This window comes from Mesorhizobium sp. M0802 (genome assembly GCF_040320115.1).
In the GTDB taxonomy this organism is placed as follows: domain Bacteria; phylum Pseudomonadota; class Alphaproteobacteria; order Rhizobiales; family Rhizobiaceae; genus Mesorhizobium.
Window position 1 is genome coordinate 112242 of the sequence record NZ_JAMYOY010000003.1, and the last position, 115343, is coordinate 227584.

Genomic DNA, 115343 nt, shown 5'->3' on the forward strand with positions numbered 1-115343 from the left:
TGGTCAAGGCGATCAAGCAGATCACCAATGGCGGCGCGCATATGTCGATGGACGCGCTCGGCCACCCCACGACATCGTTCAACTCGATTGCCAATCTGCGCCGGCGCGGCCGCCATGTGCAGGTCGGCCTGATGCTGGGCGAACACGCCCGCCCGCAAGTGCCGATGGACAAGGTGATCGCCTTCGAGCTGGAAATCCTCGGCAGCCACGGCATGCAGGCCCACCGCTACCCCGCCATGATGGAGATGATCCGCACCGGCAAGCTCAAGCCCGAACTGCTGGTCGGCAAGAAGATCAGCCTTGATGAGGCGCCTGCGGCGCTGGTGGCAATGGGCGGGTTCGAGGGGATTGGCATTGGGGTGGTGACGAAGTTCTAGGGCGGAGTCGCCCTCCACCACCAAACTCCTAGCGCGCAAATTTCTTCGCCCCGAACACGCAAGCCACCACGCCGAGCGTCACGACCACCATCAGCGGGCTGACCTGCTCGTGCAGCAGCGACGCTGCCAGCGCCAGGCCGAAAAAGGGCTGCAGCAACTGCAACTGCCCGACGGCAGCGATGCCGCCTTGGGCCAGGCCGCGATACCAGAACACGAAGCCGATCAGCATGCTGAACAGCGAGACATAGGCGAGACCCATCCAGGCGTGAGAGCCGATGCCGGCGAAGGACGACGGCAGCGTCGCAAAGGTCAGAACCAGCATGATCGGCAGCGAGATCGCCAGCGCCCAGCAGATCACCTGCCAGCCGCCCAGCCTGCGCGACAATGCCGCCCCCTCGGCATAGCCCAGGCCGCAGACGATGATGGCGGCCAGCATCAGGCCGTCGCCGACAGGTGAGGCCGTCACGCCTTGCATCAGGGCAAAACCGGCGACCAGCGCGCTGCCGATGCAGGAAAACAGCCAGAAGGCCGGGCGCGGACGCTCGCCACCGCGCAGCACGCCGAAGATCGCGGTGGCCAGCGGCAGCAGGCCGACGAAGATGATGGAATGGGCGGAGGTGACGTGCTTCAGCGCCAGCGCGGTGAGCAAGGGAAAGCCGACAACCACGCCAAGGGCGACGATCACCAGCGACAGAAAATCGCCGCGCTCCGGGCGTTTCTGCCGAAACAGCATCAGCATGGCGAGACCGAGAAGTCCGGCAATCGCGGCGCGGGCCGAGGTCAGGAATATCGGATCGAAATCGGCCACGGCCACGCGCGTTGCCGGCAGCGAGCCTGAGAAGATCAGCACGCCGATGAATCCGTTCATCCAGCCGCTCGCGGTTTTGTCCATTCCAGGCTCCATTGCTTTCGCCCTCTATCGGGCAAGTGCCTATGGTGCAGCCAGAGACAATGCAGTACAATTCCGCAAAACGGTAATGGCTATCAGAGCAATACAGATGACCGAACTCATTTTGGAAACCGGCAATGCGCACCCTCCTGTCGCGACCACGCTTGTGGAAACTGTCATGGCGACCATCCGCCAGCGGATATCGGCGCGCAGCCTGACGCCAGGCGCGCGGCTACCTTCGATCCGCGCCTTTGCCAAGGCCATGCAGGTGTCCAAGTCGACCGTGGTCGAAGCCTATGAGCGGCTCGCTGCCGAAGGCGCGATACGCTCACGGCCGGGTTCGGGTTTTTATGCCGCCGGATCGCTGGCGCCACTGTCGCTGGCCGAGATCGGCCCGCGGCTCGACCGCGCTGTCGATCCGCTTTGGGTTTCGCGCCAGTCACTGGAAGCCGGCGACGAGATGCTGAAACCCGGCTGCGGCTGGATGCCGGCCTCATGGATGCCGCAGGGGGCCTTGCGCCGGGCGCTGCGCACCGTGGCGCGCGCCGACGATGTCGACCTCGCCGATTACGGCACGCCGCTCGGCCTGCCGCCGCTCAGGCAATTGCTCGCGCGGCGCATGGCCGGCCACGGCATCGAGGTCTCGCCCGAACAGATCATGCTGACCGAATCGGGCACGCAGGCCATCGATCTTCTGTGCCGCTTCCTGATCGAACCCGGCGATACCGTGCTGCTCGACGACCCCTGCTATTTCAATTTTCACGCGCTGCTGCGCGCCCATCGCGCCAAGGTCGTCAGCGTGCCCTACACGCCATCGGGGCCGGATATCGAGCTGTTCGCGCAGGCCCTCGCCGAGCACAGGCCGCGCCTCTACATCACCAATTCCGCTATCCACAACCCGACCGGCGCGATCCTGTCGCCGGTCACCGCGCACCGGCTGCTGAAACTCGCCGACCAGTCGGACCTGACCATCATCGAGGACGATATCTTCGCCGATTTCGAGCACAGCCCCGCGCCCCGGCTGGCGGCGTTCGACGGCCTCAACCGCGTCGTCCATATCGGCAGCTTCTCCAAGACGCTATCGGCATCGGTTCGCTGCGGCTTCATCGCGGCACCACGCGACTGGATCGAGCAACTTACCGACCTCAAGATCGCCACCACCTTCGGCGGCGGCCGGCTGGCGGCCGAACTGGTGCTGACGCTGCTTAGGGACGGCAGCTACCGCAAGCACATGGAATTGCTGCGCGCGCGGCTTTCCCGCGCCATGGGCGAAACGGGCGCGCGCCTGAAGGCGATCGGCATCACGCCCTGGATCGACCAACCGGCCGGCTTGTTCCTGTGGTGCAGCCTGCCGGATGGCGTGGACGCGGCTGAAATGGCACGCCGCGCGCTGGCCGACAACATCGTGCTGGCGCCCGGCAATGCATTCAGCCTGTCGGGAACCGCCAGCCGGTTCCTGCGCTTCAACGTTGCCCAATGCCAAGACGAGCGGATTTTCAGGGTGCTCAAGGCGGCAATGGCGCGCTGAGCGCTCAGCGGGAGGCCGCGCAGACCTCCCGAACGCAATCTCGCAGCCAGCGTTGCGCCGGATCGGCATCGAGCCGTGGATGCCAGAGCATCGAGATGGTGACCTCCACCGTGGCGACCGGCAGCGGAAAGCTGACCATGCCGGCGCGTGCGCCTTGCGTGTGCCGTTCGGGCACGCTGGCGATCAGGTCCGAAGCGCGCGCCATGGCGAGTGCAGCCGAAAAGCCGGAGACCATGCACGCCACGGTTCGCTGCAGGCCGAGCTGCGCCAAAGTCTGATCGATCGGCCCTCTTTCCCGACCCCGCCGTGAAACGCTGATGTGGCGGCCGGCCGCGTAGCGTTCAGGCGTCACCGCACCTTCGCTCAAGGGATGGCCGGCTCCTACGGCGCCGACGAACCGGTCACGGAACAGCGCTTGTATGCGCACCTCCGGTCCGGTCTCGCCGGCAACGCCGATTTCCAGATCGATCGCTGCGTCGCGCAACGAGGCGACATCCTTGTCGGCTTTCGGCGCAAATCGCAGCCGCACGCCCGGCGCCTCGGCCTGTATGCGAGCGACAAGACGCGGCCCGAACTCCTCGACGAACCCTTCATTGGTGCGCAGCGTGAAGATCTGGTTCAGCTTCGCGAGATCGAGAGGCCTGGCAGGGCGCAGCAACGTTTCTGCTTCCTGGACGACACGGCCGGTCTGCTGCCGCAATGCCTCCGCGCGCGGCGTCGGCACAAGGCCTCGACCGGCCCGAACCAGCAGCGGGTCGCCGGTCGCTTCGCGCAGTCGCGCCAGGGTGCGACTCATCGCCGAAGGGCTGAGCCGCAGCCGGGTTGCCGCGCGAGCCACGCTACCTTCGGTCAGCAGGACGTCGAGAGCGAACAGCAGATTGAGGTCGGGCGATGTCATTGGCGGATTGTAGCACATGCCATGGCGTTTGGTGCACGAATAAGATGCAAATGCTGCGCCTTCCGCCATTCCACCCTGACGACTAGATCTCCGACAGGTCCGGTTGCGGGACTGACAAGGAGGAAATCGCCATGGCAACTGCCGAGCAGAACGAGTGCGCATCGGCGCCGCAGAACACCCGGTCCGCAGGCCTGGCCCACTCTCCTGTCTTGGCATTGGCCAGCCTGTCGCTCGCCACGCTGCTGTCGTCGCTTGGAACCAGCATTGCCAGCGTCGGACTGCCTTCCCTCATGCAGGCGTTCGGTGCGCCGTTCCAGTCCGTGCAATGGGTGGTTCTCGCCTATCTGCTCGCCATCACGGCCCTGATCGTCAGCGCCGGCCGGCTGGCCGATATGGTCGGCCGCCGGCCGTTGCTGCTCGGCGGCATCGCGCTGTTCACACTGGCCTCGGTGCTCTGCGGCCTGGCGCCGACGCTCTGGCTGCTGATTGCGGCGCGCGCCGTGCAAGGGCTGGGTGCCGCGCTGATGATGGCGTTGACGCTGGCCTTTGTCGCGGAGACCGTGACCAAGGAGAGAACCGGCAGCGCCATGGGCCTGCTCGGCGCCATGTCGGCGATCGGCACGACGCTCGGACCCTCGCTCGGCGGCTTGCTGATCGCCGGCTTTGGCTGGCGGGCGATCTTCCTCGTCAATGTGCCGCTCGGCCTCCTGACCTTTGCCCTCGCCTGGCTGGCCCCGCCTGCCCGCGGCAAGGCTGCGGGCGTTCAAGGCGGGTTCGACGCGATCGGGACGGTCTTGCTAGGCCTGACGCTCGCCGCCTATGCACTGGCCATGACGCTCGGCCACGGCCATTTCGGCGCCCTCAACACCGGCCTGCTGGTTGCCGCCGGCATCGGCGTCGTTCTGTTCGGCGTCGCGCAGAAGAGGGCGAAGAATCCCTTGATCCGGCTTGCCCGGTTGTACGACATCCGGCTCAGCGCCAGCCTCGCCACGAACCTCGTTGTCGCCACAGTGATGATGGCGACCCTGGTGGTCGCTCCATTCTATCTGTCGCGAGCGCTGGGGCTCAATGCTGCGATGGTCGGCGTGGTCCTGTCGACAGGTCCGCTGGTCTCCGCGCTCTCGGCGCTCGTCGCCGGCCGCCTCACCGATCGCTTCGGCGCGCACAGGATGATGGTCGTCGGACTGTTCAGTCTTGCCGTCGGAACCTCATTGTTGTCGCTCGCCGCAACAAAACTCGGCATTGCCAGCTATATCGTGCCGATCGCCGTCACCTGCTTCGGGTACGCCCTGTTCCAGACATCCAACAATGCCGCCGTCATGAGCGGTGTCGCTGCCGGCGAGCGCGGCGTGGTGTCCGGCCTGCTCAATCTGTTGCGCAATCTCGGCCTGATCACCGGCGCATCGCTTATGGGCGCCATTTTTGCGGCTGCCTCGACGGGAGAACGGCAAAGCCAGGACATGCTGACCTCAGCGGCAGCCGCCCACGGGATGCAGGTTACCTTTCAGACGGCAACGGTCCTGGCGGTGGCTGCGCTGTTGCTGGCACTGCTCTCGACCCGCGCCGGCGGCAAGGCTGTCGGTGCGGCAACAGCCATCATGACCGAAGATGGGGAGCTTACGCTCCCGCCCGCTTGCGCCGCTCATAAAGCATGACCAGCGTTTCGGCGGTCAGAGCCGGCCTCTGTTCGCCCTCGATCTCGACCGTATTGGCGGCCTTCATCAGATACTGGCCCGGCCCCTTGTCCTCCACCGACAACAGCGTCGTGCGCAGCCGGATGCGTGCGCCGACCCTGACGGGCGCCAGGAACCGCACCTTGTCGAAGCCGTAATTGAAGGCGGCTTGCGTATTTTCGGGGACGATGCCCATGCCCAGCGCCAGCGCGCCGATGATCGACAGCGTCAGATAGCCATGCGCGATCGTGGTGCGAAATGGGCTCTGCCGCTTCGCCCGCTCCGGATCGACGTGGATCCACTGATGGTCGCCTGTGCATTCGGCAAACTGGTTGATGCGGTTCTGGTCGACGGTCGTCCATTCCGACACGCCGAGCTCCTGCCCGGCCATCGCCCTTAACTGCTCGAAGGTCGGCGGCGTTTTCGGCCGTAGTTCCGTCATTCCTGCTTTCCCGGTGGCTCCCAGTGCCTCGGACCACGAACGGACGGCTCCTGTCAATTCGCCCGTTGCGATTCCGTTCCGCCATTTTCCGCCAAACAGTGTCCCTCGTCCATGCTCATGCGCCGCAACCGGCCCACTCCTCTCATGGTTGCGTTGAGAGTCACTTCTTGTCATAGCCCGAGCGGATTTCCTCCATCGCTTCCTTGATGCGGCTGCGCAGGATTTCGATCGATTCGGTGCCGGATTTCTTGACCAGCTCGGCCACTTCGCCGGCATTTTTCAGGGCGGCTTCGAAGGATTTCCTGGCGAACTCCGCCTGTTTTGTCATCAGTTCCTGGGGATTGCCCGGCGCCTTGTAGCTCTGCGCCATGTCGCTGACTTCACGCAGCGTGTCCTGCAGCATCTCGCGCTGTCTGGACAACAATGAGGTCGCGCCGGCAGCTCCCGCCCGCGCCGATCTTTCCAGGGCCTCGAGGTTCTTGCGATGATGCGCGAGGATCGCCTCGACATTCGGCACCTTCAGGTCACGGCCGAACCGGCTGAACATGTCAAGGAACGAATCGGAGTCGGGTTGTTTGGCCATTGCTCGTGCTCCCCAGTGTCGCAAATGCTGAACCCTGTTCTGGACAATAGCACTCGCGCGCCGTGTGTCCATTCGGACGCCCAAGCAATTCAGCGGCAAACGCAGCATCAGCCAGCGAGAAACAGCCTCTCCGCCGTGTAGAGCACGAGACCGGCCAGGCCGCCAATAATCATGCCATTGAAGCGGATATATTGCAGGTCCCTGCCGATGTTCATCTCGATCAGCCTCGTCAGCTGGGCAAGGTCCCAGCGCTTGACCTGATCGGCGATGAACGTCGACACACCGCTCTTCTGGCTCTCCACGAACGACGACAGCGCCACGACAAAGCCCTGGTTCATGTCGGCCCTGATCTGCGGATCGCCTGAGAGATGGCGGCCGACCTCGACGAACATGTTGGCGAGATGCGCGCGAACAATCGAATTCTCCGCCTTGGCGTCCTGTTCGATGAACACGCTGAGGCTCTGCCACATGTCGCCGGCGAGCGACTTCACTTCCGGCCGCGCCAGGAAATCGCGCTTCAGCTTCTCGGCCCGTTTGGCGTATTGCTTCGAGGTTCTGAGCCGCTCGATGAAGCTGTGCGCGAAACGGTCGAATTCGGCGCGCATCGGATGGTCGGGATCGGCGCGCACCTCGTCGAGCAGCGAGCCGGCGGAAGCGACGATCTTCTTCAGCAGATAGGCGTCGGCTCTGAACAGGTTGAACAGCGACGGCAATTCCTCGCGGATCTTTTCGCGCATGGTCGCCAGCGCCTCTTCATCGTTCAGGAACCGGCCAATCACCCTGGTGAATTCGTCGAACAGTTTCTGGTGGCGGCGGTCGTCGGTGAGCGCCGACAGCAATTCGGCGGCCAGCGGCGCCAGCGGCACCTTGTCGATCTGCTCCAGCATGCGGCTGGTGACGAAGCCGCGCAGGCCGGATTGCTCGATCGCCGCAAGCGTCTGCGGCACCAACCGCACGACGAAGCGCGACAGGCCGGCAGAGCGTTCGGCGTCAGTCAGCCAGTCGGCGACGAGTGCTGCAAAATCAACCTCGGCCAGCTTTTCGCGCACCGGCTCCGGCGCCAGAAAATTGACCTCGATGAAGCGGCCCAGATTATCGGCGATGCGGTTCTGGTTCGCTGGGATGATGGCGGTGTGCGGGATCGGCAGGCCAAGCGGCCGCTTGAACAGCGCCACCACCGCGTACCAGTCGGCCAGGCCGCCAATGGTCGCCGCCTCGGCGAAGGCCGCCACGAAGCCCAGCCACGGATACTTGGCCTCGAACGATTTGGCCACGGCAAAAACCACGACGCAAAGCACCAGCGCAGCCGTGGCGAGGAACTTTGTCCGCCGCAACGCGAAAAGCTTGGCGCCCGTCTCGGCATCAAAACCGCCAGGCGCCAGGGACGAAGCCGATTGGGACATGATACGCCGCTCCTCATCGATCTCTTGGCTATCTGGCATGGCCTATTTAGGGGGTGTTTGGGCCCGTAGCATGATCGGATGGGCCGATTTCGTCCGGGAATTGCCGGTTTCGCACGCAAAGTTGACAAGAATGTTCATCTATCATGCAATCCCAGTCTGGAATTGTTCCAAGGTATAGGCCATATTCCGATCAGGCCAGTGTGGGCGAATCCGAAACTCCGGGTGAGAAAGCCGCACCAGCACAATCTAAAATCTGGTGCAGTTCCAACGCGCCAGGACTCGGGTGAGGAATGAAATGCGGCTGACGCGCCAGACCAACTACGCCATGCGCATCCTGATGTATTGCGCCGCCAACAACGATCGCCTGAGCCGCATCCCCGAGATTGCGGCCGCCTATTCGGTGTCGGAGCTTTTCCTGTTCAAGATCCTGCAGCCGCTGGTCGAGCATGGCCTTATCGAGACGGTGCGCGGCAGGAATGGCGGCGTGAGAATCGGCCGCCCCGCCGAGCAGATCAGCCTGTTCGACGTCGTACGGGTGACCGAGGAGAGCTTTGCCATGGCCGAATGCTTCGAGAACGACGCCGCCGAATGCCCGCTGGTCGACAGCTGCCAGCTGAATTCGGCGCTGCGCGAGGCGCTCAACGCCTTCTTTGCCGTACTCTCCCGCTACACTATCGCCGATATGGTGGCGGCGCGCCCGAATGTGCGTCATTTGCTCGGCATCGACATGCTGGTCCAGCGAGCTCCGGCCGCCTGAGTTTTCTACTGCATGTCGCTCAAAAGTGGCCCCGGGTTTTGAGACAACGACATGCATAAAGACAAAGACCTAAAGCGCGTCGCCTGAGTCCGTTCAAACGCGACGCGCTTTAGGCGGCTGACTGCGGCAAGACAAACGGCATGTTCGCCGCCGGCAACACACCGACCCTTAGCCGACAATCGAACACCTTTTCGATCAGATCGTCGCTCAGCACCTCCTGCGGTGAACCGTCGGCGGCGAGCCGGCCGCGATGCATCACGAAAATCCGGTCGGCATACATGGCCGTCAGATTGAGGTCGTGCAGGATGGCGATCACACCGCCGCCGCGCCGGGCGAAATCGCGGGCGATGTTCATGATGATCAGCTGGTGCTTGATATCGAGGCTGGAGACCGGCTCGTTGAGATAGAGATAGCGCGGCTTGCCGTCCAGCACCGGCGCCCAGACCTGGCACAGCACGCGCGCCAGTTGCACGCGCTGTTGCTCGCCGCCCGAGAGCTCCTGATAGAAACGGCCGGCAAAGCCGTCGAGGTCGACCCGCACCAGCGCCCGCTCGGGCAGACGATCATCTTCGCCCGGCAGAACGCCGGAACGGCCGCCGATAAGGCCGAGCCTGACCACTTCGTGCACGGTGAAGGGAAAGGACAGGGTCGTCGCCTGCGGCAGCACGGCACGCACGGTTGCGGCCTCCACCGGCCTCATCGCGGAGAGGTCGCGCCCGTTGACGGCCACTGTCCCCGTAAACGCCAGATCGCCCGACAACGCCTTCAAGAAAGTCGTCTTGCCCGAGCCGTTCGGTCCGACGATGGCGGCGATCTCGCCCGGCCGTGCGACAAAATCGACATTAGCGACGATGCGTTTGCCGCCCATCGCCACCGAGACATCGCGTGCTTCGATCATGCCGCCTCACAAGTCGATTACGCCGCGCTTGCGCAGCAGGATCCAGAGGAAGAACGGTGCGCCGGCGATCGCCGTGACGATGCCGATTGGCAATTCGGCCGGCGCCACGATGACGCGGGCAACTGCGTCGGCAAGAAGCAGCATCGAGGCGCCGAGCAGCGCCGATGCCGGCAAGAGATAGCGATTGTCCGGACCGATCAGCAGCCGCAAGAGATGCGGCACGACGATGCCGACAAAACCGATGCCTCCGCTGACTGCGACAGAGGCGCCGACCGCTGCCGAGACGCCGACGATCGCGGTGTATTTCAGCCGCTGTACCGGGATGCCGAGATGTCCGGCCGTCGCCTCGCCGAGCGCCAGGGCGTTGAGGCCTTTGGCCAGGAACGGCATTGCCGCAAGCGCCAGCACGATGATCGGCCCGACGGAAGCGATCTTCGGCCAGGTCGCGCCGCCAAGCGAGCCCAGCTGCCAGAAGGTCAGGTCGCGCAACTGCCGGTCGTCGGCCATGAAAATCAGGATACCGGTCAGCGCCATGGCAAGGGCTGCGAGCGCAATGCCGGCAAGCAGCATGGTGGCGACCGAGGTGCGCCCCTGCCGCGTGGCGACGCGGTAGAGCACCAGCGTGACCGCAAGGCCGCCGCAGAAAGCGGCGAGCGGCAAGGCCATGCCGCCGAGCGCCAGAGTGAGCGGCGCCAGCCACGTCGTGCCGAGCACGATGACGGCGACCGCGCCGAGGCTGGAACCGGCTGAAACGCCGATCAGGCCGGGATCGGCGAGCGGATTGCGAAACAGGCCCTGCATGACCGCTCCCGATACGGCCAGCGCCGCACCGATCAGCACGCCGAGCAGCACGCGCGGCATGCGGATATCGTAGACGATCAGCCGGTCGCGGGCGCCAAGCGCGGCGTCGGCCGGCACGGCGCCGGTTAGCCAGTCACGAATGACACCGACGGCCGATGCATCGGAAGCGCCCGACCTCAGAGACAGGAACAGCGAAAGGGCAAGGGCCACGCACAGGAGCAAAATAACCAGGCGCGCGCGCCCGGAACGATCGCCCTCGGCCATCTTGCGCGCCGCGCCGGCGATCGACTGATCCACCATCGGCTCAGTCCGTGACCTGGCTGCCATAGAGCGAGACTGCGAGATCGTGGATGGCATCGGAGGTGCGCGGCCCGAAGCCGAGCAGATAGCTGCCATCCATCAGGATCAGTTTGCGGCCTTCACCGGCCGGCGTCGAGGTGATCGACGGGATGGCAAACAGCTCGGCCTCCGCAATCGGCGGTCCGGCATTTTTCATCGCCAGGATCACGTCCGGCCTGGCGGTTACGATGGCCTCGTCGGACATCTGCTTGTAGCCGGAAAAACCTTCGACGGCGTTGACCGCACCGGCGAGCTTGATGGTGCCGTCACCGGCGGTGTCGGTGCCGGCGGCCAGGATCTTGCCGCCCTGGATCGACAGCACGAACAGGATGCGCTTGCGCTGCTTGATCGACGCCGTCTGCTTCTCGGCCGCCTTCAGCTTGGCGTCGGTCTCAGCCACCAGCGTCTCGGCCTTGGCGTCGACGCCAAGCGCCTTGCCGACGATGCGGATCTTTTCCAGGATGCCGTCATGGCTGTAATGCTCGGGCACGTCGATGAACGGAACGCTCGACTTTTTCAGCACATCGACCGCTTCCTTCGGCCCACTGCCATGCAGCGCCAGAATGCCCGAAGGATTGACCGACAACACGCCTTCCGGCGACAGCTGGCGCATATAGCCGACGTCGGGCAGCGCGACCGCGGCGGCGGGGTAGCGGCTGGTCGAATCGCGGGCGACGAGATGACCTTCCTCGCCAAGCGCGTAGACGATCTCGGTGATCGAACCGCCGATCGCCACGATCCGCGACGTGTCGGCAAACACGGCCACGTTCTCGCTGGCCGGCACTGGGGCGGCAATAAACAGCGACAGGCCCATGGCCGCGGCAAGCGTCCTGAACAGTGAAATCATCGTCGTTTCCTCAGGCTGCGGTCGGGCTTGGAATGCGCGGCAGGTTCTCGGCAAGGAACCGCCAGTCGTCGCGCTCGCCCTCGCCTTCATGGCGCTTGCCGAAGAACTGGATGATCATCTTGCCGTCGGCGCCATAGGCTTCGAGCGAGGTGACATGACCGTCCTTGGTCGGTTTGCGCACCGCCCACACCTCCTGGATGTGGTCGGTGCGCAGATGCAGGTGGAACGTCTCGTCCATGACGTTGATCCACGGCCCCATCGGCTTGATCGACTTGACGGGACCGGAATGGATCTGGATGCAGCCTCGGTTTCCGACAAAACACATGATCGGCATGCCGTCGGCGGCGGCATGGTGGAACATGGCGCCGATGGCGTCATTGTCGAGCAGCCAGGCATAGTCCTGGCCGACCATGCGCATGGCCTGGCGGCGGGTGAGCTTCAGCGTTTTCAACATGCCAAAGAACTGGTGGACGTCGGTCAGCCGGCTCCAGCGGTCACGCAGATCGTCGGTGTCTGCGGCAACGCCCGACGTCTCCGCGTCGTCGTCGGCCAGGCCTGCGATAGACACGGTCGCCTCCTGGTTCGGCGATTCGAGTGCGGCCACGAGTTTCTGGTAGGCATAGAGATTGGACGCCGGCCGCAGATGCACCTTGTGCACCGCATCGCCGGCCGCGTCGAAGAATTGCAGGCTGCGGCGGATGTCGCCACCGTCGCGCTTTTCCACGGCAAAGCCATGCGCCCAGACTTTGGGAAAAATGCGCAGGTCGATGTTTTCGCCCAGTACCATGGCATTGTGCGCACCTGTGACAACCTTGTCGTAGACGCCGATCTTCTCGTGCACCGCGCTTTCGTTGCGGGTCAGTGCCATCACTTCGCCAACGGCATCGAGGCCGGTCAGCAGATCGTTGACCCTGGGCTCGACGCGCACGACACCGTCGCCGCAATGCTCGGCGACCAGTTCGGCTTCGGAAATACCGAGCTCAGCGGCAAGATCGCGCTCGCGCGCTTTCGGATTGTCTGCCCGCGCTCGCCGGATTTCATGCGGTGCGGGTTTTACGCGCTGGTCCATGTCCTGCTTACCTGTCCTGCCTGGCGTTTTGGCCTGCCTGGCTGTTTCATCACTTGTTGAGGATGAGCTTGCCCTGGCGGGTGATCTTCAGCCGATAGAGCGCGCCATGGTGCTCGATGCCGATCTCGTGCTCGCCCTGGAACAGCGTGTTGGAGGACAGCGTCCGCACCGCCAGCGGCACCCGGTCGAAGCGGGTCGGCGTCTCCTCGGAACGGCGGACGCGGTAACGGAAGTCGTTGGGATTGTGGGTGTTCATCTCTTTCGATCCCTTTCCTGTGCCGGGCAACTGGCTAGGCGTTGCAAATGCCGATTCATTTCTTGACTTGAATCATCATGTTTATTAGTCAGTGCAATACCGGAATAAATGAGTCAATATTTAAGACGCCGGACGGAATGAAAAAAGCCAGCGAGCGCCAAGCCAGCCAGCGTCGAACCTGGAATTTGGAGTTGGGGCATGGGCTTGGGAAATTCTGGACGACTGGGTCTGGCGAGCACCGGTCCGGTGCATCGGTCTATGGCAAAGGTGGCCTTGCTTGCGGGGGCAGCGACGATCGCGCTGCTGACATCGCCGGTCAGCGCTCAGCAGGCCGCTCAGCCGGCCGCTGACCAGGCCGACCAGACCAGGAAAACCGAGGACACCAAGCCGGCGCCCGCCGGCGCGACCCTGCTGGACAAGATCCTCGTCATCAGCCGCACCGGCGAGACGGCAATCGAATCGCTGGCCTCGGCCAGCCATGTTGACCAGGAACAGCTCGACCGCCGCATGGCGACGACGCCGAACGAAATGCTGCTCGGTGTGCCTGGTGTCGCGGTGCAGGCCGATGCGCGACGCGTCAGCTCCAGCATCAACATCCGCGGCCTGCAGGATTTCGGTCGCGTCGCGGTCATCGTCGACGGTGCCAGGCAGAATTTCCAGCGCTCAGACCACGGCACGCAGTCGACCTTCTATGTCGATCCCGAGCTCATCAAATCCGTTGACGTCATTCGCGGACCGACCGCCAACACCTACGGCTCCGGCGCCATTGGCGGCGTCGTCTTCTTCGACACCAAGGATGCGGTGGATTTCCTCAGACCGGGCGAAACCTGGGCCGGCTCCGTCACCGGGCGCTATGAAAGCAACGGCAAGGGCTGGACCGCCAGCGCCAGCGGCGCCTACAAATTCAACGACGATTTGGATGTGCTGGGCAACATCGTCTACCGCGACTACGGCGACTACAAGAATGGCAGCGGCGACACCGTCGCCGGTACCGGTTTCGACGTGCTGAGCGGCCTGCTCAAGACCACAATCCGCCCGAGCGAGAACAGCGAATTGAAGCTCGGCTGGGTCGGCTCGAGCGACGGCTGGACGGAAACCAGCGGCGGCGTGCCGGCCAACGACGTCGACCTGAAGTCGAACACCTTCACCGCCCGCTACAACATCACTGACGACGCCAGGAGCTGGCTCGATCTCCACATCAACGCCTCCTACAACAAGACCAATCTCGACCTCGCCACGCTGGTCCCGCAGAACCGCTTCGATCCGTCGACCGGCCTTCCCGTGCTGCTGCCCGTCGGTTCGACCTCGACCTTCGACGTTGGCACGGCCGGCGTCGACATCTGGAACACGTCGCGCTTCGAAACAGCCGGTGTTGCGCACGAATTGACCTATGGCGGCGACTGGGTGGGTGACGATGTCGAGACCGGCGGCACCGCCGGCGGCGACAGCTTCTACACCCCATCGGGCAAGCGTAGTGTTTCGGGCGCCTACATCCAGGACAAGCTCACCTGGGACTGGCTCGAGGTCATTGCCGGGCTGCGTTACGACAATTACAGCCTGGAGGATTCCGACAATGGAACGTCAGGTGATCGTCTGTCGCCGCGCATCACCGTTGGTGTCACGCCCTTCGAAAGCGCCAGCCTGGCGGGCCTGCAGTTCTATGGCACCTACGCCGAAGGCTATCGCTCACCCTCGCTGACCGAAACGCTGATCAGCGGCAACCATCCGGCAGGCGTCACCTTCCCGTTCCTGCCCAACCCAAACCTGCGGCCTGAAACCGGCAAGACCACCGAGTTCGGCGTCAACTACAAGCTGAACGACCTTATCGAGGCCGGCGACGCGTTCCGGCTCAAGGCCGCCTACTTCCACAACGATGTCGACGACTACATCGAAGGCGTCACACTGTCGGCATTCGACCCGACCAGCGGCTGCCCGTTCGGCCCCGGCATTCCGATCTGCTTCCAGTACCAGAACGTCGCCCAGGCCAAGATAAACGGCTTCGAACTGGAAAGCGTCTACGATGCCGCCTGGGGTTATGCCGGGCTCTCCGCCTCGATCACCAACGGCCACACCATCTCCGATGAAGGTGAGCGCGCCGACCTTGCCACCATCCCGTCCTCGCAGGTCACCGGGCAGCTCGGCTTCCGCTTCCTTCAGGACAAGCTGACCGTCGGCGGCGAGGTGCAGTACAACGGCAAGCCGAAGGGCAACCCCGTAGCCAAGGATTATACTCTGGTCAACGCCTTCGCCAGTTACCAGGCCACCGACAATCTGAAGGTGGACTTCCGCGCCGACAATTTGTTCGACGTCAAATACACCAACCCGCTGAACGGCGGCACCACCGCCGTCATCTATGAACCCGGCATCACGCTGAAGCTGGCCGCAACCATGCGCTTTGGAGGCTGACACCCATGACAAGTTTGACGGCATCGCTTCGGCTCCTGACCTCGACGCTGGCGATGTCGCTTGGCTTGATGCCGGCGTGGGCTCAGTCCGCGCCGGCTCCGCAACTCAGCCTCGAGCTCAATGCCGCGCAGCCCTCCGAAAAGGGTTGCCGCCTGACCTTCGTCGTCAACAATGCGCTCGGCGCCGATCTTTCCAAGGCGGCATTCGAAATCGCGCTGTTCAACGAGGCCGGCATTGTCGACCGCCTGAGCGTGCTCGACTTCAAGGACCTGCCGGCCGGCAAGACCAAGGTGATCCGCTTCGACCTCGCCGGCACCGACTGCACCAAACTCAGCCGCGTGCTGATCAACAGCGCCACCGAATGCGCCGGCGTCGAACCGGGCGCCTGCATGCGCGGCCTGAAGACGCAGACCAAGACCGGTATCGCATTCGGCGTTTGAGGTGGGTCTGCATCCCGCCTTCCTGCACGACAATGCGACACGACCCGTCGCAGCTCCGCCGTTATGGCCGGCAACCGATCTTGATTTGACAATCCCGCCGCGCTCGCGGCAGGTCTCGCCGCGAACCATGCAGGACATCACCCCCCTCCCCGACGCCGGCAACGAACCGGCGATAACAATGGACGAGCTCGTACAGCCGGCGGCCGCGGACCGCAAATGGACTGTGGCGATCGTCGCGTCCTGCCTGCTCCATGCCGCTGCCGCAGCGGCGTTCATGGTCGCACCCGCCGGGACATTCGATACCGGAAAGGCAATACAGGCCGAAGGCGCCGATCGATCAGGCGCAGACGTCCTCGGCACCGCTTTGCAAAACCCGGTACCCGACGCAGTGGATGTTACCCTGGTAACCGATCCTCAGCCGGCCAACCCCGTCCAATCCACGCCGCAAACCGAGGCGCCTCAAGCCGTAGAGGAGCCGGCGGCGCCCAAATCTGCGCCGGAAGCTGCCAAGCAGGCAACCGTCGCTCCCGATGCACCAACGGCCGCCATCCCGGATGATCAAAGTGTCGCCCCAGAGGGTGAGACGCCTGCACCGTCACCGGTTCAAACGCAGAGTTCGGAGGCGTCTCCCGCCAATGAGCCTGCCGTTGAATTGCCTGCCGCGAGGCCACCAGTCCCAAGCCCGAGGCCAAGTACATCAATATCGGGCGCACCAATATCGGGAGAGACTGGCGGCACGGCAGATGGCGAGGAGCGCGAGGCAACGGCGGTTGCCAGCAAAGGCGGAAAACAGGGCGCGGCGGGCAATTCGATGGAATCCGGCTACAGCGTTGAAGTTCAGAACAAGCTTGTCCGCGCCAACCGCCACGTTTCGAAGGCGGTTCAAGCCAAGGCTCGCAACGATGCCAGGGTCTATTTCGTCGTCATGGCCGACGGCAGCGTCAGCGACTTGCAGCTTGTCGAAAGTTCAGGGTCTGCCGAGCTAGACCAATTCGCTTTGAAACTGGTGCGCCAGCAAGCCCCGTTCCCGCCCATTCCACCCGAGACCGGATTATCAAGTTGGGTGTTCAGGGCGCGGATCGGTCCGTTTTAACCAGCTCGCAGACCTTCGCCAAATGTCGTCGTCCACCAATTCAAGAGGAAGCCCAATGTACATCGCCATGAACCGCTTCAAGGTCCAGAACGGCTCGGAGACTGCCTTCGAGGATGTCTGGAAGAACCGCGATTCCAGCCTTTCGAAGATGGAAGGCTTCAGGGAATTCCACTTGCTGCGCGGCCCGGTCAACGAGGCCGAGGGTTACACGCTGTTTGCCTCGCACACGGTGTGGGCAAGCCATGAGGATTTCGTCGCCTGGACCAAATCCGAGAATTTTCGCGCCGCCCATCGCAACACCGGCACCTCGAAGGTGCATTATCTCGGCCATCCGCAGTTCGAAGGCTTTTCGGTTGTCGAAGGCGCCTGATTGAGATTTCACCCGTCGACGAGATCTGACGACCTGCAGATGCCGTCATGTTCCGGTTGAATTCCGGCCGCCCAGTCGCCGAAGCCACTGGGCAATGTGCAGGCGCAGCCGCCGCCAGGGCTGTCCGCGTGTCAGGTAGCGCGCCAACCGCGGATCACCGGCCAGCTCCGGGAACTGGCGCACATGCTGCATCAGGAATGCAGGTATGAAATTTCGCCCGTTGAGATCGCTGAGCCAGGCAGAATTCGCCAGCAAATAGTCTGCGGCATCCGCCGCCAACACGCTCCTGTAGCTCCTGTATGCAGGCGTTTGCCGCACATTGCCGCCGGCAAAGGCAGTTCCGGTGGACAGGTTGGAGCCATGCAGGCGATAGAGGCCGAGACCTTCTGACAGGATGAGGCTGCCGCCGGCCTGGTGCGCGAGTGTCGCCGTCAGATAATCCGTCCCGACCTTGGCCTTGAACGGGAAGGACAATACCGGTTCCAGCGCGCCACGCCGGTACATGATCGCCGAGCATGGCGACCACAGCCAGCCCGTCACCGCAGGTGCGAAATAGGTTACCGGATGCTCCGATGCGTAGGCGATCCCGGGCGCCATGCCGGCAAGCCGGCCACCGGGCGCGATGGCGACGCCACTGCGATCCGCTCCGGACCGCGGTTTGCGCAAGGCAAGGAAGGTACCGCCCAGCAAGGTGCCGTCGCCATCGACAAGGAACACATCGGAACTCGACAGTGCGGCCGAATGCGTCGTGTTGAGGTGGGCGGACAGATGCGCCAGGAGAAAATCCGGCAGCCACACGTCATCGGAATCCAGAAACGCGACGAAAGGCGCGGCGGTTGCGGCAAAGCCGTCGCGGAATCCCGCGATCTGCCCACCATTCTCCGTGCGCGCCATCAGGCGCAGGCGCGGGTCGTCTATATCCCTTAGGAGCTGGCGGACTTGGTCGGCCGAGCCGTCCGTCGAGGCATCGTCGACGATGACGCATTCCCAATTCCGGTAGGTCTGCGCAAGCACCGAGCGGATCGCCTGTTCGACGTACGGCCGATAGTTGAAGCAGGTGATGACCACCGCCACCCGCGGCAGCTCAAACGGTCGGGACGTGTCTTCCATCTTTTCCGCTGCCCGCTCGAGTTGCTGTCTATCCCTTGCGCATACCCTTGCAAGTCGACGCAGGCAAGCGAGCCGCGAAAAGTCGCCTAGGCCGCCGCAAGCAGGCTGGCATTGCCGCCGGCAGCCGTGGTGTCGACGCAGACAGCGCGTTCATGCGCATAGGCCGCCGGGTTGAGCACCTCGCTGACCAGCGGCACGATCGGCCCGCTGCGGTCGGCAATGACCTTGCGCACGATCCGCGCCGCCTCGGGCCTGCCCGAGAAGGCGACGACATCGACGCGCAGCGAACGCGCTTCGACTGGGTTTGGCCGACCGTCTATGGCCGCCAGCGGCAGTCCCTTGCCGGTCAGTGCCGACAGTGCCGCCGGCGCGCCCGGCGCCACGGCCAGCACTGCATTGCCGGCGGCCAGCGCCTGGATCGTCTGGGCAAGCAGCGTTTCGGCGTCCGGACCGAGGCACAGCACCCGGCCGCGCGGCGACAGCGACAGCGTGTTGGCCTCGCCGGTCGGTCCGGGCAGGTCGACCTGGCCGAAATCAATGGCGGCTGCAGCGCCGATCGCTGCAGCGCCCTTGCCGCGCAGATGCTTTCTCAAGATGGCGATGCGGTCCGGCCGCGTCGACCAGCCGCCAAGCGTCGGATCGGGCAGATTGTCGGCCAGTTCGGTCGCCGTCACCTTGTGGCCCTCGGCAATCTCCGTGCCCGCCTCCGGCCCCTTGCGGAACCGCCGGAGATAATGCGGCCCGCCGGCCTTCGGCCCGGTGCCCGAAAGCCCCTCGCCGCCAAAGGGCTGCGAGCCGACGACGGCGCCGATCTGGTTGCGGTTGACATAGATGTTGCCGGCATGGATGCCGTCGACGAAATGCTGGACGCGGCCTTCGATGCGGGTGTGCAGGCCGAAGGTCAGGCCATAGCCTTTGCGGTTGATGGCGGCGATGACGGCGTCGATCCCGTCGGCGTCGAAGCTGGCGACATGCAGCACCGGACCGAACACTTCGCGCTCCATCTCCTCGATGCCTTTGACCCGGAACACATGCGGCGCAACGAAGCGGCCATCTTTGGGTGCTTCGAGCTTGGCGATCAGCCGGCCCTGCAGCCCCATTTTGGTGCAATACTCGCGGATCGAGTTCTGCGCCTCGTCATCGATGACCGGCCCAACATCGGTCGAAATCTGCCAGGGATCGCCGATGGTGAGCGCTTCCATGGCGCCTTTCAGCATCTCCAGCATCTTCTTCTCGACATCCTTTTGCACGTAGAGCACGCGAAGCGCCGAACAGCGCTGGCCTGCACTCTGGAAAGCCGATGCCAGTATGTCGCGCACCGCCTGTTCGGGCAGTGCTGTGGAATCGACGATCATGGCATTGAGACCGCCGGTCTCGGCGATCAGCATGGCGTCCGGCGCGGCCGTCTCGGCCAGTTGCTTCTCGATCAGCTTTGCAACCTCGGTCGAGCCGGTGAAGCAGACGCCGGCAATGCGCGGATCCGCAGTTAGCGGTCCGCCGACCGCCGGACCGTCGCCCGGCAGAAGCTGGATGACATCTTCCGGAACGCCGGCCTCGCGCAGCAGCTCGACGGCGCGGAAGGCGATCAGCGGCGTCTGTTCGGCTGGCTTGGCGATGACCGAATTGCCGGTGACGAGCGCTGCCGCGATCTGGCCGGTGAAGATGGCGAGCGGGAAATTCCACGGCGAAATGCACACGATCGCGCCGCGCGCCTCGGTGCCCGCTTCGTTGTTGGCCGCTTCGGCAGCGTAGTAGCGCAGGAAGTCGACGGCTTCGCGCACTTCGGCCACGCCGTCGGCCAGCGACTTGCCGGCTTCCCTGGTGGCGAGCGCGAAAAACTCGACCGCATTGGCCTCATAGAGGTCGGCCGCGCGGTTGATGATGGCGGCGCGCTCGGCGACGGGGCGTTTTGCCCAGGCCGGCTGCGCCTCCACCGCGAAGCGCACCGCGGTCGCTACCTGCTTGGCAGCGGCTTCAGCGACCGTGCCGACGATCTCGGCAGGCTTTGCCGGATTGACCACCGGGCGCTGCTTGCCGTAGCCGGCGGCGCGCGTCATCGGCTTGGCATGCCAGCGCTCGGGCCCGGCAAAGGCCGCCTTGGCCTTGTCGATCGCCGCCAGCGTCACCGGATCGGTGATGTCGAACCCCTTCGAGTTGCGCCGACCAGCGCCGAAGATCGTCGCAGGACGAGCGATTGCCGGATTGGCGGCGGGGCCCTGGCTCTCGACCGTCTCGAGCGGATCGCGCGCAATATCCTCCGGCTCGACGTCCTCGTCGGTGAGCTGATGGACGAAGGAGGAGTTGGCGCCATTCTCCAGCAGGCGGCGAACCAGATAGGCCAAGAGGTCGGAGTGCGCGCCGACCGGCGCATAGATGCGGCAGCGCGTGCCTTCGGCCCGGCGCACCGTCTCATGCAGCGCTTCGCCCATGCCGTGCAGGCGCTGGAATTCGAAAGCGTCACGGTTGTCAGCCATCGACAGGACGGCAGCGACTGTATGGGCGTTGTGCGTGGCGAATTGCGGATAGATGCGGTCGGTCATCGACAGCAACTTCCTGGCGCAGGCCATGTAGGAAACATCGGTGTTGGCCTTGCGGGTGAAGACGGGGTAGCCGGAAAGCCCGAGCGTCTGTGCCCGCTTGATCTCGGTGTCCCAATAGGCGCCCTTGACCAGCCGCACCATGATGTTGCGGTCGTACTTTTTCGCCAGCGCATAGAGCCAGTCGATGGTGAAGGCCGCGCGCGGGCCGTAGGCCTGGACGACGACGCCAAAGCCATTCCAGCCGGCAAGCTCCGGCTCGGACAACACACGCTCGATGACGTCGAGCGACAGGTCGAGCCGGTCGGCCTCCTCGGCGTCGATGTTGAGGCCCATGCGCGAATGGCGTGCGGCCAGCGCCAGCGACAGCAGCCGCTCCGCCATCACCGGCAGCATCTTTTCCTTCTGTGCCTCTTCGTAGCGCGGATGCAGCGCCGACAGTTTGACCGAGATGCCGTGGTTCTGGCGGATATCGGGACCATTGGAGCCTGAATCGAGCGTGGAGATCGCATCGGCATAGGCCTTATGGTAGCGCAGCGCGTCGGCCTCGGTGCGGGCCGCCTCGCCCAGCATGTCGAAGGAATAGAGATAACCTTTCTGGATCATCGACTTGCCGCGCTTGACGGCTTCCGCAATGGTGCGGCCGAGCACGAACTGCTCGCCCATTTCGCGCATGGCGGCGGCGACCGCCTTGCGGATCACCGGTTCGCCCAGTCGGCGAACCATCGAGCGCAGCGTGCCTTCAATGCCGCCCTCGCCTTCGTCGAGCACACGGCCGGTCAGCATCAGCGCCCAGGTCGAGGCGTTGACGAAGATCGAGCTCGAACCGCCCGAATGCGCCGACCAGTCATGAGGTGCGATCTTGTCGGCGATCAGGTCGTCCATGGTCTCGGTGTCGGGCACGCGCAGCAGTGCCTCGGCCAGGCACATCAGCGCCACGCCTTCCTTGGTGGAGAGGCCGTAGGCCGAGAGAAAAACCTCCATCAGCCGCGGGTCGGACGAGCCGCGCACCGCGCGCACCAGATCCGCGGCACGGGCCGAGACGGCTTTGCGGTCATCGGCCGAAAGTTCTGTCGCGGCAGCCAGGCGCTTCACAGCCGCGTCTTCGTCGGGCAGGTAGTTGGCGCGGATCTGCTGGCGGATGGTGTCGAGCGGCATGGCGGTCCTGCGGAGCAAGCATCTGGGAGCGGGCCGGCGGTCGCCGGACCGAATGGCGCAAGCTAGCACAGAGCCGCATTTTCGGCCGGTCCAAATAAATCGACATGCCAGGCCGAGCGGTCTATCATGCGGCTAAATTGTTATCAGATGGACTGTGATATCCGTGACAGGAGACCAATTGGACCGCATCGACAGAAACATCCTGTCGGCGCTGGCGCGCGACGGGCGGCTGTCCATGTCGGAACTGGCCGGCAAGGTCGGCCTGTCGAAGACGCCGGTGCAGGCGCGGGTGAAGCGCCTGGAGAAGGACGGCTATATCAGGGGCTATCAGGCGATCATCGATCGCGAGCGCATGGGCGAAGGTCATGTCGCCTTCGTCCAGGTCAAACTGTCGGACACACGCTCGGCCGCGCTCGATGCTTTCAATCGCGCGGTGCAGGCCGTGCCGGAGATCGAGCAGTGCCACATGATGGCGTCGAGCTTCGATTATCTTCTGAAGGTCCGCACCACGGACATCGCCGCCTATCGCCGTGTCCTCGGCGAGCGCATCTCGGCATTGCCGCATGTTGCGCAGACTTCAACCTTCGTGGCCATGGAGACGGTGAAGGATCGCTGACTCACTCCGACAGCGTCTTCAAAAACGCCACCAGCGCCGCGCGTTCGCGGTCCGACAGTTGCAGCGGGTGGACCTCGGAGGTGCCCTCGACGCTCGCCTCCGCCTTCGCATAGTGCGCCACCACCTCCTCCAGCGTGGAGAACTGTCCGGCATGCATATAGGGCGGCCGTGTCGCCGCGCCCCGCAGCGACGGCGTCTTGTAGGCGCGCATCAGTTCGGGTGCTGCCTTGACGATGAAGCGCAGCTCGCCGCAGGCGCCGGCGTCGCCATCGCGGAAGGCGCCGAAGCAGTTGAATGGGTCGGCCTGAACCTGGGCCACCGCATCGAAACGGCCGCGATCCAATGGCAAATCCCTGACCGGCGGCACGCCGGTGTTGTGGAAAGCGTTGTCGGTGAAGCGCGGGCCGTTATGGCAGGTGACGCAATTGGCCTTGCCGATGAACAGTTTCAGCCCGAGCATCTCCTCCGGCGAAAAGGCATCGTCGGCTTTCGGCTTGGCGCCTGACGCAAGATCGATGGCAAAGCGGTCAAAGCGCGTCTGTGCCGGTTCGACCGACCGTTCGAAGGCGGCGATCGCCTTGCCGATGTTGGAAAAGACGCGGTTGACGTCGTCCATTTCCGCCGCGGTCATTGCCTTCCATGCCGCCTGCTCGGCCTCGTTGCCGAGCGGGCTGGCGTTGGCCGGCACGGCGGAAAGATCCGGCAGTGGCCCGAAGATGCGCTCGTAGCGCGCACCAAAGCGCTTCTGGATGTAATGGGCGAAGGCGGCGCGGTTCCCCGCCTGCTCAAGCGGGTTTTCCAGCGGCGTCAGCGCCTGCGCCCACAGGCTGTCGCGCCGTCCATCCCAGAAGAACCACGGATTGCGGGCAATGCCGGCCAGCGGCATCGAGCGCCTGTTGGTTCGGCCAACGCCGACGGATTGCGGCAGGTCATCCTGGAATTGCCGGTCGATCTTGTGGCAGGTCGAGCAGGATACGTTCCCGTCACGGCTCATCCCCTGGTCGAAGAACAGAGTGGAGCCCAGGGCGGCGGCGGCCGGCACGTCGGCGAAGCGGTTGGTGGTGTCGGGTTTGAGCGCCGGCAAGGTGTTCAGCGCCAGCGAAGCGATGGTCTTCTTCTCGGCATCGGAAAAATCCGGTTTGCCGCAGCCGGCAACGAGCACGACCGCCGCCAATGCCAGAAGGCGCAACAGGCCGTTCATCCGCTCACAGCACCACGTTGAAGACGACCGTGTCGGAACCGGCCGCCGCCGAAATGGCGAAGCGCAACTGCCACACGCCGCTCATGGTGAATTTCAGCCCCTCGATCCTGTAGCGCCCCTCGCCAAGATAATCGGTCGCCTGCGGACTGGTCGGCAAGCCGTGATTGTGCTGCGGCATGCCGCCGGACACCGAGATCGCCGCACCTTCCACGGAATCGCCGTTGACCGTCTTCAGGGTCAGCAACCAGGATTGCAGTTCGCCTTGCCGGATAACGCCGCGTTCCGGCTGAATGCTGGCGACAAACAAGCCGTTCGCCGTCTTCTTCGAGCGCGAAATATCCGGGCCCGGCGCCGACTGCGGCGCGGTCAGATAGACGATCGCCAATATGCCAGTCAGCAAGGCGGCCAGACCAACGCCCGCAAGAAGATAACGCCATATCGATGCCAAACCGGTTCCTCTTCTGGGCATAACGTCTCGCGAAGCAATTCGCGTCCCGCCGCTTCTGTGGGAAAACGCTTCTGGCGCAAAAAACCGCCGCCGCCAAGCATGGCGCTGCCGGCCGCAAAAAGCTACAGCAGCGAACTGGTCCGGAGACAGATACATGGCAGCAGACGGCGTCGCTTCGATCGGTGAATGCATGCTCGAGCTGTCCGGCCAGGCCGGGCCGAACTGGCGCATGGGCTTTGCCGGCGACACGTTCAACACGTTGTGGGCGCTGCATGCGCTGAGCGGCGAGCGGCCGGCGACCTATGTCTCCGCCTTCGGCGACGATCCCTTCTCGCAGGGCCAGATTTCGTTCTTCGCCGAAAACGGCATCGGCATCGGCGCCAGCCCGGTCATCCCAGGCGCGCGGCCCGGCCTCTACGCCATCACCTTGACCGGCGCCGAACGCGCCTTCACCTATTGGCGCAGCGACGCGGCGGCCAGGCGGCTTGCCTCGGATCCAGCCGCCTTGGCAAAAAGCCTTGAAAACCAGGCGCTTGTGTATTTTTCCGGAATCACCTTGGCAATTCTGGATGCCGCCGCGCGCAAGACGTTGCTGGCAGAAGTGGCCAAGGCGCGGGCTGCCGGTTCGCTCGTCGCTTTCGACCCCAACTACCGGCCGCGCCTGTGGCAGAGCCGCGAGGAGGCGCAAGCCGCGATCCTCGACGCGCTTGCCGTCGCCGACATCGCGCTGCCGACCTTTCCCGACGAGCAGATGCTGTTTGGCGACTCGGCACCGCAAGCGACCGCCGAGCGGTTCGGAAAACTGGTCGGCGAAGTCGTCGTCAAGAATGGCGAGGAACCCGCGCTGATCGCCACTGGCGGAGCCCTGCAGCCGGTTCCGGCCCAGCATGTCGCCACCCCGGTCGACACCACCGGCGCCGGCGATTCCTTCAATGGCGGCTATCTCGCCGCCCGGCTGGCCGGCCATGCCCCGGCGGATGCCGTGCAGCGCGCGCATCGCGTCGCCGCCGCTGTCGTGCAGGTGCGCGGCGCGCTGGCGCCGTTCGAGGTTCTAAGAACCGCTTTCGAGGGCTAAGACCTTAGGGAAGCCTGAAACGATATTCCGTCACCTGATGATAGATCTGGCCCGGCCATAGCGTGGCCTGTGGGAAATAGGGCCGGTTCGGCGCGTCGGGCCACGTCTGCGCTTCCAGGCAAAAGCCGGAAAACGCCTTGTAGCGCCGTCCGTCCAGGCCGCCCGAGGTCGGCGCGACATACTGGCCGGTGTAAAGCTGCAGGCCCGGCTCGGTGGTCCAGACTTCCATCTCGACGCCGGAATTGGCGCCTTGCGCCCACGCCACCTGGTGAAGCGGGCCCCGGGCTGACGCCAGGCAGAAATTGACGTCGTAGGGAAGCTGCTCGCCTTCCGTTTCCATGCGCAGCGGCCGCGCCTGGCGGAAGTCGAAGGGCGTGCCGTCGACAGGTTTGACGACGCCGGTCGGGATCATCTCGCCATCGACAGGCGTATAGGCGCCGGCGTTCAGCATCAGCCGGTGGTCGAGAATGTCGCCAGCGCCGCCATCGTCGAGATTGAAATAGGAATGCTGCGCCAGATTGCACAGCGTCGGCTCCTCGCAAGTGGCGGTCAGTTCCATCGAGAGCGTGCCGGGGATCTTCAGCCGGTAGGTGCAGGTGACGTCGAGCGCGCCGGGAAAGCCCATCGTGCCCTCGGGATCGTGCAGGGTCAGCGTGACAAAATCCCGGCCGTGCAGCGAAACCGTCCACGGCCGGTGGAAGAAGCCCTCCGAGCCGCCATGCAGCGTGTGCTTGCCGAGGAAATTGCGCTCGGTCTGGTAGCGCTGGCCGGCAATGGTGAAGCGGCCGTCGCGGATGCGGTTGGCGTAACGGCCGACGACCGCGCCGAAGAAGGCCCGGTCGGTCTCGTAAGGCTCGAAGCGGTCGTAGCCCAGCACCAGCGGCGCATCGTGGCCGGCGAGGCGCAGATCCTGGATGATTGCGCCGAGCCCGATGATGTTGGCGCTGATGCCGCCGCCCCGGATGGTGAAACGGCGAACGGGTTCGCCCGCCTGCGTCGTGCCGAAGACTTCGCCGTCCTTCATCGCTATGTCCAAATGCTAATTCGTCGATCTATCGACTTAGAGCAATTCCAGGAAAAGTGTGAAACGGTTTTCCGTCCGGAATTGCAAAAAACAAAGAACTGGAGCGGTTCGGCGTTTCCGTGAAACGCTGAACCGCTCCAGGCCGGCTGAATGTCGTCTGGCAAGGGCCGGCCCGCGGCCTGCCCTGCCCGTCAATGATTTAGAGGCCGAGACCCCCGATGCAGACATATTTGGTGTCGAGATAGTCCTCGATGCCCTGATGTCCGCCTTCCTTGCCGAGGCCCGATTCCTTGACGCCGCCGAACGGCGCTTCCGGCGTGGTGATCAGGCCTTCATTGACGCCGACCATGCCGTATTTCAGGCCTTCCATGACCCGGAAGGCGCGGCCGAGGTCGCCGGTGTAGAAATAGGCGGCAAGGCCGAACTCGGTGTCGTTGGCAAGCGCAATGGCTTCCTCCTCGGTCTCGAACTTGAACACCGGGGCGATCGGGCCAAAAATCTCTTCCTTCATGAAGCGCATGTCAGGCTTCGCATCGGCGATGACGGTCGGCTGGAAGAATGAGCCGCCAAGCGCGTGGCGCTTGCCGCCGGCAACGACCTTGCCGCCCTTCGACGTGGCGTCGGCGATGAATTCCTCGACCTTCTCGACCGCCTTCACGTCGATCAGCGGTCCCTGCTGCACGCCCTCTTCCAGGCCCGAGCCAACCTTCAGCGCATTGCTGGCAGCGGCCAGCTTCTCGACAAACTTGTCGTAGATGCCGGCCTGCACCAGGAAGCGGTTGGTGCACACGCAGGTCTGGCCTGAATTGCGGTATTTGGCGGTGATGGCGCCGGCGACGGCGCGATCGAGGTCGGCATCGTCGAAGACCACGAACGGCGCATTGCCGCCGAGTTCCATCGAGACCTTCTTGACGGTGACGGACGACTTCTGGATCAGCAGCTTGCCGATCTCGGTCGAGCCGGTGAAGGTGATCTTCGACACCAGCGGATTGGCGCAGATCTCGTCGCCGATTTCGCCGGCAGCACCCGTGAGGATGTTGATGACGCCCTTTGGGAAGCCGACTTCCTCGGCGAGCGCGCCCCATGCAAGGCCGGAATACGGCGTCTGCGAGGCGGGCTTGACCACGGCGGTGCAGCCGGCGGCAAGCGCGGGGCCGAGCTTGCGGGCAAGCATCGAGGAGGGGAAATTCCACGGCGTGATGGCGGCAATGACGCCGACCGGCTCCTTGGTCACCAGGATGCGGCGATCGCCCCACGGCGATGGCACGACATCGCCATAGGTGCGGCGGCCTTCCTCGGCAAACCACATGATGTAGGCGGCGGCCGAACCGATCTCGCCCTTGGATTCGGCGAGCGACTTGCCCTGCTCGATGGTGAGCAGTTCGGCCAGCACATCCTGATTATCCATCATCGCGTCATGCAGCTTGCGCAGCAGCTTCGAGCGCTCCAGCGCGGTCGTCTTGCGCCAGGTCTTGAAGGCTTCGCTTGCGGCTTCGATGGCGCGGCGGGTTTCCGCCTTGCCCGACTTCGGCACGGTGCCGATCTTGAGACCGGTGGCCGGGTTGTTGACGTCGACCGCTTGGCCGCTGTCGGCCTGCACCCATTCGCCATTGATGAGATTGGCCTGGCGCATGAAATGGCTGGTTTTCTGCAGCATGGTCTAGCCTCCGTTCGGCGCACTGACGGGCCGGTCTGTGGATGTCTTCGATGAGCGCGCGCAATGGCCTGGATGCCCGACACGCTGAGCCACTGCTCTTTACCTAGGGCAAGCTCGGCAAGCAATGCAAGATGGCATATAGGCTTTGGGCCAGCCAAACGCCAGAGAAAATTCACATGTAAATTAGTTTGGGCCCCAGCCTTGCCGAAGACCAAGCCTACCCAAAGACATGAACCACCACCGTCAGCCAAAAGGCGGTTGTAACAACCGCGCTTGCCGTGGCGATGGTCATCTGGTTCGACGCCAGCGCCTGGCCGGTGTTGAACTGAACGGCGATGAGATAGGAATTGATGCCGGACGGCAGCGCCGCCACCACGACCGCCACCTTGGCCGTCAAGGGCGGCAGCCCAAGCAGCCAGACCAGGCCGAGCACCAGCGCCGGCATCAGGAACAGTTTCAGCGTCGACAGCGCCAGCGCCGGTCGGATGTTACCGGAAATGCCGAAACGGCGCAGGCTGAGCCCCATGGCGAACAGCGCCACCGGCCCGGCGGTGTTAGCCAGCGCATCGACCAGCCGCGTCGCAAGATTCGGCAGCGGCGCGCCGGTGAGGCGCCATGCCAGCCCGGCCAGGATGCCGATGATCAGCGGGTTCGTGAACAGTCTTCTCAGAAAGCTCTGGATGATGCGCAGCGGGTGTACGGGCTCGCTGCCGCCGCGGCCAAATATCTCGAACATGATGATCGAAGCCATCATCATGGTCGGCAGGTGCACGGAAACGAGCAGCGACAGCACTTCGAATCCGCTGGACCCGAATACGCCGAGAACGAAGGGAATGCCCAGCAACACCACATTCGAGAAGGATGACGACACTCCACCGACGATGCCGGTGCGCGCGTCCCGCCCGAAGATCCGTGTCGTCACCAGATGGCCGGCGGCCCATGTCATTGCAACCGCCGCGAAATAAGCACCCCACAGCGACCAGGGCGCCACGCCGTGGAAATCGGAATTCACCATCGTCCGAAACAGCAGCAGCGGCATCGCGACGTTGATGGCGAATTCGGAGATGCCGTCCCCGCTGGCCGGTTTCAGATAGCCGGTGAGCCCGGTGACATAGCCGAGCGCGACGAGGCTGAAGACGAAAAGAACGGTTTCGGTGAGCGGAGACATTTTTCAGGGATAGGCGAGCCCGGATTCCAGCGCAATCGCCATGGTCTTCAGAAACCGCTCCTCGATCCGCCCGGCGCCTGAATTTGATCATGGTCGGGTGGCAGCGCTATACAGGTTTGGGATCATCAGGGCGGATAGACAGCGAATGGGTGCGACGCCGAAACAGCGTCATTTCAGACAGGGGTGGCTGGCGGGTTTCGTCGCTATGCTGCTTTGCCTTGCCGTATCTGTGGCTCAGGCCGCCGAGACCAAAAGCCTCAAGGGCGTTGCGCTGATCATCGGCCAGTCGAAATACGAACACATCGCAGCCCTTGCCAACCCGGCCAACGACGCCCGCGACATGGCCAAGATGCTGACCGATCTCGGCTTCGACGCCCGCAACGTCACCGATCGCGATGCCGCCAAGCTGAAGCGCGATCTCGATCGGTTTGTCGAGGATGCCGACGGCGCCGACGTCGCCTTCATCTATTATTCCGGTCACGGCATCGAGGCGGGCGGCGAGAACTATCTGGTGCCGGTCGACGCCGACGTCTCGTCGCTGAAAAATGCCGGTGAGGCGCTGGTGCCGATTTCAGCCGTCATGGACGAGCTGAAAAAGACCGTGCCGGTGACGATCGTGCTGCTTGACGCCTGCCGCACCAACCCGTTTCCGCCGGACGCGGTCGTGCGACGCGGGCCGACGGCTTCCGCCGAGCCTGTCGGCGCCGGCGGGCTGGAACCGGTCCGCGGCGCCAAGGCGCTTGCCAGTGCCTCAGTGGATGATGCCAGCCTGGGAACCGTGGTCGGCTTCGCCGCCGAGCCGGGCCGACCGGCGCTCGATGGCGCCGCCGGCGAAAACAGCCCCTACGCCGCCGCCCTGCTGCGCCACCTCACGGCGATGAAAGGCACCGAGTTCGGCTCGGTCATGCGCATGGTCACCGAGGAAGTCTATCTCGACACCAAGGCAAAGCAGCGCCCCTGGGTCAGCGAGAGCCTGCGCCGCCTGCTCTATTTCGGCGTCGCGCCGCCGGAACCGACCGGCGACGACGGGCTGATCACCGGTGAGAGGCGGCAATTGCTGCTGACCATTTCCGACCTGCCCGATCCCAAACGGGCTCAGGTGGAATTGGCTTCTCTGCAGGACGGCGTGCCCCTTGACGCTCTCTACGGCGTGCTCAAGGCGCTCGGCACGGAAAAGATCCCGGAGGATCCGAACGACCTGCAGAAGGTGCTGGACGGCCAGGCCGAGCGTTTGAAGAAGATGATGGCCGAACGCGCCGCATTACGCACCGACGATCCCGAGATCAGTCGCCTGGTCGCATCCGCCGACAAGGCCATAGGCCAGGGCGCGATGGTGACGGCGCGCAAATTCCTCGACGACGCGGTCGGCCGGATCGAGGAAAACAGCGGTGCGGTCGACGAGGCCGAGGACCTGCTCCGGCAAAAGCGCATCGCCGACGCCGCCATCTATGCCAAACGCGCCGACGCCGCCGCGCTGGTCTTCGACTACAAATCCGCCGCCAACGACTATGCCGAGGCGTATTCGCTGGTCGAGAAGTGGGACGAAAAGCTGCGCTGGAACTACAAGAACCAGGAGGCCGAGGCGTTGAACGCTCATGGCTACGCCACCGGCGACCTCGATGCGCTGCAGCACTCCATCGAGGCCTATCGCACCATCTTGAACTTCATCCCCAACGGCGAACAGAATCGCGACTGGGCAATCACCCGCAACAACATGGCGGTGGTGCTGCAGACCATTGGAGAGCGCGAAACCGAGACTGCGCATCTCGAAGAAGCAGCGGTGATTTTCCGCGATTCGCTGGTGGTGTTCGAGCGCGAGAAGGACGACCGCAACTGGGCCGCGGCGCAGAACAACCTGGCCAACGTGCTTCTGAAGATCGGCGAACGCGAGAGCGACCCGAAGCGTCTCAATGAAGCGGTGGCGGCGACGCGCGCCACCCTTGAGAAGCGTCCGCGCGACAAGCTGCCGTTGGACTGGGCCGGTTCGCAGAACAATCTAGGCCTCGCGCTCTATGCACTCTCCGAGCGTGAGCCTGCCGGCGAGCATCTCACCCAGGCGGAAGCAGCCTACCGGCTGGCGCTTGAGGAATACACACGCGAGAAAGCACCCGTGGAATGGGCGATGGTCGAGAACAATCTCGGCAACACGCTTGTAACGCTTGGCATCCAGCTCAACGACAAGGCGAAGATCAACCAGGCGGCCGACGCGTTTCGCGCCGCGCTGGAAGTGCGAACCCGCGAAACTTTCCCGGTGTCCTGGGCGACCAGCCGCCTCAACCTGGGCAATGCGCTGAGCGGTATCGCCCGCTTCGATATGGGCACGGCTACGCTCGAAGAAGCTGCTGCTGCCTATGACGACGCTCTGACGGTGTTTACCCGCAAGCGCTTCCCGATGGACTGGGCGTCAGCCCAGAACAATCTCGGCTCGATCTATCAGACGCTGGGCCAGCGCACGCGTGATGCGGCCAAGCTGGAACAGTCGGCGGCAGCCTTCCAGGCGGCACGGCAGGTCTATGTCAGGCGGAAGTTCCCGCAGGACTGGGCGATGAGCTACTACAATCTCGGCAACACGCTGCAGCTTCTCGGCGGCGTCACCGACAAGCCCGAGCATTACAGCGAGGCGGTCGACGCCTACGGCAATGCGTTGCGCGAGTACAAGCGCGAGACGAACCCGCGGCAATGGGCAATGGCCCAGGCCGGCCTGGGCTCGACGCTGCACTGGTTGAGCATGAGCAATGGCGATGCCAAGACGCTGCAGGATTCGATTGCGGCGCGGCGGGCAGCGCTCGAAATACTCACCATCGAGGCCGCGCCGGTCGACTGGGCCAACGCTCAAAATGGCATCGGTATGAGCCTGCTCAATCTCGGCAATCTCCAGCGGACCGACAAATATCTCAACGACGCCGAAGCGGCGTTCACGGCGGCGCTGAAGGTGTTTACGCGCGAAAGTCAGCCGCTGCAGTGGGCCTTCGAGCAGAACAATATCGGCGACGTCCACTGGAACCGCGCCAGCTATGGCGCGGGCAAGCCGGAATATCTCAAGGCGATCGAATTCTTCGAGAACGCCAAGCAGGGCTTCACCGAAGCCGGCTACACGATCCCTATCCCGCTCACCGATCAGAAGATCGAGCTGGCGAAGAAGCAAATGGCGAAAATGTGAAGCGAACCGAGGGTTCGCCTTTCGCTTGTCTTTGTGCCGGCTTTCCGATCCCTATATCAGAATGACCGGAGCGGCATCCGGCTCCCGGAAAAGGTTTCGATGATTCGATTTGTGCTGTCGCTGTTCCTGCTTGCTGTTCCCGCCGTCGCCCACGCGACCGACGCCGGCTGGGCGCTGCTGCGTGACGGCGGCCATGTCGTGCTGCTTCGCCACGCACTGGTCACCGGCACCACCGACCCCGCCAATTTCGTCATCGACAACTGCGCCACCCAGGTCAACCTATCGGCGCGCGGCAAGCAGCAGGCGAGCAAGATCGGCGCCTTGTTCGGCGCCCGCGCCGCCCCCATCGAGCGGGTGCTGTCCAGCCGCTATTGCCGCTGCCTCGACACTGCCCGCATCGCCTTCGAAGCGGAGCCGGAGCTCTTTGCGCCGCTAGACCTCCTGAGGAGCGATCCGACCGAGAAGGCCGCGCAGCTCGACGCGGTGATGAAGGAAATCCGCGCCTACACCGGTTCCGACAATCTGGTCATGGTCACGCATCTCGAAAACATCGTCGCGCTGACCGGCGTCTCGCCGCGCGAGGGCGAAGCGGTGGTGGTCGAGCCGCAGGGCGATGGCTTGCGCGTGCTCGGCCGTGTCACGTTCTGAGAGAGCCAGTGGTCAAGCTCCGTGAAAACTAAGCTGACGTAACGTCAACTGGAAGGGCCACCGGCTTGTCGGGCGGCCCTTCTTGTCTTCACGGGAGGGCCATCCCATCTGCGCCCGGCGCATCAGGCCTTTTCCTGCCGGGAAAAACCGATTAGACAGCGCCCAAACCAGATGCGGACAGATTCCGCCCGCAACCGAAGGAAGAGCCCTTGTCCACCACGTTCGACAAAGTCGCCAAGATCATTGCCGACACCAGCGAGATCGATATCGACACCATCACTCCCGAGAGCCACACGATCGACGATCTCGGCATCGACAGTCTCGATTTCCTCGATATCGTCTTTGCCATCGACAAGGAATTCGGCATCAAGGTGCCGCTGGAAAAGTGGACCCAGGAAGTCAATGACGGCAAGGCTTCGACCGACGATTACTTCGTCATGAAGAACCTGTGCGCCAAGATCGACGCGCTGGTCGCCGCCAAGACCGCCTGATATCGGCAAGTGCGCGGCCTTGACGGGCTGCGCCGCCTGACCCACAAAGCCGCTCATGAGCAGCCCTCGCGACGTCGTCATCACCGGTATCGGCCTTGTCTCCTCGCTGGGAGAGGGTCCGGATACCCACTGGCAGAAGCTGGCGCAAGCGGGCCTGCAGCCGGTGCTCGAATCCGCGCGCTTTGCGCCCTACACCGTGCATCCGCTGCCGGAGATCGACTGGAACCTGCAGATCGCCAAGCGCGGCGACCAGCGGCAGATGGAAACCTGGCAGAGGCTGGGCACCTATGCCGCCGGCATGGCGCTGGACGACGCCGGCATCAAGGGCAATGACGATCTCTGCACGACGATGGACATGGTGGTGGCCGCCGGCGGCGGCGAGCGGGACGAGGCGGTCGATGCCGCCATCCTCGCCGCGTCCGAGAGCCGCAACGACCGCGACGTGCTGCTCAACGAGAAGCTGACCACCGAATTGCGGCCGACGCTTTTCCTGGCCCAGCTCTCCAATCTGCTCGCCGGCAACATCTCCATCGTCCACAAGGTGACGGGATCGTCGAGGACCTTCATGGGCGAGGAAGGTGCCGGCGTCGCCGCCGTCGAGACCGCCGCGGCGCGCATCCGCTCCGGACAGTCGACCCACATACTGGTAGGTGGCGCCTTCCAGACCGAACATTCCGACATGCTGCTCGGCTATGAATTGGCCGGCTATCTGCATCGCGGCCCATGGAAGCCGGTCTGGCAGAGACAGGGCGCCGAGGGCGGTGGCCTGGTCTCCGGCTCCGGCGGCGCGTTCCTGGTGCTGGAGCAGCGCGAACACGCGCAAAGCCGTGGGCGGAAAATCTATGCCGAGCTCGGACCGGTCGTCTCAGGCCGCGCCCGGCGTTCGCGCGGCGAGCTTGACGCCGAGATCGCGACACTGCTCAAACAGGCAACTCTCCCCAGCGGCAAGCTGCTGGCCCTGTCGGGCGCATCCGGGGCGCATACCGCAACGTCAGCCGAAAAGTCAGCGCTGGATGCCAATCCGGCGATATCGGCGCGCGGCTTCGCCACGCTGACCGGGCATATGAAGGAAGCGCAGTTTCCATTCGCGGTCGCCCTCGCCGCCCTGGCCGTCGACCGCAAGGCCCCCTACCCCGTATTCGACGCCGCGGCCGAGAAGCCGTTCGAAGGCATTCCCGAAACCGTGCTCGCAACGGCGATCGGCTATCACCAATTCGAGGGCATGGCGCTGGTCAACGCTGCTTGAAGCAGCGCTGAGCGATCATGCTGCAAAGTTAAGAGGTTCCGGATGGCCAATCTCAGAGATCATATGGGCAGGCCGATCGTCGCCGTCACCGGCATCGGCGTGGTAACCTCGCTCGGCATCGGTAAGGCCGACAATTGGGCGGCACTGACCTCCGGCAAATCGGGCATCCACCCGATCACCCGCTTTCCCGTCGACCACCTCAACACCCGCATCTCCGGCATGGTCGATTTCCTCGACTCAAGCTCGAAAGGCGCCAGCCTGCTGACCTACGAACTGGCCGAAACCGCAGCGAAGGAGGCGGTGGCCGAATCCGGCCTCGAGTCCTCTGACTTCGGTGGCCCGCTCTTCCTCGCCTCGCCGCCGGTCGAACTCGACTGGCACGACCGCTTCGCGCTCTACAATTCCGACGGCAAAGGCGCCGGCGCCGAAAGGCTGCTCAGGGTGGCGCGCGGGCTGAAGGAAACAGGTACGTTCGCAAGCACGCAGTTCGGCGCGATCGCCGACCGGCTGGCCGACCGCTTTGGCACGCGCGGCCTGCCGATCACGCTGTCGACGGCCTGCGCTTCGGGCGCCACCGCCATCCAGCTCGGCGTCGAGGCGATCCGCCGCGGCGAATGCGACCGGGCGCTGTCGATCGGCGCCGACGGTTCGGCAACCGCCGAGGCGCTGATCCGCTTTTCGTTGCTCTCGGCGCTGTCGACCCACAATGACATCCCTGAAAAGGCGTCAAAACCCTTCTCCAAGGACCGCGACGGCTTTGTGCTGGCCGAAGGCTCCGGCGCGCTGGTGCTGGAATCGCTTGAGGCAGCCCTTGCCCGGGGCGCCAGCGTTCTCGGCATCCTGCGCGGCTGCGGTGAAAAGGCCGATGATTTCCATCGCACCCGTTCCAAGCCCGACGGTTCGCCGGCGATCGCAGCAGTCCGCGCCGCCCTTGCGGATGCCGGCCTGAGCAAGGACGAGATCGACTACGTCAACGCTCACGGCACCTCGACGCCGGAAAACGACAAGATGGAGCATCTGTCGCTGTCGACCGTGTTCGGCGATCGCATCGGCTCGATGCCGGTCTCGTCCAACAAGTCGATGATCGGCCACACGCTGTCGGCGGCCGGCGCCGTCGAAGCGGCGTTTTCGCTGATGACCATGCGCGAAAGCGTCATTCCGCCGACCATCAACTACGACAATCCCGACCCGGCAATCGTGCTCGACGTGGTGCCCAACAAGAAGCGCAATGCCGAAGTCGGCACGGTGCTGTCGAACTCGTTCGGCTTCGGCGGCCAGAACACTTGCCTTGTCATGGCGCGGGAACCGGTCTAAGCGACCTTTTTCAGCCAGACTGAACTGACAGGCCCCATGCGCGCACTGCAACTTGTCGAGGACCGCCGTCTTGAAACGGTGGACCTGCCGCCCCCGCCGCCCCCCGCATTGGGCGAAGTCACGCTGCGCATCAAGGCGGTGGCGCTGAACCATATCGACGTCTGGGGCTGGCGTGGGATGGCCTTCGCCAAGCGTAAGCTGCCGCTGGTCGTCGGCGCCGAGGCCTCCGGCGAGGTCGAGGCTGTCGGCCCCGGCGTCTCCAGCCTGCTGCCCGGACAATTGGTGTCGATCTACGGCGCGCGCACCTGCGGCCTTTGCCGCGCCTGCCGCGAAGGCCGTGACAATCTCTGCGAACATGTCTCGGGCGTCCACGGCTTCCATCTCGACGGCTTTGCGCAGGAGAAGATCAACCTGCCGGCGCGCCTGCTGGTCCCGGCCCCTCCAGGCGTGAGCGATGTCGGCGCGGCTGTCGCACCCGTTACCTTCGGCACCGTCGAGCACATGCTGTTCGACAATGCCAAGCTGCAGCCCGGCGAAACCATCCTCATCCATGCCGGGGGCTCCGGCATCGGCTCGGCGGCGATCCAGCTGGCCAGGCGCATGGGTTGCACCATCATCACCACGGTCGGCTCCAACGACAAGATCGACAAGGCCAAGGCGCTCGGAGCCGACCATGTCATCAACTACCGCGACGATCGTTTCGAAGGCGTCGTGCGCAAGCTCACCAGGAAGAAGGGCGTCGATGTCGTGTTCGAACATGTCGGCGCCGACACCTTTGCCGCCTCGATGCTGTGCCTCAAGCGCGGCGGCCGCCTCGTTACCTGCGGCTCGACCTCCGGCGTGTCGACCCAGATCAATCTGATGCAGCTGTTCCAGCAGCAGCTGAAGCTGCTCGGGTCCTTCGGCTGCCGCATGGAGAACATGGCCAACGCCATGCAGAAGATGGCGGCGGGACAGGTAGCACCTGTTATCGACACCGAGGTCGGCTTCGACGGCATCGACGCCGCGCTGAAGCGCATGGAAGGCCGCGACGTGTTCGGCAAGATCATCCTGCGCGTTTCCTAGGACAATGGCCGGCTCGGTGTTCAAGAAAGCCCGCCGGGACTTCATGTTCCGCTATGGCCGAAAACTGCGCCAGATGGAGCACTGGCTGGTGGCGCGCGCGGCGATGACGATCATCTCGCTGCTGCGCCTCTTGCCCGCCGACAAGGCGCTCAATTTCGCCGACCGCGCGGCCCGCCGCATCGGCCCCCGTGTCGGGCGCCACCGCGTCGCCATCGACAATCTGCGCCTTGCCTATCCCGAAAAGAGCGACGTCGAGATCGAGGCCATCGCCTCCGACATGTGGGGCAACATGGCCCGGCTCGCCGCCGAATACATCTTTCTTGACGCGCTCTTCGACTATGATCCGAACGCAGCGACGCCCGGCCGCGTCGAAGTCGGTGGCGCCGACCATTTCCATCAGATAGCTGGCGAGGACAAACCGCATATCCTGTTCACCGGCCATCTCGGCAATTTTGAATTGCTGCCGGTGGCTGCCGCGACGTTCGGCATGAAGATCACGGCGCTGTTTCGTCCGCCGAACAATCCTTACCTCGCCGATTATATCCATTCGACGCGGCGTTCGAGCATGGGCGCCTTGCTGCCGTCTTCGACCGGCGCCTCCTTCGCGTTGGCGTCGATTCTGGAGAAAGGCGGCAATATCGGCGTTTTGGTCGACCAGAAATTCTCCAGCGGACTGGAGACGATCTTCTTTAATCGCCCATGCCAGAGCAATCCGGTTCTGGGCATGCTCGCCCGTCACTATGATTGCGACGTCTATCCGGCGCGATGTGTGCGGCTGCCAGGCAACCGCTTCCGCCTCGAGATCGAGGACAAGCTGACCTTGCCGCGCAATGAAAGCGGCAGCGTCGATGTCGCGGCCACCACCCAACTGCTCGCCGACGTGGTCGAGCGCTGGGTGCGCGAAGATCCGGGACAGTGGATGTGGTTCCACAAAAGGTGGGAAATCTCAGGCCGGCGTCGCCGCCGGCGCGGACAGGCCAACGCCACCGGCCAGGGGCAGCGTCAATCTTAAGTCGTCGAAAGCCTCAGTTCGTCACAACGATCCGCGTATTGCCGAAGCCGACTTCGCGCACCATCGCATAGAACATCGCGGCATTGGCGGTGTGCAGCCGCACGCAGCCATGCGATGCCGGACGCCCTAGCTGCCTGACCGCGCCGGTGCCGTGGATGGCGTAGCCGCCATGGAAGAACACCGAGTAAGGCATTGGCGACATGTGGTATTTCTTCGAATACCACATCCGCGCCGTGCGTTGCGGCCGATAGGTGCCGCGCGGCGTGAAATAGCCACTGCGGGCGGTCGACACGCTCCAGCGATAAAGCACCTGGCCGTATTGGCTGACGGTCATGGTCTGCGACGAGACGTCGATGCTGGCCACCAGCGAGGCAGCCCTGCTTTCGATGGACGTGCCGAACAGCATCGCCGCAAAAGCAGCTGCCATGAGAACGATTTTAGTCATGAGATCAAACCCCTTTGATGCCCCTTGCCTGCCCTGTCATCACGCGGTTTTTCATCTTTTTAACGACAGGTGAGTGATCTAACACACACTCCTTGATAAATTCGCCAATCTAAAGCAGCGAATTTGAACGATTTTCCGCCATAGTTGCCGCTGCGACACGAAGTTTCGGCGCCAGTGGCGCGATGCTTGCAAAACCACCCCCTTGCCTGCTCAAATCCGGGAATGAACAAACGACTCTTCAAAGCGATAGACGCCCGTGTTGATGACCTGGTCGCACTGACCGCCGACCTGATCCGCTTCCCGACCATCAACCCGCCTGGCGAAGCCTATCGCCCCTGCGCCGAATATATCGGTGCGCGCCTAGGCAGGCTTGGCTTCGAAACCGAATTCATCCGCGCCGAAGGCACGCCCGGCGACACCGACCGCTATCCCCGCGTCAATGTCGTCGCCCGCTTCGACGGCCGCTCGCCTGGAGCCTGTGTCCATTTCAACTCGCACATCGATGTGGTCGAAGCCGGCGAAGGCTGGAGCGTCGATCCCTTTGCCGGGGTGGTGAAGGACGGCAAGGTCTACGGCCGCGGCGCCTGCGACATGAAAGGGGGCATGGCCGCCTCGATCATCGCGGCGGAAGCCTTCATGGAGGTATTCCCCGACTTTCCCGGCGCCATCGAAATTTCGGGCACGGTCGATGAGGAGTCCGGCGGCTTCGGCGGCGTCGCCCATTTGGCCAGGCTCGGCTATTTCTCGAAACCCAAGGTCGACCACGTCATCATCCCCGAGCCGCTGAACAAGGACCGCATCTGTCTTGGCCATCGCGGCGTCTGGTGGGCGGAGATCGAGACCAAGGGCGAGATCGCGCATGGCTCGATGCCGTTCCTCGGCGACAATGCGGTGCGCCATATGGGCGCCGTGCTGCAGGCCTTCGAGGACAAACTGTTTCCGGCGCTCGACCGCAAGGTGACGCGCATGCCTGTCGTGCCCGAAGGCGCAAAGCGCTCGACCATGAACATCAACTCGATCCATGGCGGCCAGACCGAGGATTTCCGCCCCGGCCTGCCCTCACCCAACGTGCCCGACGCCTGCCGGCTGACCATCGACCGCCGCTTCCTGCTCGAGGAGGACCTTGCCACGGTCAAGAGCGAGGTGACCGATATCCTCGACCGGCTGAAGCGCGAGCGCAAAAAGTTCGACTACGAGATTCGCGACCTGATGGAGGTGCTGCCGCTGATGACCGAGCGCGACGCGCCGGTGGTCAAGGCGGTGGCGCAAGGCATCATGGCGATCTTCGACCGCGAGCCGGATTATGTCATTTCACCAGGCACTTACGACCAGAAGCACATCGCCCGCATCGGCCACATCTATGATTGCATCGCCTATGGCCCAGGCATTTTGGACCTCGCCCACCGGCCCGACGAATGGGTCGGTATCTCTGATATGGTGGAGTCGGCCAAGGTGATGGCGATCGGGCTGAATGTGCTGCTCAGGGGCACGGCCGAGGGCTGAACCATCGACTTCGCTGAAAAAACATTCCTCCCCGCGGCGCTGCAGAGCACGAAACGCAATTTACTCCACCTCGAAATCACGCTTCTATCGCACCAGGGTTCGAGCATTTGGGAGTTGCACGATGAAATTGTGGAAAACCATTCTTGCCGCCGCAGTGCTGGCACTGGCCGGCAGTCAGGCATTTGCCGCACGCACCGACCTGGTGATCGGCATTCCGCTCGAGCCGCCACATCTCGATCCGACCGCCGGTGCTGCCGCGGCGATCGACGAAGTGCTCTACGCCAACGTCTTCGAGGGCCTGACCCGCATCGGTCCGAATGGCGAAGTGCTGCCCGACCTCGCCGAGAGCTGGGCCATTTCCGATGACGGCAAGGTCTACACCTTCAAGCTGCACACCGGCGTCAAATTCCATGACGGCAGCGATTTCGACGCCGGCGACGTGAAATTCTCGCTCGACCGCGCCCGCGCCGACAATTCGGTCAACGCGCAAAAAGCCCTGTTCGCCTCCATCGATACGGTCGAAGTCGTCGATCCGACGACGGTCAAGGTGACGCTGAAGAACCCGCAGGGGTCGTTCCTCTACAATCTGGGCTGGGGCGACGCGGTGATCGTGGCGCCCGAGAGCGCCGACACCAACAAGGAAAAGCCCATCGGCACCGGCCCGTTCAAATTCCAGAGCTGGGCCAAGGGCTCGTCGATCACGCTGGTGAAATCGGACACTTACTGGGGCGCCCCGGTGTTCCTCGACAAGGCCGAGTTCCGCATCGTTCCCGACGCCGCCGCCGCCGTGCCGGCGCTGCTCTCCGGCGACATCCAGGCTTTCCCTTTCTTCGATCCCGACAGCGTCGCGCAGGTCAAGGACGATCCGCGCTTCAAGGTGGTGATCGGCTCGACTGAGGGCGAGACCATTCTGGCGATCAACAACAAGAAGCCGCCTTTCGACAAGCTCGAGGTGCGGCAGGCAATTGCCTTCGCGCTCGACCGCAAGGCGATCATCGACGGCGCCTCGGCCGGCCTCGGCGTGCCGATCGGCTCGCACATGTCGCCCGCCAGCAAGGCCTATGTCGACCTCACCGGCCTGTACCCGCACAATGTCGACAAGGCCAAGGAGCTGCTGAAGCAAGCCGGCTTCGAAAACGGCATTAAGGCGACGCTGAAGCTGCCGCCGCCTTCCTATGCACGGCTTGGCGGCGAGATCATCGCCTCGCAGCTGCGCGATGTCGGCATCGACCTGGAAATCATTCCGGTCGAATGGGCGCAGTGGCTGGATCAGGTGTTCACCAAGAAGGATTACGATCTGACCATCGTCTCCCACACCGAGCCCAACGACATCGATATCTACTCGCGCAAGGACTACTACTTCAACTACGACAACCCCGCCTTCGACAAGATCATCGCCGAGCTGAACCTCACCTCCGACGACGCCAAGCGCAACACGCTGCTCGGCGAAGCACAGAAGATCCTGGCCGACGACGCCGTGGTCGGCTTCCTCTATGAACTGCCGAAGGTCGGCGTCTGGGACGCCAAGCTGCAGGGCCTGTGGGAAAACGCGCCGATCCAGGCGAATGACCTGACCAAGGTGAAGTGGGCGGATTGAGGCGGCGGGCCAAAGGGCGGCGTTTGCGCTCCGTCACACCCCCCTCTGCCCTGCCGGGCATCTCCCCCGCAAGGGGGGAGATCGGGCTATCATCTCCGCTTTCGCCTATCGCGAACGTTGAACGCTGGTCGACGACACAGAAACTGCTGATCTCCCCCCTTGCGGGGGGTGAGGAGTGGTCCGCGCAGCGGACGGAAAGCCAATTGCTTGGCTTTCCGAACAACGAACGCCCGAAGCGACAGCGAAGGTCCGGGTCCGGCAGGACAGAGGGGGGTGGGCGGGAACTCGACTTTCAGGGCGCAGCCGCACCGGGCGCCCCTCCACCATGACCGCCTACCTCCTCCAACGCCTCGCCATTGCCGTAGCCACCTTGATCCTGGCCTCGATGGTCGTCTTCGCCGTGCTCGAAGTCCTGCCCGGCGATCCGGCGCGGCTGATGCTTGGCCTCAACGCCAGCGCCGAGCAGGTCGAACTCCTGCGCAACCAGATGGGCCTCAACGCGCCGCTTCTCCTGCGCTACCTCCACTGGGTCGGCGGTCTGCTCAGCCTCGATTTCGGCCGCTCCTACACTTATTCAGTGCCGGTCATCGACCTTGTCCGCGAGCGCATGGCGGTTTCCCTGCCGCTGGCGCTGATCGCGCTGGCGCTGTCCACCAACATTGCCATCCCGGTCGGGCTCTATTCCGCCAGCCGGCGCGGGCGGGCCGGTGACACGATTGCCATGGGCGCCGCCCAACTCGGCGTCGCCGTGCCGAACTTCTGGTTCGCGCTGATGCTGATCTACCTCTTTGCCGTCTGGTTGCGGCTGGTGCCGGCCGGCGGCTTTCCCGGCTGGAGCGCCGGCGCCTGGCCGGCGCTGAAATCGCTGCTGCTGCCGGCCATCGCCCTCGCTCTGCCGCAGGCGGCAATCCTGGCGCGCGTTGCCCGCTCGGCGCTGATCGAGGTGCTGAACGAGGACTATATCCGCACCGCCCGCGCCAAGGGCCTGCCCTATCGCGCCGTGCTGTGGCGGCACGCGCTGCGCAACGCGATGATCCCGGTTCTGACCATTCTGGGCCTGCAATTCGCCTTCCTGCTCGCCGGCACCATCATCATCGAGAACGTCTTTTATCTCCCCGGCCTCGGACGGCTGGTGTTCCAGGCGATCACTCAGCGCGACCTGATCGTGGTGGAAAGCATCGTCATGCTGCTGGTCGTCGCCGTCATTGCCGTCAACCTCGTCGTCGACGTCTCCTACGCCATCGTCGATCCGCGCCTTCGAGGCCGGCAATGACGCTGCACATCGACATCCCGCAGGAGACGTTGGGCAGCATTCTGGCCAAGGCCTTCCGCAACCGCTCCTTCCTCATCGGCTGCGCCATCACGGTGCTGGTGGCTGCAATAGCGGTCATCTCCTACGTCTGGACGCCCTACGACGTGACCAAACTGGTGATCTCGGACAAGACGCTCGCGCCCTCTGCGGCGCACTGGTTCGGCACCGATCATTTCGGCCGCGACATCCTGTCGATGATCATGGTCGGCGCCCGCAACTCGATCGCCGTGGCGCTGGTCGCGGTCGGCATCGGCATGGGCGTCGGCGTGCCGCTCGGCGCCTTCGCCGCGGCGCGCGGCGGGTTCGTCGACGAGGCACTGATGCGGCTGAACGACCTTGTCTTCGCCTTCCCGGCGCTTTTGTCGGCGATCATGATCACCGCCATCTTCGGACCGGGCGCCATCAACGCCATCATCGCCATAGGCATCTTCAACATCCCGGTGTTTGCGCGCGTCGCCCGCGCCGGCGCGCTGGCGATCTGGCCACGCGAGTTCATTCTCGCCGCGCGCGCCGCCGGCAAGAGCAAGACGCAGATTACAATCGAGCACGTGCTGCCCAACATCGCCACGCTGCTTCTGGTGCAAGGCACCATCCAGTTCGCGCTCGGCATTTTGGCCGAAGCCGGTCTCTCCTATGTCGGCCTCGGCGCCCAGCCGCCAATGCCGAGCTGGGGCCGCATGCTGTTCGACGCCCAGACGCGCATGGTGGTGGCGCCGTGGATGGCCATCTTCCCCGGCATGGCCATTGTCGTCACCGTGCTTGGGCTCAATCTGCTCGGCGATGGCATCGCCGACATACTCGACCCGAAATCGCGGCGACAGCGATGAGCCTGCTGCAGATCGAGAACCTGTCGCTGGCGATCGGCGGCACGTCGATCCTCAAAGGGGTCGACCTCTCCGTCGCGCCCGGCGAGGTGATGGGCCTGGTCGGCGAATCCGGCTCGGGCAAATCGATGACGGCGCTGACCATCATGCAGCTTCTGCCGCATGCTGCGCGCGCCACCGGCTGCGTGACCTTCGACGGCATCGACATCCTCGCGGCCAAAGAGGACCAGATGTGCGCGTTGCGCGGCGATGACATCGGCATGGTGTTCCAGGAGCCCATGACGGCGCTGAACCCGGTCAAGACCATCGGCGAGCAGGTCGCTGAAGGCATACGCTGGCACACCAGGGCAAGCCGCGCGGAAGCCGAAGACCGGGCGCGCAAAATGCTCGACCGCGTCGGCCTGCCCGAGGCCAAATTCCCGCTGTCGCGCTATCCGCACGAACTGTCGGGCGGCCAGCGCCAGCGCGTCGTCATCGCCATTGCCTGCGCACTGAAACCCAAGCTGCTCATCGCCGACGAGCCGACCACGGCGCTCGACGTGGTGCTGCAGGCGCAGATCCTCGACCTCTTGCGCGGCCTTGTCAGCGAAAACCGAATGGGCCTGCTGTTGATCTCGCACGATCTCGCGGTCGTCACCGAAATGGCCGACCGCATCACCATTCTGCGCCATGGCGAGGTGATGGAAGCCGGCGACACCGCACGCACGCTGTCGGAACAGCTGCATCCCTACACGCGCCAGCTGGCGCTGGCCTCCATGCACGTGCCCGCGCGCGCCAAGGTTCACGCCGCCGGCCAGGGCAAACCGCTGCTTGAGGTCGAAGGCGTGACACGGGACTATCCGGGCCGGCGCACCTCCCTGTTCAAGTCAGCGGCTCCGATCCGCGCCGTCGACGACGTGTCCTTGTCGCTGGCGCCGGGCCAATCGGTGGCGCTGGTCGGCCGCTCCGGCTGCGGCAAGTCAACGCTTGCCCGCATGATCCTGGCGCTCGACAAATCGACATCGGGAACGATCCGCTTTCGCGGCGAGACCATAACCGGCAAAAGCGAGGCGGAGCTCAAAGCCGCGCGGCGCGACATGCAGGTCGTGTTCCAGGATCCCTACGGCTCTTTCGACCCGCGCCAGAAGGTCGTAAAACTGGTCGCCGAGCCGCTGCATGTACTGGAGACGAAGCCGACACCGGCTGAGCGGCGCGAGATGGTGGCGCATGCGCTGCACGAGGTCGGCCTCGGCACCAGCGACATGGACAAATATCCGCATGAGTTTTCCGGCGGCCAGCGCCAGCGCCTGTCGATCGCCCGCGCCATCATCACCAGGCCGAAGCTGGTCGTCGCCGACGAGCCGGTCTCGGCGCTCGACGTCTCGATCCGCGCCCAGATCCTCGATCTGTTCGCAGAGCTCAACCAGAAGCTCGGCATCGGCTATCTCTTCATCACCCACGATTTGACCGTCGCCCGCGCCATCACCGATGAGGTGCTGGTCATGCATGACGGCAGGATCGTCGAGCGCGGCAAGACCGGTGACGTGCTCGATCATCCGCAGTCGGAGGCGGCCAGGGCGCTGGTCGCGGCTGCGCCCGATCTGCATCGGGCGATCGCTCACCGTATGCAGGAACAGGGGTAAGTGACCGGTTCGCGCAGCGAATTCATCGTGCCAGCGGCACGATGAAAGGTCACAAACGCTGGGACGCTGCGAAGCAGCGGGGACCCGGCTGGGCGGCCGTTGCCCCTGGTCTGCCTCACTCCTCCGGCTTCACCACATCGACCGGGCTGATGTCGAGCAAATCGAGCGTGCGGCGCAGCAGCCGCACTTCGCTCTCGGCCAGCTTGGAATCGGCTTTGGCGATCTCCGCCATGTGGAGCGCCAGCAACTTGCGCCGTTCGACATCGAGATCGCGGAAGAGCGCAATGGCTTGCGAACCGTTGGTCTCGTAGCCGAAATCATTGAGATATTCGATGACCGCGTCGATGCTGGTTTCCGGGATGCCGAAGGCGTCCTTGCAGATACGCCGGAAGGCGACCATTTCGCTCTCCGAAACCGAGCCGTCGGCCAGGATCATGCGAAACAGCATCAAGAGTTCCGCCGACAGCACGGGGTCGTCGGCAACCTTGCGCACGCCGGGGTCACCATCGAAGATCGAGCGTATCTGGTCGAGCAATGCCATCGCCAACAGTGTCCCTTTCCCGAGCCCGCCCAGCGCACATGACCCAAAACTGCGCAGCGGTACTGAGATAATGACATGCACCACAGGAAATCCAAGCGCAACGCGCTTGGATGGACGTAGCGCGGAATCGGCCTTGCGCAAACCGGATGGCCATGAGAAGGCGCGGCACCACCTTTCCCGCCGGAATGTTCAGAAAATCCCGATGCTCGACCTCGCTACCCAGACCGTCATCATGCTTGCCTTCGCCGCCTTTGCAGCCGGCTTTGTCGATTCGATAGCCGGCGGCGGCGGGCTGATCACCATCCCGGCCCTGCTGCTTGCCGGCTTCCCGCCGGTCGCAGCACTTGGAACCAACAAGCTGCAGGGCATTTTCGGCACCGCTTCGGCGACCATCCACTACGCCATGAATGGCCATGTCGATCTGCGCCGACAGCTGCCATCGGCGCTTCTGGCCCTTGCCGGCAGTGCCGTCGGCGCCTTGCTGGCGGCATTCGTGCCGGGTGATCTCCTGCGGGCGCTGCTGCCGCTGCTTTTAATCGCCATCGCGATCTACTTCGCCGTGAAACCCAACATGAACGATGTCGACCGCGCCGAGCGCCTGTCGCCCTTCCTGTTCGGGCTGGTCATCGCCCCTTTGGTCGGCTTCTATGACGGGCTGTTCGGGCCGGGAGCCGGCTCCTTCTACATGCTGGCCTTCGTCAGCCTCGCCGGCTTCGGCGTGCTCAAGGCCACGGCACACACCAAGCTGCTCAATTTCGCCTCCAACATTGGCGGCTTCATCGTCTTTGCCGTCGCCGGCGTCGTCTACTGGAAGATCGGGCTGATGATGGGCGTCGCCCAGTTCCTCGGCGCCCGGCTCGGCGCCAGCCTTGCCATCCGCATCGGCGCCCGGCTGATCAAGCCGCTGCTGGTGATCATCTGCCTGGCGCTGGCGGTGAAGCTGCTGGCCGACCCGGCAAACCCATTGCGCCAGCTGATTGGTGTATAAGCCTCACGCCTGATAGAGTGCCGTTGTACGAATCATGTTGGAGGGACCACACATGAATCTTAGTGCACCCACTCAGCTTGTTTTCATCATATCCCTTGTCATCGCCATCATCGGCGTGCTCGCCGCGCTTGGCGTTCTTGCGTTCATTCCTCTGGCTGCGGTGTGGATTGTCCTCATCGCATACATCGTGCTTGCCGCCGCCTGCCTGATGCGCGGCGCCTAGGCACCCGCGACCTCTGCAATTCGAAGCGCCCGGTCAAAAGCCGGGCGCTTTTGCTTTGGATGCATGGTCTGTTAGGCTCTTCCGCGCGGAGGTTGACCATGAAGCAAAGCGGACGCGCAGACCCGAGGATGACGAAACGGTGGACGGCCCTACCTCGCTAACCCAAAAATCGCATCGCAATCGAGATGGCGCTCCAGTTCGGCTGCGATCTCGTCCAGAGCGTTTTCCACCTCCGCCCGATAGTCGACGCCGCCGCCTTTCACGCCGAGGCTTTCCAGGAATCTCGCCCGGAAAGCGTCGGCGGAAAACAGGCCGTGCAGATAGCTGCCAAAAACCTTGCCATCGGCGGAAATGGCACCGTCGTCGATGCCGTTGATCACAGCCGACGGCCGCGCCATGTCCGGCCCGGTAGTGCGGCCGAGATGGATTTCGTAGCCCTCGAGCGCCAGGCCGAACGGCACCGAGCGCGCGCTGACATTGCGCACCGTCTTTTCCGGTTCCATCACCGTCTCGATGTCGAGCAGACCAAGACCTTCCGCCTCGGTGACGCTGCCCTCGATGCCATCGGGATCGCGCACCAGGCGGCCGAGCATCTGGAAACCGCCGCAAATGCCGACGATATGGCCGCCGCGTTTGCGGTGGGCGAGGAGATCGCGATCCCAGCCATTCTCGCGGAACTTCATGAGATCGCCGATCGTCGATTTGGAACCGGGAATGACCACCAGGCCGGCATCCTCCGGCAAGCGCTGCCCCGGCGGCACGAACACCACTTCGACCTGCGGCTCGGCCTTGAGCGGGTCGAGGTCGTCGAAATTGGCGATGCGCGACAGCATCGGCACCGCGACCTTCAACGCCCGCTTCTCGCCCGACGTCACGCGTTCGAGCACGACCGAATCCTCGGACGGCAATCGCGCCGCCGCCTTCAGCCACGGCACGACGCCAAAGCAGCGCCAGCCGGTGAAGCTTTCGATCGACCGGATGCCGTCGTCGAACAGCGAGACATCGCCGCGGAACTTGTTGATGAGGTAGCCGACGATCATGCGCCTGTCTTCCTCCGGCAGGATCAGATGCGTGCCGGCGACCGAAGCGATGACGCCACCGCGGTCGATGTCGCCGACCAAGATGACCGGCACGTCGGCGCGCGTGGCAAAGCCCATATTGGCGATGTCGCGGCTGCGCAGGTTGATTTCGGCCGGCGATCCGGCGCCCTCGACGATGACCAGATCGGCGCCCTCACCGACCTTCGTCCAGGACTCCAGCACGGCGTCCATCAGCCCCGCTTTCATTGTCTGGTAGTCGCGCGCTCGCGCCTCGCCGAACACCTTGCCTTGCACGATCACCTGCGAACCGATGTCGCTCTGGGGTTTGAGCAGCACCGGATTCATATGCACGGTCGGCTGAACACCACACGCCAGCGCTTGCAGCCATTGCCCACGGCCAATCTCGCCGCCGCCGGCGCGGTTGTCGCCGGGAATGTCGGCGACGGCGGCATTGTTCGACATGTTCTGCGGCTTGAACGGCCTGACTTTCAGCCCGCGATTCCTGGCCGCGCGGCAGAGACCCGCCACCAACACGGTCTTGCCGACATCCGAGCCCGTGCCTTGCAGCATGATCGCCTTGGCCATGCTCAGCCCCTGCCCTGCGCGCCGGAAACGGTCGATTTCTGCGACAGCGGCCCGCCGCGCCAGATGTAAAGCGCCAGCAGCGGCTCGCTGCCGGTGCGCATGGCATGGCTGACATTGGAGGCGTGATGGATAATTTCGCCCGCCTGGCGAACATGAAAGCCGCCCTCGCCCATGCGCCATTCGGTGCCGCCGGTCAGCGGAATGTAGATCTCCTCGGCAATGTGATGATGGTCGGGATAGGTGATGCCAGGCCCCAGGATCAGCAATCCGGCCGCGACCTCTTCATTGGCGAAATGGCCGCGCGTGCCAAACACCTCCAGCCAGCCGTATTTCTGCAAGAACGCTTCACCAAAATCGCTCGCGTTGTAGGTCTGCCCCCAGCACAGATCGTCACGAAGCTCCGCCAGCAGTTGCACCACAGGCTGCGGGTCCGGCGGCGCCAGTTCGACAATGCGGTCGAGCAGACCGAGGCACGGCAGCGGATGCGCTTCGAGCACGCGCGCCGTCATATTCCAGCCGATCCGGGTCACGGCGTCCCGCACCAGCGCGTTGTCCACGCCTCGGAGATAGTCATGGAAGCGGTCGAGCAATTCGTCGAAATGTGTCGGCACGCAATGCTCCGTTGATCCATTCATGCACAGCGGCTGCGCGGCGAGCCGGGTTGCGCGGCGGCATCATTGGTCTAGATTGGGCGGCGCGCAAAGCCAAAAACAACAGGCCAGCAAGCCAACCCCCAATGGGGAACACAGGGAGCACGCCATGGACGCCGCGGTCGATGCGAGCACCAGCCAGTTCGAGCTCAACGAGGAACAGCGCGCCATCCAGGAGATGGCACAGGCCTTCGCCGCCGATCGCGTTGCGCCCAATGCGCTCGACTGGGACCGGGCAAGACACTTTCCCGCCGATGTAATCCGCGAGACCGGCCCGCTTGGCCTTGGCGGCATCTATGTCAGGGACGATGTCGGCGGCTCGGCGCTCGGCCGGCTCGACGCTGTGCTGATCTTCGAGGCACTGTCGCACGCCGATCCGGCGTTTTCCTCCTTCATCTCGATCCACAATATGGCGGCGTCGATGATCGACCGCTTCGGCGACGACGAGCAGCGCCAACGCTTCCTGCCGAAGCTGACCTCGATGGAATGGCTGGCGAGCTACTGCCTGACCGAGCCGGGCTCAGGCTCGGATGCCGCGGCGCTGAAGACGCGCGCGGTGAAGAGCGGCGACGACTATGTGCTTAACGGCGCCAAGCAGTTCATCTCCGGGGCCGGCGACAGCGACCTCTATGTCGTCATGGCGCGCACCGGCGCCGACGGGCCGAAAGGCATTTCCACCTTCGTTGTATCAAAGGATGCGCCCGGCCTGTCCTTCGGCGCCAACGAGCACAAGATGGGCTGGCACATGCAGTCGACCCGCCAAGTTATCTTCGAGGACTGCAAGGTGCCTGCAGAGAATCTGCTGTCGGGCGAAGGCGCCGGTTTCGGCATCGCAATGGCCGGGCTCGATGGCGGCCGCCTCAACATCGCCGCCTGTTCGCTCGGCGGCGCGCAATCTGCACTCGACAAGGCGCTGTCCTATACCGCCGAGCGCAAGGCTTTCGGCTCGAAGATCAACCAGTTCCAGGCGCTGCAGTTCAGGTTGGCCGACATGGAGACCGAATTGCAGGCAGCGCGGATCTTTCTCTACGCCGCCGCCTCGAAACTCGACCGCAAGGGGCCGGATGCCGGCAAATGGTCGGCCATGGCCAAGCGCTTCGTCACCGACATCGGCTTCAACGTCGCGAACGAGGCGCTGCAGCTGCATGGCGGTTATGGCTATCTTCATGATTACGGTATCGAAAAACTGGTGCGCGACCTGCGCGTCCACCAGATCCTCGAAGGCACCAACGAGATCATGCGCGTCATCATCGCGCGGGCGTTGATCGGACGGCAGTAGGCAGTATGCAGTAGGCAGTAGGCAGTAGGCAGTAGGCAGTAGGCAAAGGATGACCGGCAAGATCAACTCGTACAAGGATCTTATCGTATGGCAGCAGGCGATGGATCTGGCTGTCAGCACCTACTCATTGACCAAGACATGGCCCAAAGAGGAATTATATGGGCTGACCAGCCAAATCCGCCGTTCAGCAACCTCTATCCCTGCAAACATCGCGGAAGGCTATGGCCGAGACAACCGAGGCTCCTATCAGCAATTTCTCAGGATAGCCCAAGGCTCGCTTAAGGAGTTCGAGACACACCTCCAAGTCGCTCAACGCATTGGCGTTGCCACGCATGGGCAAGCTGAGCACCTGCTTCTGGCGGCCGAGGCCATCGGAAAATGCTTCGCCAACTTATTCTCAAACTCGCACCCGAATAGGTCGCCCTACTGCCTACTGCCTACTGCCTACTGCCTACTGCCTACTGCCTACTGCCTACTGCCTACTGCCTACCTGCCTACTGCCTACTGCCTACTGCCTACTCATCATGGAGCACCGCTATGACCACTGTCGCCTTCATCGGCTTGGGGAATATGGGCAACCCCATGGCTGCCAATCTCGTCAAGGCGGGGCATGCCGTGAACGGTTTCGACCTCATGCCGGAGAACCTCGCCGTCGCCAGGGAACATGGCGTGACGGTCATGGCGAATGCCGTGGCGGCGGTGAAAGACGCCGATGTCGTGATCACCATGCTTCCCGCCGGCAAGCACGTGCTCTCGGTCTACGAGGACATCGCACCCAAGGCCAAACCAGGCGCCCTGTTCATTGATTCCTCGACCATCGATGTCGAGTCGGCCCGCAAGGCGCATGCCGTAGCAAGGGAGCACGGGCTGCATTCCATCGACGCCCCCGTCTCCGGCGGCACCGGCGGTGCTGCTGCGGGAACACTGACCTTCATGGCCGGCGGCGCCAAGGATGCCTTCGCCAAGGCCGAACCGGTCCTGAAGCCGATGGCAGGCCGCATCGTCCATTGCGGCGACGACGGCGCCGGTCAGGCAGCCAAAATCTGCAACAACATGATGCTCGGCATTTCGATGATCGGCGTCGCAGAGGCCTTCGTGCTGGCCGAAAAGCTCGGCCTCTCGCATCAGGCCCTGTTCGACGTTGCCTCGACCTCGTCGGGCCAGTGCTGGTCGCTGACCACCTATTGCCCGGTGCCAGGTCCCGTGCCGGCCTCACCCGCCAACCGCGACTACAAACCGGGCTTTGCCGCGGCACTCATGCTGAAGGACCTGAAACTGGCGCAGGAGGCGGCCCAAAGCGCCGGCGCGGTGACGCCAATGGGGGCCGAAGCGGCCCAGCTTTATGCGCTGTTCAACGCCCAGGGAAATGGCGGATCGGATTTTTCCGGCATCATAAATTTCCTTCGCGGCAGTTCTCTATAAGTTTCGAATCTGGCAGCGCTTTTCTCGATTCTTTGTTGCGCGGAAAAATTGCAAATTTAGATTTGCTTAAGCTCTCGATAACCCGGCGGTAACGATGTGCCTATATAACGGATGGCGAGGCGGACATATCGCATCCGCCCGGCGCTCCGGATCAGGTCTCGCGTACCGGAGCCCGTAAGTTTCGCAAGTGTATTGTTGGCGAAATGCCATGCGTATCTGGCAAAGCCGCGTTCCGATGGAGCGCGGTTTTTGCGTTTTGCAGTCCTATACTGTTCGGTCTGAATTATATTCCGATTGCAGCGTTCGGAATTGCCTGATGGTCTTCATTGACCAGCACGATCGGTGCGCTGACCCCTTCGCCCCTGACGATAAGCAGGCGCACAGTCCGGGCGCCCTGATTGCAAGGCGTCCGGCTGTCGTTCCATCTACTTCTTGCGCAAATCCGCTTGCGCCAGATCCAGCGCTTTGGCGATGCGATCGCAAGCCATGTCGATCGTCGCGCGGGTCCAGATCAGCGGCGGCGACAGGATCATCGTGTCGCCGGTGGCGCGCAGCATCAGGCTTTTCGCGATGGCGTGGTCGCGGACGGTGACGGCGGCACTGCCCGCCGGCAGGAAGCGCTCCTTGGTCGCCTTGTCCTTGACGATCTCGACCGCGCCCATCAGCCCGATCGATCGCACCTCGCCGACCAGTTCGTGGCCGGCAATGCGCTCCTGCAGCGCCTGGGCGAAGTAAGGTCCAGTGTCGATCCTGACCCTGTCGACTAGGCCTTCTCGCTCCATGATCTCGAGATTCTTCAGCGCCACCGCGCAGGCCACCGGGTGACCCGAATAGGTATAGCCGTGGTAGAATTCGCCGCCCTTTTCGACCAGCGTCGCCGCGATACGGTCGCCGACCAGCAGCGCCGACAGCGGCTGATAGCCCGAGGTCAGTGCCTTGGCCGTGGTGATGGTGTCGGCCTCGACGCCGAAGGTCTGCGCCGCAAACCATTCGCCGGTGCGGCCATAGCCGGTGATGACCTCGTCCAGCATCAAAAGCACATCGTATTTGCGGCAGATGCGCTGCACTTCCGGCCAATAGCTCATCGGCGGTATTTTCACCCCGCCCGCGCCCATCACCGGCTCGCCGATGAAGGCCGCCACCTTGTCGGCACCGGCTTCGAGGATAGCGTCCTCGACGGCCTTGGCCGCGCGCAGGCCGAAATCATGGTCGCTTTCGCCAGGCAGCGCCAACTCATAAGCATAGGGCATCATGACATGGACGATGTTGGGCACCGCCCCGCCTAGCTGCTTGTGCATCAAATCCATGCCGCCCAGCGACGTGCCGGCGACGGTCGAGCCGTGATAGGCCGACTTGCGCGAGATGATGCGGTTCTTCTCCGGCTTGCCTTCCAGCACCCAATAGTGGCGCACGAGCCGCAGCGCCGTGTCGTTGGCCTCCGAGCCGGAGGAGCCGTAAAACACCTGGGCGATGCCCTTGGGCGCCAGCTCGGCCAGCTTCTTCGACAGCAGCACGGGCGTCGGCGTCGAGCATTTGAAGAAGGAATTATAGTAGGGCAATTCCTTCATCTGCGCGTAAGCAGCGTCGGCCAGCTCGTCGCGGCCATAGCCGACATTGACGCACCACAGCCCGGCCATGCCGTCGAGTATTTCGGTGCCGTCGGCATCGTAGATGAACGGGCCGTTGGCGTGGGTGATGATGCGCGAGCCGGTCTCGCGCAATTCCTTGTGGTCGGTGAAGGGATGCAGATGATGCGCGGCGTCAATCTGCTGAAGCTGCTTCAGCGAATAGTTCTGGTAAGTCATGGGTTTGCTCTTTCCTCTGGAATCAAACCGGCAAGCTGCCGGGGCGACTTCGTCAGAGGACGGCGGGCGGCGAATAGCCGATGCGGGCGCACAGCCTGAGCAGTTCGGCGCGCAGCGTGCGCGGCGACGGTGTCACCGCGACCCCGAAGGCGCCGGATGTGCTCATGTAGACCATGGCGGCAGTCTATGCCGCCCGAGGCCCGGAATTCAAGCGGTGCCGCTCAATACCCTTTGCAGGAACACGTATTTCATGGCGGTTTGCGCCGCTTGCGGCCGGCGGTCGCCGCGCCCGCCATGGCCGCCTTCCGTCTCCTCGAAGAACAACGTCTTGCCGTGACCTGCTTCCTGCAGCTTCGCGGCCATCTTGCGGGCATGGCCGGGATGGACGCGGTCGTCGGCGGTCGATGTCGTGAGCAGCACCGGGGGATAGTCGGCATCGGCCGAGACATGATGGTACGGCGAATAGGCGGCGAGCCACTTGGCCTCTTCCGGTTTTGCCGGATCGCCATATTCGCCGATCCACGAGGCGCCTGGCGGCAGTTCGGTGTAGCGCAGCATGTCGAGCAGCGGCACCTCGATGATGACGGCGCCGAACAGTTCGGGATGCTGCGTCAGGGAAACGCCGGTAAGCAGGCCGCCATTCGAGCCGCCCTGGATGCCGAGGGAAGCAGCCGTGGCTATGCCGCGCCTGACGACGTCCTCAGCCACCGCGGCGAAATCGTCGAAGGCAGTCTGGCGATTGCCCTTCAGCGCGGCCTGATGCCAGGCCGGCCCGAACTCGCCGCCACCGCGGATGCAGGCCTGCACATAGGCGTTGCCCTTTTCCAGCCACAGCCTGCCGCGCACGCCGGCATAGCCGGGCAGCAGCGGTATTTCGAAGCCGCCATAGCCGTAGAGCAGCGTCGGCACCGGACCCTTCTGGTCGCGCCGCCTGACGACGAAATACGGGACCATTGTGCCGTCCTTCGAGCGCGCCTCGAACTGTTCGGAGACCAGCGGCGCGGCGTCGAACCGAGCCGGCTGCGATTTCACGGTGGCCAGCGTCGCCCCGTTATCATCCGACCAGATGATCGAACTCGGCGTCAGGAAATCGGTGAAGGAGAAGGAGACGCTGGAACCGAAATGCTCAGCATGCGCGATGCCGACATTGCCGTTCTCGGGCAGCGCCACCGGCTTCAGCGACCAGCGGTCGCCGCTGCGCTCAGCGACAACGACCTTGCCGCGCACATTGTCCATCAGATTGATGAACAGCCGGTCCTGAGTGCGGGCAATGCCGGCGACCGAAACACGGTGCGCTGGCGCGAGCATGGTTTCAACAGGGCCCAGGTCGCCGGTGTCCATCCAGTGTTCGAAATCGAAGGAATAGAGGCCGTCCGGCAAGCACTCAGTGCCGCCCGGCGCCGTCCATGGGCTGCGCACCCCGAACACGAACCGGCCCTTGAACAGCGCGGTGTCGGTGACATCGTCCGGCAGCGGGATGCGCCGGTTTTCGCCCGACGGCAGGCGCAGAAAACTGTGCGAGGAGAAGAAGGCGATCGTGCGGGCCAGAAACAAATACTGCCTGTCGCCATCATGTTCGACCCCCGCGCCGGCCGCGAGATCCTGCTTCTCGGCCTCGAAGATCGGCGTCGCCTCCTCCAACCGGGTGCCGCGCTTCCACAGCTTGACGACGCGCGGATAACCGGACTCGGTCTTGTCGTCTTCATTGAAGGCAGCCGAGACAATGACCGTGTCCCTGTCCAGCCAGGAAAAGCCGGATTTCGAGGCGGGAGCGCGGAAGCCGCCCTCGATGAATGATTTGGTCTCGATGTCGAATTCGCGCATCTCGCTGGCATCGCCGCCATCCGGCGACATCGCCACCAGGCAAAGGTTGAAATCGGGGTAAAGGCGGCTGGCGCCGCTGAACACCCACTTCACCCCCTCCTTGGCCGACAGCACGTCGAAGTCGATGATCGTCTCCCACACAGGCTTCTCGGTCTTGTAGGAAGCAACCGTCGTGCGGCGCCAGAGGCCGAGCACATTGGTCTTGTCTTGCCAGAAATTATAGACTTGGCCGTTGAGCGCGGCACCGGCCGCAATGTTGTCCTCGGCCGTCATCAGGTCGAGCGCCGTCTCGAAGGCCGCCTGGTAGGACGGATCGCCCTGTAGTTCGGCCACGGTGATCTCGTTCTGGCGATGCACCCAGTCGAGCGATTCCTTGCTGGTCCGGTCCTCCAGCCAGAGGAACTTGTCCTCCACGGTGGCATCCGTCTGGCGTTTTGTCGTCGATTGGGTCACGCACGGTCTCCAGGCTAGTGGCGGGCAGCCCTGCCTACATCGCGTTCCAAGCGGTTTTATTCAAGATGGTGACGTTCGGTCATGGGTGGGAATGCGACCTCAAACCATCCGCCGACGCAGGACCGTGGCCACAGCCAGTGCCAGACAAATCGTGCCCAGCGTGATCGGCAGGCCGGAGGCGCCGATCACATCCATGACGCCACCCGCCAGCGGCGGCACCACGATGCCGCCGATGCCCCACATCAGGGAGAAGGCGGCATTGCCGGCGACCAGCGCCGAGCCGGTAAAGCGCTCGCCGAGCTCGAGGATCGACATGGTGTAGATGCCATAGGAGACCGCGCCCCAGATAAAGACGCAAGGCCAGATCAACGGCGTCTCGATCAGCAGCGGCAGCAGCACGCAGCCCAGCACAGTCACCACGACGCAGACGAATCGCACCAGCCGCGCCGTCAGCCGTTCCGCCAGCAAGCCGAGCGGCACCTGCATGGCGATGTTGCCTGCGATCATCACCGACAGCAGCGCCGACATGCGCGCTTCCGCGATGCCATAGTGCGTGCCGTAGACCGGCAGCAGCGCCAGCACGCCCTGTTCGAAACCGGCGGCAACGACCACCGCCGACAGCAGTAGCCATGCCAGGGGCATGAAGCCCATGACCGAAACCCTGTGCCCGGCTTCGTCGACCTTCGGCAGTCGCGGCAGCACCAGCGCCAGGCAGGCGCCGCAAAAGATGAAGGCGGCGATCCCCACCAGGAATGGCGGCCATCCCACGGTGCCGACAGCGAGCAGGCAGAGCGGCCCGGCAGCGAAGCCGGCCGAGATGATGGTTGAATAGACACCCATGACGCGACCGCGGCGCGATGGCGGCGCCAGTGCAATGACCCAGATTTCGCTCAAGACATAGAGCGGATTGGTCACCACCCCGATCAGGAAGCGCAGCGGAAACCACAGATAGACATTCTGCGTCCAGCCGATCAGCGCAAGCACAATAGCCGAAAGCGCCGCGCAGGTAAGCGCGGTGCGCCCTGCCCCGAACCGGCGCGCCAGTGCCGGGATCAGCGGCGACGAGACAATGAAGCCGATCGGCGTCATTGCCGCCGAGAGCCCGATGATGGCCGGCGAAACGCCCTGGCGTTGCAGGATGAAGCTCAGCAGCGGATAGGACAGGCCTTGCGCGATGGCGAACACCGAGACGGTCGCGATCACGCCGCTGATCGCCGCCCACTGCATCTTCTCGTTGTCAGCTTCCGCCAGGTTCACCATTGGCACCTAAACCAGGTTCAGGACTAGCTTTTCTGTCCGACGCGGGTAACCCCCGTCCTGGGAAAAACCGTTTGCTCCAGACAAGGCCTGTCAGGAGTTTTTGGGCCTGTCAGGAGTTTTTGGCCTGTCAGGAGTTTTGGGCCGTCAGGAGTTTTGGCGCTTGAACGATCGATAGAGCGCGAAGCTCACCAGCAGCGCGTCGAGGCCGGCGATCACCACCGGCAGACCGAGCGGACCGATGGTCTGCATCAAGGCACCGGCGCCAGGCGGGCCGACAATGCCGCCGGCGCCCCACATCAATGCGAAGGCGGCGTTGCCGGCAACCAGCACGGTTCCCCTGAAGCGGCTGCCGAGCTCCACCAGCGCCATGGTGTAGACGCCATAGCCGACCGCGCCCATGACGAGAAGGACGAGCCAGATCGCCGGCGTCGTGATCAGCAACGGCAGCAAAACCGCGCAGGTCGTTGTCGCCAACGCACAGAAGATGATCATCGCCCGCCCGCCGAAACGCTCGGCCAGCAGGCCGAGCGGGATTTGCAGGAAGATGTTTCCCAGCGACAGTGCCATCACCAGGGCCGCCAGCGTCCTTTCGGGCAAGCCATAGGCAGCACCGAAGACCGGCATCAAAGCGTAGGTGCCCTGCTGGACCGCCGCCGAAACCAGCACGGCAAACAACAGCGCCGGCGCCAGCCTGGCGAAACCGAAAAAGCCGCCGGGCAATTGGCCGTCATCCTCGAAGCCGGCGAGGCTTGAGGAAACAGCACGAAGGATCGCGGCGCACAGGATGAAGCCGGCCATGCCGACCAGGAAAGGAACCCAGCCCGATATCCCTACCGCGGTCAGGACCAAAGGCCCCGCAGCATAGCCAGCGCCCAGCACGGTGTTGAATGCCCCCATCACCCTGCCGCGGCGCGACGGCGGCGCCAGCGACAGCGCCCATACTTCGCCCAGTATATAGAGCGGGTTGATGACGATACCGATGATGAAGCGGATGACGAACCAGCCCACCCAGTCCTGCAGGTAGCCGATGCCGAGGAAGCACAGCGCCCCAATCAATGAGCAACCCACAGCCAGGTTGCGCGCGCCGACCAGCCGAACGGCTGCCGGCACGAACGAGGCCGAAAGGATCAGACCAAGCGGCATCATCGCTGCCGACAAGCCGATCAGCGCCGGCGACATGCCTTGCTTCTGCATCAGCAGCGTAAACAGCGGCGAGCTCAGCCCTTGCGCCGCACCGAACATCGCGAGGGCGGCAGTTACGCCGGCAAGCACTGCCCATTGCGTCCCCGCTTCGCCATCGCTCGAACCGGTCGCAGCCATGATGCCTTCCACATGAATTGCCGGCCCGATCCAGCGGCAAACCATTGAGCTAGCGGTTCGATTTAGGGAAAGGAAGGGCCGCGCCTGAAATCCCCTTGCGCCAAGAGCCGCAGTGGGCGCGTCCTGTCCGCCAATCCCCGGCAAGGTTGTCAGCTATCGGACTGCCGTTCGGGCATGTCGCTTCCCTCGTCCTAGTGGTCGCCGCCTCCGCAATGGTCGGACAGCCGCCGGTCCATTATGCCGCCCGCTACCAGCATCGTACGAGGACCATCATGACCGCCGCCCTGCATCCAGCCGAACCGCCTTTGGCAACCGACCGTGCCCGTCGCGGTGGCCGTGCGGGCAAGCGCGCCGGCGGCTCGGCAGCCTTCGAACAGCCGGCTTTTCGGCAACTGAGAAATCCGCTAACGCCGACCAAGCTGGTCTCTGACGACGAGCTGGAATCGATCCACCTCGCCTCGCTGCGCGTCTTGAGGGAAATAGGCGTCGACGTGCTGCATGACGAAGCGCGCCGCATCATGAAGGAAAATGGCGCTGATGTCCGCGAGGGCAGCGAGCGCGTGTGCTTCGACAGCGACATGATCCTCGATCTCATCTCCAACTGCCCGTCGGAATTCACGCTCCATGCCCGCAACCCGGTGCACAATGTGCGCTTCGGCGGCAACAATGTGATCCTGTCGATGATGGCGTCGGCACCGAACTGCTCCGACCTCGATCGCGGCCGCCGTCCGGGCAACCAGCAGGACTACCGCAACTTCCTGCGCCTGGCGCAGATGCACAACATCCTGAACTGCACCGGCGGTTATCCGGTCGAGCCGACCGACATCCATCCATCCGTGCGCCACCTCGAATGCATCCGCGACCTCGCCACGCTGACCGACAAGGTGTTCCATATCTATTCGCTCGGCAGGGAGCGCAATGTCGACGGCATCGAGATCGCCAGGATCGCGCGCGGCATCAGCCATGAGCAACTGCTGGAAGAGCCATCGGTGTTCACCATCATCAACACCAATTCGCCGCTGAAACTGGATGTGCCGATGATGGAAGGCATCATCCAGATGTCGAGCAAGGGTCAGGTCGTCGTCGTCACGCCCTTCACCCTGTCGGGCGCGATGGCGCCGGTGACCATCGCCGGTGCGCTGGTGCAGCAGAATGCCGAGGCGCTGTCCGGCATTGCCTTCGCCCAGATGGTGAGAAAGGGCGCGCCGGTTGGCTATGGCGGCTTCACCTCGAATGTCGACATGAAGTCAGGCTCGCCGGCCTTCGGCACGCCTGAATACATGAAGGCGCAGCTTGTCGGCGGCCAGCTTGCCCGTCGCTACAAGATCCCCTACCGCACCTCCAACACCTGCGCCGCCAACACCGTCGACGCGCAGGCAGCCTATGAAAGCGTGTTCTCGCTGTGGGGCGCCATCCAGGGCGGCGGCAATCTGATGATGCACGGCGCCGGCTGGCTCGAAGGCGGCCTGCGCTGTTCCTACGAGAAGACCATCCTGGACATCGACCTGTTGCAGATGGTGGCCGAGTTCCTCACCCCGCTCGACCTGTCCGACGAAGCGCTCGGCTTCGACGCCATCCAGTCGGTCGGCCCCGGCGGCCATTTCTTCGGCACCCAGCACACGCAGGACCGCTACAAGACAGCCTTCTACTCGCCCATCCTCTCCGACTGGCGCAATTTCGAGACCTGGGCCGAAGCCGGATCGCCGACCGCGCTGGAAAAGGCCAACAAGGTCTGGAAGGAGCGGCTGGCATCCTACGAGGAACCCTATATGGACCCGGCGATTCGCGAAGAGCTCAACGACTTCGTCGAAAAGCGCACGTCCGAAGGCGGCGCGCCGACCGATTTTTGATCGGCAAGCAACTGACGGCATCCTGCCAACCGACACACCTGATTCAATTTACGCAAAAACGGACCTATCTCTCATGAAATCTCATGTAAAAGCGGTTGTCATTGGCGGCGGCGTCGTTGGCTGCTCGGTGCTCTATCACCTGGCCAAGGCCGGCTGGACCGACATCATGCTGATCGAGCGGTCCGAGCTCACCTCCGGCTCGTCCTGGCACGCAGCCGGCGGCTTCCACACGCTGAACGGCGATCCCAACGTCGCCAAACTGCAGGCCTATACGGTGCAGCTCTACAAGGAGATCGAGGAAATCTCCGGCCAGTCCTGCTCGCTGCATCTGACCGGCGGCGTGATGATGGCCGATACGCCCGAGCGCATGGATTTTCTGCGCCTGGCACACGCCAAGGGCCGCTATCTCGGCATGGACACCGAGCTGATCACGCCCTCCGAAGCCAAGGCGATGTTCCCGCTGATGGACGAGACCAATTTCGTCGGCGCCATGTGGGATCCGGTCGAAGGCCATCTCGATCCCTCCGGCACGACGATCGCCTACTCCAAGGCGGCCAAGAAGCTGGGCGCCGAGATCGTGCTGCGCAACCGCGTCGTCGACTTGACGCAGGAAGTTGACGGCACCTGGAACGTCGTCACCGAACAGGGCACCGTCCACGCCGAGCATGTCGTCAACTGCGGCGGCCTGTGGGCGCGCGAGATCGGCCGCATGGTCGGCGTCGAACTGCCGGTGCTGGCCATGGAGCACATGTACCTGCTCACCGAGCCGATGCCCGAGGTCGAGGAATTCAACAAATCGACCGGCCGCGAGATGATCGGCGTGCTCGACTTCAAGGGCGAGATCTACACCCGCCAAGAGCGCAACGGCATCCTGCTCGGCACCTATGAAAAGGCCTGCAAGCCATGGTCGCCGGTCAATACGCCGTGGGATTTCGGCCATGAACTGCTGCCGCCCGACCTCGACCGCATCGCGCCGTCGCTGGAGATCGGCTTCAAGCATTTCCCCGGCATCGAGAAAGCCGGCATCAAACAGATCATCAACGGCCCCTTCACCTTCGCGCTCGACGGAAATCCGCTGGTCGGGCCGGTGCAGGGCCTGACCAATTTCTGGTGCGCCTGCGCCGTCATGGCCGGCTTCAGCCAGGGCGGCGGCGTCGGCCTCGCGCTGTCCAACTGGATGGTGCATGGCGATCCCGGCTTCGACGTCTGGGGCATGGATGTCGCCCGCTTCGGCGAGTGGGCCGGCCTGCGCTACACCAACGCAAAGGTGCGCGAAAACTATTCGCGCCGCTTCTCCATCCGCTTCCCCAATGAAGAGCTGCCGGCTGCGCGCCCTGCACAAACCACCCCGCTCTATGACACGATGCTCGCCAACAACGCCGTCATGGGCGATAGCTGGGGCCTGGAGACCCCGCTGTGGTTCGCGCCGAAGGGCAAGGAGCCGAAGGACGTCGTCTCCTTCCACCGCTCAAACGATTTCGGTCCTATCGGCGAGGAAGTGCGCGCCACGCGCGAACGCGTCGGCGTCACCGAAATCGCCAACTTCGCCAAATACGAAGTGTCGGGACCTGCGGCTGAGGATTTCCTCAACCGGCTGATGACCAACCGCATGCCGAAGATCGGCCGCATCGTGCTGACGCCAATGATCAACGAATTCGGCAAGCTGATCGGCGACTTCACCATCGCCAAGGCAGGCGAAGACAGATTTATGATCTGGGGCTCTTCCGCCGCGCAGAAATACCACATGCGCTGGTTCGAAAAGCACCTGCCGAAGGATGGTTCGGTGCGCATCCACCGCTTCGATCAGACGCTCGTCGGCCTGTCGATCGCCGGGCCGAAATCGCGCGACCTCTTGCAGAACCTGGTCGATGTCGACATCTCGACGAAAGCTTTCCGCTTCATGGATTTCCGCGAAATGGCGGTCGGCGGCGCGCCCTGCATGGTCAACCGCATCACCTATACCGGCGATCTCGGCTATGAAATCTGGATGGCGCCGGCCTATGAGCGCCTGGTCTACAAGGCGATCAAGGACGCCGGCGAGGAGTTCGGCCTCGTCGATTTCGGCATGCGCGCTTTGCTCTCCATGCGCCTGGAGAAGAACTTCCCGACCTGGTACCGCGAGCTGCGCCCGATCTACGGGCCGTTCGAAGGCGCGATGGACCGCTTCATCAAGCTGGAGAAGAACGACTTCATCGGTCGCGAGGCCGCCGCCAAGGAACAGGCGGAAGGGCCGAAACTGCGCCGCGTTTCCTTTATCGTCGATGCGGCCGACGCCGATGTCATGGGCGACGAGCCGATCTGGGCCAAGGTCGGCAAGGACTATGGCACGGTGGAAAAGCCGCATGGCTATGGCGCGCCACGCTTCGACATGGCGGGCAAGGAAGTGCGTGGCTCGAAGGCTGCCGAAGGCGCTTCCGCCGTGCGCGGCATCGTCGACGGCGACTGGCGCGTGGTCGGCTGGGTCACCTCGGGCGGTTATGCGCACTATGTGCAGAAGTCGATGGCGCAGGGCTATGTGCCGGCGGCACTCGCCGAGGACGAAAGTGCCGGACTGTTCGAGATCGAGATCCTCGGCCACCGGCGTCCGGCGCGCGTCAATGTCGAGGCGCCCTTCGACCCCAGCGGCGAGAAGATGCGGACCTGAAAAGGCGACAGGGAGCGTGAGATCGTGTAAGGGGCCTTCGGCAGTTGGCCGCAGGCATTTTCCCTCGATGAGAAGACGATCCCCTTGCAGTATCTAGAGAAATGGACGGACTGGCTCGGCGAAGGCAAGGTCGGTCCCTTCAACGCCGCACTGGTCTGCGTCGCGGTCTATTGCGTCGTCCAGATCGTGGTGATGGCGCTGCTGTCCCATGTCGTAGGAACCGGTGTCGGCGTCGACGATTCCGAACAGCTGATGTACATGCACTACCTCTGGGCTGGCTATGGCGGCTCGCAGCCGCCGCTCTACACCTGGCTTGCCCGCCTCGTCGCCGCCGTGGTCGGAACGAACATCCTGGCGCTCAAGATCGTGAAGTACCTGCTGATCGGAGCGGCGCTGGCGTCGGTTTTCATCGCTGTCCGCCGCCTGGGCTATTCCAGCCGCGCTGGCGCCGCCGCATTGTTCGGCCTGCTGTTGTTTCCGCAGATGGTGTGGGAGATGCAGCACGCCCTCACCCACTCGATCGCCGCTTTCTGTTTTTCAGTGGTGCTGTTTCTTGCGCTCGTTGAACTGGTGCAGCGGCGTTCGCTGGCCACCTATGTGCTGTTTGGCGTGGCGATGGCCGCCGCCATCCTGTCGAAATACAACAACGCGATCTTTCTCGGCGCGCTGATGCTGTCCACCCTATCGCTGCGCGAAACGCGCGGCGTCATCCTCAACCGCCGGTTTTCGATCAGCCTTGTCGTGGCGGTGCTGCTTTGCCTGCCGACGCTCTACTGGAACCTGACCTACACCGACCAGTTGCTGTCGCACAGCGGCGGCTTCGGCATGGGCAGAGGAGAAAGCGCCATACAAACCGCATTCTACGGAATGCGCGGACTGGGCAAGGCTATCCTGTATTTCGCCGTGTTGCCGGCCGGCATATTCGTCGCGGCTTTGCTCATCGCATGGAAAAAGCCGGCGCCCGCGCTGCAACCGGCGCCATGGACCGAGAAACTGGTGTGGCGCACCATCGCTTTTGCCCTGGCGATGACCATCGTGCTCGTCCTGGCGAGCGGGACGACGCAATTTCGCGATCGCTGGATGCTTCCCATCCTTGTGTTGCTGCCGGTCGCGCTGGCCTTGCGGATGGATGCCAGAGGCGACAAGGGAAGGAAGGTGCAGGACGTCGTCGTCTTTGTCGGCGCAACGCTTGCCATCCTCGTGCTGCCGGTGACCTGGTACACGCACCTCAATGGCGGCGACAGCCGCGGCAGCGTCGTGCGTGTCGACTACCAGTCGCTCTATGGCCAGCTGACGGCAAACGGTCCGGTTCGCACGGCGATATCGAGCTGGCACTGGGTGGGAAATCTGCGTCTTGTCGATCCCGATCTGGTCGTACTCGACGACGAGATGCCGGACTTCGGCCATTTGCTGATCGAGCCGGCGGTGCTCGTGATGGCCAATGACAAGGAACCTCCCGAGGGCATCCTGCGGGCCTTGAGCGAGGCCGGCTATGTCGCTGACGGCTCGCCGCAGCAGTTGGTCGTCCCGATGCTGTTCGACAGCGAGCCGCCCACCCGCACGCTGACGGTCACGCGGCTGAAGAAAGCGGCCGCGGGCGCAGCGCTACAGTAAGTCGGCAGGGAGGCGTCGGGTGGAGAAACAAGGGTTCGGTCGTCATCGCAAGATCATGCCGTTCGAGCCCGGCTCGGTCGAAGCCTTGCGCAAAACCTCGCGCCAAAAAGCGGCGTCGCTGAACCAGCATGTGCTGGGCTATGGCGCGCTGGCTGAAACCGAATGGCAAGCGGCAGGCATCGCCGCGCCCGATGTTGCCGCTATGCGCCAATACCGGCTCGAGCGCATCCGAGCCGAACTGAAGCGCCGAAACTACGCCGGCGCGCTGCTCTACGACCCCGTCAACATCCGCTACGCCACCGATTCGACCAACATGCAGCTGTGGGTCGCGCACAATCCGACCCGCCACTGCTTCATCGCCACTGAGGGACCCGTGGTGCTGTTCGACTATTTCTCCTGCGAGCATCTGTCCGACCATTCCGGCGTCGTTGACGAGGTGCGGCCGGCAGTGTCGTGGATGTACCTCTATGGCGGTGAGCTGACCGAGCACAAAGTCCGCCGCTGGGCGGCCGGCATCGCCGATCTGGTCAAGGAGCATGGCGGCGGCAACAGCCGCATTGCGGTCGACCACATCAACCCGGAAGGCGTCGAGGAACTCGCCCGCCTCGGCATTTCGATCGGCAATGGCGAAGCGGTGATGGAAAATGCGCGGCTGATCAAATCGCCGGACGAGATCCTCGCCATGCGCCGCGCCATCGTCGCCTGCGAGGCGGCGATGGGTGAAATGGAGAAGGCGCTGACGCCGGGCATTTCCGAAAACGAATTGTGGGCGGAACTGCACCGCGGCAACATTGCGCGCGGCGGCGAATGGATCGAGACCCGGCTGCTGGCCTCGGGGCCGCGCACCAATCCGTGGTTCCAGGAATGCTCATCGCGCGTGATCGAAGCAGGCGACCTCGTCGCCTTCGACACCGACCTGATCGGTCCCTACGGCTTCTGCGCCGATCTCTCCCGCACCTGGCTTTGCGGTGACGCCAGGCCGTCGAACGAGCAGCGCGACCTGTTCCGCATTGCCGCCGACCAGATCGCCCACAACACGCAATTGATGCAGCCCGGCATGTCCTTTCGCGACCTGGTCGAACGCTCCGTGGTGCCGCCGGGAGATTGCTTCCCGGCGCGCTACGGCGTGCTCTATCACGGCGTCGGCCTCGCCGACGAGTATCCAACCCTGCCACATGCCAGCGACTGGACGCCGGACACGCCCGACGGCGTGCTGGAGCCGGGAATGGTCCTGTGCGTGGAAAGCTATATCGGCCGTCTCGGCGGCCATGAGGGCGTCAAGATCGAGGAACAGATCCTGATCACCGAGACCGGTAACGAGCAGCTTTCAACCTACCCGTTGGATGCGAGGCTGCTCGGCTGATCCGGCAAGCGCCTCGCGCAGAGCCTTGAGCGTCTTTTCCGGCGTCGTCCTGGCGGTGATGTAGGGCAGGCCTTTGCGCCTTGCCGTCCAGCCGACGACCTTCACGGCGTTTGCCGCAGGTTCGAAACGCTGCGCCAGCGCCCAGCTCTCACAGTCGATGGCAGCTATATCCGCCTTGCCCTCGGCGACCGCGACGATCGAGCCGCGATGGCCACCGCTTTCGCTGCGCGAGGGACACATATCCAGGCTTTCGCCGGCGGCCTGCAGGTCGCGCGCCAGTGCAATGATGCCCGACATCGAATCGAGGCTGTTGTAGGTAAAACGCTTGCCGCGCATCAGATCGAGCGGCAGCGAGGCTTTGCCATCCGCGGGCGAGCGAACCTCCGGTCCCTCGCCCGTCCGCATCACCAGCGCGCTCGAATAGAGTTCGCCTTCGCCGCCCTCGTAAGCGTCGTAGCTCGGCTGGCCGACCACCTGCACATGCTTGCTCAGGCCGAGTTCCATCGGCCCCCAGCAGGTCTGCGCGAACAGCAGCGCCGGATGCAGCCAAAGCTGGTGATGGTCGAGTTCGTCCGGCGGCAGTATCGCCGGATTGGGCGCGATCAGTCTGCCCTCGGCGTCGTGGATACCGCCCGGCACCGGCGGCAGGTCGCCATTGCGGCGCACGATTGTCTGCGGCCCATCGACGCCCTTGTGCCGAAAAGCATCGCGCAACGCTGCCCATTGCGCGTCGACCTCGCCGCGCACTTCGGGCCAGTCATACATCGGCAATGCCGCAACCAAATCACTCATGCCGACACTCAATCATCATGGCTCGGGAAAGGATCGCAAAAACGCGGCGTCCAATCAGAATTGGCCGACACGGGTTCGGGAAGTCCGGGGATTATTCCTTCGGCGGCTCGGCCGGAACCGGCGCGCTGCCAAGCCCGCTGATGCTGCGCGCCCTGATGCGCGGCTTGAACGCCCTGCCCGGCTCGGGCTGGCGGCGCAGCACCGGGTGCACGATCGGCTCCTTGGCCTTGAAGGCGTAGGCTTTGATCAGTGCGAAATAGTTCGGATAGGCGTAGCCATTGTTCATCCGCAGCCACTCGTCGCGGCGGTCGGCAAACAGTTTTGGCAGCCTGTACCAGGCAACGGTCGGGGTCTTGTGGTGAACGAAGTGCAGATTGTTGTTGAGGAACAGGAACGACAGCGGCGAGCGCTCGATGATCACCGTGCGTCCTTCAGGGTGCTCGGACCACTGATGTTCGGCGAAAGTCCGGACCGCGATCAGCGACTGGCCGAGCCAGACCGGCACCAGAATGTAGAGCCATACCGGAATGCCGAAGCCGAACTGCACGATCGGCACCACGATGGCGAGGCCGATCGCATGCAGCAGCCATGCCTTGCCGATCACCTTGTCGCCGGCAATCACATGCCTGGCGTCGTCGACGAAGAAACCGATGCAGGACAGCCAGGGGCCGAGAAAGAAACGGCCGGCCATGGTGTTGTTGACCTTGAGCAGGAATTTCATCGTCGGCGGCAGATCGTCATGCATCCACAACGCCTGGTAATAGCTCTCGGGATCGTCGAGCGGATCGGTCAGGCGCTCGTCGGCGTGGTGGCGCAAATGGAGCGTCTTGAAGCGACGGAACGGCCAGACCAGGCCGATCGGCAGGAAGACGAAGGCTTCGTTGATGAGCGCGCTGCGCGTCGGATGGCCATGCAGCACTTCGTGCATGATCGACGACTGCAAGGCCAGGATGAAGCCGAGGAGAAGAAGTGCCGGGGTCGGATAAGAGGGCCAGAGCAGGAGCCCGGCAGCGAGCCACATTCCGTAACAGAAGAAAGCGAGGACCACGGTCGGCCACTCGATGGCCGCTGCGTCGCGTCGCTTGATGCGCTTGCCTGTCATGCTGTCGACCACTGTCCCTCAGTCGCCGGAATTGTTCCTGACAGCATAGTGTCAGGAGAAGCGATTCCGCTCAACGAGACAAAGTGTACAAAATGTTGCGATTGCGCATTTTTGGCCGCAGATGTTATACATTGTAAACAACCCTACGGATTCATTTACGCTGGAAGTGCTGATTCGACGGCTCGGGCGCAAATTTTTCCTAAGAGAGTGCGGAGAACGAACAGTGGACAAACGGGACCTTTCGGCAATCTTCCGGGAGCGCCTGAAGCTGCTCCTGACACGGTCCGATCTCAACCAGTCAGCTTTCGCGTCAGCAGTCGGCATCGACCGGTCGGCGCTGTCGCAACTGATGTCCGGCGCCTCGACGCGCCTGCCACGCGCCGAAACGCTGCTCAACATCGCCGCCGAATTCAAGATCTCGCTGGACTGGCTGCTCGGCCTCTCCCAGGACGAAGGCGTCACCGGCGAAATCCGCGAAAGCCTGGAGATCGAAGAGGCGCCCGACGGCTTCGACCGCACGCTGCTCGCCAAATGGTTCGCCGAGGCCGCAGGCACCAAGATCCGCTATGTGCCGGCCGGCATTCCCGATCTCCTGCGCACACGCCAGCTGGTCGACTACGAAGCCAACATCACCAACCGCAGCCGTCTGGCGCAGGCCAGCGAGACGCAGTACCGCATCGAGTACAACCGGCGCCCTGAGACCGACATGGAGGTCTGCATGCCGCGCCATACGCTTGAGATCTTTGCCCGCGGCCTGGGCGTCTGGGACCGCTTTCCCGAGGCTGACCGCCGGCAGCAGCTTGCCCATATGGCGACGCTGCTTGACGATCTCTACCCCACCTTCCGCCTGTTCCTCTATGACGGCCGCATGCGCTATTCCATCCCGCTGACCATCTTCGGCCCTTATCGCGCCGCCATCTATGTCGGCGACATGTATGTCGTGCTGAACGCCACCCAGCCGGTCCAAGCGCTGACCCAGCATTTCGACAATCTGATCCGGGCCGCCGACATCAACCCGCATGAGGCCGCCGCCTACGCGCGCAATCTGGCCGGCGCGTCATTTCCATCGGGTTCTGCCTGATCCCCAACGCCCCGGAAAGGTGCGCCGCGCGGCAATTGCAGGTCGCAAACACATTGACTGGACATAAAGACTTCTTTATATCCTTATTCCATTCAAATATCTGAAAGTCGATCCGATGCCCGCCAACAATCCCATCGATGCTCTGCTGGCCGAAAAGGGCGTGCTGCTCGCCGATGGCGCCACCGGCACCAATCTGTTCGCCATGGGTCTGGAGGCCGGCGAAGCGCCGGAGTTGCTGAACGAGGCAGCGCCCGACACCATCACCAGCCTGCACCAGAATTTCGTCGACGCCGGCGCCGATATCATCCTCACCAACTCGTTCGGCGGCACCCGCCACCGGCTGAAGCTGCATCATGCGCAGGACCGCGTGCATGCGCTGAACAAGCGCGCCGCCGAGATTGCCCGCGCGGTCGCCGACAAGGCCGACAGGAAAGTCATCGTCGCCGGCTCGGTCGGTCCGACCGGCGAGTTGCTGGTGCCGCTCGGCGCCATGACCTATGACGAGGCGGTCGAGGCCTTCGCCGAACAGATCGAAGGCTTGAAGGAAGGCGGCGCCGAAGTCGCCTGGATCGAGACCATGTCGGCGCCGGACGAGATCCGCGCCGCGGCGCAAGCCGCCATCCGCGTCGGCCTGCCCTACACCTATACCGGCTCCTTCGACACTGCCGGCCGCACCATGATGGGCCTGCTGCCCAGGGATATCCACGGCGTCGCCGACGGACTTTCAGAGACGCCGCTCGGTGTCGGCGCCAATTGCGGTGTCGGCGCCTCCGACATCCTGGCCTCGCTGCTCGACATGACCGAGGCGAAGCCGGAAGCGACGGTGATCGTCAAGGGCAATTGCGGCATTCCCGAATTTCGTGGCACCGAGATCCATTATTCCGGCACGCCGGAGCTGATGGCCGACTATGTCCGGCTGGCGGTGGATGGCGGCGCGAAGATCATCGGCGGCTGCTGCGGCACCTCGTTCCAGCACCTTGCCGCCATGCGCAAGGCGCTCGACGCGCACACCAAATCCGAACGCCCGACCGTCGCGGGGATCGTCGAGCGCATCGGTCCGATGCGCAACAAGGTGGCGACGGAAAACACCGCCGAGACCAGCGAAGCCCGCCGCGAACGCCGCCGCAGCCGGGCCTGATATCGAACTTATTCGCTGTTTTCAGCGTAACGCGATAGCGCCGTCGTGAAATCCAGGGCGGTGCTGTCGGCGCTTTCATTCATCGTCACTAGGTCACCCGACGACTGCGGATTGCCGATCTGCTCCAGCATGACGCGAAAGCGGTCATTGGTCAGCGCCGACTTTGCGGTATTCCGGGCTGCGTCGACGTCATCCATGATGCGCCTGGATTCTGGCGACAGCGTTCCCGACGCCTGCGTGTGTCTCACCGCCGGCGTCGTGTTTCCAATGTTCATGATCTGCAATTCCCGGCTCCCCAAGCCCAGTCCCTAACCATGGGATAACATTCGGAGCATTGCGATGACGTTCCGGAAAAGCCACACAATTTAATGATCGGCCGGACATCGCCAGTACCCGGAAAAAAGGCCGGCAGGGTTTCCCCCGCCGGCCTGCCTCACCCGCCCGTAGCCGGTTCCCCGTATCAGAACGACCCCCGTCTGAAAGGAACCGGCGTTATTGCCACTACCGGTTACCGCCCAGCGCCGAGGCAAGGCGCACAAGCGAAAGGAACTCGGACCTGTACCCAAACGGGTCGGCTCCTCGGGCGGCGGTGGCAATCTCCATGATCTTGTCGTAGCCGAACTTCGCGGTCGCATCCTCGTCGCGCAGCTTCTGGCCGAAGGCGGCGACAGCGACGGAGAAACGCTGGTCGGTGCTGGCCTGGTCGAAGGACGCGACCTCGTTGGCCGAGGTCACCGGCGTGGTGATCAGCTTCGAGACGTCGTCGTTCGGCAGCTTGTAGCGGATTTTCACGAAGGCATATTCGTCGGCATTGGCGACACCGCCATTGTTGACCGTCGCCTGGCCGTAGCGCAGCGGATCCATCTGCTCGCCGCCACTGCCCTTCGGCGTGATCTCGTAGATGGCGGTCACCGAATGACCGGAGCCGATATCGCCGGCATCGACGCGGTCATTGTTGAAGTCCTCGCGGTTCAAGGCACGGGTTTCATAGCCGATCAGCCGGTACTCCGAGACCTTGTCCGGATTGAACTCGACCTGGATCTTGACGTCCTTGGCGATGGTGAACAGCGTCGAGGAGGCATCCTCGACCAGAACCTTCTCGGCCTCGGCCAGCGTGTCGATACAGGCGGCGGTGCCGTTGCCGTTCTGGGCGATGGTCTGCATCATCTGGTCGTTCAGATTGCCGCGGCCGAAGCCGAATACCGACAGGAACACGCCGGTCTTGCGCTCCTGCTCGATCAGCCGCTTCAGATCGTCGTCATCGGTCTGGCCGACATTGAAGTCGCCGTCCGTGGCCAGCATCACACGGTTGATGCCGTCCTTGACGAAGGACTGCTGGGCAAGCCTGTAGGCTTCCTTGATGCCCGCCTCGCCGGCCGTCGAGCCTCCGGGCGACAGATTGTCGATGGCGTTGAGGATCTTGTCCTTCTCGGTAACCTTGGTCGGCATCAGCACGGTGCCGGCGTCACCGGCATAGGTGACGATCGAGATGGTGTCGTCCGCCTTGAGCTTGCTGACCAGCAGCCGGAAAGCCGACTTGAGCAGCGGCAGCTTGTCAGGCTCGTCCATCGAACCCGAGACGTCGATCAGGAACACCAGATTGGCCTTGGGCTGCTCGACCGGCTTGATGTCGAAGCCCTTGATGGCGACGTGCATCAGCTTGGTGTGCCCGTTCCACGGCGTCGGCATGACGCTGACGGTCGAGTTGAACGGCGTCGAAGCCGAGTCCGGACCCTTCCAGTCATAGGGGAAGTAATTGACCATCTCCTCGACGCGGACCGTATCGGCCTGCGGCAGGTAGCCCTGCTTCAGCGAGCCGCGGACGAAGGAATAGGAAGCCGTGTCGACGTCGATCGAGAAGGTCGAGACCGGATCCTGAAGCGCTGCATGCACAGGATTGGTCTTGAAATCCTCGACGCGGTCGCGGTTTGGCTCCTGCGGCGCTATCTGGTCGGCCGGCATCGTCGAAGGCTGCGCCAGGTACTTGGATTCGGTCGCGCCGGCCATGCGGTCGACCCGCGCGCCGCCGGCCGGGGCAGCGGTGCCGTCAAGCGACAACTCGCGGCTCTCAACCGGCGCAGGCTCGGCCAACACGCCGCGTCCCAGCGCATCCTGCTGCGCCGGGGCGACAGCAACGGTCGATTCGGGCTTCGGCGACGCGGGTGGCGTAAGCGGCGTAGTGGTGTCGCGGCTTCGCACATCGGCGTCGGCCTTCTTGTCGCCTTCAGGCGCCTGCTTTTCTTTTACCGGCGCGTTGATCGCCGGCCCATTGGTTGCCGGCTTGTCGGCCAGCGTCTCAGTGATCTTCTCGTCGCTGCCGAACGGCGACGGCTGTTCCCTCAGCATATGAAAGGTGGCGTATCCGGCGATCGGCAGGGCGACGAGCCCGGCAATGGCTGGCGTGGCGATGAGTTTCTTTTGCATGATCTCGCTCCAGAGCTTTTGTGCTCGCTCTGTGAGACGAAGCCCGCCGACCGATCCTTGGGTGACGGCAGAAATATTTTCCTGATCATAGGCGCGCATGGCGGCTTCGAAGGCGCGTGCCTTCGCGCTTTCCCCGGGCGCCGGTACTGCTGCGTCGCGCAGCCTGTTGAGTTCGTTGTCGTCGACCATGGTCACACTTCCCCGGCTGAACGAATCAACGTCTTCAGCCGTTTCTTCGCTTCATGGATGTGCCAGGAAACCGTCGTCTCCGAGATTGCCATCGCCTCGGCGGCGGCCGCATGGCTCAAACCTTCGCCATAGACCAGAAGTACTGCATCGCGCTGCTTGTCCGGCAATTGCCGCACCGCTGCCCAGAGCGCCTCAGTGGGATCTTCAGGTTCGGCCGAGGCCTCTCCCGATATCATGCTGTAGGCGCCGAAAGCCTCGGTCTTGACGTTTTCGCGCGTGGTCTTGCGCATCATGTCGCGCGCCGCGTTCAACGTCACGGAATAGAGCCATGTCGTGAACGCGCCGCCGCCGCGGTAGTCGCGGATCGCCTTGCCGAGACGGACACAGACCTCCTGGGCGATGTCTTCGGCATCGGCCTTCTTTCCGCACCACCGATAGGCGGCGCGATAGACGAAGTCGTAGTGCCGCTCCAGCAATTTGCCGAAGGCGCCCCTGTCTCCGCCTTTCGCCCGCCCGATCAATTCGGCGTCGGAGGCTTCGCTTTCATCCAGCATCATCGCCATCATTTGCCTGTTGGACGAAGGCTAATGGCCAATCCTTGGGGTTATGGAAAGATTTTTTTCCGAGGCGACGGATGCACGCGCAACAGGTGCGCTGAGATTCAGGTCAGGCCGAGCCGAAAACGATGGATTTCGAGAACCGGAGCGGAGCGTACTTTTGGTACGCGAGCACCGGAAGCACAGAAAGCCGTCGTTTGCAGGCCGGCCTCACCTGAATATCAGCACACCTGGCCCGAGGCCCAGCCGGACGACCAAGCCCACTGAAAATTATAGCCGCCCAGCCAGCCCGTGACATCGACGACTTCGCCGATGAAAAACAGCCCCGGCACGGATTTCGCCTGCATCGTCTTCTGATCGAGCCCGTTGGTATCGACACCGCCAAGCGTCACTTCCGCCGTGCGGTAACCCTCGGAACCCGCCGGCTTGATGCGCCAGTCGTTGACGGCGGCTTCGACGGTTTTCATTTGCAGGTCTGTCAAATCGGCGAGATTGCCATCGATCCCGCTACGCTCGGCGACCGCTTGCGCAAGGCGCTTCGGCAAATGGTTTGCCAGCACCGTCTGCACCGCTTGCCTGCCGTTGACGCGCCGGGCGGCGCGAAGCAGTTCCGCCACATCCATCCCCGGCAGCATGGCGATGCGGATCTCGTCGCCCTCGCGCCAGTAGGACGATATTTGCAGGATGGAAGGCCCGCTCAAGCCGCGATGCGTAAACAGCATCGCTTCTGAAAACCGCCTCTTGCCGCAGGCGACTTCGGCATCGACGGCATTGCCGGCCAAGGGCGCCAGCCGCTCCAGCGTTCTTGCGTCGAAGGTAAGCGGCACCAGCGCCGGCCGTGTTTCCACCACCGCCAGGCCGAACTGCGCCGCAAGCTCGTAGCCGAAACCGGACGCGCCCATTTTGGGGATCGACTTGCCACCACAGGCAACGACCAGCGAATTGCAGGTGACGCTGCCAGTGGAGAGCGTCAGCACAAAACCGTCCGCGGCCTTGCTGACGTTCCTCACCTCGGTCGACAGCGCCAGCTCCACGCCGCCATCCTGCATTTCAGAGACCAGCATGTCGATGATCAGCCGCGCCGAGCCATCGCAAAACAGCTGTCCCAGCGTCTTCTCGTGATAGGCGACGCCGTGGCGTTCGACGAGTTCGATGAAATCGCGCTGCGTGTAGCGGCTGAGCGCCGAGATGCAGAAATGCGGATTGCCGGAGATGAAATTCTTCGGGCTGGTGTGGATGTTGGTGAAATTGCAGCGGCCACCGCCGGAGATGCGGATCTTCTCGCCGGGCTTTGCCGCGTGATCGAGCACCAGGACCGAGCGGCCGCGCTTGCCCGCCTCGATGGCGCACATCATTCCGGCCGCACCGGCGCCGATCACCACGACATCATAGGATTGCATCAGGCTGTTCGTTCCCGCTCGACTGGCGCTGTTTTAACAGGCCGCGCCAATCGTGCAGTCTCTACCCGTTCGTTGCGACTTCAGGCAACGCCTCGTTAGATCAGCGTCTCGGCGAACAGCGTCGTCAGTCGCTTCCAATGACGTTCGGCGCCGGCCGCGTTGAAGACGCTGTGGTCCGACACGCACCAGCCATGCGCCATGCCGGCATAGTTTTCGATGGCGTGGTCGACCTCCGCCACGCGCAGCGCCTCGACCAGCCGCGCCGACTGCTCCGGCGGAAAGCTGCGGTCGACGCCCGATGTCCCGACATAGACGCGCGCCTTGATCATTGCGGCCTTGCGGTGCGGGCTGTCGGCGGCATCGCTGGCCAGATTGCCGCCATGGAAGCTCGCCGCCGCCACGATGCGATCGGGATAGGTTGCAGCCGCATTCAAAGCCCGCGCCCCGCCCATGCAGTAACCGACGACACCGACCGGTCCGGTGACACCTTCAGCGGTAAGCGTGTCGAGGAACGCCCTGCTGTCGCGGATGGTCATGTCCTGTGTCGTGCCGTGGACCAACGCCGTCAGCGCGACCTTGGTCTCCTCGACGACGAAAGCGGTCTTGGGCTCGAACGGCCCGTAGGGTGCTTCGCGATAGAAAAGATCCGGCACCAGCACGGCATAGCCCTCGCCTGCCAGCCGTTCCGCCATTGCGTCGAGCGCCGGTCGCGGACCGAAAGCGTCCATATAGAGAATGATGCCGGCCCTGGACGAGGAAGCGGTCGCCGAGCGGAACAGCCCGGCTTTCGCCACGCCGTCCCCGGTCTTGATCTCAATGTCCTGCTTCGCCATGGCCCGCTCCGTTAAATGTCGTGCGATACATATAAGCAGGCACCGTCAGGGCAAGCCGTTCCCTGACAATCCCGTTCAACACTTTGTGCGGGCTTTCGACCCGGCTACAGGCCGGCAAACGCCGTCATGTGAAAGGCCTGAACCTCAGGCGGATAGCGATGGGCCGTGCCATACGGACAGGCGTTGCGGTCGAGGCAGCCGCCGCCGCGGCATGGTTCGCCCTTCGATCCCCGCACATGCGCCAGGCAAGCCTGATGAGCGAAACCATCCGCGGAATAGGCGTCAACCGGACAGGACTTCAGGCAAGGTTTTGCAACACAGGCGTCGCAAAGGTGAATCGCTTCGCGACGTTCAGGAAGCGCGATCTCATCCTCGAACAGCAACGCGCCGCGATAGGCATGCCAGAGCCCGTACTGCGGATGCATCAGGATGCCCAGCGGCGACGGTCTCAGCCCCTCCGCTCGCATCGCCCATTGCTGGAACGGCAGATAAGGTCTGTCCGAAGGCGAAACGGCGCGCGCGCCGAATTTCTCCGCCACCGCACCGATCACTGCGCGCGACCATGTGTCGAGCGGATTAGCAATGGTGTAGGGCTGGTTTTCCCGCCAGCGCAGGAAATGCGGCCAGGGTGCCGCTCCCGCCTGCCCCACCAACAGCACGGATTTGGCGGGGGCAACTGAAGGGCCATGCGGCGGCGTTTCGCTTGTTGCGAAACTGAACCCGCCGCGCAGGATGAGGCCGTCGGCGGAAAGCGCGGCCGCTATCTCGTCAGCCCGGCGCCGCGCAATCATCCCTTCTTGTCCGGGTCGGAGAAAGCGCTCCGCCAGACTTCCTTGTGGATGATGTTGGCGACTTTAGCCCCGCCTGACTCGGGCTCCTTTCAGGTGAAGGCGTCAGCCATCGACGCCTTCTTCGTTGCGATGTAGTCCTTCAACCCGTCGTCGATGCCCGGATCGAGATAAGGCGCCTCGTAGGTCTCCAGCCAGCGGCGGGCGAGTTCGTTGGCGCGCTGCGGCGCTGTCTTCTCGCCCTCGGCCAGCCACTGCTCGTAGGAATTGTTGTCGGCGATGCTGGAGCGGTAGAAGGCGGTCTGGAAATTGGCCTGGGTGTGGTCGCAGCCGAGATAGTGGCTGCCCGGGCCGACCTGGCGAATGGCGTCCATCGCCTGGCCGTTTCCCGAGAGGTCGACGCCTTCGGAAAACTTTTGCGTCATGCCGAGCTGGTCGACGTCCATCATGAATTTTTCGTAGCAGGAGGCGAGACCGCCTTCGAGCCAGCCCGCCGAATGCAGGACGAAATTGGTGCCGGCCAGGATGGTCGAGTTCAGCGTGTTGGCGCTCTCATAGGCGGCCTGCGCATCCGGAACCTTGGAGGCGCAGAGTGAGCCGCCGGTGCGGAACGGCAGGCCGAGGCGGCGTGCAAGCTGTGCGGCGCCGTAGGAAACCAGCGACGGCTCCGGCGTGCCAAAGGTCGGCGCACCAGACTGCATGGAGATCGACGAGGCGAAGGTGCCGAACAGCACCGGCGCGCCGGGACGGATCAACTGCGTGAAAGAGGCGCCGGCCAGCACCTCTGCCAGAACCTGCGTCAGCGTGCCGGCAACGGTCACCGGGCTCATCGCGCCGGCTAGGATGAACGGCGTGACGATGCAAGCCTGGTTGTGGCGCGAATAGACTTTCAGCGCGCCCAGCATGGTTTCGTCGAACACCATCGGCGAATTGGCGTTGATCAGGCTGGTCAGCACGGTGTTGTTTTCGACGAAATCGTCGCCGAACACGATCTTGGCCATGGCGACGGTGTCTTCGGCCCGCTCTGGCGCCGTCACCGAACCCATGAACGGTTTGTCCGAATATTTGATGTGGCTGTAGATCATGTCGAGGTGGCGTTTGTTGACCGGCACGTCGACCGGCTCGCAAACCGTGCCGCCCGAATGGTGAATCGACGGCGCCATATAGGCGAGCTTCACGAAATTCCGGAAATCCTCGATCGTCGCGTAGCGCCTGACACCGTCGAGATCGCGCACGAAGGGCGGACCATAGACCGGCGCGAAGACCGTGGCGTTGCCGCCGATCTGCACCGAACGTTCGGCGTTGCGCGCATGCTGGGTGTAGATGGGCGGCGCGGTCTTCAGCAGCGAGCGGCAGAGGCCCTTGGGAAAATGCACGCGCTCGCCCTTGACGTCGGCGCCCGCCTCTTTCCAAAGCTGCAGCGCCTCGGCGTCGTCGCGAAAGATGATGCCGATCTCTTCCAGCACCGTATCGGTGTTGTTTTCGATAATCGCCAGGCCTTCCTCGTTGAGGACCTCATAGATGTTGATCTTGCGCTTGATATAGGTGAGCTGGGTGCCCGGTCCGCCGCCCGAGCGCGCCGCCCGCCTTGCAGCCGCGCCGCCGCTGGCAGCACGTCCACGTCGCGCATTGGACGCTTCCTGGTCGACTGACGCGTTTTCACTCATGATCGTTTTTCCCTAAAAACCGTTTGCGGCCGCGTATGGCGGCTTCTCGCCCGGATCGTAGCCATGCACCCTATTCGAAACGGCCCGCCAGCGCCAACGCCTGTCGCAAAATCGACAAGAATTCCAATAGATTTGCGGTCGCTTTCCTTTTGCGGGAAGTCGCAAATCAGCTATGGATACCTGCCCCCGCCGGGTTAGGTATTGACGCGATTATTTTAAGCCGCCGTGGTCGCATCCCGTGCGGCAAGGAGCCCGAGAAAAATGGCCGACGACGAGATCATCCTCTCCGAGCTTTCCGACGACGAGTTGGTGCAGCAGATGCACGACGATCTCTATGACGGGCTGAAGGAAGAGATCGAGGAAGGCACCAACATCCTGCTCGAGCGCGGCTGGGTGCCCTACAAGGTGCTGACCGAAGCTCTGGTCGAAGGCATGCGCATCGTCGGCGAGGACTTTCGCGACGGCATCCTGTTCGTTCCCGAGGTGCTGCTGTCGGCCAACGCCATGAAGGCCGGCATGTTCATCCTGCGCCCGCTGCTGGCCGCCACCGGCGCGCCGAAGCAGGGCAAGATGGTGATCGGCACCGTCAAGGGCGACATCCACGACATCGGCAAGAACCTCGTCGGCATGATGATGGAAGGCGCCGGCTTCGACGTCATCGATCTCGGCATCAACAATGCGGTGGAAAAATACCTCGACGCCATCGAGCAGCACCAGCCCGACATTATCGGCATGTCGGCGCTTTTGACCACGACCATGCCCTACATGAAGGTCGTCATCGACACGATGAAGGAAAAGGGCATCCGCGACGACTATGTCGTCCTGGTCGGCGGCGCGCCGCTCAACGAGGAATTCGGCAAGGCCGTCGGCGCCGATGCCTATTGCCGCGACGCGGCTGTGGCGGTCGAGACCGCGAAGGACTTCATGAAGCGCAAGCATAATATGCGCGCTTCAGCCTGATCTCTTCCGTAAGGCGTCTGGCCCACAATCGAAAGCCGCGCCTTGCAGCGCGGCTTTTTTGTTCCCAGCTATTGGAACGGATGGCTGCGTCAGGGTTTGGTGACGGTGTCGTCGACGGCTTTCGCAGTCGATTTGATATCCCGGCCGACACCACGGACGGTGTTGGCACAGGCCGTAAGCGCCAGGACGCAGGCAAGGATTGCAATCGGCGCAACGCGTAACAGTTTCATGGACGGTTTATCCCTCTCTCGATAGATTCGCCCCACAGCAACGAAGGCCGCTTCGACCGGGTTCCATGGCCAGAATGCAAAAAACGAAACCGAATCAGGACGACAGGCTGCTGGTCATCGCCTGTGGAATGATTGCGCGCGAAGTTTTGGCCGTCAAGGAGCAGCTCAAGCTCGACCATCTCGACCTGACCTGCCTGCCGGCGGAGTTCCATTTCTACCCCGACCGCATCGCACCGGCGATGGACAAGGCGATCGAAAAGGCCAAGGCGGAAGGCTACAGCAACATCTTCGTCGGCTATGCCGATTGCGGTACCGGCGGCATGCTCGACCGGGTTCTGGAGAAGCACGGCGTCGAACGCATGGCCGGGCCGCACTGCTTTGCCTTCTACCAGGGCATGGACGCCTATGCGAAGGTCGCCGACGCCGACATGATGTCGTTCTACATGACCGATTTCCTGTGCCGCCAGTTCGACGCCTTCTTCATGAAGCCGCTCGGCCTCGACAAGCACCCGGAGCTGATCAAGGACTATTTCGGCAACTACCAGAAGCTGATCTACATCGCCCAGACCGACGATCCGGAACTCGACAAGGTCGCCGAGAAGGCCGCGAAGATGCTTGGCCTCGCCTATGAGCGCCGCTCGACGGGCTATGGCGACCTGACGGCCGGGCTGGCGCAGGCCGCCGCCCACGCCTGAAGCGGTTCTTGAGCCGGGACGCTGTCGAGAACAGATGACAGGCCGCCGCGAATGGTTAAGTTGTGAGCCATAAGCAAACAGGCTGATTCAGCCATCCGAACACGGAACGTCCCGATGACCCCTCGCGTCCTGCTCGCCGCCCTTGGCCTCCTCTGCCTCGTCTTGCCCGCTCGCGCCGACGGCGAGGTGCAGAAGATCATCACGCCTGCCGACAAGGTTCGCCTCGACAAATATGGCGAGACCCGCAAGGCGGCGCTGGCCGAGGCAAAAGCGGGAGACCCGGCTGAGGTCAGCCAACTCGACGCGCTGCTGGCAAAGCCGATAGTGGCCTTTTCCGACAAGGACCTGAGCGGCAACTGGCAATGCCGAACCATCAAGGTGGGCCTGACCGGCCCGCTGGTCATCTATGGCTGGTTCAAGTGCAAGGTCACGGACGATGGCTCCGGTTGGCAGCTGGAAAAGGTCAGCGGCTCGCAACGCACCAAGGGCCGTTTCTTCGACGATAGCGAAAAACGCGCGATCTATCTCGGCTCCGGCTATGTCAATGACAACAAGCCAAAACCCTATGGCAGCGGCCCGGAAAGCGACCAGGTCGGCTATGCCTTCCGCACCAGCGCCAATGAATGGCGCATCGAATTCCCGGCGCCCTACTACGAATCGAAACTCGACATCATCGAGTTCAAGCGCTGATCCGTTGGTCTCTCGCTGGCCGGGCGGTCATCAAGATTTAACCTCGCCCGGCACAGAATTGAGCCGGGCAGCGCACGGCAAATGGTTGCGCGCCGGCAAGAAAGCGCGCCATGGCATCAGCGGTTGAAAAAAGTGCTGCGATCGTCATCGTCACCGAAGGCGGGCCCCACATCTGGGCCATCGTCAACGCCATCGCCGACCAGCTCGACCCTGTCAGCGTCATCCTCGAAAGCCCTGAATCCAAAAAACAATTGCTGCTCGGCCGGGCGCGCCGCCAGGGCTGGTTTTCGGCCATCGGCCAGCTTGGCACGATGGTGCTGACCAGGCTCGGCAAACGCCTCTTCGCCGGGCACGCGGAGCGGCTGATCGCAGCGCAAAAACTGCAGACAGAGCCGAGGCCGGGACAAAAGATCATCCACGTCTCCTCCGCCGACGGGCCCGATTGCCTGCAGGCGGTCGCCGACATCCGCCCGGGCGTGGTGCTGCTCGCCGGCTGCCGGCTCTTGTCCCGGCAGACGCTGGCGCAAATGCCCTGCCCAGTGCTCAACTACCACGCCGGCATCGCGCCGAAATACCGCGGCATGAATGGCGGCTACTGGGCGCTGGCCTGCGGCGATCTCCAGAATTTCGGCACCACCGTGCATCTGGTCGACGCCGGCGTCGACACCGGCGGCGTGTTGAAACAGGCGCGCGGCAAGCCGGAGCCCGGCGACACTATTTCGAGCTATGCGTTGCGCCAGGCGGCGTTCTCGCGTGACATCTGCGTCGAGGCGGTCCGCGATGCGCTGGACGGCAAGCTTGTCACGATCGACCCCGGCCTGCCGTCGAAACAATGGTGCCATCCGACGATCTGGTTCTATCTCTGGACCGGCCTGTCCAAGCGGGTTTGGTAGCCAGCCTTCCCTCGGAATCTCGCCTTTCTTTTTGCGACTCTCAATAGCGTCGCTTTTGAATGCGCGCGCGTCGTCCCATAACAAGCAGCCCCACTGCGCATCCGGCAATGCTCACACCAGCTGGATAAAGTGGTGGAACGTCGTTTCCCTCATGGACGCACGGCGCTCTACAGGGAGTGAGAGAATTCATGGCCGATCTGATTGTCGTCTATTGGCGCGACATCCCCGCCCAGGTCATCGTCAAGAAGGGCCGGCAGAACGCCAAGCGGGAACTGCCGCTGCGCTTCACCGAGGCGATCGACATGTGCGCCATGCGCACCGGCGCCGGCGGCACCGACGATTACCTCGCCGAATGGCGCAAGGCCGATCCGATCCCCGTCGGCGACGACCTCGAAGCCGAGGTCGAGAAGGCATTCAGCGACATCGACGCGAAATACGACCGCGAGCGGCTGGTCGCTCTGGTCAAGGCGGGCGGGAAAGAAAATGTCTGAAACCACTCCTGCCAAAGAGGGGCCAAGGGTTACCCAGCCGGTTACCCAGGCCACTCAGGTCAAGAAAGCAGCGCCGAAATCCGACTACAAGCCGGCCGACGTATCGCCGCAGCGGCGCGTGCAGCGCTCGTTTGCGATCAGGCTGTGGTCGATCCGCCATTCGCGATTGCTCGAATGGTTCTACTCCAGATTCGCAGACATGTTCCTGCTGCTCCATCCGCTGTGGAAAGGCCTTGGCTACGGCCGCGTCGAAGCGCCGATCAAGTTCGTTGAAAAACGCGTAAAAGGCTTCATGTTCGACTGCCGCATGTGCGGTCAGTGCATCCTGTCCTCGACCGGCATGTCGTGCCCGATGAACTGCCCCAAGCAGCTGCGCAACGGCCCGTGTGGCGGCGTGCGCGCCAACGGCAATTGCGAGGTCGAGCCCGACATGCCTTGCGTCTGGGTCAAGGCCTGGGAAGGTTCGCGGAACATGGAGCATGGCGACAGGATCCTGACCGTTCAGAAGCCCGTAGACCAGTCGCTGCGCGAAACCTCGGCCTGGCTGCGGGTGACGGCGCAGTCGGCAGCGGCCCGTGAAGCCGCTGCCAAAGCCAACACTGGAGCGGCCGCGTGATCGGCCGCCAGCGCGACGAAAACCCGGCCGGCATCCATCTGCCGCTCGATCCCCTGCCCGGCCACTCCTCACGTGGCCGACTGGAGCGTGTGCTGCGGCGCGGCGAATTCGCGGTCACCACCGAGCTCAACCCGCCCGACAGCGCCGATCCCGAAGACGTCTATAACCGCGCGAAAATCTTCGACGGCTGGGTCGACGCCATCAATGCCGTCGATGCCTCCGGCGCCAACTGCCACATGTCCTCGGTCGGCATCTGCGCGCTTTTGACCCGCATGGGCTATGCCCCGATCATGCAGATTGCCTGCCGTGACAGGAACCGGATCGCCATCCAGGGCGACGTGCTGGGCGGTGCGGCGATGGGCGTCGCCAACATGCTGTGCCTCACCGGCGACGGCGTCCAGGCCGGCGACCAGCCCGGCGCCAAGCCTGTCTTCGACCTCGATTCCATGTCGTTGCTGGAAACCTGCCGCATCATGCGCGACAACGGCAAGTTCCTGTCCGGTCGCAAGTTGACGACGCCGCCGCAAATTTTCCTCGGCGCCGCCGTCAACCCCTTCGCGCCGCCCTTCGATTTCCGCCCGATCCATCTCGGCAAGAAGATCGCCGCCGGCGCGCAGTTCGTGCAGACGCAGTATTGCTTCGACGTGCCGATGTTCAGAACCTTCATGCAGAGGGCGCGGGACTTGGGGCATACGGAAAAAGTTTTCATCCTGTGCGGCGTCGGCCCGCTGGCTTCGGCCAAGACGGCCAAATGGATCCGCTCCAACGTGCCGGGCATTCATATTCCCGATACCATCATCAAACGGCTGGAAGGCGCGCAGGACCAGAAGAAGGAAGGCAAGCAGCTCTGCACCGACATCATCAACGAGGTGAAGGAAATTCCTGGTGTCTCCGGCATCCATGTGATGGCCTACCGCCAGGAGGAATATGTCGCCGAGATCGTCGATGAATCGGGTGTGCTGAAAGGCCGCCAGCCATGGAAACGTGAGATCCGCCACGACGATCAGATGGTCGCCGACCGGCTCGAGAGCATACTGCACGACGACATTACCGAAACGCAGGTGGATATGGTGAAGACCGCGCACTGACAGCGCGGACGGCCAGCCATTCGCTTGAATGAAACCAGACAACGATATAAAGAAATCTTTATATCAGGCGGAGAGACTTCATGACCCGGACCATCGTCGCATCGGCGACACGAGAGATCATCATCGGCTTCGACCAGCCTTTCTGCGTCATCGGCGAGCGCATCAACCCGACCGGCCGCAAGAAGCTGGCCGCCGAGATGATCGCCGGCAATTTCGAGACAGTCATCAAGGATGCGCTGGAACAGGCCGCCTGCGGCGCCACCATGCTCGACGTCAATGCCGGCGTCACCTCCGTTAATCCGAACGAAACCGAACCCGGCCTGCTGGTGCAGACGCTGGAGATCGTCCAGGGCCTGGTCGACCTGCCGCTGTCGATCGACTCGTCGGTCACCGCCGCCATCGAGGCAGCGCTCAAGGTCGCCAAGGGCCGGCCGCTGGTCAACTCCGTGACCGGCGAAGAGGAAAAGCTCGAAGCCATCCTGCCGCTGGTCAAGAAGTACAATGTTCCGGTCGTCGCGATCTCCAACGACGAGACCGGCATTTCGATGGATCCGGATGTGCGCTTCGCCGTCGCCAAGAAGATCGTGCAGCGCTGCGCCGATTTCGGCATTCCGGCGCATGACGTCGTCGTTGACCCGCTGGTGATGCCGATCGGCGCGCTCGGCGATGCCGGCCGCCAGGTCTTCGCGTTGCTGCGCCGTCTGCGCGAAGAGCTCAAGGTCAACACCACCTGCGGCCTGTCCAACATTTCGTTCGGCCTGCCGCATCGCCACGGCATCAACGCCGCCTTCATCCCGATGGTGATCGGCGCCGGCATGACGAGCGCTATCATGAACCCGGTGCGGCCGCAGGAAATGGAAGCCGTGCGCGGCGCCAACGTGCTCAACGGCACCGACGAGAACTGCACCAACTGGATCCGCACCTACAAGGATTACAAACCGGCCGAAGGCGGCCAGGCGGTCGCAGCGCCCACCGCCGTTAACGCTCCGGGCGAAGGCGGCGGCAATGGCGGTCGCCGGCGCGGCGGCCGTGAAGCCCGCATGGCCAGGGGATAAGCGCGCAATCGTGAACTCGCCTGCAAACATTACTGATCCGCTCGTGCTGTTCATGCCGTCAGGCAAGCGCGGGCGGTTTCCCGTCGGCACACCGGTGCTCGATGCCGCACGTCAGCTCGGCGTCTATGTCGAGAGCGTCTGCGGTGGCCGCGCCACCTGCGGTCGCTGCCAGATCGAAGTGCAGGAAGGCAATTTCGCCAAGCACAAGATCGTCTCGTCCAACGACCACATCTCGCCCAAGGGCGCCAAGGAAGAGCGCTATGAGCGCGTCCGCGGCCTGCCCGAGCGGCGCCGCCTGTCCTGCTCGGCGCAGATTCTCGGCGACCTCGTCATCGACGTGCCGCAGGACACGGTCATCAACGCCCAGACCATCCGCAAGGATGCCGACACGCGCGTCATCGCCCGCGATGCGGCAATCCGCATGTGCTATGTCGAGATCGAAGAGCCCGACATGCACAAGCCGCTGGGCGATCTCGACCGCCTCAAGATCGCCTTGATGAAGGATTGGGGCTTTAAAAACCTCGAATTCGATTTCTACCTGATGCCGCAGGTGCAAGGCATACTGCGCAAAGGTAACTGGACCGCGACCGCCGCCATCCACAAGGATGCCGAAAGCGACATCGCCCGCGTGATCGCACTGTGGCCCGGCCTCAAGAACGAGGCCTATGGCCTGGCCTGCGATATCGGCTCGACCACCATCGCCATGCATCTGGTGTCCCTACTGTCGGGCCGCGTCGCCGCCTCGTCGGGCACCTCCAACCCGCAGATCCGCTTCGGCGAGGATCTGATGAGCCGCGTCTCCTATGTGATGATGAACCCGGACGGCCGCGAAGGCATGACGGTCGCCGTGCGCGAGGCGATCTCGGGCCTTGTCGACAAGGTCTGCGCGGAAGGCAATGTCCAGCGCAACGACATCCTGGATTCCGTCTTTGTCGGCAATCCGATCATGCACCATCTGTTCCTCGGCATCGATCCGACCGAACTCGGCGGCGCGCCCTTCGCGCTCGCCGTCTCGGGCGCGGTGCGCATCAAGGCCTCCGATATCGGCCTGAAGCTCAACCAGGGCGCCCGCCTCTATATGCTGCCCTGCATTGCCGGCCATGTAGGCGCCGACGCCGCAGCCGTGACGCTGTCGGAAGGCCCGCATCGCCAGGACGAGATGATGCTGATCGTCGACGTCGGCACCAATGCCGAGATCGTGCTTGGCAACCGCAAGCGGGTGGTCGCAGCCTCCTCGCCCACCGGTCCCGCCTTCGAGGGCGCCGAAATCTCCGGCGGCCAACGCGCCGCCCCCGGCGCAATCGAGCGCGTGCGCATCGACCCCGATACGCTGGAGCCGAAATACCGCGTCATCGGCTCTGAACTCTGGTCCGACGATCCCGGCTTCGTCGATAGCGTGCAGGCGACCGGCGTCACCGGCATCTGCGGCTCCGGCATCATCGAGATCGTGGCCGAAATGTACCTCGCCGGCATCATCTCCGAGGATGGAGTGATCGACGGGTCGCTGGCCGAGCGCTCGCCGCGCGTCACGGTCAACGGCCGCACCTTCTCTTATGTCTTGAAGGAAGGCGAACCCAAGATCACCATCACGCAGACCGACGTGCGCGCCATCCAGCTTGCCAAGGCGGCGCTCTATGCCGGCACCAAGCTTCTGATGGAAAAGCAGAACACCGAACACGTCGACCGCATCCATTTCGCCGGCGCCTTCGGCTCGTTCATCGATCCGAAATACGCCATGGTGCTCGGCCTGATCCCGGATTGCGACCTCGACAAGGTCTCGGCCGTCGGCAACGCCGCCGGCGCCGGTGCGCGCATGGCCCTGCTCAATCGTGGCTATCGCCGCGAGATCGAGGACACAGTCAGCCACATCGAGAAGATCGAGACGGCACTGGAGCCGAAATTCCAGGAGCATTTCGTCTACGCGATGGCGCTTCCCAACAAGGTCGATCCGTTCCCGAAACTGTCGGCGGCGGTGAAATTGCCGCCACGCAAGACCGTCAGCGAGGATGGCGTCGCCGGCGACGCCGCCCCGCGACGGCGTTCGCGCGAAGGCCATGCCGCCAGGCGCAGCCGGGAATAAGCCGCCTTACGAAGGCCGCCAATTCGCCCAATTTCATTTGTATGCAAATGTTTCCAGATCGCACCGATCTGGAAACGGAAACGCTGTTTTGGCGCAATCCGTCCGATACAGACGTGAAGCATTTAACGGACATCGAATGGCGGACCGGAGTATTCCGCCGCCACAACGCTCCAAAGGAGAATAGAGATGTTCGAGACCCTCGGCCGTTTTCGTGCGGCCATGAAGAATGCACAGGCCGTGCGCGCCATGAACAACCTGCCACCCGAAATCCAGAAGGACATCGGCTGGCCCGTGTCGCCGCGCATCGACGCCCAGACCAACCTGTCGCGTCTGATCCTGGGCTCGGGCCGCTGATGACCTTCGCCGACAAGTGCAAATTGCTAACCAAGCGCCGGGGCCGCCGTGTGGTCCCGGCTGCGACCGACATCAAGCTGCGCGCCGCGCTGCTGCCCCGGCGCTGAGCCGCGCTGCGCAAAGCCGCGGACGTGGCTGATCAAACAACCGTGTTGGCTTGGGCCAGAATCTTGACATTTCGGCTGGAGGTACGATCTTCGAGATAGTGAGGAATTCTCTTAGTCGGCTGCTGCCGAGCTTGTGTATTCGAATGCCCAGTTTCAAAAGCCACCTCGTTTCCTTCATCCTCCGGCACAGCCGCAAGAAGGCATTTGCCAGCCCGGAAAACCTGCAGCGCTGGATTGCCTATGCGCGCAAGACCGAGGATCATCATCCCCCGGCATTGCTGCGGGAGCGGCTCGATATCACCGAGCGCAGCGTCGATGGCTTCCCTGTCTATGAAATCGCGCCGAAGGCCGGCGAACGCAGGCGCATCCTCTACATGCATGGCGGCGCCTATGTCTTCCAGATCACATCCTATCATTGGGGGTTGATCGCCGAGATGGCCGAGCGCTTGGGTTTCGGAATCACCGTGCCGATCTATCCCATCGCGCCGGAGCATGATTTCCACGCCATGTTCGGCATGGTCGGCGACGTCTACCGGCAGATGCTGGATGAGACCGACGCTGAAGACATCGTCTTCATGGGTGATTCCGCGGGCGGCAACATGGCCGTCGTGCTGACCATGATGGCGGCTGAGGAAGGCCTGCCCTTGCCGTCGCGCCACGTGCTGATTTCACCCGGCCTCGACATGTCGCTGTCCAACCCCGAAGTGTTCGAGGCGGAACGCAACGATCCGTGGCTCGGCATTTCCGGCGGGCTGGAAGCGATCCGCATGTACAGTGCCGGCATCGATCGCAGCGACTGGCACATCAGCCCGCTCTATGGCGACCTCTCGGTGCTGCCGAAGACCCTGCTTCTGACCGGCTCGCACGACCTGCTCAGCCCCGACAATCTGATCTTCGCCAAAAAGGCGCGCGCTGCCGGCGTCGACGTCGAGGTCGTCTACGAGGAAGGCATGTTCCACGTCTGGCCGCTGATCGAGATGCCGGAGGCGCGTCGCGCCAGGGACAGCATCGTCACCTTCCTTGAAGGTGAGCCCACCAAGCGGCGCGCAACTGCGCGGCGCACGGCGCGACCCGCTCTCGCGGCGCGCCCCGCCCAAGCAGCGGAATAGCAGAGCAATTCCAGGAAAAGTGTAAAACGGTTTTCCCGGGAAATGCGTGTAGCGCTTTCCCTTGGGAATTGCGTCAAAACAAGGAGTTAGAGCGGCTCGCCGTTTCCGTGAAACGGTGAACCGCTCTAGAACTTGCCGGTTTCGCGGAAAAGCTCGAACGTCGCACGGATATGGTCGGCGACGGCCTTGACCGGCGCGCTGGCGTCCGGCGACACCACCATCGCCAGATTGTAGGTGCCGATATCGGGCATGCCGTCCTTCGGGCAAAGCTCGACCATGTCGTTGCCCAGGAACGACTTCGGCAACGGTGCAACCGCGAGATCCGACATGATGGCGGCGCGCTGGCCTGCCGTGTGGGCGCTCATATAGGCGATGCGGTAATTGCGGCCTTCACGGCTCAGCGCATCGAGCGCGCCGGCCCGCCAGGCGCAGCCCTCTTCCCACAGCGACACCGGCAAAGGCTCGCGCAGATGCGCGCTGCCGCCCTTGGCGCCGGCCCAGACGATCGGCTCGGTGAGCAGCACCTCGGCGCCGAGTGCGCTGGTCTTGTAGGAATTGGTCAGCAGCGTGATGTCGAGCGCCCGGTCGTCCATGCGGCGGCGCAGATTGCTGCTCTGGTCGATGGTGACGTCGACGGCAATCGACGGATGCGACTGCGCGAAACGCTTCAGCACATGCGGCAACACGCGCTCGCCATAGTCGTCCGGCGAGCCGAGCCGCACCACGCCGACGATCTCGGGGATGATGAACTTCGACACCACCTCGCGGTTGATCGACAACAGCCGGCGGGCATAACCGAGCAGCATCTCGCCATCCGTGGTCAGCGTCACCGAGCGCGCATCCCGCGCGAAAACAGAGCGCCCGAGAATGTCCTCGAGCTTCTTGATCTGCATGGAGACCGCCGACGGCGTGCGGAACACCGCATTGGCCGCCGTGGTGAAACTGCCGGTCTCTGCAATGGCCACGAAGGTGCGCAAAACGTCGAGATCGAGCAGCGGCAGCGGATGATTGAGTGGGGCGTTCATCGGGATCGACCTTCAATTTTTCTGATGTGAAGCATCATTCCATTTCGTTTGATTGAACATCAGATTGGGAGGATAGTCAACTCCATCGAAGGCAGGACGTGCCATGGCTCCAACGCTCCTGACACGGAATTGCACTCGACGCGGAATATCCAGGCGACGGAACGCGTTCATGCGGGACGTGGCACAACCAAAGGAGAATGAGATGTCTATCCTGTCATCCATCGGTCGGCTTGCGATCGAATTCAGCGCGGCCCGCGCTCGCTTCCAGACCGAACGTGCGATCCGCTCGCTGCCGATCGAACTGCAGAAGGATATCGGCTGGCCTGAAGCTGCCGACACCAAGACCGGTGCACGCCGCGGCGTCGGATCCTGGGCTGGAGCAAAGTAAACCATTGTGTGCCATGCGCTGAAGGCCTGCCGCGCAGACCAGCCCGGCAGGCCTTCTCTATTTTGCCCCGCAGGCTTTCTCCAACTTATTTGCATTCAAATGATTTTCAGAGCCGTGTCGCCGCTGCATGGCGTATATGCGTCACTTGCATGGCGCCTCAATGTCGCCGGTAACACGCTGTAAGTAATCGTAAATTTTGGTCACCATGCCCAATAATGTCGCAAACGATGTCGCATTTCCGTTCAAGCGCTTCGCATTTGCGATTTAGTTTCTGCTCACGCAGGCCTATATCGACGCCAGCAAACGAGCTGCCCCACTCCATCAAGCGAAGGCGACCCGTCTGAGCAACCGATAGGAGATGATGATGAAGCTTTTTGCCCGCCTCTTTGCCCGCCGCGAAATCAACTTGACGACCGCTCTCGAGCGCCAGCGCCTTGCCAACACCATGCCCGGCCAGACCGGCGCCATGAATGCGGTGCGCCTCGGTTTCGTTGCCTGAGATAACGGCTACCGCGCAGCGCTTCCCTGCCGCTGCCGATAGTCGATAACAGCGCCGCTTCGGTTTGACCGAAGCGGCGTTTCTCGTTGTGAAGCCGATCTTGCCGAAGAGCGATGCTCAATCCCGCGGCATCCCGTGCCCATCATCCCGGACGATTGCTCATTTGCGACCCATGTCGCAAATATAGTTTCCGCTTAGCCCCCTAGCCAATTGACAGGAATGGTTTTTCCTGATGTCGCTGTGCTGTTCGCGACATCCTGTTCGCGCCATGGCTGCGTGAGGTTCCCTTGAACGCCGTAAAGCATCCGATCAAGCGATCGTTTGTATTCTTCCTTGTCCCTGACTTCACCATGATCGCCTTTGCGACGGCGCTCGACCCGCTGCGCTCGGCCAACCGCATGCTTGGCTATGAGGCCTATCGCTGGCGCTTGGCCAGCATCGACGGCAAGCCGGTGCGCGCCTCCAACGGCGTCGAATGCGCCGTCAACACCTCGCTCGAGGAAGAGCGCAAGAAGATGGCCGGACCGGATCGGCCGAACATGGCCATCGTCTGCAGCGGCATGAATGTCGAGCGCTACCAGAATAGGTCGGCCTTCGCTTGGCTGCGCGAGGAATACAACAGAGGCGTCGCGGTCGGCGGCCTGTGCACCGGCGCGCATATCCTTGCCGCCGCCGGCCTGCTCTCCAACAAGCGCTGCGCCATCCATTGGGAAAACCTGCCGGGCTTTTCCGAGGCCTTTCCCAAGGCCAATGTCTTTGCCGACCTCTTCGAGATCGACCAGAACATCTACACCTGCGCCGGCGGCACCGCCGCCCTCGACATGATGCTCAAGCTGATCGGCGACGATTTCGACGACAATCTGGTCAACCGCGTGTGCGAGCAGGTGTTGACCGACCGCGTGCGCAGCCCCACCGACCGCCAGCGCCTGCCGCTGCGCGCGCGCCTGGGCGTCCAGAATTCCAAGGTGCTGACCATCATCGAACTGATGGAAGGCAATCTCTCCGAACCGCTGTCGCTGATCGAGATCGCCGACCATGTCGACCTGTCGCGCCGCCAGATCGAGCGCCTGTTCCGCACCGAGATGGGCCGCTCCCCTGCCCGCTACTACCTCGAAATCCGCCTCGACCGCGCCCGGCACCTGCTGATTCAGTCGTCGATGCCGGTTGTCGAGGTGGCGGTCGCCTGCGGCTTCGTCTCGGCCTCGCATTTCTCCAAATGCTACCGCGAACTCTACGCCCGCTCGCCTCAGCAGGAGCGTGTCGACCGCAAGCAGCTTTTGGCGGCTTAGTCACTGCCTTATCTCAGACATGCTGGCGCTGGAACCGCTGTGTTCGTTCGACATCCGGCCGACGGTCAGGCGATCGCGACGATGTTGTCATCGTTTGCTGGCCTATCCCTCCACTTATGTCGGTCTCGTTTAGGCACAAAGCCTGCTTCTTTTCTCGCAGCCCGGCTGAGTGTAGGGCTGGCGCCGGCTCTCCGGCCCCAAATGCGGCCCTGATCCTCGGCATAGTCAGCCATATGCATGTAGCCGACATATCGGCCGTCGATGCCCTTGATGATGTACTTGGCGAGGCTCTTGTCGGTGTATGGATCCACTGTCACCGAGCGCACGTCGTAACGTCGAACGTGCCCTTGTGCCTTCTCCACCCATCTCCGGGATTTCTTTTCAAACTCGGCCTGCAGGGCAGGTGGGATGTTCACCACCCAGTTAGCGTGGACCTGACCGTGTGGATTTTCCAGCGAATAGACGTACATGGGCAATAGCGCCTCGCCGTACACCTGCTTGCTTCGACGATTGAACCAATCCCGAAATTTGTGTCGGACTTTTCTAAAGAGCGTGCCGCCGTAATGCTCGCTCTCCCGATCGAAGTTTATGACGACGTAGTTGTTCAGCGGTCGGGTGAGGTGTTTGGCAAAATCGAAGGCATGGCAGATATTTTCAGCAGGGTGGCGGTTAAGATGGTTGGTGTATCCCCGGTACTCGATTTTGGGCATGTTCCGTCCACTGTAACTAAATGTTGTGCCTGTCCTTCTTTAGGTCTGTACCCGAAAGAGAACAAAGTAGCAACATCTTATGGCCGTTGTCCCCAGAAGACATGCGAGTGGCAGCACCGATTAGTGGACAGCTGCCGTCCGCATCGCCTCGACGCGGATATCCTCGGTCAGCCGCGCCTTCAGGCCTGAGAATTCCGGGCTGGTCTTCAGCGTGTAGTGGCGTGGATGCGGCAGGTCGATGGCGACATCCGACTTGATGCGGCCTGGCCGCGCGCTCATCACGATCACCCGCGAAGCCATGAAGATCGCCTCCTCGATGTCGTGGGTGACGAACAGCACTGTCTTCTTGCGCCGCTCCCAGATGCCGAGCAGCAGTTCCTGCATCAGTCCGCGCGTCTGGTTGTCGAGCGCACCGAACGGCTCGTCCAGCAACAGGATTTCGGGGTCGTTGGCCAGCGCCCGGGCGATCGCCGTGCGCTGCTGCATGCCGCCGGACAGCTGCTTTGGCCAATGGTTCTCGAAGCCCTTGAGCCCGACGAGGTCGACATAGGAAGCGACGATCCCGTCTCGCTCCTTTTCGGCCATGCTGCGTTCGCGCAGGCCGAAGGCGATATTCTGCGCCACCGTCAGCCACGGAAACAGCGTGTAGGACTGGAACACCATGCCGCGATCCGGTCCCGGCTGCGTCACCGCGTTGCCGTCAAGCAGCACACGGCCTTCGCTCGGCGCTTCCAGTCCGGCAACGATCCTGAGCAGCGTCGACTTCCCGCAGCCGGACGGCCCCAGAATGGTGATGAAGTCGTTGGCCGCGACCGCAAGGTCGACCGGCATCAGCGCCTTGACCGGCTGCCCGCCGCGCACGCCGGCGAAGGTTCGCGAGACGCCTTCGATAAGCAACTTGCTCATGCCAGGCTCCAGGGAAAGAGCCAGCGATTGAACGCCTTGAAGGCGAAGTCGGACAACAGTCCGATCAGCCCGATGACGATGATGCCGAAGATGATCTGCCCTGTCGCCAGCCGCGACTGGCTGTTGATGATCATGTAGCCGATGCCTGAGGACGAACCGATCAGCTCGGCGACGATGACATAGGTCCAGGCCCAGCCGAGCACCAGCCGCAGCGTCTCGGCAATCTCGGGCGCATTGGCCGGCATGATGACCCGTTTGACGATGCCATTGTTGGTCGAGCCCAGCGTATAGGCCGCCTCGACCAGGTCGCGCCGCGTCGAGCCGACCTTGACCGCGACGATCAGGATGATCTGGAACACCGAGCCGACGAAGATGACCAGCAGCTTTTCCAGCTCGCCAATGCCGGCCCACAGGATGAGCAGCGGAATGAAGGCCGAAGCCGGGAGGTAGCGGGCGAAGGAGACGAACGGTTCCAGAAACGCCTCTATTGGCTTCCAGGCGCCCATGGCGATGCCGATCGGCACGGCGACGATCGACGCCAGCAGGAACCCGCCGAAGACCCGCCAGATGGTGATCAATATGTCGAGCCAGAAGCGATCCTCGACCAGCAGCCGCCAGCCATCCCGCAGCATTGACAGCGGATCGGCGAGGAAGATGCGGTTGACGTGGCCGCCAAGCGTGATCCACGCCCAGAAGGCGACGAACAGCACGAAGAAGGAAATGCCAAGCACGGTTCGAATGCCCGGCGACACCGGATGCAAGGGGCGCATCTTCAGATCGTCCGCATCGTCAGATCGTCCCCATGCTCAGTCGCGTTGCCCGGTAGAAAGCGGCGGCGCGCTGGCACCGCCGCATGATGGTCAAAGGCCGGACTATCAGTTCGCCACCGCGCTGGTATCGGCAAGCGCTGCAACATCTGGCGCTTCCTTGATCAACCCCATCTGCAGCAGAAGCTCGCCGGCGGTCTTGGAAAAGTCCTGGAATTCCTTGGTGAAGAACTGCTTGTTCTCCGCCTTGTCGGCCCATTTCAGGTATTTCGCCGAATCCTCGAATTCTTTCGCAGACTGCTTCACGTCGGCGCCCATGATCTCGTAGGATCTCTGCGGATCGCTCTTGATCAGGTCGAGCGCTTCGAAATAGCTGTCGGCCAGCGCCTTGGCGGCGTCGGGATTGGCGGTGAGGAATTCAGGCGTGCAGCCGACCGTGTCGAGCACCATCGGGTAGTCGAGCGTGGTCGCCAATATGTGGCCCTGATCGGACTTGTCGCGCACCGCCGAGATGAACGGCTCATAGGTGACCGCCGCATCGTTCTGGCCGGCGAGGAAGGCTTGCGCCGCCGCATCCGGTTCCAGGTTGACGACGGTCACATCCTTGGTCGACAGGCCGTTCTTGTTCAGCACCCAGGCCAGCATGAAATAGGGCGACGTGCCCGGCGCCGAGGACGCGACATTCTTGCCCTTGAGGTCGGCGACGGTCTTGATGTCGTTGCGCACGACAATGCCGTCGGCGCCATAGGATTTGTCGAGCTGGAAGATCTGCTTGGTGGTCACCCCTGAGGCGTTCCACACCAGCCAGGTCTCGACCGTGGTGGCGGCGCATTGCAGATCGCCGCTGGCGATGGCGAGCGGCCGGCTGGCCTGCGGCACCTTCTTCAGGGTCACGTCGAGGCCATGCTTCTCGAAGATGCCGGCCTGCTTGGCGAGCGTCAGCGGCGCAAAGCCGGTCCATCCGCTGATGCCGATGGTGACCGATGTGGCAGCCTCGGCCGGCACGGATATTGCAGCCGCAAGCGCCAATACCGCGGCAGCGACGATGGTCTTGTTCATGTCGGTTCCCCTTGTTTTTTCGGATGCCGAATTGTGTCACAGACGCCCATGGGCTTGTCAATGAAACCGGCCCTTCACGGCAGCGTGATGATGCGAACGCTAACGCGCATCGAACATCCAGCTGCGGTCGCGCCACATCTTTTCGCCGACCTGGCAGTCGGTCGGCCGGTCCTGCGCCAGCACCACCGGCGGACGCCCGGCCTCCTCGCGCGCCCGTTGCGGCGAAGCGGCGCCGGCCAGCTCCAGCACCAGCTTGCGGCGGATGGCTTCCGGAAACTGCGTCCAGTCATTGACCGGGATCATGAAGGATCCGGGACCGCCGATGACGCAGTCGCTGTAGTAGCGGTCGAGATTGTTGACGTCATAGGCGCCGCCGAACCCGCCGCGCGTCATCAGCGGCAGGCCGTTGATGATGATGCCTTGCTTGACCACCGCGTCGCGGGTGATGTCGACGGGCGCGCCCTGGTTGTTGGGCCCGTCGCCGGAAATATCGATGACGCGCTTTGTCCCCTGAAAACCGCTTTCGGCGAACAGATCGCTGCCGAATTCCAGCGCGCCGGAAATCGAGGTGCGCCGGGCGCTGGCCGGCGGATGGGCGGAAAGCTGCGCGGCCACCCGCTCGGCATCGGCCCGGCTGGCGATCACCGTCCACGGCACGACGACCTGCTGCGTGGTCGCTCCCGCCCATTCGACATAGGTGACGGCGACCTTGCCGTAGGCGCCATCGGCGATGGCCTGCAGAACATTGTCGTGCGTCAGCGCAGCAGCATAGCCGTGACGCTGGATTTCAAGTTCGCCCGGCGACATCGACAGCGACACGTCGACGGCCAGCACCAGCTCGACGTCGACCGGCTCGGCGGCTTGAACCGGCGGCACCAGCCAGAGCCCCAGCGCCAGCGCGGCGCTGCCTGAAAGGAAATGTCGTGCGCAAGAAAAAGCAGACATACCCGAAGGTAAGCGAAAACCGGCTGCTGACAAAGCAAAAAGCCGGGACTGAGGGCTTCTACATCTAACCCCGAAACGGCGGCGCGGTTCGGCCTCATTTGTTGATGGGTCGCCCACCTTCGCCGCGCCATTCCACGTCGTCGGCTCCGGCCTTCGCCGCTTCCGGGTTTGGACGGGACTTCTTTCTGCCGGTGCCACGAAGCGCCCTCCAGTTCGGCTTGAATGATGGCGGCAGCCACAACAGGATGCCTGCTATAGCGGCTGGCAGGATCACGGCGAAACGCAATACCGACAGCACGACACCGCAGAACCCGACGATACGCGCCGCCCGCCCCTCGCCGAAGCGCCGCGCGATCACCCCACCATCCAGAGGGTATGCCGGTAGAATGTTGAGGACGGCGAGTTTCAACATGGCGCCGATCCATAGCGTCCACGCAAGATAAGTCATCGGCATTGGAGGCGGCGCACTGAACAAGCTGTCCGATTCGACAGGCGCCAAAGGTTTGGCGATCAGATAATAGGAAGCAGCGAAAAACGCCGCCAACAGGATGTTGGTCAGGGGTCCGGCAAACGCAATCCACGCCCAACCATAGGACGACGTGGCGCCGCGCTTGAAGTAGGCAACCCCGCCAAACAGATAAAGCTCAATCCTGTTGGTGCCGATCCCTTGCCGGTGGGCAACCCATGTGTGCGCCAGTTCGTGCAGGATCACCGATACGACCACTCGTGCAGAAAGGGCAGGACAACCGGGATGGCAAAGGTCCAGCTGACGAGAACGGGGATGTTCCCATTCACGCTGAACACCAGCGCATCGTTCTTCCTGTCCCAGCCAAATCGCCGCAAGTGCTTCACTCCGCCCGAAGCGACGGTAGGCGAGAATTGCCAGCTTACAAAGAGAAAAGCCCGGCAAGAAGCCGGGCTTTCGTCTGTTCGTTTTGCGTCACACCAATATGAGCGGTGCTGCCGAGAAATCGACGGCGCTCAACTCCTCGGCTTCAAATTCTCTGGATCGTAGAGCGGCTTGTAACCAACCGCCGCCACTTCTACCGGGTAGGTCTCGCCGAAATATTCGATGGCGAACTTGCGGCCTTCCTGGGCATGGGCCCAGGGCAGATAGGCGAGGCCGATGTTCTTGCCGATGGTCGGGCCATAGGCCATCGACGTGGTGAAGGAGCGGCGGCCGAGTTCGTCGACAAGGGTTTCGCCGGTCTTCGGATCCATCACCGGCATGGTGCCGACGGGATAGCGGGCAACACCCTTCGAATCGACGTTTTCCGTCATCACCAGCGTGCACAGGATCGCCGGCTGGTGTTCGCGGGCGCGGTATTCGACATGTTTGGCCTTGCCGCAGAAGTCGTTCTCCTTGACCTTCGGTCGGGCAAGGTCGGCCTCGAGCAGATTATACTCGGTCAGAAGGTCGGCGTTCTGCAGGCGCAGGCTCTTTTCCATGCGCCGGGTGTTGGCATAGGTCTCGACGCCGAACGGCATCACGCCGGTCGAGCGCAGCGCGTCCCAGACGGCCAAGCCGTCCTCGTAGCGCATGTGCAATTCCCAGCCCTGCTCGCCGACATAAGAGATGCGGAATGCCGTGACATCCTTGCCGCCGATCCTGACCGGCTTGATCGCCGCGAACGGGAAGTTCTCGAGCGAGAGACCATCCGGATTTTCGACCACTTTCCGCAGTGTCGTGCGGGCGTTCGGTCCCCAGATGCCGATGGTGACATATTTTTCCGTCACGTCGGTGATGGTGACGTCAAAGCCTTTATCCTGCGCGGTGCGCTGCATGTAGCGGAAATCGCGCGGACCGGCGTCGGCGCCGTCGATCAGCCGGCAGCGGTCGGCCATGCGGATGACGGTGAAGTCGGCGCGCACCATGCCTTCCTCGTCGAGGAAGTGGGTGTAGATACCCTTGCCGATGTTGTTGTCGCCGCCGATCTTGGCCGCGCACAGCCACTCCAGCAGCGCGACATGATCCGGCCCTTCGATGTCGTACATCGAGAAATGCGAGAGGTTGACGATGCCGCAATCCTCGCTCATCGCCAGGTGCTCGGCATTGGACACCCGCCAGAAATGGCGATTGTCCCACTCGTTCTCACGTATGGGAACCCGGTTGCCATACTTCTCCAGCAGATGCTCGTTGGCGGCATAGCCATGCGCGCGCTCCCAGCCGCCCAGCTCCATGAAGTAACCGCCAAGCTCCTTCTCGCGCTCCCAGAACGGCGAGCGGCGGATGTTGCGGCCTTTGGAGAACGGCTCGCGCGGATGCACCGCCGGATTGTAGACCTTCATCGCCGTCTCGGTGCAGCGATCCCAGATGAACTGCTCTTTCGTCTGGTGCGGATAGAAGCGCGCATAGTCGATGGCGTGATGGTCGATTTCCGTGCGGCCGTCCGTCATCCAGTCGGCGATCAGCTTGCCCATGCCGGGGCCGTCCTTGACCCAGATGGCGACGGCGTACCAGAGGCCCCTCACCTTCTGGCTCTCGCCCATGGACGGGCCGCCATCGGCGGTCACCTGCAACAGGCCGTTGAAGGAATGGCTTTCGTTGTAGCCGAGTTCGCCCAGGATCGGCGTCAGTTCCATGGCGCGCTCCAGCGGCGCCAGGATCTGCTCCATGTCGAGATCGCGCTGCGACGGCGACAGCCGCGCCTGATCCTTTTCCAGCAAATCGCGCGGATGGCAAAGACGCGGATTGGTCTCTTCGTAGTAACCCCATTCGATCTGGCCGCCTTCGGCGGTCTTGGGATCGCCGGTGTCGCGCATATAGGCCGAATTGCCTTGGTCGCGCAACAGCGGCCAGCCGATCTCCTTGCCGGTGCCGGCGAATTGATTGTAAGGCCCGAAGAAGGTCAGCGGATGGTCGATCGGCATGACCGGCAGGTCTTCGCCGACCATCTCGGCGATCAGCCGGCCCCAGATGCCGGCGCAGACGATGACATAATCGGCCATGATCGTGCCGCGGTCGGTGACGACGCCCTTGATGCGGCCTTCCTCGACGATGAGAGATTTGGCGGGCGTGTTCGCGAAGGATTTGAGTTTCCCCGTAGCTTCCGCCTGGTCGACCAGCTTGCCGGCGACGGTCTGCGAGCGCGGGATGACCAGGCCGGCGTCCGGATCCCACAGGCCGCCCTGCACCATGGACTCTTCGATCAGCGGGAATTTTTCCTTGATCTCGGCCGGTTCGATCAGCCGGGCGCGGGTGCCGAAGGATTTGGCCGAGGCGATCTTGCGCTTGATCTCGTCCATGCGGCTGTCGTCGCCGACGCGCGCCACTTCGAGACCGCCGATGCGGGCGTAATGGCCCATCTTTTCGTAGAAATCGATGGAGTAGAGCGTCGTCCAGCACGACAGGAAATCATGGCTCGTGGTGTAGCAGAAGTCCGAGGCATGCGCGGTCGAGCCGATATCGGTCGGGATGCCCGACTTGTCGATGCCGACAATGTCGGTCCAGCCGCGCTCGATCATATGATGCGCGATCGACGCGCCGACAATGCCACCCAGGCCGACGATCACGACCTTCGCCTGTTTCGGAAACTCTGCCATTGCCCGCGACTCCAAGGGGATAAAGCGGGCGCGTCCGCGCCCGTTCGAATGGCGCACAATATGCAGAGGACGTGGATGCAGCTACCGCCTGTTTGCGACACGTCGCGGATGCGACGCGACCCGGTGCGCCGGCGTGCCGCCAGTGGCGATCTATCTCAGGCGAAGGCCCAGATGTCCTCGGCCTGGAAGCCGACCTGATAGCCTGATGTCTTCAGCTTGACCACGACCTGGCCGATTTCGGCGGCCGGCAGCGCGCCGACCTCGACCTTGATCATGCCCGGACGATAGCGCTTGAGATCGAGCTGTTCGAAGACGATCCAGTCGGCGCCCTCGCAATCGACCAGGAAGGCGTCGATATGCGTGATGCCGTTGCGGTCGAGCAGCGTCTGCAGCGTTTCCGACGGCACCTCGATATCCCTCACGTGCGGCGCGAACTTGTTGAAATTGGCGTCGTCCTCGCCCCAGGCATTCTTGCCCGACATCAGATTGGTGTCGGTGACCGACGAGCAGCCGATGAACTCGATCGGCAGCGTGCCGGCCTCGAGTGCCGCGGCATCGAAAGTGTGGACGGTGATCGTGCCCTTGGTCTTCGTCACCGCGACCGGTTCGATGACGAAGCGTTCCGTGTCGGGATAGTTGGCCCGCAACCGCTTCTGATTGTACGGGATCGGCTCGACCAGCACGGCCCGCGCCCGCGGAATGCGGTGCAGCCACGGCGTGACGTCGTCGAACAGCGCGCCGTCGCAAGCGCCGACATTGACCATCTGGAAGGCTTGCCCACCGCCAAACCGCGCCTTCAGCGCCGCCTTGGCCAGGAATTTCGTGCCACGCAACGCCGGCCCCCGATCGAGCAGGCCGGCGGGCAGGCCGAGCGAAAGGGCGATGCGCGCCAGGCCGGAAATGGAACTCATGGCTTATCTCCAGGTATGGCCTGCAAGGCGATGGGCCGCCTTCCATTCAGGCTTGCCGACGCCCACAGCGCCATGATCGGGCCGACGAGCAAAAGGTAGGGCGGCAGAAGGTTCGGGAAGTAGATGCGGGTGTCGTGGATCGGAAAGACGGTGAATTTCGCCAGCACGCCAAGCACCAGTGCTGCAAGCAGGATGCCGGCGCGGCGATCGAGCCGGAAGCCGGCGCGGCTGAGCGCAAGCCACCCGGCCAGCGCCAGAACCGAGACCCCGACCCAACTGTTGAGGCTGGTGGCGCGAATGAAGGATGCGGCGAACGCCTTGACATAGGCGCCAACCGAGAACGGTGGCTCGAAGCCATCCATATTGTAGTGCTGCTCGATGCTGGAGAACCACAGATGCGGCCACCAGCCGGGATGCTGCGCCCAATGCGAAATCGCGAAATAAGCGACGAAGGACGCGGCAAAGCCGGCCAGCGCGCCCCACGCCCGCTGCCGGAAGACCAGCAGCAGCACGGCGAAGATGGCCAGAAAAACAATATTGTCCGGCCGCGCCATGAAGGCCAGGAAAAGCAGGACAGCGGTCGCTGCCTCGCGGCCGCGCACATAGGCAAGCAGCCCGCCGAGGAACAGCGCCGAGCACAACAGATCCGGGGTCGAGGCGCGTGCCGCGTCGCCGAAATCGGCCATGATCAGCACCGCGCCGGCCACCGGCGCCAGCGCCAACGCGCCTTCGGTTCGCAACCAGAGCAGCGTGATCATCCCGAACAGCAGCACCGAGACCACCTGCAGCACCCGCATCGCCTCGACCGGCGACATCACCGAACTCATCGTCGACAGCATCTCGGCATAGAGGAACTTGATCCGGTACATGCCAAGCAGCGAGTGGAAGTCGGCGGCATTTTGCGCCATATGGCTGCGGAAGCCGCTGCCATCGTCTGTCAGCGCCTTGTAGTCGGCGGCCGAAACGCCGGCCTGGACCGTCCTGTAGGCATAGTCATGCAGCGCCTGCGCATCTGGGTAAGCGCCCTCCTCGGCGATTGCGAGATAAGGCAGCATGTCCCAATTGGCATCGGGCATCGTCCAGGCGGTAAACGCCGTCAGCAGGATATAGAGCGAAAACGCGATCGCGCCGATTGGCGCGGCCAATCGCGCATAAGTCCCCTCGCCCCACGCCAGAGCGGCCGCGGTCAGCCGGTCGAGTGTGTTTTGCGGGGCGGGAGACTTGCTCAGCATTGTCGGACTCGGGACTTCGCTCAACGGACTTCTTTAACGGACTTGGCTTTTGACGAAATCCTTCACGATCCCCACGATGCCGCGCGACAGCAGGCTATCGAAGGCATCGACGAAATGGTCGACATGCTCGCGCTGGCAGATCAGCGGCGGCTCGAGACGGATGACGTTGCGGTTGTATTCGGTGAAGGCGACGAGCACGTCATAGTCGCGCAGCAACAGCGCGCCGACGAAGCCCGACAGCGAGCCCTTCAGCTTGTCGTCGAGGACGCTGACGATCGGACGTAGCACCATCGGCAAGGTCTGCGAGAAGTCGTGGAACTCGAGCCCGACCATAAAGCCTTTGCCGCGCACATCCTTGATGATCTTCGGGTACTTCTGCTTCAGCGCCTGCAGGCGCTGCAGCAGATAGTCGCCGGTAGTGGCGGCGTTGTCGATCAGCCCCTCATCATAGAGCACGTTGATGCCCTCGATCGCGGTGACGCAGGCCTCGCCCATGCCGCCAAAGGTGGCCATGGCATGGATCATCGCCGTCTTCGGCGTGCCATAGGCCTTCATATAGACCTCGCGCCGGGCGACCATCGCGCCGACCGCCGCCTTGCCTGCGCCCAGCGACTTGGCCAGCGCCGTCACATCGGGCACGACGCCATAATGTTCGAAGGCGTAGAAGCGGCCGGACCGGCCATAGCCGCACTGCACTTCATCAGCCACCCACAGCACCCCATAGTGGTCGCAGAGCGCGCGCAATTTCTGCCAGTATTGCGCCTCTGCCTGGATGATGCCGCCGCCGCCCTGGATGGTCTCGAGTACGATGACGCCGACCTCCGGGTCGGAGCGGAACAGCCGCTCGACCGCTTCGATATCGGCGAACGGAATGCGCACGGTGTTCTCAGCCATCTTGAAGTCCGCGCGGTAGAGCTGGCCGTCGGTGATGCCGAGCACGCCCTTGGTCTTGCCGTGGAAGGAATTCTCGGCATAGACGACCTTCGGCCGCTTCGGCCCGGCGGCGCGCTCGGCGAGCTTCACCGCCGCTTCCATCGCTTCCGAACCCGACGAGCCCAGAAATACCATGTCGAGATCGCCGGGCGAGCATTTGGCGATGTTGTGCGCCAGCGCCGATGCATATTGCGACATGAAGGCGATGGCGATTTCCTGGCGCTTCTCCTCCTGGAATTTGCGCCTGGCCTCCAGGATGCGCGGATGGTTGTGGCCGAAGGCCAGCGAACCGAAGCCGCCGAAGAAGTCGAGAATCTTGCGGCCGTTCTGGTCGATGTAGAACATGCCTTCGGCACGCTCGATCTTGATCTTGTGGAAGCCGAGCAGCTTCATGAAATGCAGCTGGCCCGGATTGAGATGCGCCTTGAACAGGTCGGTCATGCGCGCGACATCCATCGCCTTCGCCTGCTCGACGCTGATCAGGTCGGGCTTGGCGATGGCGGTAGGCGACAACGCCGGCGCGCCGACCATGGTGCGCGCGTTCGTCTGCTCAGGCTTGGCCATGACGGTCATTTCGGAGTTCTCCTGGTCGTCCCACTTATTCGGCGGGGACATGATTGGCGGTGACGGCAAGCCCGTCTTTCTTGGCGCGGTATTCGCTGTAGGCGGCGATCAGCATGTCCTCGTCGCGATATTGCGGCACCCAGCCGAGCTGGCGCTCGGCCTTGGATACGTCGAGCACGCACTCCTCATCGGCGATCAGATATTGTTCGGGATCCATGATCGGCATGTTCATGAGATCGAGCAGGTCGAGGGTGAGCTTGACCGCCCAGCCCGGCGTCGGGATCAGCAGCGATTTCGAGCCGGCATGCTTGATCAGGTCGCCCAGCAATTTCTTCACCGGCGGCGGATTGAGGGAGCCCAGATTATAAGCCTGGTTGGGCACGCCTGCCTTCCAGGCCGAGCGGGCAGCTTCCGCGCAATCGAACACCGAGATGAACTGATAGGGGTTCTTGCCCGAGCCGATCATCGGCACAGGAAAATTCCAGTCGATCAGTTTGAACAGCTTTTCCAGGATCCCGAGCCGGCCGGGACCGATGATCAGACGCGGGCGAAACAGCGAGATCGACATGCCGCGCTTGCGCCATTGCGCGGCGAGTTCCTCGGTCTTCTGCTTCGACCATCCATATTCGCCGAGCGGCGCGACCGGATGTTCCTCGGTCATCGGCTGGGTGACCGTATGGCCGTAGATCATGTCGGTGGTGTAGTGGACGAGCTTGGACGCGCCGGCCTTGTCCATCGCCTGCATGATGTGTTCGGTGCCATGGAAATTCACCGGAAAGAAGAAGTCGTGACGCTTGGCCCGCACCTGGATCGGCGACAGCATTTTGGCCGACAGGTTGTAGATCATGTCGTCGGCCTTCAATCCGATGTTGGCCACCGAGGCCGTATCCGTGACATCGCAGGTGACGAAGCGAACGTTGCGATAGTGCGTCAGGTCGCTCTTGACGATATCGGCAACGACAACCTCTTCACCATCGGCCACAAGCTTCGGGGCAAGATGACGGCCGACGAAGCCGTCGCCGCCGAAAATAACATGTCTCATCGAACGATCTCGTTTGTCTGGATCTTGTCGGGGATGATGGAAGCGGTTTGGTCGTCATGCCCGCGCCCGCCCAAGTCTCGACCGCTTTGCGCGATCAGCACGGTGCCGACGCAGATGAAGGCGATGCCGGCAATGCGCCAGGCATTGAGGTCCTCGCGGAAGATGAAATAGGCGAAGATCGCAACCGCGACATAGGCAAGGCTGAGGAACGGATACGCAAAGCTGAGCTCGACCTTGGACAGCACATAGAGATGCGAAGCCATCGAGATGACGAAGGTGCACAGGCCGAGAAACACCCATGGGCTGAAAACGACCTGCAACAGCCTCAACAGCGGATTGGTGCCTTCGAACGAAATCGGCCCGAGCGACATCATGCCTTGCTTCAGCATCAGCTGCGCGGCGGCATTGGTCATGACCGTGAACAGAATGAAGACGATGTATTTCATATTTTGCACCCGCCACTCGCAACGGTCCTATTACGAACCTGCAAACATTTCATGAAGTCACGGCAATGCTTTGAGTAAACCACGGAACTTACGATCTATTAACCATGACTTATTCGGATTGTACCTATTCAGCTGCCTTGACACGCCCTGGCCGGTCGTTGAGCTTTTTCGCCGTCCGCAGCCAGAAACTGGACACGAACGCCGGGTCGCGCAGCGCTTCAAGCCGCTGCCAATTCGGGAAGGAGGCCGCGAAAGTATCAGCGCCCATGCGCGCATCCTTGTACGGGTTGACCGCGCCGCCGGCCGCGACCGTGATGCGGTCGAGTTCGCTGAGCAGGGCCAGCGTCCTGTCGCCGCGATTGGGGAAATCCAGCGTCAACGTGAAGCCTGGCCGCGGAAAGGACAGCAGCCCCGGCGAGCGGATCGAGCCGAAGCGCTTCAACACGGTGAGGAAAGAGCCCTGCCCGGCCCGTCGCGCCGCCTCGAGCAGCGCCGGCACGGTCTGACGCGCGACATTTTCCGGCACCACGCTCTGGTGCTGGTAGAGACCTTTCGGGCCATACAGCCGATTCCAGTCGCCGACACCATCAAGCGGAAAGAAAAAGCCCTGGTAGCCGGTTTGGCTCGGCCCCGGCGAGCGCCCCTTCTTCCACCGATAGGCGGCGTTGAAGGCGGTGAGGAACGGCCGGTTGAGCACATTGAACGGCGGCTGGAACGGCACTGAAAAACGGGAGCCGGCGCGAGACGCCGCATGCGAACCATACTCGGCATGATTGCCTGTCAACAACAGGCCGCGCCCGCGGCCATGGCCGCCGGCAAGCTGGTCGATCCAGGCGACGGCATATTCATTAGCCTGGTCGGCGGCCTCGGCCAGTTCGAAGAATTCGCCGAGATCGGCAAACCGCGTTACCTTCTCGGCGATATCGAGCGAATGCACCCGCATCAGCCGGATCGAGGCCGACAGGATCAGGCCGGTCAGCCCCATGCCGCCGATCGTCGCCGCAAACAGCCTTGCATTGTCGGTTGCCGAGCAGGTGTAGGTCCGCCCATCCGAGCGCAGCAGCGTGAACGACTCGACATGGCAGCCAAAGGTGCCGCGCCGGTGATGGTTCTTGCCATGGACGTCATTGGCGATCGCGCCGCCAAGGGTGACGAACTGGGTGCCTGGGACCACGGTCGGAAAGAAACCGTAAGGTGCAGTGTGCGCAATGATATCGGAGAGGAACACGCCGGCCTCCGCCTCGAGCAGGCCGGTCTCGGCATTGAAGGCGCCGATGCGGTTCAGCGGCCGCATGTCCACGACCGCACCTGGCTCGTTCTGGCAGGAATCACCGTAGGAGCGGCCATTGCCATAGGCGAGCAAGGCCTTCTTTGTCGCCTTGCCGCTCCTCATCAGCGCGATGGCATCGTCGGCCGCGATGGCTCGCTTTGCGGCCGGCGTGGCGAGGCCAAAACTCCGGTACCGTTCGCCGGCCATGCCCTACCAGCCTCCCGCGACCAGAAGGGCGGCGCCGATCACCACGACGATCTGGCTTCGCCAGTCGCGGATGATGAAGATGACCGGATCGTCATTCATCTCGTTGCGGCGCGCCAGGATCCAGACCCGCATGGTCAAATACAGCACGATCGGCGCCAGCGGCCAGACCAGCCAGGGATGCGGATAGAGTTCGCGTACCGCGACGCTGTCCATGTACAGCGCCAGCACCAGCGCCGAGGAGAAGGCCGACGCCATTCCTGCCTGGGCGACGATCTCCTGGTCTTCGATGCGGTAGCCGCGACCGGCAACGCGCTCGCCCACCGGAATGGCTGTGGTCCGCAGTTCGACATAGCGCTTCACCAGCGCCAGCGACAGGAAGAAGAAAATCGAGAAGGCGAGCAGCCAGAACGAGACTTCGACCCCGGTCGCCGCAGCACCTGCCAGCACACGCACCGTGTAGAGCCCGGCCAGCGTCAGTACGTCGGCCAGGAGCATGCGCTTGAACGACAGCGAATAGGCTGTCGTCACCACCAGATAGCCGGCGAGCACGCCCAGGAACTCGATCGGCAACAGAAGCCCGGCGGCAATGCCGATCGCCAGCAGCACCGCCATCGCGCCGAGACCGAACGGGATCGACAAAGCGCCGCTGGCGAAAGGCCGGTTGCGTTTGGTCGGATGCTTGCGGTCGAGCGCAAGGTCGAAGAAATCGTTGAGAATGTAGATGGCGGAAGCCACGGCGCTGAAGGAGACGAACGCCAGCAGGCATTGCCAGATCATGTTGATGTTGAAGTATTCATGCGACAGGACCATCGGCACCGCGATCAGCGAATTCTTCAGCCACTGATGCACCCGCAGCATCTTGACGAATGTCTTCAATGTCCTTTTCGGCGCCGGCATCCTTTCGGCGCTATGCGCGGCCTGCCAGCGCTTCGCATGGCGGTCGGGCGCCACGACGATGGCGTTGCGCGCGGCTCCGAAAACCTTGAGGTCGTGCCGGCTGTTGCCGGCATAGTCGAAACCGCCGTCGCCATAGGCGGCGATGAGCGCGTCGCGCTTGCGGCCCGAGGTCATGTTGTGGGGACCGTCGGTCGCCAGCACATAGTCGAAGACGCCCAGATGCGCGGCGATCGTCTCGGCGAACTTGCGTGGCGTACCGGTCGCCAGCACGATCTTGCGTCCGTCGCTATGGTCGGCGAGCAGCCGCTGCAGCAGCGCTTCGCGATAGGGCAGCGAGGCCGGATCGATGTCGATGCGGTCGGCGATGGCTTGTTTCAGCCGCGCCGGGCCGGCGGCCAGCCAGAATGGAACCAGGAAAACATAGAGCGGATTCTTCTTGAGCAGGATGAACAGGCCTTCCCAAAGAAGATCGGTCGCAATCAGCGTGCCGTCGAGGTCGACCGCAAGCGGGATTGCGTTCTTGTCCGACCGCGCATCCATATCCGTTCTGCCCTATTCATAACCGTTGCGCCGTGCTTCGGCGTCTTCGCATCGGTATAGCGGCGGAACGGCGTAGTGAACGTTAAAACGCACGGTTGCAGCCGGTAGGCGTCACGATATTTCCCGCGTCATTGTTAAGCAATCGCTACCGCGGACAATAAAAGGCCGGGCATTGCCCGGCCTCTACTACATCTGCTTGCCGACTTTACTTGATGCGGGCAACGCCACCCGAGATTTCGACCGTTTCCGAGCCGGTCAGGGCCTCGAGGTCACCATTGGGCAAGGTGACGAAACAGCCGTTCGGGCAGAATTCCACGGTTTCGCCGGCGGCCAACGCCAGCTCCGTCTTGCCGCCGCCTTCCGTCACGATCAGCGTACGGGTCTCAGCATCCTTGTTGACCGCGCTGGCGGCAAAGGCCGAGCCACTCGCTGCGGTAAGAGCGATGGCGACGACGAGCGACTTCCACATTTTGCAATATCGGTGTTTCCACACCGCCTCTGTTGCATTTCGCAAGGCATTCTCGCCTTTGCATGTGAGCTTATATGAGATGCAAGCTGAACCGCAACTGAATGCCGCATTCATGCCGCAATTGGTTTGGGAGGAGCTTGGGGCCTTAGCTGGGATCGGGTTTGCGGGCCTTGCGACCAGTTTTGGCCAGCCGCTTCGCCTCGGCGGCGGCTCTGGCCTCCGCCTGCTCCTTCTCGGCGAACTCGACCTCGATCTTGTCGTCGTCGATCGGCCATGCGTCGGTCTTCTTGACCTTGACCTCGGCGCGCGGCGTCGAGGGGATTTCTATGTGCTCGGCGTCAAAAGCATCGAGAACGGCAAAGCGGATATCGTTCTGAACGATGGCGCCGTTCAGCACATCGGCCAGGAACACGCGGATCTCGAACTCGAGTGCTGCCGGCCCGAAATTGGTGAACAGCACGAAGGGTTCCGGGTTCTTCAGCACCAGCGCATGGCCGCGCGCAATCTCAAGCAGGACCGCGTGTACCCGCTTGACGTCGCTGCCATAGGCGACCCCGACCTTGATCTCCACACGTCCGAGCTTGTTGCGGTGCGTCCAGTTGCCGACGGCGTTGTTGATGAGGTTCGAATTGGGCAGGATCACCGATTGCCGCTGGAAGGTCTCGATTTCGGTGGCGCGCACGCTGATCTTCTTGACCGTGCCTGATGTGTCGCCGGCGACGATCCAGTCGCCGACCTTGAACGGCCGCTCGGCGAGAAGGATCAGGCCCGACACGAAGTTGGACACGACATTCTGCAGGCCAAAGCCGATACCCAGCGAAAGTGCGCCGGCAACAAGCGCCAGGTTGGAGAGATCGATGCCCGCCGCCGAGATGCCGACGAGCCCAGCGAGCGCGACGCCGGCATAGCCGACCGCCAGCCGGATCGAGTTGCGCACGCCGGTATCGACCTTGCCGCGCGCCATTACCGAGCCGTCGAGCCAGCCCTGGAACCAGCGGGTCAGGAAATAGCCGATGATGAAGACGACGATGCCGGTGAGGATGCCGGTGACCGAAATCGTCACCGAACCGACGGTGACGCCTGTCGCCAATTTATAGCCCCAGGCCTGGATATCGCCGGGCTGGAAGCCCCACATCAACAGGATCAGCGGCAGGAACACCAGCACGATCATCAGGTTGATGGCGACGCTGACGACGAGGCCGAGCTGGTCGAGCGCGGTGTCCTCATAGCTGGAATTGGTCTTCAGCCAGCGCCCGATGGACGTGCCGGCGAAACCACCCTCCTCGCCGATCTCGCGCGCCGACAGGAAGCCGATATAGGCGGTGAGCAGGATGGTGCCGGTGACCACGACCTGCAACGAGACGAAGATGGCAAGACCGATATAGCCGAACAGCGCCGCCGCAATCGTGAACAGGCCGAGCGCGACACAGGTGTAGCGCAGCCAGGCCGGCCAGGGGCGCCAGCGCCCGTCGGCGTCCTTGTAAGGCTTCAGCAGCGCCATAAGGATCAGGATGACGCCCACGATGACCGTGGCGACAAAACTCCTGGCCACCGTCAGCGACAGGGGCGAGCCCATCTTGTCGTTGACGATCGACAGGAAATTATTGATGCCGATGACGACTGCCATGGCCGTCGTCAGCCGCACCAGCCAACGCGCCGGGCCGGTCTCGACCTGGATCAGGCGCCAGTTCGGCATGCTGGGCGACAGAGCCGCATTGGTCAGGCGGTTGACACAGAACACTATGGCGATGACGGCTGCCAGCGCGTTGAGGAAAACGCCTATGTCGCCGCGCAGCACATTGTAGTAGTTGTACAGGAACACCGTCGAGGCGAGGAAGGCGCTGACCGCCAGCGTCGGCAGCAAAGTCGACCAGAACGCCACCGACAGGCGACTGAGATACGTCGGATCTTCAACCGACGCGTCGGGCTCGAAGATGCGCCCAAACAGGCGGCGCCCACCGACCAGAAGCACCACCGCCAAAGCAAGCGCCATGAGGGTCGCCGCGAGCATCGCCTGGAACTTGAACTTGAAGGCAAAGCTCAGCCACGATGACACCGCCCTGTAGAAGTTGGCGTATTCGTCCTTTGCGTCGGAAAACACCTGGGGGCTCAGTGCATCGGACAACACATAGCGCTTGGTCAGCCCGCTGCGAAACAGCTCGCTGCGCATATTGCCGATCTTCTCGATCAGCGCATTGATGCGGATCGACAGGTTCTGCGCGCCGGCGATGACGGCGTTGATCTCCGCCTTTTCCGACGCCAGCGCCTGGCGCTCGCCGGTCACGATGTCCGGTTCAGGGGGCTGTCCGGCAGCCGGCGGTGCGCCAAGCTGCTCAAGCCTCGAATTGATCTCTCCCAGCCGCGAACGAAACGCCAGCGCGCTGTTCAGCGCAGCGCGCGACAGCTCTTCCAGCTGCAGGCGGATTTCGACAAGGGTGGTGTCGTCGACGCCGTCCTCCTGGACTTTCTTCTCCAGAGCGTCGGTCTTCGTCGTCAAACCCTGCAGGATTTTCTGCTGGTCGGCGACCAGCCCGGCAGGCGCCTGGCCCAGCCCCTGCGCCATGGCGCCGAACGAATGCGGCGCCAAGGCAACGAGCGCTAGGACCAGGATCAGGCGAAAGAAGCGAAAAAACATAATGGTGGCGACTCAAAGGGCGGCAAAGGCCGCCTCTAAAGCGGTCCTTGATAGAGACGCTCATCCCGTGGGGCAAGTCGTGGTGAAGTCATGGCAGGTGTCGCCGTGCGGGAGTCGGCCAGTCGAAAAGCCATGGCGCAATCTTGGCTTTGCGCCCGCCGCCTGCTCTATAGTCTGCCGCATCGCGCCGAGCCGGAAGGTTTCAGGTCTGTCCGACCTGAAACCTTCCGGCTCTAGAAATCAAAGATATAGAGCATGATGTCGTCCGAAAACCGCTTCACACTTTTCGGCATCATGCTCTAGGGATGACATGAAGAATGGCGGAATATTCAGCCCTTTCGCTTCTCACGAACGCGCTCAAGGGAAACAAGGACTGGAAGCCGGCCTGGCGCAAGCCCGACCCCAAGGCTTCCTATGACGTCATCATCATCGGTGGCGGCGGCCACGGCCTGTCGACGGCGTACTATCTGGCCAAGGAGCACGGCATCACCAATGTCGCGGTGCTGGAAAAGGGCTGGCTGGGTTCCGGCAATGTCGGCCGTAACACCACGGCGGTGCGCTCCAACTACCTTTTGCCGTCCAACACCCGCTTCTACGAACATTCGATGAAGATGTGGGAGAACCTTTCGCACGACCTCAACTACAACGTCATGTTCTCGCAGCGCGGCTGCCTGAATCTGGCTCACACGCCGGGCCAGTTCGACGACTTGGCAAGGCGCGGCAACGCCATGCGCCACCTCGGCGTCGATGCCGAGCTGATGAGCACCGCCGAGATCGCGCGCCTGGTCCCGGCGCTGGACATGGCGGCCTCCGCGCGCTTTCCCATCGTCGGCGGCCTGATGCAGCCGCGCGCCGGCACCGCCCGTCACGATGCGGTTGCCTGGGGCTATGCCCGCGGCGCCGACCGACGCGGCGTCGACATCGTCGAGAATTGCGAGGTCACCGGCTTCCTGCGCGACGGCGACCGCATCACCGGCGTGCAGACGACGCGCGGAGAGATCCGCGGCAAGAAAGTTGCCGTGGCCGTTGCCGGCAGCACCGGACGGGTGATGCAGCTTGCCGGCATCGACAGGATGCCGATCGAGAGCCATGTGCTGCAGGCCTTCGTGACAGAGTCGCTGAAACCGTTCTGCAACACGGTCCTGACCTTCGGCATGGGCCATTTCTATATGTCGCAGTCCGACAAGGGCGGCCTTGTCTATGGCGGCGATATCGACGGCTACAACAGCTACGCCCAGCGCGGTAATCTGCCCATCGTCGACGAGGTCATGAGCGAGATGCTGGCGCTGTTTCCCGGCCTTGCGCGTGTACGCATGCTGCGCTCCTGGGGCGGCGTCTGCGACATGTCGATGGACGGTTCGCCGATCATCACCACCGGCCCGCTGCCCGGCATGTATCTCAATTGCGGCTGGTGCTATGGGGGCTTCAAGGCCACGCCGGCCTCGGGCTGGTGCTTCGCATACACCATCGCCAAGGACGAACCGCACGCGTTCAACGCGCCGTTCACGCTCGACCGTTTTTATCGCGGCCTGGTGATTGACGACAAGGGCCAGGGCGCAACGCCCCGGCTGCATTAGGGTTCAAACAAATGCTTATCACTTGTCCCTATTGCGGCCCGCGCGACGTCATCGAGTTCACCTATCAGGGCGACGGCAACCGCGAGCGCCCGCAGCCCAACTCGCAGGACCTCGACGCCTGGAACGCCTATGTCTACGATCGGCTGAACCCGGCCGGCGACCACAATGAGATCTGGCAGCATTCCGGCGGTTGCCGCACCCATCTGAGGATGGTGCGCAACACGGTCACACATGAGATTTCCAGCACCGGTTTCGCGCGCGGCGACCACAACGCCGCCGCCCGGCACAAGGCTGGGGGCAAATCGTGAGCCCGCGCCGCACCGAGACCGGCGGCCGCATCGACCGGCTGCGCACCATCCGCTTCACCTTCGACGGCACGCCCTACACCGGCCATGGCGGCGACACGCTGGCCTCGGCGCTGCTTGCCAACGGCGTGACGCTTTTCGGCCGCTCGTTCAAATACCACCGCCCGCGCGGCCTGCTCTCGGCCGGCGTCGAGGAGCCGAACGCGCTGGTCACGGTGCTGCGCGGCGAAGTGCGCGAGCCCAACATCGCCGCAACCATGGTCGAGATCTATGACGGGCTGGTCGCCGTCAGCCAGAACCGCTTTCCCTCGCTCGCCTGGGACATCAACGCCGTCAACCAGCTCGGCGGCAAGATCCTGGCCGCCGGCTTCTACTACAAGACCTTCATGGGCCCTGTCTTCGGCCCCTTGAAAGGCACCCGCTTCTGGATGTTCTGCGAGCATTTCATCCGCCGCGCCGCCGGCCTGGGCCGCGCCGGTATTGCCGCCGACACCTCGCGCTACGAGCGCATGAACGCGTTTTGCGACGTGCTGGTGGTCGGCTCCGGCCCGGCCGGCCTGTCAGCCGCCAAGGCCGCTGCCGACCAGGGCGCGCGCGTCATCCTGGCCGAACTCGAGCCGCGTTTCGGCGGCTCGGCCAACTGGTCCGGCGAGGCCATCGACGGCGCGCCGGCCGCCGACTGGGCGGCGCGCGCCGTCAGCCAGCTTGAGGGCCATGACACGGTCCGCCTGCTGCCGCGCACCACAGTGTGGGGCTATTATGACGGCAACACGCTGGCCGCACTCGAGCGCGTCACCGACCATAAGGAGACGCCCGGCAAGGGCGAGCCTCGCCATCGCTACTGGGCGATCCGCGCCAAAACGGTGGTGCTGGCCGCCGGCTCATTCGAGCGGCCGCTTGTGTTCCCCGGCAATGACCGGCCGGGCGTCATGCTGGCGCATGCCGCCGAGCGATATGCTAACGATTATGGCGTGCTGCCCGGCGACAGGATCGCGCTGTTCACCAACAATGACAGCGCCTATCGCTCGGCGCTGGCGCTGAGGAAGGCCGGCGCGGCTATTGTCGCCATCGTCGATGTGCGCCCCGAGCTTTCGGCCGAAATGCGCAGTCTCGCCACCGAGGTCGAAGCCGAAATCCTCTCCGGCCATGCCGTGGTCGCCACCGAGGGCGGCAAGGCGCTCTCCGGCCTCAAGGTACAGCGCTTCGACATGAATTCGGGCACACTGAGCGGTGACGCCCGCAGCATCCACGCCGATAGCCTGCTGATGTCGGGCGGCTGGTCGCCGACCATCCATCTCGCCAGCCAGGCCGGTGCCAGAGCCGAATGGAACCCTGCCCGCCAGGCCTTCCTGCCGCCGAAACCGACGCGGCAATGGATTGGCGCCGGCGCTTTCAACGGCAGCTTTTCGACCGTCGAAGCCATCACTGAGGGCCGTGCAGCCGGCCTGTCCGCCGCGGGCGGAGCGGCTGCGCCGGCGGCTTTGCCGGATGTCGAAGCAGCCCCGGGAAACCCCGATCCGGCGCCGGTGTTCGAGATCAAAGCCAAGGGAAAAAGCTTCGTCGACTTCCAGCATGACGTGACTGCCGAAGACGTGCGGCTGGCGCATCGCGAAGGTTTTGTCTCCGTCGAGCATCTGAAGCGCTACACCACGCTCGGCATGGCGACCGACCAGGGCAAGAACTCCAACGTTCCGGGCCTCGCCACCATGGCCGAGGCGTTGGGCAAACCGATCCCCGAAGTCGGAACGACGCGCTTCCGCCCGCCCTATTCCGCGGTGTCGATCGGCTCGCTTGCCGCCGAACGCTTCGGCGATCTGAAACCCGAGCGCCTGACGCCCATGCATGACTGGCACCTCGCCAATGGCGCAACGATGTATTCCGCTGGCCTCTGGTATCGACCAATGATCTACGGCCTTGCCGGCGAGACGGTCGAGCAGGCCTATGTCCGTGAAGCCAGGGCGACGCGCGAAAGCGCCGGCATCGTCGACGTCTCGACGCTGGGCAAGATCGCCGTTCAGGGGCCGGATGCGGGCGAATTCCTCGACCGCGTCTACACCAACATGTTTTCCACCCTCCCCGTCGGCAAGGCCCGCTACGGCCTGATGCTGCGCGAGGACGGGCTGGCCTTCGACGACGGCACCACATGGCGGCTTGGCGAACAGGATTTCCTGATGACGACCACCACGGCCAACGCCGGCAAGGTGATGCAGCATCTGGAATATTTCCTCGACGTCATCTGGCCGGAACTCAAAGTGCATGTCACCTCGGTAACCGACGAATGGGCAGGCGCGGCCATCGGCGGGCCGAAGGCGCGGGCCATCCTCGCCGCCTGTGTCACGGGCACCGCCGTCGACAACACAGCCCTGCCCTTCATGGGCATCGTGCGCGGCGAGATATCAGGCGTGCCGGTGATGATTTGCCGGCTGTCCTTCTCCGGAGAAATGGCCTTCGAGATCTATTCCGGCGCCGGCTACGGCACCCATGTCTGGCAAGCCCTTGTCGAAGCCGGCAAGCCGTTCGGCCTGGTCACCTACGGGCTGGAGGCGTTGGGCACGATGCGCATCGAAAAGGGCCATGTCACCGGCGCGGAGATCGACGGCCGCACCACGGCGCGCGACCTGCATCTCGACTGGATGCTGTCGAAGAAGAAGCCGTTCATCGGCTCGGCGATGATGGACCGCG

The 115343-nt window shown here is 63.4% G+C and carries 102 protein-coding genes and 1 pseudogene (2 of these 103 cut by a window edge); 50 read left to right on the forward strand and 53 right to left on the reverse strand.

All coding sequences use genetic code 11. The annotated features are described in order from the left end of the window. Positions 1–377 carry the end of a zinc-dependent alcohol dehydrogenase family protein gene (locus NKI10_RS06475; protein WP_023825747.1) on the forward strand. Its footprint begins 664 nt before the window's first position, so 377 of the gene's 1041 nt are visible here — the last part of the coding sequence; its start codon lies off the left edge, out of view; the stop codon is at positions 375–377. Positions 378–405: 28 nt separating this feature from the next. Here the strand turns inward: NKI10_RS06475 and NKI10_RS06480 are convergent, their stop codons facing one another. After that, complete coding sequence (locus tag NKI10_RS06480) at positions 406–1269, reverse strand: DMT family transporter (RefSeq protein ID WP_023706042.1); 864 nt, start codon at positions 1267–1269, stop codon at positions 406–408. A 106-nt stretch (positions 1270–1375) separates the two neighbouring features. On the opposite strand from NKI10_RS06480, the gene NKI10_RS06485 reads away from it, so the two are divergent. Continuing rightward, positions 1376–2794: an aminotransferase-like domain-containing protein gene (locus tag NKI10_RS06485; protein WP_352859200.1), complete on the forward strand. Its 1419-nt coding sequence runs from the start codon at positions 1376–1378 to the stop codon at positions 2792–2794. Between the two features lie 4 nt (positions 2795–2798). Here the strand turns inward: NKI10_RS06485 and NKI10_RS06490 are convergent, their stop codons facing one another. Beyond that, entirely contained in the window at positions 2799–3692 is an 894-nt protein-coding gene (locus NKI10_RS06490) for a LysR family transcriptional regulator (protein ID WP_352859202.1), read from the reverse strand. A 131-nt stretch (positions 3693–3823) separates the two neighbouring features. Between NKI10_RS06490 and NKI10_RS06495 the strand changes: the two genes are divergently transcribed. Next, complete coding sequence (locus NKI10_RS06495) at positions 3824–5347, forward strand: MFS transporter (protein ID WP_352859204.1); 1524 nt, start codon at positions 3824–3826, stop codon at positions 5345–5347. Here NKI10_RS06495 and NKI10_RS06500 read toward each other — a convergent pair. The 3 genes from NKI10_RS06500 to NKI10_RS06510 form a co-directional block, all read right to left on the reverse strand. Continuing rightward, the gene (locus NKI10_RS06500) at positions 5310–5807 is read right to left on the reverse strand and encodes a MaoC family dehydratase (protein ID WP_023681725.1); all 498 of its coding nucleotides are present in this window, start codon (positions 5805–5807) and stop codon (positions 5310–5312) included. The two genes, NKI10_RS06495 and NKI10_RS06500, sit on opposite strands and share 38 nt — an antisense overlap. Positions 5808–5967: 160 nt before the next feature. Next, entirely contained in the window at positions 5968–6390 is a 423-nt protein-coding gene (locus tag NKI10_RS06505; RefSeq protein ID WP_023672638.1) for a phasin family protein, read from the reverse strand. 107 nt (positions 6391–6497) lie between these two features. Then, positions 6498–7793, reverse strand: a complete 1296-nt coding sequence (locus NKI10_RS06510; RefSeq protein WP_023805436.1) for a DUF445 domain-containing protein — start codon at positions 7791–7793, stop codon at positions 6498–6500. A gap of 295 nt (positions 7794–8088) precedes the next feature. Here NKI10_RS06510 and rirA point away from each other — a divergent pair, with 295 nt between their 5' ends. After that, complete coding sequence (rirA, locus tag NKI10_RS06515; RefSeq protein ID WP_352859206.1) at positions 8089–8550, forward strand: iron-responsive transcriptional regulator RirA; 462 nt, start codon at positions 8089–8091, stop codon at positions 8548–8550. A 109-nt stretch (positions 8551–8659) separates the two neighbouring features. Here rirA and NKI10_RS06520 read toward each other — a convergent pair whose 3' ends face one another. Genes NKI10_RS06520 through hemP form a run of 5 tightly spaced genes read right to left on the reverse strand, consistent with a single transcriptional unit; the run spans position 8660 to position 12760 of the window. Next, positions 8660–9448: a heme ABC transporter ATP-binding protein gene (locus NKI10_RS06520; protein WP_352859207.1), complete on the reverse strand. Its 789-nt coding sequence runs from the start codon at positions 9446–9448 to the stop codon at positions 8660–8662. Between the two features lie 6 nt (positions 9449–9454). Continuing rightward, on the reverse strand, positions 9455–10549 hold the full coding sequence (locus NKI10_RS06525; protein ID WP_352859209.1) for a FecCD family ABC transporter permease: 1095 nt from the start codon (positions 10547–10549) through the stop codon (positions 9455–9457). Positions 10550–10553: 4 nt separating this feature from the next. Next, positions 10554–11435 (reverse strand): heme/hemin ABC transporter substrate-binding protein, encoded by an 882-nt coding sequence (locus NKI10_RS06530; protein WP_352859211.1) that lies wholly within the window; start codon positions 11433–11435, stop codon positions 10554–10556. Positions 11436–11445: 10 nt separating this feature from the next. Further along, positions 11446–12504, reverse strand: coding sequence for a hemin-degrading factor (locus NKI10_RS06535; protein ID WP_352859213.1), 1059 nt, complete (start codon positions 12502–12504; stop codon positions 11446–11448). Between the two features lie 49 nt (positions 12505–12553). Continuing rightward, positions 12554–12760: a hemin uptake protein HemP gene (gene hemP / locus NKI10_RS06540; RefSeq protein WP_023673860.1), complete on the reverse strand. Its 207-nt coding sequence runs from the start codon at positions 12758–12760 to the stop codon at positions 12554–12556. A gap of 258 nt (positions 12761–13018) precedes the next feature. On the opposite strand from hemP, the gene NKI10_RS06545 reads away from it, so the two are divergent. The 4 genes from NKI10_RS06545 to hmuQ are packed head-to-tail and all read left to right on the forward strand — an operon-like array spanning position 13019 to position 17069. After that, positions 13019–15166: a TonB-dependent hemoglobin/transferrin/lactoferrin family receptor gene (locus NKI10_RS06545; RefSeq protein ID WP_352859215.1), complete on the forward strand. Its 2148-nt coding sequence runs from the start codon at positions 13019–13021 to the stop codon at positions 15164–15166. 5 nt (positions 15167–15171) lie between these two features. Then, a complete protein-coding gene (locus NKI10_RS06550; protein ID WP_023710743.1) occupies positions 15172–15606 on the forward strand; it encodes a hypothetical protein in 435 nt (144 codons plus the stop codon). A 1-nt stretch (position 15607) separates the two neighbouring features. After that, the gene (locus NKI10_RS06555) at positions 15608–16699 is read left to right on the forward strand and encodes an energy transducer TonB family protein (protein ID WP_352859217.1); all 1092 of its coding nucleotides are present in this window, start codon (positions 15608–15610) and stop codon (positions 16697–16699) included. A 55-nt stretch (positions 16700–16754) separates the two neighbouring features. After that, positions 16755–17069, forward strand: a complete 315-nt coding sequence (gene hmuQ, locus NKI10_RS06560; RefSeq protein ID WP_023688161.1) for a heme-degrading protein HmuQ — start codon at positions 16755–16757, stop codon at positions 17067–17069. A 45-nt stretch (positions 17070–17114) separates the two neighbouring features. Here the strand turns inward: hmuQ and NKI10_RS06565 are convergent, their stop codons facing one another. Together NKI10_RS06565 and putA are read right to left on the reverse strand one after the other, a co-directional pair. After that, the gene (locus NKI10_RS06565; protein ID WP_023710744.1) at positions 17115–18179 is read right to left on the reverse strand and encodes a glycosyltransferase; all 1065 of its coding nucleotides are present in this window, start codon (positions 18177–18179) and stop codon (positions 17115–17117) included. 86 nt (positions 18180–18265) lie between these two features. Further along, positions 18266–21874, reverse strand: coding sequence for a bifunctional proline dehydrogenase/L-glutamate gamma-semialdehyde dehydrogenase PutA (gene putA, locus NKI10_RS06570; protein ID WP_352859219.1), 3609 nt, complete (start codon positions 21872–21874; stop codon positions 18266–18268). Between the two features lie 163 nt (positions 21875–22037). On the opposite strand from putA, the gene NKI10_RS06575 reads away from it, so the two are divergent. After that, entirely contained in the window at positions 22038–22490 is a 453-nt protein-coding gene (locus NKI10_RS06575) for an Lrp/AsnC family transcriptional regulator (protein ID WP_023688158.1), read from the forward strand. 1 nt (position 22491) lies between these two features. Here NKI10_RS06575 and NKI10_RS06580 read toward each other — a convergent pair whose 3' ends face one another. Further along, the gene (locus NKI10_RS06580; protein ID WP_023700295.1) at positions 22492–23691 is read right to left on the reverse strand and encodes a cytochrome-c peroxidase; all 1200 of its coding nucleotides are present in this window, start codon (positions 23689–23691) and stop codon (positions 22492–22494) included. A 4-nt stretch (positions 23692–23695) separates the two neighbouring features. Next, the gene (locus tag NKI10_RS06585; RefSeq protein WP_023818074.1) at positions 23696–24139 is read right to left on the reverse strand and encodes a FixH family protein; all 444 of its coding nucleotides are present in this window, start codon (positions 24137–24139) and stop codon (positions 23696–23698) included. 154 nt (positions 24140–24293) lie between these two features. Here NKI10_RS06585 and NKI10_RS06590 point away from each other — a divergent pair, with 154 nt between their 5' ends. Continuing rightward, positions 24294–25214 carry a sugar kinase gene (locus NKI10_RS06590; protein WP_023707862.1) on the forward strand — a complete coding sequence of 307 codons (921 nt, stop codon included), beginning with the start codon at positions 24294–24296 and terminating at the stop codon, positions 25212–25214. 4 nt (positions 25215–25218) lie between these two features. Here NKI10_RS06590 and NKI10_RS06595 read toward each other — a convergent pair whose 3' ends face one another. The 3 genes from NKI10_RS06595 to NKI10_RS06605 all read right to left on the reverse strand — a co-directional run bounded on the left by NKI10_RS06595 (position 25219) and on the right by NKI10_RS06605 (position 29063). Further along, positions 25219–26244 carry an aldose epimerase family protein gene (locus NKI10_RS06595; protein WP_352859445.1) on the reverse strand — a complete coding sequence of 342 codons (1026 nt, stop codon included), beginning with the start codon at positions 26242–26244 and terminating at the stop codon, positions 25219–25221. Between the two features lie 193 nt (positions 26245–26437). Beyond that, a complete protein-coding gene (locus tag NKI10_RS06600; RefSeq protein WP_023714372.1) occupies positions 26438–27895 on the reverse strand; it encodes an NAD-dependent succinate-semialdehyde dehydrogenase in 1458 nt (485 codons plus the stop codon). Positions 27896–28112: 217 nt separating this feature from the next. Further along, entirely contained in the window at positions 28113–29063 is a 951-nt protein-coding gene (locus NKI10_RS06605; protein WP_352859222.1) for an AEC family transporter, read from the reverse strand. A 145-nt stretch (positions 29064–29208) separates the two neighbouring features. On the opposite strand from NKI10_RS06605, the gene NKI10_RS06610 reads away from it, so the two are divergent. From NKI10_RS06610 to NKI10_RS06640, 7 genes are all read left to right on the forward strand, one after another. Continuing rightward, positions 29209–32223: a caspase family protein gene (locus NKI10_RS06610; RefSeq protein ID WP_352859224.1), complete on the forward strand. Its 3015-nt coding sequence runs from the start codon at positions 29209–29211 to the stop codon at positions 32221–32223. A gap of 99 nt (positions 32224–32322) precedes the next feature. Continuing rightward, a complete protein-coding gene (locus NKI10_RS06615) occupies positions 32323–32871 on the forward strand; it encodes a histidine phosphatase family protein (protein ID WP_023670442.1) in 549 nt (182 codons plus the stop codon). A 209-nt stretch (positions 32872–33080) separates the two neighbouring features. Then, a complete protein-coding gene (locus tag NKI10_RS06620) occupies positions 33081–33362 on the forward strand; it encodes an acyl carrier protein (protein WP_010909964.1) in 282 nt (93 codons plus the stop codon). A 55-nt stretch (positions 33363–33417) separates the two neighbouring features. Then, on the forward strand, positions 33418–34608 hold the full coding sequence (locus tag NKI10_RS06625; protein WP_352859226.1) for a beta-ketoacyl-ACP synthase: 1191 nt from the start codon (positions 33418–33420) through the stop codon (positions 34606–34608). Between the two features lie 42 nt (positions 34609–34650). Next, positions 34651–35922, forward strand: a complete 1272-nt coding sequence (locus NKI10_RS06630) for a beta-ketoacyl-ACP synthase (RefSeq protein WP_023751593.1) — start codon at positions 34651–34653, stop codon at positions 35920–35922. Between the two features lie 36 nt (positions 35923–35958). Next, a complete protein-coding gene (locus NKI10_RS06635; RefSeq protein ID WP_352859228.1) occupies positions 35959–36987 on the forward strand; it encodes a zinc-binding dehydrogenase in 1029 nt (342 codons plus the stop codon). Positions 36988–36991: 4 nt separating this feature from the next. Continuing rightward, positions 36992–37999 carry a lipid A biosynthesis lauroyl acyltransferase gene (locus NKI10_RS06640; protein ID WP_352859230.1) on the forward strand — a complete coding sequence of 336 codons (1008 nt, stop codon included), beginning with the start codon at positions 36992–36994 and terminating at the stop codon, positions 37997–37999. Positions 38000–38012: 13 nt separating this feature from the next. Here NKI10_RS06640 and NKI10_RS06645 read toward each other — a convergent pair whose 3' ends face one another. After that, positions 38013–38444 (reverse strand): L,D-transpeptidase, encoded by a 432-nt coding sequence (locus tag NKI10_RS06645; protein ID WP_023681747.1) that lies wholly within the window; start codon positions 38442–38444, stop codon positions 38013–38015. A 222-nt stretch (positions 38445–38666) separates the two neighbouring features. On the opposite strand from NKI10_RS06645, the gene NKI10_RS06650 reads away from it, so the two are divergent. The 5 genes from NKI10_RS06650 (at position 38667) to NKI10_RS06670 (ending at position 45302) form a co-directional block, all read left to right on the forward strand. Beyond that, on the forward strand, positions 38667–39947 hold the full coding sequence (locus NKI10_RS06650; protein WP_352859232.1) for an acetylornithine deacetylase/succinyl-diaminopimelate desuccinylase family protein: 1281 nt from the start codon (positions 38667–38669) through the stop codon (positions 39945–39947). A gap of 121 nt (positions 39948–40068) precedes the next feature. Then, on the forward strand, positions 40069–41544 hold the full coding sequence (locus NKI10_RS06655; protein ID WP_352859234.1) for an ABC transporter substrate-binding protein: 1476 nt from the start codon (positions 40069–40071) through the stop codon (positions 41542–41544). Between the two features lie 325 nt (positions 41545–41869). After that, positions 41870–42817, forward strand: a complete 948-nt coding sequence (locus NKI10_RS06660; protein ID WP_352859236.1) for an ABC transporter permease — start codon at positions 41870–41872, stop codon at positions 42815–42817. Further along, the gene (locus tag NKI10_RS06665) at positions 42814–43683 is read left to right on the forward strand and encodes an ABC transporter permease (RefSeq protein WP_352746055.1); all 870 of its coding nucleotides are present in this window, start codon (positions 42814–42816) and stop codon (positions 43681–43683) included. Before NKI10_RS06660 ends, NKI10_RS06665 begins: the two co-directional genes overlap by 4 nt. Further along, positions 43680–45302, forward strand: coding sequence for an ABC transporter ATP-binding protein (locus NKI10_RS06670; protein WP_352859239.1), 1623 nt, complete (start codon positions 43680–43682; stop codon positions 45300–45302). The genes NKI10_RS06665 and NKI10_RS06670 overlap by 4 nt, the downstream gene beginning before the upstream one ends. 115 nt (positions 45303–45417) lie before the next feature. On the opposite strand, the gene NKI10_RS06675 is transcribed toward NKI10_RS06670, so the two are convergent. Beyond that, positions 45418–45849 carry a TerB family tellurite resistance protein gene (locus NKI10_RS06675; protein ID WP_023688142.1) on the reverse strand — a complete coding sequence of 144 codons (432 nt, stop codon included), beginning with the start codon at positions 45847–45849 and terminating at the stop codon, positions 45418–45420. 196 nt (positions 45850–46045) lie between these two features. Between NKI10_RS06675 and NKI10_RS06680 the strand changes: the two genes are divergently transcribed. Beyond that, complete coding sequence (locus NKI10_RS06680) at positions 46046–46831, forward strand: TSUP family transporter (RefSeq protein ID WP_023681754.1); 786 nt, start codon at positions 46046–46048, stop codon at positions 46829–46831. Positions 46832–46883: 52 nt separating this feature from the next. Then, positions 46884–47054, forward strand: coding sequence for a hypothetical protein (locus tag NKI10_RS06685; RefSeq protein ID WP_023670429.1), 171 nt, complete (start codon positions 46884–46886; stop codon positions 47052–47054). A gap of 149 nt (positions 47055–47203) precedes the next feature. Here the strand turns inward: NKI10_RS06685 and NKI10_RS06690 are convergent, their stop codons facing one another. Both NKI10_RS06690 and NKI10_RS06695 read right to left on the reverse strand, forming a co-directional pair. Next, positions 47204–48679 (reverse strand): cobyric acid synthase, encoded by a 1476-nt coding sequence (locus NKI10_RS06690; protein ID WP_352859241.1) that lies wholly within the window; start codon positions 48677–48679, stop codon positions 47204–47206. A gap of 2 nt (positions 48680–48681) precedes the next feature. Further along, positions 48682–49290, reverse strand: coding sequence for a dimethylsulfonioproprionate lyase family protein (locus NKI10_RS06695; RefSeq protein WP_352740543.1), 609 nt, complete (start codon positions 49288–49290; stop codon positions 48682–48684). Positions 49291–49438: 148 nt separating this feature from the next. Here NKI10_RS06695 and NKI10_RS06700 point away from each other — a divergent pair, with 148 nt between their 5' ends. The 3 genes and pseudogenes from NKI10_RS06700 to mmsB all read left to right on the forward strand — a co-directional run bounded on the left by NKI10_RS06700 (position 49439) and on the right by mmsB (position 52030). Further along, positions 49439–50608, forward strand: coding sequence for an isobutyryl-CoA dehydrogenase (locus tag NKI10_RS06700; protein ID WP_352740541.1), 1170 nt, complete (start codon positions 49439–49441; stop codon positions 50606–50608). Between the two features lie 49 nt (positions 50609–50657). Next, positions 50658–51025 (forward strand): annotated as a pseudogene (locus tag NKI10_RS06705) (four helix bundle protein). Positions 51026–51145: 120 nt separating this feature from the next. Beyond that, entirely contained in the window at positions 51146–52030 is an 885-nt protein-coding gene (mmsB, locus tag NKI10_RS06710) for a 3-hydroxyisobutyrate dehydrogenase (protein WP_352859244.1), read from the forward strand. A 425-nt stretch (positions 52031–52455) separates the two neighbouring features. Here the strand turns inward: mmsB and NKI10_RS06715 are convergent, their stop codons facing one another. The 5 genes from NKI10_RS06715 to NKI10_RS06735 form a co-directional block, all read right to left on the reverse strand. Beyond that, positions 52456–53835 (reverse strand): aspartate aminotransferase family protein, encoded by a 1380-nt coding sequence (locus NKI10_RS06715; RefSeq protein ID WP_352859246.1) that lies wholly within the window; start codon positions 53833–53835, stop codon positions 52456–52458. 52 nt (positions 53836–53887) lie between these two features. Beyond that, a complete protein-coding gene (locus NKI10_RS06720; protein ID WP_023670422.1) occupies positions 53888–54010 on the reverse strand; it encodes a hypothetical protein in 123 nt (40 codons plus the stop codon). A gap of 32 nt (positions 54011–54042) precedes the next feature. Beyond that, positions 54043–56112 (reverse strand): prolyl oligopeptidase family serine peptidase, encoded by a 2070-nt coding sequence (locus NKI10_RS06725; protein ID WP_352859248.1) that lies wholly within the window; start codon positions 56110–56112, stop codon positions 54043–54045. A gap of 99 nt (positions 56113–56211) precedes the next feature. Continuing rightward, on the reverse strand, positions 56212–57372 hold the full coding sequence (locus NKI10_RS06730; RefSeq protein WP_502897534.1) for an MFS transporter: 1161 nt from the start codon (positions 57370–57372) through the stop codon (positions 56212–56214). A gap of 144 nt (positions 57373–57516) precedes the next feature. After that, positions 57517–58692, reverse strand: coding sequence for an MFS transporter (locus NKI10_RS06735; protein WP_352859252.1), 1176 nt, complete (start codon positions 58690–58692; stop codon positions 57517–57519). A gap of 272 nt (positions 58693–58964) precedes the next feature. On the opposite strand from NKI10_RS06735, the gene NKI10_RS06740 reads away from it, so the two are divergent. The 4 genes from NKI10_RS06740 (at position 58965) to NKI10_RS06755 (ending at position 66163) form a co-directional block, all read left to right on the forward strand. Next, complete coding sequence (locus tag NKI10_RS06740; protein ID WP_352859254.1) at positions 58965–60542, forward strand: trimethylamine methyltransferase family protein; 1578 nt, start codon at positions 58965–58967, stop codon at positions 60540–60542. Between the two features lie 73 nt (positions 60543–60615). After that, entirely contained in the window at positions 60616–63186 is a 2571-nt protein-coding gene (locus NKI10_RS06745) for a GcvT family protein (protein WP_023741572.1), read from the forward strand. 84 nt (positions 63187–63270) lie between these two features. Next, positions 63271–64800, forward strand: coding sequence for an ArnT family glycosyltransferase (locus NKI10_RS06750; RefSeq protein ID WP_352859256.1), 1530 nt, complete (start codon positions 63271–63273; stop codon positions 64798–64800). Between the two features lie 55 nt (positions 64801–64855). Beyond that, a complete protein-coding gene (locus tag NKI10_RS06755; protein ID WP_352859447.1) occupies positions 64856–66163 on the forward strand; it encodes a M24 family metallopeptidase in 1308 nt (435 codons plus the stop codon). On the opposite strand, the gene NKI10_RS06760 is transcribed toward NKI10_RS06755, so the two are convergent. Then, positions 66128–66955, reverse strand: a complete 828-nt coding sequence (locus tag NKI10_RS06760; RefSeq protein WP_023730696.1) for a phosphate/phosphite/phosphonate ABC transporter substrate-binding protein — start codon at positions 66953–66955, stop codon at positions 66128–66130. The genes NKI10_RS06755 and NKI10_RS06760 overlap by 36 nt on opposite strands. Before the next feature lie 91 nt (positions 66956–67046). Then, positions 67047–68057 (reverse strand): fatty acid desaturase, encoded by a 1011-nt coding sequence (locus NKI10_RS06765; protein ID WP_352859258.1) that lies wholly within the window; start codon positions 68055–68057, stop codon positions 67047–67049. Positions 68058–68280: 223 nt separating this feature from the next. Between NKI10_RS06765 and NKI10_RS06770 the strand changes: the two genes are divergently transcribed. Together NKI10_RS06770 and bmt are read left to right on the forward strand one after the other, a co-directional pair. Then, a complete protein-coding gene (locus NKI10_RS06770) occupies positions 68281–69138 on the forward strand; it encodes a helix-turn-helix domain-containing protein (RefSeq protein WP_023681768.1) in 858 nt (285 codons plus the stop codon). 115 nt (positions 69139–69253) lie between these two features. Then, positions 69254–70276 (forward strand): betaine--homocysteine S-methyltransferase, encoded by a 1023-nt coding sequence (bmt, locus tag NKI10_RS06775; RefSeq protein ID WP_352859260.1) that lies wholly within the window; start codon positions 69254–69256, stop codon positions 70274–70276. 8 nt (positions 70277–70284) lie between these two features. Here bmt and NKI10_RS06780 read toward each other — a convergent pair whose 3' ends face one another. The 7 genes from NKI10_RS06780 to NKI10_RS06810 all read right to left on the reverse strand — a co-directional run bounded on the left by NKI10_RS06780 (position 70285) and on the right by NKI10_RS06810 (position 78134). Beyond that, entirely contained in the window at positions 70285–70551 is a 267-nt protein-coding gene (locus NKI10_RS06780) for a hypothetical protein (protein WP_023724232.1), read from the reverse strand. Between the two features lie 226 nt (positions 70552–70777). Then, positions 70778–72889, reverse strand: a complete 2112-nt coding sequence (locus NKI10_RS06785) for a vWA domain-containing protein (RefSeq protein ID WP_352859262.1) — start codon at positions 72887–72889, stop codon at positions 70778–70780. A gap of 2 nt (positions 72890–72891) precedes the next feature. Beyond that, on the reverse strand, positions 72892–73452 hold the full coding sequence (locus tag NKI10_RS06790) for an RNA polymerase sigma factor (protein WP_023688122.1): 561 nt from the start codon (positions 73450–73452) through the stop codon (positions 72892–72894). A gap of 215 nt (positions 73453–73667) precedes the next feature. Further along, positions 73668–74846 (reverse strand): BaiN/RdsA family NAD(P)/FAD-dependent oxidoreductase, encoded by a 1179-nt coding sequence (locus tag NKI10_RS06795; RefSeq protein ID WP_352859264.1) that lies wholly within the window; start codon positions 74844–74846, stop codon positions 73668–73670. 95 nt (positions 74847–74941) lie between these two features. Beyond that, entirely contained in the window at positions 74942–75679 is a 738-nt protein-coding gene (locus NKI10_RS06800) for a dienelactone hydrolase family protein (protein WP_352859266.1), read from the reverse strand. A gap of 104 nt (positions 75680–75783) precedes the next feature. Beyond that, positions 75784–76470, reverse strand: coding sequence for a hypothetical protein (locus tag NKI10_RS06805; RefSeq protein ID WP_352859267.1), 687 nt, complete (start codon positions 76468–76470; stop codon positions 75784–75786). Positions 76471–76559: 89 nt separating this feature from the next. Further along, positions 76560–78134 carry a trimethylamine methyltransferase family protein gene (locus NKI10_RS06810; RefSeq protein ID WP_352859269.1) on the reverse strand — a complete coding sequence of 525 codons (1575 nt, stop codon included), beginning with the start codon at positions 78132–78134 and terminating at the stop codon, positions 76560–76562. 261 nt (positions 78135–78395) lie between these two features. On the opposite strand from NKI10_RS06810, the gene NKI10_RS06815 reads away from it, so the two are divergent. Further along, a complete protein-coding gene (locus NKI10_RS06815; protein WP_023670402.1) occupies positions 78396–79094 on the forward strand; it encodes a cobalamin B12-binding domain-containing protein in 699 nt (232 codons plus the stop codon). A gap of 89 nt (positions 79095–79183) precedes the next feature. Here NKI10_RS06815 and NKI10_RS06820 read toward each other — a convergent pair whose 3' ends face one another. Then, positions 79184–79324, reverse strand: coding sequence for an entericidin A/B family lipoprotein (locus tag NKI10_RS06820; protein WP_023670401.1), 141 nt, complete (start codon positions 79322–79324; stop codon positions 79184–79186). A 65-nt stretch (positions 79325–79389) separates the two neighbouring features. Between NKI10_RS06820 and NKI10_RS06825 the strand changes: the two genes are divergently transcribed. The 10 genes from NKI10_RS06825 to NKI10_RS06870 all read left to right on the forward strand — a co-directional run bounded on the left by NKI10_RS06825 (position 79390) and on the right by NKI10_RS06870 (position 88502). Beyond that, positions 79390–80019: a DUF1638 domain-containing protein gene (locus NKI10_RS06825; RefSeq protein WP_023753434.1), complete on the forward strand. Its 630-nt coding sequence runs from the start codon at positions 79390–79392 to the stop codon at positions 80017–80019. Positions 80020–80133: 114 nt separating this feature from the next. After that, the gene (locus NKI10_RS06830) at positions 80134–80709 is read left to right on the forward strand and encodes a DUF4893 domain-containing protein (protein ID WP_023670399.1); all 576 of its coding nucleotides are present in this window, start codon (positions 80134–80136) and stop codon (positions 80707–80709) included. Positions 80710–80819: 110 nt separating this feature from the next. After that, positions 80820–81602, forward strand: a complete 783-nt coding sequence (locus NKI10_RS06835) for a formyl transferase (RefSeq protein WP_352859271.1) — start codon at positions 80820–80822, stop codon at positions 81600–81602. A gap of 188 nt (positions 81603–81790) precedes the next feature. After that, entirely contained in the window at positions 81791–82093 is a 303-nt protein-coding gene (locus NKI10_RS06840) for a virulence factor (protein WP_023670397.1), read from the forward strand. Further along, positions 82086–82709 carry a methylenetetrahydrofolate reductase C-terminal domain-containing protein gene (locus NKI10_RS06845; protein WP_023696447.1) on the forward strand — a complete coding sequence of 208 codons (624 nt, stop codon included), beginning with the start codon at positions 82086–82088 and terminating at the stop codon, positions 82707–82709. The genes NKI10_RS06840 and NKI10_RS06845 overlap by 8 nt, the downstream gene beginning before the upstream one ends. Next, positions 82706–83797 carry a methylenetetrahydrofolate reductase gene (locus NKI10_RS06850; RefSeq protein ID WP_023744709.1) on the forward strand — a complete coding sequence of 364 codons (1092 nt, stop codon included), beginning with the start codon at positions 82706–82708 and terminating at the stop codon, positions 83795–83797. The genes NKI10_RS06845 and NKI10_RS06850 overlap by 4 nt, the downstream gene beginning before the upstream one ends. Positions 83798–83877: 80 nt before the next feature. Next, on the forward strand, positions 83878–84852 hold the full coding sequence (locus tag NKI10_RS06855; protein ID WP_023670394.1) for a methyltetrahydrofolate cobalamin methyltransferase: 975 nt from the start codon (positions 83878–83880) through the stop codon (positions 84850–84852). After that, the gene (locus NKI10_RS06860; protein WP_032897203.1) at positions 84803–86932 is read left to right on the forward strand and encodes an ASKHA domain-containing protein; all 2130 of its coding nucleotides are present in this window, start codon (positions 84803–84805) and stop codon (positions 86930–86932) included. The genes NKI10_RS06855 and NKI10_RS06860 overlap by 50 nt, the downstream gene beginning before the upstream one ends. A 186-nt stretch (positions 86933–87118) precedes the next feature. Then, entirely contained in the window at positions 87119–87286 is a 168-nt protein-coding gene (locus NKI10_RS06865; protein ID WP_196813564.1) for a hypothetical protein, read from the forward strand. 250 nt (positions 87287–87536) lie between these two features. Next, positions 87537–88502, forward strand: coding sequence for an alpha/beta hydrolase (locus tag NKI10_RS06870; protein WP_352535300.1), 966 nt, complete (start codon positions 87537–87539; stop codon positions 88500–88502). 125 nt (positions 88503–88627) lie between these two features. Here the strand turns inward: NKI10_RS06870 and NKI10_RS06875 are convergent, their stop codons facing one another. Further along, positions 88628–89527 (reverse strand): LysR substrate-binding domain-containing protein, encoded by a 900-nt coding sequence (locus NKI10_RS06875; RefSeq protein ID WP_023670389.1) that lies wholly within the window; start codon positions 89525–89527, stop codon positions 88628–88630. Positions 89528–89729: 202 nt separating this feature from the next. Between NKI10_RS06875 and NKI10_RS06880 the strand changes: the two genes are divergently transcribed. The 3 genes from NKI10_RS06880 to NKI10_RS06890 all read left to right on the forward strand — a co-directional run bounded on the left by NKI10_RS06880 (position 89730) and on the right by NKI10_RS06890 (position 91703). After that, on the forward strand, positions 89730–89915 hold the full coding sequence (locus NKI10_RS06880) for a hypothetical protein (RefSeq protein ID WP_023670388.1): 186 nt from the start codon (positions 89730–89732) through the stop codon (positions 89913–89915). 364 nt (positions 89916–90279) lie between these two features. Then, positions 90280–90414 (forward strand): hypothetical protein, encoded by a 135-nt coding sequence (locus NKI10_RS06885; RefSeq protein WP_023691011.1) that lies wholly within the window; start codon positions 90280–90282, stop codon positions 90412–90414. Positions 90415–90764: 350 nt separating this feature from the next. Next, positions 90765–91703 (forward strand): GlxA family transcriptional regulator, encoded by a 939-nt coding sequence (locus tag NKI10_RS06890; protein WP_348524244.1) that lies wholly within the window; start codon positions 90765–90767, stop codon positions 91701–91703. 65 nt (positions 91704–91768) lie between these two features. Here the strand turns inward: NKI10_RS06890 and NKI10_RS06895 are convergent, their stop codons facing one another. From NKI10_RS06895 to NKI10_RS06970, 16 genes are all read right to left on the reverse strand, one after another. Continuing rightward, on the reverse strand, positions 91769–92413 hold the full coding sequence (locus NKI10_RS06895; RefSeq protein WP_352859275.1) for a hypothetical protein: 645 nt from the start codon (positions 92411–92413) through the stop codon (positions 91769–91771). A gap of 120 nt (positions 92414–92533) precedes the next feature. Then, positions 92534–93319, reverse strand: coding sequence for an ABC transporter ATP-binding protein (locus tag NKI10_RS06900; RefSeq protein WP_352859277.1), 786 nt, complete (start codon positions 93317–93319; stop codon positions 92534–92536). Beyond that, complete coding sequence (locus NKI10_RS06905; RefSeq protein ID WP_023670383.1) at positions 93316–94089, reverse strand: ABC transporter permease; 774 nt, start codon at positions 94087–94089, stop codon at positions 93316–93318. Before NKI10_RS06905 ends, NKI10_RS06900 begins: the two co-directional genes overlap by 4 nt. A 105-nt stretch (positions 94090–94194) precedes the next feature. After that, a complete protein-coding gene (locus tag NKI10_RS06910; protein WP_023670382.1) occupies positions 94195–95145 on the reverse strand; it encodes an ABC transporter substrate-binding protein in 951 nt (316 codons plus the stop codon). Positions 95146–95244: 99 nt separating this feature from the next. Next, positions 95245–96090 (reverse strand): DUF1194 domain-containing protein, encoded by an 846-nt coding sequence (locus NKI10_RS06915; protein WP_352859279.1) that lies wholly within the window; start codon positions 96088–96090, stop codon positions 95245–95247. A gap of 94 nt (positions 96091–96184) precedes the next feature. After that, positions 96185–97000: a metalloprotease gene (locus NKI10_RS06920; RefSeq protein WP_352859281.1), complete on the reverse strand. Its 816-nt coding sequence runs from the start codon at positions 96998–97000 to the stop codon at positions 96185–96187. A gap of 71 nt (positions 97001–97071) precedes the next feature. Further along, positions 97072–99633, reverse strand: a complete 2562-nt coding sequence (locus NKI10_RS06925; RefSeq protein WP_352859283.1) for a GcvT family protein — start codon at positions 99631–99633, stop codon at positions 97072–97074. Positions 99634–99788: 155 nt separating this feature from the next. Continuing rightward, positions 99789–100544: an FkbM family methyltransferase gene (locus NKI10_RS06930; RefSeq protein WP_023670377.1), complete on the reverse strand. Its 756-nt coding sequence runs from the start codon at positions 100542–100544 to the stop codon at positions 99789–99791. Further along, positions 100541–101776: a hypothetical protein gene (locus NKI10_RS06935; protein ID WP_352859286.1), complete on the reverse strand. Its 1236-nt coding sequence runs from the start codon at positions 101774–101776 to the stop codon at positions 100541–100543. Before NKI10_RS06935 ends, NKI10_RS06930 begins: the two co-directional genes overlap by 4 nt. A 33-nt stretch (positions 101777–101809) precedes the next feature. After that, complete coding sequence (locus tag NKI10_RS06940; RefSeq protein ID WP_352859449.1) at positions 101810–103240, reverse strand: aspartate aminotransferase family protein; 1431 nt, start codon at positions 103238–103240, stop codon at positions 101810–101812. A gap of 67 nt (positions 103241–103307) precedes the next feature. Continuing rightward, positions 103308–104315, reverse strand: a complete 1008-nt coding sequence (locus tag NKI10_RS06945; RefSeq protein ID WP_352859288.1) for an NAD-dependent epimerase/dehydratase family protein — start codon at positions 104313–104315, stop codon at positions 103308–103310. Then, the gene (locus NKI10_RS06950) at positions 104312–104761 is read right to left on the reverse strand and encodes an EamA family transporter (protein WP_023670373.1); all 450 of its coding nucleotides are present in this window, start codon (positions 104759–104761) and stop codon (positions 104312–104314) included. The genes NKI10_RS06945 and NKI10_RS06950 overlap by 4 nt, the downstream gene beginning before the upstream one ends. 124 nt (positions 104762–104885) lie before the next feature. Then, on the reverse strand, positions 104886–106238 hold the full coding sequence (locus tag NKI10_RS06955; RefSeq protein WP_352859289.1) for an FAD-binding oxidoreductase: 1353 nt from the start codon (positions 106236–106238) through the stop codon (positions 104886–104888). Between the two features lie 3 nt (positions 106239–106241). Next, entirely contained in the window at positions 106242–107675 is a 1434-nt protein-coding gene (locus NKI10_RS06960; RefSeq protein WP_352859291.1) for a UbiA family prenyltransferase, read from the reverse strand. Positions 107676–107880: 205 nt separating this feature from the next. After that, on the reverse strand, positions 107881–108144 hold the full coding sequence (locus NKI10_RS06965) for a hypothetical protein (protein WP_023670370.1): 264 nt from the start codon (positions 108142–108144) through the stop codon (positions 107881–107883). 145 nt (positions 108145–108289) lie between these two features. Further along, positions 108290–110779: a mechanosensitive ion channel family protein gene (locus tag NKI10_RS06970; protein ID WP_352859293.1), complete on the reverse strand. Its 2490-nt coding sequence runs from the start codon at positions 110777–110779 to the stop codon at positions 108290–108292. A 317-nt stretch (positions 110780–111096) separates the two neighbouring features. Here NKI10_RS06970 and NKI10_RS06975 point away from each other — a divergent pair, with 317 nt between their 5' ends. The 3 genes in view from NKI10_RS06975 to NKI10_RS06985 are tightly spaced (at most 11 nt apart) and all read left to right on the forward strand, a layout consistent with a single transcriptional unit that may run on beyond the window. Beyond that, positions 111097–112356 carry a sarcosine oxidase subunit beta family protein gene (locus NKI10_RS06975; protein WP_352859294.1) on the forward strand — a complete coding sequence of 420 codons (1260 nt, stop codon included), beginning with the start codon at positions 111097–111099 and terminating at the stop codon, positions 112354–112356. Positions 112357–112367: 11 nt separating this feature from the next. After that, a complete protein-coding gene (locus NKI10_RS06980) occupies positions 112368–112664 on the forward strand; it encodes a sarcosine oxidase subunit delta (RefSeq protein ID WP_023670367.1) in 297 nt (98 codons plus the stop codon). Next, positions 112661–115343, forward strand: partial view of a sarcosine oxidase subunit alpha gene (locus NKI10_RS06985; protein WP_352859296.1) — the 5' portion only. The gene runs 311 nt beyond the window's last position; the window shows 2683 of its 2994 coding nt (coding positions 1–2683); it begins with the start codon at positions 112661–112663; its stop codon lies off the right edge, out of view. The genes NKI10_RS06980 and NKI10_RS06985 overlap by 4 nt, the downstream gene beginning before the upstream one ends.

Excerpts from the sequence above, each read along its gene's own strand:
- NKI10_RS06480 (WP_023706042.1), bottom strand. The coding sequence starts at position 1,269 with ATGGACAAAACCGCGAGCGGCTGGATGAACGGATTCATCGGCGTGCTG.
- NKI10_RS06485 (WP_352859200.1), top strand. The coding sequence starts at position 1,376 with ATGACCGAACTCATTTTGGAAACCGGCAATGCGCACCCTCCTGTCGCG.
- NKI10_RS06490 (WP_352859202.1), bottom strand. The coding sequence starts at position 3,692 with ATGACATCGCCCGACCTCAATCTGCTGTTCGCTCTCGACGTCCTGCTG.
- NKI10_RS06495 (WP_352859204.1), top strand. The coding sequence starts at position 3,824 with ATGGCAACTGCCGAGCAGAACGAGTGCGCATCGGCGCCGCAGAACACC.
- NKI10_RS06500 (WP_023681725.1), bottom strand. The coding sequence starts at position 5,807 with ATGACGGAACTACGGCCGAAAACGCCGCCGACCTTCGAGCAGTTAAGG.
- NKI10_RS06505 (WP_023672638.1), bottom strand. The coding sequence starts at position 6,390 with ATGGCCAAACAACCCGACTCCGATTCGTTCCTTGACATGTTCAGCCGG.
- NKI10_RS06510 (WP_023805436.1), bottom strand. The coding sequence starts at position 7,793 with ATGTCCCAATCGGCTTCGTCCCTGGCGCCTGGCGGTTTTGATGCCGAG.
- rirA (WP_352859206.1), top strand. The coding sequence starts at position 8,089 with ATGCGGCTGACGCGCCAGACCAACTACGCCATGCGCATCCTGATGTAT.
- NKI10_RS06520 (WP_352859207.1), bottom strand. The coding sequence starts at position 9,448 with ATGATCGAAGCACGCGATGTCTCGGTGGCGATGGGCGGCAAACGCATC.
- NKI10_RS06525 (WP_352859209.1), bottom strand. The coding sequence starts at position 10,549 with ATGGTGGATCAGTCGATCGCCGGCGCGGCGCGCAAGATGGCCGAGGGC.
- NKI10_RS06530 (WP_352859211.1), bottom strand. The coding sequence starts at position 11,435 with ATGATTTCACTGTTCAGGACGCTTGCCGCGGCCATGGGCCTGTCGCTG.
- NKI10_RS06535 (WP_352859213.1), bottom strand. The coding sequence starts at position 12,504 with ATGGACCAGCGCGTAAAACCCGCACCGCATGAAATCCGGCGAGCGCGG.
- hemP (WP_023673860.1), bottom strand. The coding sequence starts at position 12,760 with ATGAACACCCACAATCCCAACGACTTCCGTTACCGCGTCCGCCGTTCC.
- NKI10_RS06545 (WP_352859215.1), top strand. The coding sequence starts at position 13,019 with ATGGCAAAGGTGGCCTTGCTTGCGGGGGCAGCGACGATCGCGCTGCTG.
- NKI10_RS06550 (WP_023710743.1), top strand. The coding sequence starts at position 15,172 with ATGACAAGTTTGACGGCATCGCTTCGGCTCCTGACCTCGACGCTGGCG.
- hmuQ (WP_023688161.1), top strand. The coding sequence starts at position 16,755 with ATGTACATCGCCATGAACCGCTTCAAGGTCCAGAACGGCTCGGAGACT.
- NKI10_RS06565 (WP_023710744.1), bottom strand. The coding sequence starts at position 18,179 with ATGGAAGACACGTCCCGACCGTTTGAGCTGCCGCGGGTGGCGGTGGTC.
- putA (WP_352859219.1), bottom strand. The coding sequence starts at position 21,874 with ATGCCGCTCGACACCATCCGCCAGCAGATCCGCGCCAACTACCTGCCC.
- NKI10_RS06580 (WP_023700295.1), bottom strand. The coding sequence starts at position 23,691 with ATGAACGGCCTGTTGCGCCTTCTGGCATTGGCGGCGGTCGTGCTCGTT.
- NKI10_RS06590 (WP_023707862.1), top strand. The coding sequence starts at position 24,294 with ATGGCAGCAGACGGCGTCGCTTCGATCGGTGAATGCATGCTCGAGCTG.
- NKI10_RS06600 (WP_023714372.1), bottom strand. The coding sequence starts at position 27,895 with ATGCTGCAGAAAACCAGCCATTTCATGCGCCAGGCCAATCTCATCAAT.
- NKI10_RS06605 (WP_352859222.1), bottom strand. The coding sequence starts at position 29,063 with ATGTCTCCGCTCACCGAAACCGTTCTTTTCGTCTTCAGCCTCGTCGCG.
- NKI10_RS06610 (WP_352859224.1), top strand. The coding sequence starts at position 29,209 with ATGGGTGCGACGCCGAAACAGCGTCATTTCAGACAGGGGTGGCTGGCG.
- NKI10_RS06615 (WP_023670442.1), top strand. The coding sequence starts at position 32,323 with ATGATTCGATTTGTGCTGTCGCTGTTCCTGCTTGCTGTTCCCGCCGTC.
- NKI10_RS06625 (WP_352859226.1), top strand. The coding sequence starts at position 33,418 with ATGAGCAGCCCTCGCGACGTCGTCATCACCGGTATCGGCCTTGTCTCC.
- NKI10_RS06630 (WP_023751593.1), top strand. The coding sequence starts at position 34,651 with ATGGCCAATCTCAGAGATCATATGGGCAGGCCGATCGTCGCCGTCACC.
- NKI10_RS06635 (WP_352859228.1), top strand. The coding sequence starts at position 35,959 with ATGCGCGCACTGCAACTTGTCGAGGACCGCCGTCTTGAAACGGTGGAC.
- NKI10_RS06640 (WP_352859230.1), top strand. The coding sequence starts at position 36,992 with ATGGCCGGCTCGGTGTTCAAGAAAGCCCGCCGGGACTTCATGTTCCGC.
- NKI10_RS06645 (WP_023681747.1), bottom strand. The coding sequence starts at position 38,444 with ATGACTAAAATCGTTCTCATGGCAGCTGCTTTTGCGGCGATGCTGTTC.
- NKI10_RS06650 (WP_352859232.1), top strand. The coding sequence starts at position 38,667 with ATGAACAAACGACTCTTCAAAGCGATAGACGCCCGTGTTGATGACCTG.
- NKI10_RS06655 (WP_352859234.1), top strand. The coding sequence starts at position 40,069 with ATGAAATTGTGGAAAACCATTCTTGCCGCCGCAGTGCTGGCACTGGCC.
- NKI10_RS06660 (WP_352859236.1), top strand. The coding sequence starts at position 41,870 with ATGACCGCCTACCTCCTCCAACGCCTCGCCATTGCCGTAGCCACCTTG.
- NKI10_RS06665 (WP_352746055.1), top strand. The coding sequence starts at position 42,814 with ATGACGCTGCACATCGACATCCCGCAGGAGACGTTGGGCAGCATTCTG.
- NKI10_RS06670 (WP_352859239.1), top strand. The coding sequence starts at position 43,680 with ATGAGCCTGCTGCAGATCGAGAACCTGTCGCTGGCGATCGGCGGCACG.
- NKI10_RS06680 (WP_023681754.1), top strand. The coding sequence starts at position 46,046 with ATGCTCGACCTCGCTACCCAGACCGTCATCATGCTTGCCTTCGCCGCC.
- NKI10_RS06685 (WP_023670429.1), top strand. The coding sequence starts at position 46,884 with ATGAATCTTAGTGCACCCACTCAGCTTGTTTTCATCATATCCCTTGTC.
- NKI10_RS06690 (WP_352859241.1), bottom strand. The coding sequence starts at position 48,679 with ATGGCCAAGGCGATCATGCTGCAAGGCACGGGCTCGGATGTCGGCAAG.
- NKI10_RS06700 (WP_352740541.1), top strand. The coding sequence starts at position 49,439 with ATGGACGCCGCGGTCGATGCGAGCACCAGCCAGTTCGAGCTCAACGAG.
- mmsB (WP_352859244.1), top strand. The coding sequence starts at position 51,146 with ATGACCACTGTCGCCTTCATCGGCTTGGGGAATATGGGCAACCCCATG.
- NKI10_RS06715 (WP_352859246.1), bottom strand. The coding sequence starts at position 53,835 with ATGACTTACCAGAACTATTCGCTGAAGCAGCTTCAGCAGATTGACGCC.
- NKI10_RS06720 (WP_023670422.1), bottom strand. The coding sequence starts at position 54,010 with ATGGTCTACATGAGCACATCCGGCGCCTTCGGGGTCGCGGTGACACCG.
- NKI10_RS06730 (WP_502897534.1), bottom strand. The coding sequence starts at position 57,372 with ATGGTGAACCTGGCGGAAGCTGACAACGAGAAGATGCAGTGGGCGGCG.
- NKI10_RS06735 (WP_352859252.1), bottom strand. The coding sequence starts at position 58,692 with ATGGCTGCGACCGGTTCGAGCGATGGCGAAGCGGGGACGCAATGGGCA.
- NKI10_RS06740 (WP_352859254.1), top strand. The coding sequence starts at position 58,965 with ATGACCGCCGCCCTGCATCCAGCCGAACCGCCTTTGGCAACCGACCGT.
- NKI10_RS06745 (WP_023741572.1), top strand. The coding sequence starts at position 60,616 with ATGAAATCTCATGTAAAAGCGGTTGTCATTGGCGGCGGCGTCGTTGGC.
- NKI10_RS06755 (WP_352859447.1), top strand. The coding sequence starts at position 64,856 with ATGCCGTTCGAGCCCGGCTCGGTCGAAGCCTTGCGCAAAACCTCGCGC.
- NKI10_RS06760 (WP_023730696.1), bottom strand. The coding sequence starts at position 66,955 with ATGAGTGATTTGGTTGCGGCATTGCCGATGTATGACTGGCCCGAAGTG.
- NKI10_RS06765 (WP_352859258.1), bottom strand. The coding sequence starts at position 68,057 with ATGACAGGCAAGCGCATCAAGCGACGCGACGCAGCGGCCATCGAGTGG.
- bmt (WP_352859260.1), top strand. The coding sequence starts at position 69,254 with ATGCCCGCCAACAATCCCATCGATGCTCTGCTGGCCGAAAAGGGCGTG.
- NKI10_RS06780 (WP_023724232.1), bottom strand. The coding sequence starts at position 70,551 with ATGAACATTGGAAACACGACGCCGGCGGTGAGACACACGCAGGCGTCG.
- NKI10_RS06785 (WP_352859262.1), bottom strand. The coding sequence starts at position 72,889 with ATGGTCGACGACAACGAACTCAACAGGCTGCGCGACGCAGCAGTACCG.
- NKI10_RS06790 (WP_023688122.1), bottom strand. The coding sequence starts at position 73,452 with ATGGCGATGATGCTGGATGAAAGCGAAGCCTCCGACGCCGAATTGATC.
- NKI10_RS06795 (WP_352859264.1), bottom strand. The coding sequence starts at position 74,846 with ATGCAATCCTATGATGTCGTGGTGATCGGCGCCGGTGCGGCCGGAATG.
- NKI10_RS06800 (WP_352859266.1), bottom strand. The coding sequence starts at position 75,679 with ATGGCGAAGCAGGACATTGAGATCAAGACCGGGGACGGCGTGGCGAAA.
- NKI10_RS06805 (WP_352859267.1), bottom strand. The coding sequence starts at position 76,470 with ATGATTGCGCGGCGCCGGGCTGACGAGATAGCGGCCGCGCTTTCCGCC.
- NKI10_RS06810 (WP_352859269.1), bottom strand. The coding sequence starts at position 78,134 with ATGAGTGAAAACGCGTCAGTCGACCAGGAAGCGTCCAATGCGCGACGT.
- NKI10_RS06815 (WP_023670402.1), top strand. The coding sequence starts at position 78,396 with ATGGCCGACGACGAGATCATCCTCTCCGAGCTTTCCGACGACGAGTTG.
- NKI10_RS06820 (WP_023670401.1), bottom strand. The coding sequence starts at position 79,324 with ATGAAACTGTTACGCGTTGCGCCGATTGCAATCCTTGCCTGCGTCCTG.
- NKI10_RS06825 (WP_023753434.1), top strand. The coding sequence starts at position 79,390 with ATGGCCAGAATGCAAAAAACGAAACCGAATCAGGACGACAGGCTGCTG.
- NKI10_RS06830 (WP_023670399.1), top strand. The coding sequence starts at position 80,134 with ATGACCCCTCGCGTCCTGCTCGCCGCCCTTGGCCTCCTCTGCCTCGTC.
- NKI10_RS06835 (WP_352859271.1), top strand. The coding sequence starts at position 80,820 with ATGGCATCAGCGGTTGAAAAAAGTGCTGCGATCGTCATCGTCACCGAA.
- NKI10_RS06840 (WP_023670397.1), top strand. The coding sequence starts at position 81,791 with ATGGCCGATCTGATTGTCGTCTATTGGCGCGACATCCCCGCCCAGGTC.
- NKI10_RS06845 (WP_023696447.1), top strand. The coding sequence starts at position 82,086 with ATGTCTGAAACCACTCCTGCCAAAGAGGGGCCAAGGGTTACCCAGCCG.
- NKI10_RS06855 (WP_023670394.1), top strand. The coding sequence starts at position 83,878 with ATGACCCGGACCATCGTCGCATCGGCGACACGAGAGATCATCATCGGC.
- NKI10_RS06860 (WP_032897203.1), top strand. The coding sequence starts at position 84,803 with ATGGCGGTCGCCGGCGCGGCGGCCGTGAAGCCCGCATGGCCAGGGGAT.
- NKI10_RS06865 (WP_196813564.1), top strand. The coding sequence starts at position 87,119 with ATGTTCGAGACCCTCGGCCGTTTTCGTGCGGCCATGAAGAATGCACAG.
- NKI10_RS06870 (WP_352535300.1), top strand. The coding sequence starts at position 87,537 with ATGCCCAGTTTCAAAAGCCACCTCGTTTCCTTCATCCTCCGGCACAGC.
- NKI10_RS06875 (WP_023670389.1), bottom strand. The coding sequence starts at position 89,527 with ATGAACGCCCCACTCAATCATCCGCTGCCGCTGCTCGATCTCGACGTT.
- NKI10_RS06880 (WP_023670388.1), top strand. The coding sequence starts at position 89,730 with ATGTCTATCCTGTCATCCATCGGTCGGCTTGCGATCGAATTCAGCGCG.
- NKI10_RS06885 (WP_023691011.1), top strand. The coding sequence starts at position 90,280 with ATGAAGCTTTTTGCCCGCCTCTTTGCCCGCCGCGAAATCAACTTGACG.
- NKI10_RS06890 (WP_348524244.1), top strand. The coding sequence starts at position 90,765 with ATGATCGCCTTTGCGACGGCGCTCGACCCGCTGCGCTCGGCCAACCGC.
- NKI10_RS06895 (WP_352859275.1), bottom strand. The coding sequence starts at position 92,413 with ATGCCCAAAATCGAGTACCGGGGATACACCAACCATCTTAACCGCCAC.
- NKI10_RS06900 (WP_352859277.1), bottom strand. The coding sequence starts at position 93,319 with ATGAGCAAGTTGCTTATCGAAGGCGTCTCGCGAACCTTCGCCGGCGTG.
- NKI10_RS06905 (WP_023670383.1), bottom strand. The coding sequence starts at position 94,089 with ATGCGCCCCTTGCATCCGGTGTCGCCGGGCATTCGAACCGTGCTTGGC.
- NKI10_RS06910 (WP_023670382.1), bottom strand. The coding sequence starts at position 95,145 with ATGAACAAGACCATCGTCGCTGCCGCGGTATTGGCGCTTGCGGCTGCA.
- NKI10_RS06915 (WP_352859279.1), bottom strand. The coding sequence starts at position 96,090 with ATGTCTGCTTTTTCTTGCGCACGACATTTCCTTTCAGGCAGCGCCGCG.
- NKI10_RS06925 (WP_352859283.1), bottom strand. The coding sequence starts at position 99,633 with ATGGCAGAGTTTCCGAAACAGGCGAAGGTCGTGATCGTCGGCCTGGGT.
- NKI10_RS06930 (WP_023670377.1), bottom strand. The coding sequence starts at position 100,544 with ATGAGTTCCATTTCCGGCCTGGCGCGCATCGCCCTTTCGCTCGGCCTG.
- NKI10_RS06935 (WP_352859286.1), bottom strand. The coding sequence starts at position 101,776 with ATGCTGAGCAAGTCTCCCGCCCCGCAAAACACACTCGACCGGCTGACC.
- NKI10_RS06940 (WP_352859449.1), bottom strand. The coding sequence starts at position 103,240 with ATGGTCGGCGCGCCGGCGTTGTCGCCTACCGCCATCGCCAAGCCCGAC.
- NKI10_RS06945 (WP_352859288.1), bottom strand. The coding sequence starts at position 104,315 with ATGAGACATGTTATTTTCGGCGGCGACGGCTTCGTCGGCCGTCATCTT.
- NKI10_RS06950 (WP_023670373.1), bottom strand. The coding sequence starts at position 104,761 with ATGAAATACATCGTCTTCATTCTGTTCACGGTCATGACCAATGCCGCC.
- NKI10_RS06955 (WP_352859289.1), bottom strand. The coding sequence starts at position 106,238 with ATGGCCGGCGAACGGTACCGGAGTTTTGGCCTCGCCACGCCGGCCGCA.
- NKI10_RS06960 (WP_352859291.1), bottom strand. The coding sequence starts at position 107,675 with ATGGATGCGCGGTCGGACAAGAACGCAATCCCGCTTGCGGTCGACCTC.
- NKI10_RS06965 (WP_023670370.1), bottom strand. The coding sequence starts at position 108,144 with ATGTGGAAGTCGCTCGTCGTCGCCATCGCTCTTACCGCAGCGAGTGGC.
- NKI10_RS06970 (WP_352859293.1), bottom strand. The coding sequence starts at position 110,779 with ATGTTTTTTCGCTTCTTTCGCCTGATCCTGGTCCTAGCGCTCGTTGCC.
- NKI10_RS06975 (WP_352859294.1), top strand. The coding sequence starts at position 111,097 with ATGGCGGAATATTCAGCCCTTTCGCTTCTCACGAACGCGCTCAAGGGA.
- NKI10_RS06980 (WP_023670367.1), top strand. The coding sequence starts at position 112,368 with ATGCTTATCACTTGTCCCTATTGCGGCCCGCGCGACGTCATCGAGTTC.